Genomic DNA, 114730 nt, shown 5'->3' with positions numbered 1-114730 from the left:
TGGAAACAAACATCGAATCGTCGATGCTTTTCTCAACGACCCGGTTGATGACACCCAAAACCTCGGAAGGATTTGCGGGTGAATGATTGAGGCTATCCATGCCAAATTTGACCATGGACATGCAGAGGGCGGCCGGGAGCCCTTTGCCGATAACATCTGCAACGGCGATTCCGGCATGGCCTTCTGCGTCACTGATGAAGTATATGTAGTCCCCGTTCATTTTCCGTGCGGGAATTGATAACAGACCAATATCCAAGCCATCCAAGGCAGGCAATTTCGTTTTCAGCAAAGTCTCTTGAACATTTGCCGCCAAATCCATCTCCACCCTGATTTCTTCCTGCCGTTGCAAGAGGCTTTGACGCTCCTGCAAAGCAAGGCCGTAGTTAATCATCATTTCAACCAGGAAATCAAAAGAGTGCCAAACCACTTCAGGTAAGTCTTTGTAAATTTCCTGCATCGCCGCCTTATGGACGCTGATGACTTCTTCCGGAGAAATGTTTTCAGAAATAAGCTGCCTGCTGAAATTCTGGCCGACATACAAATTCTGTTCTGACTGGCGCTGCATATACTGATTTAAAATCTCTTTGTATTGATTTTCGATTTTGTGGACCATATGTGCCCCCCCTATCGAAGCCATTTCGTAGCTCTTATGTCTGTCCCTTCTCCCGGGATCGTTTCAATCTTAAATTCATCCATTAACCGTTTGACGCCTGGCAATCCTGCACCTAATCCTCCAGAAGTAGAAAATCCGTCTTCCATCACTTTACGGATGTCGGGAATTCCGGGCCCCTGGTCGGCAGCGATTATCAAAATTCCCTTGATGCCATTTTCCATCAATTGTTGAATTTCAATTCTCCCTTGTCCAGCGTATAAATAAATATTGCGGGCAAGTTCGCTGATCGCCGTCGTTATACGCGCTTGATCGACAGTGCCAAAACCCAGCTCTTTTGCAACATTGCGCCCGAGCTGCCGTGCTGCAACAATATCCCATTCCGTTAAAATTTCCACCGAAGACTGGTTGCTCATTATTAAGCCTCCAATTCCAGTTGAAGTTTATCCAGCCCATTTTCTAGATCAAGGGCTGTCATAACATCTTCAAGTCGAATTCCTAATTCGATCAAAGTGATAGCCACTGCTGGTTGAATACCGGTAATAACTACTCGCGCTCCCATTAGGCTTGACATGCTAATGACGTCCCCTAAGACTTTTGCGATAAACGAATCGATGAAATCAACAGATGTTAAATCAATCACAACTCCACGCGCGCTTGTTTCGTGCAACTTATTCAATAGATCTTCCTGAAATTGGATGGCTGTCTGGTCATCCAATTCCCACTGGATGGAAACGATCAATGTATCTCTTAGTTTTAAAATTGGAATCCGAAAATTCATTGTTCATCAACCTCCACGATTTTGCGATTGGTCCAAGCGAGTGCTTGTTCTACACCACGCTGCAACGTGCTTGTAGTCGTAAACTCATTCAAATTAATGCCCAGCGTAACAATCGTTTGGGCAATTTCAGGCCGTATTCCCACTAACATGCATTTCGCGCCGACTAACCGCACAGCGTCTGCAGCTTGAATGATATGGTGCGCCACCATCGTATCAACTACCGGTACACCGGTGATGTCCAGAAGGACCACTTCCGCGCGGTGCTTCACAACGCCTTCGAGCAAGTTCTCCATAATTAGGCGCGCGCGTTCCGTATCGATTGTTCCGACAAGCGGCATGACCGACACTTTTTCAAATACAGGGATCAATGATGCCGACAATTCCTGCAAAGCGATTTTCTGCAGGGTTACAGTACGCTCCCATGTTTTCGAATAGGCAGCGACTGTGCTGTCGCGGATCGGGATGATCCATTTATTGAATTCTTTGAAGAAGTCGCGGAAATTCTCCTGCGTAATGAGTCCTGCTCTTTCCATCCCTTCAAAAACCACTTCGGAGAAATGATCGATCGCTTTAGTAACAAACGTCATCGACCAGCCAAGGCGTACTACTTTTTCTGCAAAATCGTTTAAGCGGGTTTCATAAGCCTGGTGGCTCTCTAAAAGATTCGACACCATCAGATCCGCGAATTCCTTGCTCGTCTGGTTCATCAAATCCGTTGGCATCACTTGGAAAGAACGATCATTTTTTTCGTTCTTCATAAGCTCCTGCCATTCGGCGATTATTTCAGTGTTATTTTCTTGAATATATCTAGCCATTTGCTTATTCATCTTCTGTTGTAAACCTCCCTGAACTTCCATGCAGTGAACACATCCAGTTACATTTTAGATAATCTATCTTTATATTGTATCGGAAAAAAGTTTTTTTCACATCTTTTTTGTCGTCAAGCCTGCAGATTCTTACGGGATAATAGAAAAAACACCTGAAAGGATAAACTTTCAGGTGTTTTCGGAGTATGTATGCTTAGAACTTAACAAGACCGACACTGATTTCTAGTGCCTCGTCAACTTTTTCCATTAACGCTTCATCGAGCTGGGTGATTTTATCAGTCAACCGGGATTTATCGATCGTACGCAATTGTTCAAGCAAGATAACCGAATCACGCTCAAAGCCATATTTCTTGGCATTGATCTCAACGTGAGTCGGCAATTTCGCTTTCTGGATCTGCGCCGTTATCGCTGCAATAATCACCGTTGGGCTGAAACGATTCCCTATATCATTTTGTATAACCAGCACCGGCCGGGTCCCACCTTGCTCAGACCCGACCACTGGAGATAATTCTGCAAAAAAAACGTCTCCACGTTTTACAATCAAATTGTCAACCTCCGCTTACGAGTCGCACGGTCGTGTGCTCCGCTTCATACTCCGCGTGAGAACATTCACAAGCGATGGATAAATTGATTTGTGACATCTCCACGTAGCCTTTGATCATTGCTTCTCGAATATGATGTGAATCGTATATATTTTTGGTTACCCTTTGGGTGGAAACGTAAACATAGTCGCCGCGCTCCTGAAACCGTTCATCTGAATGTGTTGTCAGCTCTGACATCAATTGTTTAGGCAGTTTCACTACCACTTCTCTTGGCTTCGATTTCTCGTACACAGCCCTACACCTCCGAAAAATACCGTTCTTTCATGTCTCACCCTTTCATCTTAACATCTAAGATAGCTGGTGAAAAGACATTGTTGGGATTTCGGTCTTTCAAACATACACTCTCGGGACTCTTTTCGTTAAAATACAGGGGATTTCATAAGGAATCGTGCCCAGTTTATCTGCCCATTCATTGATGCGTATTTCCTCTTTGCCTTGTTTTCCGAACAACTGGACTTTCTCTCCAACCGGCAATTTTTCAGGGACGCGGATCATGCACTGGTCCATACAAATGCGCCCGACAATTTGCGCCCGCTCGCCTCTCACCAGCACATCCTGCCCTTGGAGGCCGCGCAGCATGCCATCAGCATAACCGATTGGCAATGTAGCGACCCACTCATCTTCTTCACAGCGGTAAGTGCCGCCATAGCTGATGGCTTCTCCCGCTTTCACCTTTTTGATATGGACAATTTCAGTTTCCAGGCTCATGGCCGGGACTAAAGGGAAAGCCATTCTTTCTTCTACATAGGCAGAAGGAGCGATTCCGTACATTGAAATCCCCACCCGCACAGCACCATAAGCAAGATCGGGATGCATGAGCGAGGCCGCGCTATTCGATACATGGACCAACACATTAGGATCATCGAGCTGGCCGATGATCCTTTTCATGCGCTTGACTTGCCGTTCAAACAACTCTCCCGTCTCCTCATCCGCGGTAGCGAAATGGGTGAAGATGCCTTCAAATACCATCGAATGGCGCCGAATTTCCGCTATCGCTGTTTCCGCCTCTTCTGCGTCTACGCCGACACGCCGCATGCCCGTATCAATCTTCAAATGGATTTTCAATGGAAGAAACTCCGGATTTCGGGCGGCTGAAGCGGTGCTCAGCCAGTCCAGTGAAATAGCCGCCAGGGCAATTTCTTCTTGCTGGGCTACTGGCACAAACGATGCGGGCGATGCCCCCATTACAAGGAGTTTTTCCTGAAACCCGTTGTTCCGCAAAAACAGTGCTTCGTCCGGCGTCGCTACCGCCAACAGTTTGATGCCCGTATCTACTGCCCGGCGCGCCACTTCCAGTACGCCGTGCCCATAGGCATCCGCTTTTACGACAGCCATTATTTCCGCAGCGCCCAGCCCTTTTTTGAATGACGCCAGGTTTTTCTCTATAGCACTTAAATCAATAACCGCTTTCGTCGGCCGATAATTTTCCGTCATACTCTCACCCCGATTGATTAAGATTGCAAAAGAACTTGTGCAGCAGCGTAGTCTTTTGTGTGGGTGATCGAAACCAACCCATTTTCCCGCTGCTGATAAAATAAGCAGGGCTTCCCTTTTTCGTTTTTGCGGATTTCAATATCCTGAAAAGAACAGGATGCACCGATGCCTGTGCCATTGGCTTTCCCGAACGCTTCTTTTGCCGCGAAACGGCCAGCCAAAAATTCAGTTTTACGCGTGCTGGACAATGTTGCATATTCAGTGAGTTCACTTGTTGTCAAAACCCGTTCGCGCAGCTTCGGCGACTTGGCGTCTATTCTCCGGATGCGCCCAAGTTCGACAATATCCAGACCAATTCCAATAATCATAAATGTTTCTCCTTTCAATCGCAAACCTTAAAAAGGTATAATAACATGTATGAAAAAGAGGTGACTACATGTTTATCCGCACAGAAAGTTTTTCGCAGTATTTGCGTATGTATCCTGTTGTATCTACCTTGCTTGCCATCAATATCATTATCCATGTGCTAGGATGGCTGCCAATCATTGGCGAATTAATTTTCAGCTACGGTGTCGGCGCCAATTATTTGATAGCTGAAGGCCAGTGGTGGAGATTCATCACGCCGATGTTTCTGCACGGCAGTTTTATGCATTTATTGTTCAATATGTTTTCGTTGTTCCTGTTCGGACCAGAACTTGAAAAGCTGATCGGCAAAGTCCGCTTCTTGACGGTTTATGGATTGGCGGGGCTTTTTGGTACCGTAGCTACATATTTCCTTGAACCCTTGGACTACTTGCACGTCGGTGCGAGCGGCGCGATCTTCGGTATTCTTGGCGCTTTCGCGGCATTGCTGTATTACGGACGCCGCGCGTTGCCGCAGTTGAGACAAATTATACTGCCAATCATCGTGATAAGTATAGTGATGACTTTCTTGACGCCGAATATTAATGCCACTGCGCATATCGCAGGGATGATTACCGGTTTCCTTGTTGGATTAAGCTATTTCCATCCAAAAAGGATCGTCAGCTGGAAATCGAAAAAATAAAAGTCAGCCGGAGAAAAATTCCGGCTGACTTTTTTCATCTTCCGGCAGCGGCCGGCTTGATGGTTCGTACCAGGCCATGATGCGCTCAGCATCGCCTGTATCCATATGATTGATGCGCGAGGAAGCGCCCATTATCCCGGATTTTATCGTTGCCTCAATGGAAGCCAATTGCTTGCGCCGCTGAAAATAGCTTTGCGTGACATCAACCGCCTGCACACGCCTCTTCATCAAATAGAAGGAATGTTTGCTGAAGCCTCGAAACTGCATCGTCAACTGCTTGTCTATCAACGCATACCCCACTGTCCGATGCTGCCACATTCCGAGCCCAATGATAATCGGCACCAGCAGCAGACTAAAGAGCCCATACGGGTAAAAGAAATAGCCTATTGCCCCAATAAGCGGAGCCAGCCATATGAAATCGAGCCGATAGAAAAAACGGACACTGCGTTTTGGCGCGCCTGTAAGTTTCGGGTTCCACTCTGTTTCCGGGAATAATTCCGACAACACCGGCAGCATCACTGATTTCTTAGCAAGCGGGAAAAGACGGATTTTCTCCTCTTTATCGCCCAGCGAACCACCTGCACTTTCTACAGTCACCGTTGCATAACCAAACCATTCCCGCAGAGGATTTTGAGAAATTTTGATTCCCTGCACCCGTTTAAACGGCACCGAAATTTTCTTTTTCTCAAGCAAGCCGCGTGTAATGTAGATATTATTCTCATCCGCTTGAATGGTGAACTGGTAATTCGCGAAAATCGTCAGGAATACGGAAATGACCCAGGCAATCGCCAGCACTATAAAGACAGCCAACGAGGCAATTAAATAGCCAAAACGCAAGAACAGCATAACCTCTTCATAAAGTGCTTCGTAAGGAATCAAATCCGAAAACTGCGACAGGAAAACCGCGACAGCCGATAACACCACTCCGATGCCGCTTGACGTCGTCGCCAAAATCACCAGTTCTTTGAGCGTCATGCGATAAAAAACGCGCGCCCCTTTTTTCTCCGGCATTTCCACGGGAGCAGTTTGCACTTCTTCATCACTTGGCGCTTGTTGACGAAAACCTCTCTTCGCTTCTTCCATCTTGCTTGCAATGCGGTCGGCGTCTTCGCGGTTAATCGCAGTCAAAACCGCTTCTGACTCTCCAGCTTTGCCGGAACCCGCAGTTTCAACCTTGACTTTGACCAAACCGAACAGCCGATGGAAAATCCCTTCGGTGTAATTCAGGCTTTGGATCCTGTCAAAAGGGATATAGCGCTTTTTCTTTACGAACAAGCCATACTCGATACGCAATTCTCCGTCCTCAAACCAATAAACGAAGCGCTTCCACTTGATAATTCCCGCCACTAACATGAAAAGCACGACAACGATGCCGACGAAAAAAGGGATCAGCCCTTGCCATCCTTGGGTAAACATCCCCGATACGCCGCCGTCTCTGAATAAATTCACGCCGAATACAACGATAAATGGCACAATCAGCTCTTTCAATGCTTTTAGGAAGTTCAAAAATGCGGACAACGGATGAAGTTTATAACGGGTTTCAGACATCATCTTCCGCCACCCTTGCCAAAACAGAAATCCTGGCTCTCAACTCATCCGCTTCTTCCGTAATCAATGCCGGAATCGTATGCACTGTTGCTGCTGTAGAAATGGAAATTTCAGCCAAATTATACTTGCGTAAAATAGGGCCTTGCGCCGTATCAACATGCTGCACGCGAACCATCGGCACCAGTGTGCGGCGAATAATGAACAAACCGTGCTGCAATTCGATTTCCTGCTCACGCACTTCGTAGCGCCATCGCTGCCAGCGAATTTTCGGAAACAGATAAATAAGCAAAAACCCGAAAAGTACAATAATGCCGGCGTATGCGGCGTAAAGCCAGGCCGGCCACTCAAAGAAATAAGTTAATGCCGCTGAGCCTGCAGCCACTAATGCAATGACGAGCGTTTCAATTAAGCCATAAAGCCGCCAAACCGTCAGCCCTTTTCTTGAAATTTGATTTTTTGGTTGATTGTTCACTTGCTGCACCCCATCTTTCAGGCTATCAGTAAACTTTCGATAGCCTTTTCATTTCGCTCCAACGTACTTCCATGTCTCGAAGCTAGCGCAGCGTTGCAACGCACTTTCATGTCTCGAAGCTAGCGTAGCGTTGCAGAGACAGAGACAGGCGGACGCTTTCCGCGGGCGAGCGCCGAGCCGCTTCATTCGAAGGTCTTTCTAAATAAACCACTTCTTTATAAAATAGTGTAAGACATAATCATTTCAGTTTCTTGCAATTAATACGTAGTAAAACAGAGCAGATTCCTAGAGAGCAACGCAGCGATAGAGACAGAAGCATACGGGCTTGCGGGGTTGGTTTGCGGAATACCAATCCACTTCACAACATAATGATTTTAGCTCCTTTTAAAAGTACTCCACTCTCGCTTCTCTCTATATTACTATACGATTCATGCATTGATGCGTTTCAGTCCATTGTACATCAGTTTGAAAGCGCAAAAAAGGCGGATGCGAAAACAGTTTCCTGTTTCCGCATCCGCCTTCTATTTCAGCTTACGCTTTTCTTATAATCTAGCTCCAGTGCCGAGCTCCTCGGGACATAAGTCAACCCAGCTGTGTGGCAAAGAACGCTACTTCGCTGGTCTGCCTTATGCCTGTCGGAGTTGAGCCGGCATTTACGCTTTTTCTTCTTAAGATTCGTGACGGCGAGTGCGTCCTGGACGTCCTCCGCCGCTTGTGCTGCCTTCACGGCGTCTTGTTGCGCCAGATCCACCAGCTCCAGTGCCTGAACGGCTTGAAGATGGACGGCCTGATCCAGTTGAACGGCTGCCTTTATAGCCTCCGCCACCACTGCTGCGTCCGCCTTTGCCTTTATAGCCTCCGCCTCCGCGGGATGGCAATGGGCGCTCTTCCGAAATTGATACTGGTGTATCTTCCGGCTCTTTAGTCATTGTTTTAAGGGCCGCTGCAATCAAATCAACAGCATCAAACTTCTCAAGCATTTCTGCCGCAAATTCACGGTAGTCGCCTAAGTTGTTTTTCTCAGTCATTTCTTGCAATTGTTCCACAGCAACGCGTTTTTGGCCTAGTACAGCTTCATCAGCAGTTGGAGGAATCAAAGCTTCCATTTTTTTCTTAGTTGTGCGTTCAACGATGCCCAAGTAGCCCATTTCACGTGGTGTTACAAACGTGACTGCGACTCCTTTTTTACCTGCACGGCCAGTACGGCCGATACGGTGGACATAGCTTTCAGGATCTTGTGGAATATCAAAATTGTATACGTGTGATACGCCTGAGATATCAAGTCCGCGAGCTGCTACGTCAGTTGCAACCAAGATGTCGATTTTGTTTGCTTTGAATTGCTTCAAAACAGACATACGTTTTGCTTGGCTCAAATCGCCGTGAATTCCTTCAGCCAAATAGCCGCGGATGTTCAAAGCATGTGCCAATTCATCAACCCGGCGTTTTGTACGGCCGAAGATGATCGCAAGTTCTGGTTGTTGTACGTTCAAAAGACGTGAAAGGATATCAAATTTTTCGCGTTCTACCGATTTAACGAAGAACTGCTCAATATTCTCAACAGTCATTTCTTTTGATTTGATTTTAACGATTTCTGGAGTCTTCATGAATTTCTCTGCAATGCGGCGGATAGCATCCGGCATAGTTGCTGAGAACAACAATGTTTGGCGAGTATCTGGCACGCTTGACATGATTGTTTGGATATCTTCAATGAAGCCCATGTTCAACATTTCGTCAGCTTCGTCCAGGATTAATGTGTTTACATTGTCCAATTTAAGCGTACGGCGGTTGATATGGTCCAAAAGGCGTCCTGGTGTACCAACGATGATGTGTGGACCGTTTTTAAGTGCACGGATTTGACGGCTGATTTCTTGGCCACCGTATACTGAAAGGATGCGCACGTTTTTATCTTGGCCCAGTCTGTACAACTCTTCTGAAACCTGAATTGCTAATTCGCGAGTTGGCGCAATTACCAATCCTTGGACATTGCCGTTTTTAGTGTCGATTTTTTCGACCAATGGAATACCGAATGCAGTTGTTTTACCAGTTCCCGTTTGGGCTTGTCCGATAATGTCCTTGCCTTCCATACCTAGACGGATTGTACCTTCTTGAATCGGTGTTGCTTCTTCAAACCCCATGCGTTTTACGGACTTTAAAGTGGTTTCGCTAATATTTAACTCTGAAAATTTTACCAAATGTTTTCAATCTCCTTTTGTCTTCATCTTATTTACAAATGGTGTACATTTTAGATGAAATCGTGACAAAGTCGAGCCTTTATGAGGAAGTTTCACGTCGAAAATCATACTCTGTAGTTTTAAGTCAGAGGGGATGTGTGAACAGAAAAAGCTCGGGCGTTGCCGAGCGGTCTGATCGGCGGGTTTTGATGCCCAATAAGTAGAACAAACCGTTTTGCTCAAAAAAATACTCTTCACAAGTGAAGAGCGTTCCAAAAATGTATCCATTGCTTTCATTAGAATAACACGATTTTTAAGCACTTGCAATCAATACGCAAAGGTTCTAATAATCAGTTTACTCTGTGCCTTTCTTCATAAATGCCAAAACCCGCATGAACCAATCCTCGCAGTCCTCGCTATAACAAATCATATGCTTCCCTGTTTCTGAGCGGATGATCTGTTTATCTTCAGAAGCGATATTGTCGTAGATAAAGTCCGCAGCCGATACCGGCACCACCCCATCCTTCATCCCCTGCACAATGCAGGCGGGGATATGGATGTTCTTGTAATATGGTTCGATCAGTTTGACGACCTTCAGGAATTCCCGCGTCGACAACATTGGCGTATTGATGAGTTTGTATTGGTAGCGCTTATAAAACTCATTTTCCGCTAAGCGCATTTTCGCGGCATCCGATAAGGCGCCTTTGACTTCTTGCAATAATTGCGCTGGGCTGATGTATTTGGCCGCTGTGCTCAGCAGCACAAGGCGGTCGATTTTATAGCGCATTGCTAAATACATCGCTATCAATCCGCCCATGGAAAAACCGACAATGATAATTCGGTCGGAAGATTTCTTTAGTTCACGGAGAGCCAGTTCTGCTTCCATCAGCCAGCTATCCGCTGTCATATTTTTCAACGCAAGCGTGTCGCCATGCCCGGGAAGAGTGGGGACCGAGATGTTCCAATCCGTCTGTTTCTCTAAAAAATCAGCGAACGGCTGAACTTCATATGGACCGCCCGTAAAGCCGTGGATGCACAAGACACCAGTTTTCAAGCCGTTCTCCTCCATTTCAATTTGTTGCAAACGGTTCGATGACCTTTTCAAGCGCCATGCCGCGTGAGCCTTTTACCAGAATGATGGAATCCGCTGAGATGCGTTCTTTTAGAAATTCGATGATTGGCGCATAATCGTTTTCGCTCCAAATCACTTCACCAGAAAACGAAACCGTGAGTTTGTCGCGCAGCCACTTCATGCGGGGGCCAAACAGGCAGACACCCGAAATATCGTCGGAAATCAATTTCGCCAATGCTTCATGATAGTTCTGCTCATTGTCGCCAAGTTCCAGCATATCGCCAAGCACCAGCCATTTGTTTTCTTTCATCGTCGTCTCACGAAGGAAGTTCAATGCGGCTCCCATTGAAGAAGGTGCTGCATTATAAGCGTCATTGATGAACGTTGCGCCGTTGTCCGCTTGGATGATCTGCATGCGCATATCTGTCAATGCCGCGTTTTTCAAGGAACGGCGAATTTCTTCTTCAGTCAGCCCCGCTTCAAGCGCCACTAAAATTGCAGCTAACGTGTTCTTAACCTGGTGTTCACCAAGGACTGGAATCGTGAATGCTGCATCAATGATGCCGCTGACCAAAAAGCTGCTGCCGTTTTCAGTAGCTTTGATGTTCGTGACAGCCAATTCGTTGTTTTCACCGAAGCCGAATGAAACCGCCTGCGGGAATTCTTCAACAAACGGCAAAAGCAAGGGCTCATCGCCATCATAAAAAAGCTTCCCATGGCTTGCCATGCCAGCGACGATTTCAAACTTGGCCTGGGCGATGCCTTCGCGTGAACCGAGGTCTTGCATATGGGCTTCGCCGATATTCGTAATGATGGCGTAGTCCGGCCGTGCCAGTTGGGATAAAAATTCGATTTCTCCAAAGCCGCTCATGCCCATTTCAAGGACGGCGAACCTCGTATCTTCATCGAGCGACAAAATGGTCAATGGCAAGCCCAGTTCATTGTTCAAATTGCCTTGCGTTTTCTGCACCTTGAAATACGGCTTTAATACACTTGCCACCAAATCTTTAGTGGATGTTTTGCCGTTGGAGCCAGTGATGCCGATGACCATCGTCGACAATTCGTTGCGGTAAGACCGCGCCATTTCCTGCAGCGCAATTTTGCAGTCATCGACGATCAATAGCGGCACGTCTTTCGGCGGATTCGGCTCATCGCGCTGCCAGAGGCTTACTGCTGCTCCCGCTTCGAAAGCCTGGCGGACATATTGATGGCCATTGACATTTTCTCCGCGGAACGGCACAAACAGATCGCCCGGTTTCAACGTTCTTGTGTTGATCGACACCCCTGTAACAACAACGCCTTTAAAGTTCGTTTTTATATCCAGCCATTCGGCTAGTTGCTCAATCTTCTTTTTCATACAATGTCTCCACTCAATCTATTTTTACTTGCAACATCTGTTTATCATTATAGCGCTCAATCGCCAAATCAATCAGACGCTCAATCAAATCCGGATAAGCAAGCCCCGTATTTTCCCATAATAGCGGGAACATGCTGTATGGCGTAAATCCAGGCAACGTATTGACTTCATTAATCAAGATTTCGTTCTCAGCAGTAACGAAGAAATCTGCACGGACGAGCCCCGAGCAGTCCAATATCTTAAACGCTTTTTTCGCAGATTCCACTAATTCCGCATAAACGCTTTCCGGCAATTCAGCGGGAATGATCATTGCGGTATTGCCGTCTTTGTATTTGGCTTGGTAATCATAGAACGCTTTTAGCGGCTTGATCTCGCCCGCAACTGAGCATTCCGGCTGGTCGTTTCCGAGGACACCGATTTCAATTTCACGCGCCGTTACGCCTTGTTCGACGACGATTTTGCGGTCGAACTTCAATGCCTCTTCCACTGCTGCAGCCAATTCTTCTTTATTGTCCGCTTTGCTGATGCCGACGCTTGAGCCAAGGTTTGCAGGTTTGACGAAGACTGGCCATTGCAATTCAGCGGCAATGCGCTCAACTAGCGCTTTTTGGTTCCGCTGCCACTCACTGCGGATAAAATAGACGTATGGGGTTTGTTTCAATCCAGCAATTTCAAATAATTGCTTCATGACCACTTTATCCATGCCCGCTGACGAAGCTAATACACCATTGCCGACATACGGCAGGTTCATCACTTCAAGCAAGCCCTGCACTGTACCATCTTCACCATTCGGTCCATGCAGCAACGGGATGATAACATCTAAAATTTGTCCGCTTTCTGCCGGTAAGAAGCCGGATATATCATTCGGGGTGGATGCACCCTGGCCGATTTGAAGCTGTTCAATCGAATCAACCGGCCCTTCGAGCAAGGACCCTTTTCTCCATTCCCCTTCTTGCGTTATATAAATCGGATATACTTCGTATTTTCCGAAATTCAAAGCTTTTGTAACCGCACGGGCAGTGGAAAGCGATACTTCATGCTCTGCCGACTTGCCTCCATATAATAAACCGATCTTTTTCTTCATCAGTAAACCTCCGCTATTGTCCATTTGTTGGGCACCTTGGCGCTTTCCCTATGGATTTCTTTTTTTCATAATGCTTAGTTTATCACGAACAGCTGGAGACGAAAAATTTTTTCCGGTTTGATGCCAAAAAAAGAAGCAATGCTCAGAACCAAGCATTACTTCCATTGCTTCAATTTGCGGTCGAAGACGATTTTGCGGTCAACGTCCTGTTTGATGTATCCCTGAATATCCGACCAGAACTCATCAAGAAACGAAATTTCTTCTACCGAACGAATGTGCAGTTCGATGGTATTCTTTGTTTTTTCCGGATCGGCAAGCGAAATCAAGACGCCTTCACGGTAATCATTCTTAAGCGTATTCAGGAGTTCCAGCGGCAATTCCGGTATCAAGTCCTTGGATTTGCGCCGCCAAAAATTTTGACCATTCGCTTCTCTGCGGATCACTTGAGTGAAATAATTGCCCACCAATTCGTTCAGCCGCTCCAAGTAGCGGAAATAAATTTTGGTCGTCTGCTCTTCTTCGCTCGAGAGGTAGACGAATTCGTTTTGTAAAGTGGCGTAAAAAGGCGGCCGTACCGCTTCTTTTTTATGGCCGATATATAGAAGTTCCGCCTGCTCTTGAGGAGACAGTGAATTCAGCTGCTTTTCATTTTTGAAGTCGATCCAGCAAAATTCACTTTTCTTATTGCCCAATCCTTTGCGAAGTTGTGAAAATTCTTCCTGTGCGACAAACTCCAAATATGTATGCATATTGAAAGAGGCATCATCATAGCTATGTTTCAGCAGCAAGAGGTTCTTCGGCATTTTCATGGCATCCAGAAATTGCGCGAAGGTAAGACCGCTGAAAATGGCGAATCGATCAGCTTCGTTCAAATAAATGTATAAATGCTGTATATAATAATCCGCGTTCAGCGGTTTTTTGACCATGTCCCCCACTCCAATCTCCTTTTTCATTATACGACCAATCTTTTGAAATATGAAACATCATAGCTCTATTTTCGTCATTACTTTTGGTATAGGCATATTTTCTGTGGATGCGCTATAATATTAACCGACTCTCAATCTAAAAAAGTACAGGTGAACTCAGATGCAAACAAACAAGAGCATTGCTGATCGCATCGATTGGTCGCTCGCTTTTATCTTATTCCTCTTCTTTGTGGTCAGCTTGATTGCAATTTCTTCGGCTCAGACTTCCGGCCAATATTTGACGAATTTCGTGCCGCGCCAAGGGATTTTCTACATAATTTCCATTTGCATGATTGGCGTGCTGATGTATTTCGATTCAGAGCAATTTAAAAAGATGGCTTATTATTTATACGCCTTCGGAATTTTCATCCTCATTGTGCTAATGATCTCCCCAGACGGCCCCGGCCAGATTGCGGAATCAGTAAACGGTGCAAAAGCTTGGTTCCATTTGCCTTTTTTCAATCTGCAGCCGGCTGAATTCATGAAAACCTTCTATATACTCGCGCTGGCGAAGATGATTTCTTCCCATCATGAGAAGCATCCCCTAAAATCGCTGCAGACCGATTTCATGCTGCTCGGCAAAATCGCGTTGATGTTGAGCGTTCCGTTAGGATTCATCCTGCTGCAACCCGATTTAGGGACGTCGCTCGTGTTCATCGCCATTACACTCGCGTTGACGGTCGTTTCCGGCATCTCTTGGAAAATCATCGCGCCAAGCTTTGGCGGCGTCGCGGTAATCGGCGGCAGCCTGTTGTGGATGGCTGTCAATATGCAGGATTTCCTGTCCGACAATTTCGGTCTGAAACCGTATATGTTCGAACGGATCTATACATGGCTTGACCCTTACGCCTATGCAGAATCAGGTGGATATAACCTGATTGCCGCCATGAATGCCATCGGTTCCGGAGAAGTGTTCGGAAAAGGCTATCAAGGGCGCCAAGTCTACGTGCCGGAAAACCATACCGATTTCATCTTTACGGTCATTTCGGAAGACTTCGGCTTTGTCGGCGCCAGCGCTGTCATCATTCTATTTTTCATGCTCATCTACCATTTGACAAAAATCACGTTGCAATTGAAAGATGTCTTCAGTACGTATGTATGCGCAGGAATCATCGCCATGATTACATTCCATGTATTCCAGAATATCGGCATGACTATCCAGCTGCTGCCGATCACCGGCATCCCGCTTCCATTCATCAGTTACGGAGGAAGCTCGCTGATTGGGAATATGCTCGCACTCGGCATTGTCTTCAGCATGAAATTCCATCACCGGAACTATATGTTCGGCAATGATAAAGAAGGGGATTAAAAAACTCCGGCGCATCGGCGCCGGAGTTTTTTAATGGATTATTGGATTTGCGGATTTTGCGGCAAAGCCAGCGCCTTCAATAACTCTACACGTGATTTTGTGATTTTGGCGTGGATTCCCAGTTTCGATAAATTTGAAACGATTTTGCGAACTTCTACGTCTTTCGCCATCCAGATCACCTCTTTATATTATTCATACTATTATTGACGTTTTGCGCCATTTCTAGTTTCGTATGTAACAGCTAAATATTTGACTTTTCTGTGTCTACGTATATAATACCATCTTTCAAAGGTTTTAAACTTTTCATTTTGATGACATTGTGAATAAATTGTTAATTGTTTCATTTTTCAAGCCGCAAATGATAATATGAAGACAGAAATAGAGTGTTTGACACATTCTCTCAAGCATTAAATCCAAGGAGGAGTTAATAATGACCGAACAAATCACATTGCCTGTAAACGGCATGACGTGCCAACATTGTGTAGGGCGTGTCGAGAAAAACGTTTCTGCATTGCCCGGTGTCGATAAAGTGGATGTTTCTTTGGAAAATGATACAGTGGCTGTAGCATACGATAAATCGGCAGTTTCTGTTGAACAAATCACCGAAGCGATTGAAGACGCAGGTTATGATGTCGGTGCACCAAAAGCGTAAAATTCAATAAAGCCATGAAAAGCGCGTCGGTTGGAGCCGGCGCGCTTTTTTGTATGGGCTGCCCTGTCCGATCTTTATTTGTCGTTCTCCTGAAACAAAGGTAAAATGAAGGCACAGCCTCTTCAGAAAGCAGGAAGTATACATATGAAAAAAACGATTTTATTGTTGATGTCGGTCCAGTTTTTTGTGTACTTGGGCTTCGGCATCATAATCCCGGTTCTTCCGGAAGTCATCGTGCAGCAAGGCTATGGCGAAATCCATGTCGGCGGCTTGATCACAATTTATGCGCTTGCCTCCTTTTTCACCGCTCCTTTATGGGGCAGGCTATCGGATAATACAGGACGCAAACGGCTCATTTTAATCGGGTTGGCAGGTTTCAGCCTGAGCTTTTTTCTGTTCTCGCTATTCCTCGATAACCTGGTGCTGCTGTACCTTTCACGCATTATCGGCGGGCTTTTCTCCGGAGCGCTTTATACGGCAGTAACAGGCTATGTAGCCGATATCACAAGCGATGAAGACCGCAATAAATACATGGGGCTGCTCGGCATGTCCATCGGCCTCGGATTTATCTTTGGCCCGGCCATCGGCGGCTTGCTCGGCTCGATTTCGTTATCGCTGCCCTTCACGGCTTCGGCTGTCCTAGTGCTCTTGCTGATGGCATACGCGTCGCTCGTTTTAAAAGAGCCAGTGCGCCAAGGCGAAGCGGTGAAACGGAAATTGATGCCGAAAGGAGCAAGCGTCCTTTGGCAATACCGCATCCGCTATTTGTTCCTGTTTTCGTTTTTGGTGACTTTTTTGCTTGCCGGCCTCGAGTCGACGTTCCAGCTGTTCCAAATCGACCAAATTCAAATCACACCGCTGCAGCTCGGCTATTTGTTCATCGCTAGCGGCTTGGTGGACGCCGCCATCCAAGGAGGCGTTGTGCGCCGTATTAAAGACGGCAAGGAAACGCAGTGGATAATCGGGGCGCAGATCGTGACGGCTGCCGGCCTTTTCCTGTTGCCGTTCACTACGAGCCTAGTGTTTGCCGGAGTCGCGTTAAGCATCTTCACCGCCGGCAACGCCTTGGCTCGGACAGCGATCGTATCGCTGACATCCAAGGAATCAGGCGGCAAATACGGCACTGCGGCTGGCGTTGCGTATTCGATGGATAATATGGGGCGCATCATCGGACCGTTGTTCTTCACATGGCTGCTGACGATGCAGTCCGGCGCAGTCTATTATTTATCCGGGACGCTGGCATTGCTTGCCATCGTGCTGGTTGTGCTCTTTAGAAAATCCGCCAACTCTTTGCGGACCGTGGAAAATGGCTGAACTTGAAATAACGGCCGGCCGCTGCAATGCATGGCATCTTAAAATAAATAAAGAGGGACGGAAAAATCACTGATTTTTCCGTCCCTCTTTTTGTTTGGATTCAGTTTTTAACGGTGCTGTTAATACGGCGTTCCGCCATTGATATGCAACACTTGCCCGGTTACATACGACGAATCATCCGATGCTAAATACACATATCCCGGCGCAAGTTCATCCGGCTGCCCCGGACGGCCAAGCGGTGTGCTTTGTCCGAATTTCGCAACTTCTTCCGCGGCAAATGAAGCTGGGATAAGCGGGGTCCAGATCGGTCCCGGCGCCACCCCGTTTACCCGAATGCCATCTTTCGCAAGCGACCCTGATAATGCACGGGTGAATGACAGGATAGCCCCTTTTGCAGAAGAATAATCGATCAGTTCTGGCATGCCTTGGAACGCTGTAATTGAAGTGGTATTGATGATTGAACTTCCCCGCTGTAAATGTTCGAGCGCGGCTTTCGTCAAATGGAACATCCCGAAAACGTTCGTCCGGAATGTCCGCTCGAGCTGCTCGGCCGTAATGTCTTTCAAAGATTGCTGTACATGCTGTTCGGCAGCGTTGTTGACCAGGATATCCAATTTTCCGAATTCGTCCATCACTTTGCGGACAGATTCCTGGCAAAATGCTTCGTCGCCGATGTCGCCGGCAATGAGGATGCAGCGCCGGCCTTCTTGTTCGACCAGCTTTTTCGTCTCTTCAGCATCTTCGTGTTCATCCAGATACATGATGGCGACGTCCGCACCTTCTTTCGCGAACGCTACAGAAACAGCACGGCCGATTCCGCTGTCGCCTCCGGTAATCAATGCTGTCTTTTCCGGGAGCCGATGCGCTTTTCCTGCGAGATTCCCTTTGAAATCCGGGCGCGGTTCCATTTCGCTTTCAAATCCAGGCTGGCGTTCCTGCTGCTGCGGCGGTAAGTTCTTGACCTTGTCTTTTTCCATAGTCCGATTCACCCTTCCGTTTTTTATGTCTTTGGAATTTTTCCCTGTACCTGCCAAATTAAACATTCCGAAAAGAAAATCCCATCCGGTTTGCCAACAGCGGCAACAGAGGGGATTTCCGGATTCAAATGGATTTAATGCACCGGCTTTTTCTGCAATCCGTCGGCGAGTTCCGGATACGCTTCCCTGACGATGTTCGGCCGGATCATGTAGGCAACCAATCCGATCAGGCAAAGGCTGCTGCCGAGGACGACGTATTCCGCTGGGACTCTGTCATATAGAAGCCCGAACAATAGATAACCGAGCGGCATCATGGCCATCGCCATCGATTCGAGAATGCCAAAGACTCGGCCGCGGTATTCTTCTTCGACATCTTTTTGCATCATGACGCCGATGGGTGTATTGACAAAGACGTTGGAAATGCCGAATGCAAACATCAGAACGAGGAAATAAAACACATTTGCTCCATACGACATGTCCAGCATCACCGGCAGTGCAAGGCCTGCTAAGATAATCGACATCGCGAACAAGGCTCTTTTGGAAAACAGCAACGGGTACTTCACTTCTTTGCGCAGCGAAAAGTAGATGGAAGCAAACAGCATTCCTACAGCAACCATGGCCTCGATAAAGCCGAAATGCACCGCCTCTACTTTCATTTGCTGGACGGCGATAAACGGCAAACCGATCATCAACGCTGAGAAAAAGAAATTCAATCCGATGGCCGTGCTGACGATGACCATGATGACGCGGTTCGTCTTCAAATATGCCGCGCCTTCTTTCATGCTTTGCATCATGGATTTCTTATCTTCTGCCGCTGCTTCAGCTTTTGCGCTGAATAATTTAAAATCCATCGTTGCTTCCAATGCCAGCGCGAGCAAGTAGCCCACTATCTGGATGAGCAGAAAGACGTTCATGGAAACGAAACCGAATAGCATGCCGCCAACGACTGGCCCGCCGATTGCAGCAATCGACAGCGCCGACTGGTTGAAGCCAATGGCTTTTTGGATGCGTTCCGGATCAATCAAATTGGCAATCGAAGCAGAGAACGTCACGCTTGCGAACATCGAGCTGACGGATAGCAGCGCTGTTGTCGTGTAAATTGCCGGCAGCGACAGCCCTTCAGCCGCGCTATAGAGGAGCAGCGCCCCTACAGCCAATGCACTGGCCAGCTGGGAAACAATCACAATCATCTTCTTGGAATATTTATCGGCGGCATAGCCCGCAAATGGCGCCAGTATCGTCCTTGGCAAAATGCTGAAGATCAAATTAATGGCGAAATTGGCGGCGGATCCAGTTAATGCCAACACATATAAGCTGATGCCGAACGTGTAGACGCTGCTGCCGAACGTCGAAACGAGCTTGCTGATCGTAAAAGTATAAAGGTGATAAGTCGCTTTGCGGATGGCTGCTGATTGAGTCATTTTTTCATCCCCTTGCCCTTTGTTTAATTTAATTAAACAAAATGTATCATTCTTTTACTGGCATTACAAGCGAAAGTTTAATATATTTAAACTATTACAAAAGAGGTGATCTCGTGGAAACTCTCGGAGAACGCATCCGCAGTTTGCGGAAAGCAAAAGGGCTGACGCTGCAAGCATTGGCCGGCAGCTCGATGACCAAAGGAATGCTCAGTTTGATCGAAAACAACAAAGCAAACCCTTCAATGGAAAGTTTGTCTTATATTGCCGGGCAATTGGGCGTTGACCGCAATGAATTGCTCGCTCAGGTTCCTACTGCAGAATTGCGCGAATTGCTGCAAGATGTGGAAAAAATGAATAAGAAGGAAATATACGAACCGAAAAACCTCCAGCCGATCATTGAAAAAATTGAGCCATACGCGGATAAACTGCCTTTTCGCTATGAGTCGGCAAGGCTTCTTGAAATCTACAGCCGCTGTCTTTATTACGCGAAAATTCCCGCATGGCAACAAACCTTGGAACAAGCGGAAGAGATGTATGAAGGGCTTCATCTCATGAACAACAGCGCCGATGTCCATATGTTCAGGGCGATGACCAAATTCCAGCAACACGACTACAGGGAAGCATTGCGAATGCTTCAGGCTTCGCGCAAAGCGTTCGAAAAACGCGACGCGGTGCTGGACTCATTGAAGAAGCTCGATTTCGACTATTTAGAGGCAATTCTTTACATGGCCATCGGCGAACGGGAAAACGCCTTGCGCTTGATGGCTGAAGCGCTCGATTATTCGAAGCAGTACCAAATCTATTACCGAACCGCCGATTTCTACCGGGCATTAAGTTTTCAGGCGATTTTAAGCGGAGACATTGAAGGCATGCAATTCAATATCCATAAGCTCCGCTTGTTTTCGGAGTTCTCAGAAGACAAGAATAACGAAGAAGCAGCAGATTTGATCGAAGCGCATTATTATAACTCCTTTGTCCATGATTATGAAAAAGCGACTGCTATCATCGGAAAACACCAATTTGAAGAACAAGATGAAGAATGGGCGCAGTTTTACCTCGAAAAAGGCAAAGCGCTCTTCGGTATGGGCCGTTTTGACGAAGCACTCGGGTGGCTAAAGCGCCATACCATATCCGAATTTTTGCACCACCCCTATGATTTATCGATGAATTACGAAAAAGACGCTTATATGGCTTTGATTTATGAGCAGTTGGGCAAACACGCTCTAGCAATCGAACACGCGATTATCGCCAAGGACCTGATCGAGCCAATGCCGGATTTGCCATACAAGACATTCATTCTCGATATCTATAAGAAAATCGTTCAATAGAAAAAAGCCTTCGCGGACCGCGAAGGCTTTTTTCTATACGTGCTGTTTTATTGCTGCTGAAAAACTTCCGCAATATTGTAAAGCGCCAAGTCGATATCGAGCGGAATGCCAAGCGCAAGTTTAGCCAATTCCCTTCCCAGGAAAGGCCCCGCTGTGAGCCCCGACGCACCAAGGCCGTTCGCAGCGTATAAATTCGGATGCCCCGGCACTTGGCCGATAAATGGCAACGCGCTCGCTGTTGCTGGACGGAATCCGGTTGCTGCTCCCGTCAGTTCACAAGCTGCGAGCCCCGGAGCGGCATCGAGTGTTTTATCCAAAATATGATGGATGCCCCCGGCAGTAAGCTTCGAATCGAAACCCGCTCCATTTTCATGGGTTGCTCCCGCCACAATTCGCCCGTCTTCAAAGGGTACAATATATTGTCCGTACGGTACCATCGCGACCGGCCATGTACCTGTATCTTGCCCGCTGCTTTGCAAATGCAGGATCTGCGCTTTCTGAGGCACGACGTCCAGCGCCAAGCCAAGCGGCTCGAATAATTCCGAAGCCCATGCCCCTCCTGCGGAGACGATGCTGTCAGCATAGAATGCTCCCGCTTCAGTCTGTACACCTTCCACCTTTTCACCGGCGAGGATCAGTGAAGCGTTGCCCGTAATCTTCGTCGCCCCGAGTTTCACCGCAGCGCGAACCAGCGCTTCACAGATCGAGCGGCCATCGACTCGTGCGGCGCCGCTGACGTAAAGCGAACCGTAGCGCTCTGTCGCAAACGGAAACAATTCACGCGTCTCTTCCGCCGATAGCCTTTTCACTCTTCCCATTTCTGGTGCATCTTCCAGACGCTCCATAGCTTTCGCTTCCATCTTGTCGAGTTTGCTGTCTTCATGGATGCTGACAATGCCCACCTGCTTGTAGCCGGTCTGCGTTTCCCCGAGCTCTTCCAGTTCCCGGATCAGCTTCGGGTAATACGCTGCACCCCCTTTAGCGAGGCCGTACCAAGCCTGATTGCGGCGCTGGGAAATCCACGGACAGACGATTCCTGCCGCAGCACTTGTTGCCTGTCCGGCATCGCCGCGGTCGATCAACGTGACAGCCGCTCCCGACTTCGCTGCGGAATACGCTGCGGAAGCCCCTAAAATACCTGATCCAATAATGATGATTGATTGCATGTATACACCTGTTCCTTTAAAGTCTTTTGCCTTCAGTTTACTGGAGAACCTCCTTATACTCAAACGGCCCACGTTGAATTTTCAGCGTTTCGGATTTGATTTCAAGGATTCAGGGTAAAACAAGCTATAGAAAACCTTGCAAAAATCGAAGGAGGAATAAACAATGGAAAGAAGTGCATCAACCGAGAAAATCTTGCCGGTGACTTCATTTAAAAGTGGATCCGGTGTTGAAATGACGCCTGACGTCTACTGTTACACGATTCAAGTCGCCAATGTATTCTTTATCGGCAATCCTGCTGTCAGCAACGAATGGGTGCTGGTGGATGCCGGCATGCCAGGCACAGCAAGGCGCCTGTTGAAAGAAGCCGAAAACCATTTCGGCCCCGACCATCAATTAAAAGCGATCATCTTGACTCACGGCCATTTCGACCACGTCGGCGGATTGATCGATATCCTGGAGAAATACAAAGTGCCCGTTTATGCGCATCCGCTTGAATTCTCCTATTTGAAAGGTGCTACGGATTATCCGGAGCCGGATACTACTGTAGAAGGCGGGCTGGTTGCGAAGATGTCCTGGGAATTCCCGAACAAAGCCATCGACATTTCAGCCCATCTGAAAGAGTTGCCAGCGGATGGCACAGTGCCGGAAATGCCGGGTTGGAAATGGCTTCATACGCCGGGGCATTCTGAAGGGCATGTATCGTTGTTCCGGGAAAATGGGCGCGTACTGATAGCGGGTGATGCGTTCACGACCGTCAAACAGGATTCCCTTTATAAAGTGATGACACAGAAAAAAGAAGTTCACGGCCCACCTGTCTATTTGACGACTGATTGGCGCGCTGCTTGGGAATCAGTAACGAAGCTCGCCGACTTGCGCCCGCATATTGCTGGTACTGGCCATGGCAAGCCTATGCAAGGTTCCTTGCTCGCGAGGGGCCTTGTAGACCTCGCAAACAATTTTCAAGAACAAGCGGTTCCCAAATATGGCAAATACGTAAATCGCACAAAAGAATAAAATACTGCCGGAAACTCCTTCTTCTCAAGGATTTTTCGGCTTTTTCTTAAAAAACAAACATTTCCGAAAATTTTTCTTGAAATTATGTTTAGCGTCGCGAAGTAAAGGGAATAATAATAACCCAGTCTCCGTTTTTACGCGAAACTGAGTTTTTTTGGAATGGAGATGAATTCTATGAGTAGAAAGGCGCTATTTATTTCCGACCATGGCGATCCACTTGCCAAACTTGGCGGCAAACAAGCTGGCGGCCAAAACAATTACGTTAAACAATTGGCATTGGCACTTGAAGAGAAAGGCTGGCAAGTAGATGTTGTGACCCATTGGTGTGACGCAGCAGCCCCTCAAATTGAAAAATTCGGCACTGCATGCCGGGTAATCCGTGTAGAAGCTGGTCATAAAGGCTTTGTTTCAAAAGATGAAATGTATACCATGCTCCCTGACTTCTATAAAGATATGAAAAATATATTGGCTCTTGAAAGCTATGACATGATCCACACCCATTACTGGCTGTCTGGATTGATCGGCAAAAAGTTAAAAGAAGAATTCAATCTTCCTTTTGTCCATACATCCCATTCACTAGGCTGGGCGAAAGCCAAAGCGACAGGCATTAAAGATGCTCGCCGCATAAAAGCTGAACGGGCTATCTTAAAAGCCGCGGACCAGGTTATTGCTACTACGAATAACGAAAAACAGCTTATCCAGGATAAAATCGTCTCCCATTCTCCCATCAAAGTTATCCCCATCGGGGTTGACCAAGCATTCAAAGTGCGTGGAATCCGTACACATCTTAGAAAAAGCGCCGGTTATGAGACGCCCCTCTTTGTCTTTGCCGGACGCTTGGAAGAAACAAAAGGCATTTTCACGCTATTGAAGGCCTTCCAGCTGCTTGTGAAAAAAACCGCACCGGAGTCCACTCCGCGCCTGCTTATTGCCGGCGGTGAGGAAGACGCCATCGATCCAGCAACTAATTTGCCGTTGGACGATGACTTGCGCAATTCATTGGCTGGGATTGAAGAATACGTCGAGTTCCTTGGGCCTCAGTCACAAGACGAACTGGCAATGCTGTTCAATATTGCAACAGCTACCATCGTACCGAGTTATTATGAATCATTCGGTATGGTCGCTGCGGAAGCGCAGGCATGTGGAAGCCCGGTCATCGCCTCAGATGTAGGCGGGTTGAAAAACGTCGTGCAGGATGGCGTCACTGGACTGCTCGTTGAGACCAAAAACGAAATCGACTTGGCCATCGCTATGGAAGTCCTGTCCGTCAATATTCTTTTGACAGAACGATTGAGCCGCCAAGCAGTGCGCATCGCAAAAAAAGATTTCGATTGGGATTCCATTTCCGATCGCGTCAATTCAATGTATGAGGTGATCATCAGTGCACGCAACAAAGCATATATTAGCGACAGACCTGGACGGGACATTAGTTGGTGATCCCCAGGGGCTTCAGCAGCTGCTGGATTTCTATCAGCAGCAAACGTACGATGTAACATTGATCTATATTACGGGGCGCTATTACGATTCCGCATTGTCACTGATCCGGCAGGAAAATTTACCGATTCCCGACCTCTTGGTAACCGACGTCGGAACCAGCATCTTTAGCGGCAATAGCTTTACAAAAGATCTCGAATGGGCTGGGCTGATGCACGATAATTGGATGCCTGAAAAAATCGAAGAAATCGCCGATTCGATACAAGGCCTGACAAAACAACCGCTGCCGCTCGAAAACCGACGCTCGTATTTTGTCGAGGACCCTCAGCCGGTCGAAGAATTAAAAAGCAAGTTGCAAAGCTTCAGCGTTCCACATAAGCTTATTTTCAGCGGCGGTCGCGATGTCGATGTATTGCCTCCTAAGAGCGGCAAGGGGCAAGCACTCCAATTCATTTTAAAGAAATACCGCATTGAAGACGCTAAGCTTTTGGTAGCCGGCGATTCAGGCAATGATCTGGAGATGCTGACACTCGGCTTCCCTTCTGTCATTGTCGGCAACGCACAGCCGGAACTTCTTGAAAGTCCGGAACATCCCCAGATTTTCCGCGCCACCCGGCATTGTGCGGGCGGCATCCATGAAGCTTGGATGCATTTTCATGGCGAATAACCTTCCTTGGCCGGAACTGGCTTCGGAAGGTTATTTTTATCCACGCATATTGCGCCTGTCCGAGTATTTATTTGTTTTTTTATATAATTCGTTTATATTTAGTAGAAAGGCAGTTTCGTGTTTTACCGGTTAATCTTTCGGAATCCCTTACATATCACGCCTTGATTCTGCCATGAACAGGAGGAAATTGAGATGAGTAAAACCGCGAATTTGCAAAAAGAGTCCATGGTCATGCTGAAAGAAACAAGCCGGACTTTTTTCATCCCAATCAATTTTTTAGAACCCACTTTAAAAAAAGCCGTCGCTTCGGCGTATTTGTGTATGCGGGCGATCGATGAAATTGAAGACCATCCCGAACTCGAGGATGGAGCGAAGCAAAAATTGCTGCTTGAAATTAGTACGATGCTCAAAACCACATTCGACCGGGATGCCTACCAAGCTTTAATCTCCCCTTACCTTCACCTTTTGCCGCCAGTTTCCCAGAGGCTCGCTGACTGGATCAGTGTCTGTCCGCCGGAAATCGTCGAAAAAGTTAAGGATTCCACAGCGGTGATGTCTGCAGGTATGGCAAAATGGGTTGAAAAGAAATGGGTCATCGAAACAAAAGAGGATTTGGACGATTACACGTATTATGTAGCCGGCCTCGTCGGAACGATGCTGTCCGATCTATGGAAATGGTATGATAATACCGATACTGACCCGGAACTCGCCATCGGATTCGGACGCGGCTTGCAGGCTGTCAATATGCTCCGCAATTTTGATGAAGATTTGGAGCGCGGCGTATCGTTCGTCCCTAAAGGCTGGACGCGCGATGATATGTACCATTATGCTTACGAGAACTTGGCGCAGGCGGACCTTTACGTCAAACCGATTAAAAACAAGCGTATTCTGATGTTCTGCAAGGTTCCGCTGGCATTGGCGCATAGTACATTAAAGGCATTGAAGTCCGGCAAAGAAAAGATGTCGCGGCAGGAAGTCGAAAACATTGTCGATCAGCTAAAACAAGAAGAGCAAATAAACTAACATCACAAACGCATTCAATCTTTTTTGAATGCGTTTTTTATATGTAGATTCCTGCAACAAAAATAGCTGCGTTTATTTTTTAAAAAATAGGAAAAACAACTTACATAAGATGCATAAATTTTTTATCAATTCATACGAATAGTCTATACTGAGTTATATAGAAGCTATTTACACTTATCGGAGGGAAATCATGACTGCATCCATCATCGGTATATTAACCGCAGCAATTTTCATCATCAACGTCTTCCTGGCTGCCGCCCTCGTTTTTCTTGAACGGCGCGACGCCACATCGACGTGGGCCTGGATTCTAGTCTTGTTTTTCATTCCCATTTTCGGGTTTTTCATCTACCTGCTGCTTGGCAGAAAACTGCGCAAGAAAACTCTTTTCAAATGGGAAGGCCGTTCGCGTGTCGGAATCGAGTCCTTGATCAGCCACCAAATGGATGCACTTCACAATGGGAAATTCGTATTCAAAGATCCCGCCGTCCGCAATTACAAGGACATGGTCTATTTGCATTTGCGTAATAACGGTGCCGTTTTGACCCAAGACAATGACGTGCGCATTTTTAACGATGGCCGGGTAAAATTCGATTGTTTAATGCAGGATATCGAGAGCGCCAAAGACCATATCCACATCCAGTATTACATTTTCCGTTTAGATGAATTGGGGACGCGCGTCGTGGACGCCTTGACCGCTAAAGCGAACGAAGGCGTCAAAGTCCGGCTGCTTTACGACGATATGGGTTCACGCAATCTCAGCAAACGCCATTTCAAGGAATTCATTAAGGCGGGAGGCGAAGTCGAGACGTTCTTCCCTTCCAAATGGCCGATCATCAATCCTCGGCTAAATTACCGCAATCACCGAAAAATCGTTGTAATTGACGGCCGCGTCGGCTATATCGGCGGCTTTAACGTCGGTGACGAGTACCTTGGGCTGCATAGACGATTCGGCTACTGGCGCGATACCCACTTGCGCATCGAGGGAAGCGCGCTGCATCCGTTGCAGACACGGTTCATCCTGGATTGGAACCAGGCATCGTCAAGGCATGACATCGAGTATGATGAGATCTACTTCCCCGCCATTCCAGCCAAAGGTACGACAACGATGCAGATTGTCTCGAGTGGACCGGATGAAGAATGGGAACAAATCAAGGACGGATATTTGAAGCTCATCAATATGGCGAAAAAATGCATCTATATCCAAACGCCTTATTTCATACCGGATCCAAGCTTTTACGACGCTATTCGGATTGCAACATTGTCAGGAATCGATGTGCGTATCATGATCCCCAACAAACCCGACCATCCTTTTGTCTATTGGGCGACCTATTCATACGCAGGTCAAATGCTGAAAGCAGGGGCACGCGTCTACGTCTACAATAACGGCTTCCTCCACACGAAAATGATTGTCATCGACGATTCTGCTGCGACTGTCGGGACAGCGAATATAGATGTAAGGAGTTTCAAGCTCAACTTTGAAGTCAACGCCTTTATCTACAACGAGAGGGTGGCGCGCCAGCTTACAGCGCTCTTCCACCAGGACGCGGAGCTCTCCAATGAACTAACTTATGACCAGTACTTGGAGCGGACACGCATGATTAAAACCAAGGAATCGATTGCACGCTTGCTGGCACCGATTTTATGAAAACAAAAAAGACGCTTTCGGATTCTCTCCGAAAGCGTCTTTTTCTATTGTTTACTGCACACCTAAATATTGTTCCAATGTAATGCCTTTGGCAAAAATTTCTTTGGCCGCTGCATTGCCCACAAAACGGAAATGCCACGACTCGTGCATATAGCCAGTAATTTTTTCCGAGCCTTCCGGATAGCGGAGAATGAAACCATATTTATGGGCGTTGGCTTTCAGCCATTTGCCCCCTTTTGTCGCGCCGAATGATGCAGAAGCCCAATGCTGCTCCTGACCGGCTTCACCGATATCGAAGGCAAGGCCGGTCTGGTGCTCTGAAAATCCAGGGCGTGCGCTGTAGCGGTCTGCCGCTTTCGCTCCATCTTTTGCAGCGTATCCTTCATAAAGCTGTTTCTGGCGCGCGAATTCACGGTAAGTGCTGAATGCATTTAAACTGATGCCTGCGGCCTGCGCATCTTTTTTCATTGTTTCAAAAGCGGCGCGGGCTTCCTTGCTTTCACCGGGCGCGTAACTCTGCGGCAGCGGATGCTGTTTGTTGGCCAGTAAAATATTATTGATGTAAGTCGGTTTTGCCGGGAGTTTGATGCCATCCTGGTAAGTCGTAGCATCAGCAGGCTGTTGTTCTGCCGGTTCCTCCTTCGGTTCCTCTGCGGCGGGCGGTTCTTCCGCTTTAGGCTCTTCAGGCGCAGGTTTTTCTACTGCAGGTTCCTTCGGCTTAGGCTCTTCAGCCGGTGGTTCTTCTACAACCGGAGGCTCTTGCTCTTTAGGTTTTTCAGCAACTGGCTCTTCCGGTTTTTCAGCAACGGGTTCTTGCGCGCCCGCCTCTTCTTCAGGAGCTTCCGTTTCTTCGGCTTGCTGCCCTTTCAGCGCTGCAAAGCTCCGTTCGGCGTCCCATCCATTGGCGTACAGCCAAGATCCGGCAATCAGCAACAATGCGAGCAAGCTGCCTACGCCCCATTTTATATAAGTATTCTTTTTATCTTGGCTATGTGAATAACGGGATTTCATCGGATTCCCTCTTTCTTTCAACTTCTTTATTATTTTACCATCCTTGCTGCTGAAATTCTCCTCAAACAAGTGAACATTCGTTATACTTTATCATAGACTTCCAATAGATACGAGGTAAAATATGAACAATCAAAAATGGCTTTCTTTAAACTTCTTCGCCTTCTTCTTCACATGGGGCGTATTCCTTCCCTATTGGACAGGGTGGCTGACAAATGAAAAAGACATGAGCGTCTCGGCAGCCAGTATCATCATGGGCGCCGGCATGATTGCCCGGTCTTTATCAACGCTCTTATTCTTTCCGATTATGACGCGGCTGTTGTCGCTCGGCCGCCTTATGCAAGTTCTGGCAATCGCTTCAGCAATCCTTATGGCATTGTACATACCGGCAAATTCATATACCGCGTTGTTCATCATCACGATCGCCTTCAGCTTCGTTTACCCGAACCTGCTTCCGGCAATGGAAAGCGGCGCGACTGTCCTGATGCAGACTGACCGCATCCATTACGGCAAAAGCCGTTCTTTTGGTTCGCTCGGCTACACGATCGCATTGCTCATTGTCGGCGCTTTGACAGCCGTGTGGCAGGAAAGCGCTATTCTCTGGGTTATGCTGTTCGGCCTCGCCTTCATGGCCATTACGCAATCCGCCGCTTCACCGATTCCTCTGCAGATCAAGCCAGAGCCTAAGCATGCGGCAAGCAAGGGCGCCGTTAAGCAATTGCTCCAATCCAAAGCGTTCTTGACGATACTTGGCATTTCAACTTTGCTGCAGGGCGCACATGCAGCCTATTATAATTACGGCTTCATCTATTTGCAGGATCTCGGCGTCAACCCATTTTACATCGGCATCGTGTTGAACGTCGCCATCATTTTTGAAATCATCTTTTTCAATAAAGCCGATACGCTATTCCGCAATTGGAGCGTTTCTTCCATGTTCCTTTTGGCTGCCATTGGATCAACAGTGCGCTGGATTTTAATCTTTCTGTTTCCGTCAGTCTGGGTTTTTGTGGTTTCCCAAGTTTTTCACGCCATGTCATTCGGCGTAGCGCATTTCGCTTTTATCCGCTTTATCTTCAAAAATCTGCAGCCCGTCCATATCCCAACGGCGCAAGGCATGTATGCCGCAGTCGCGATGAGCTTGAGCGTAGCGCTGTTGACCATCATCGGCGGCTTCCTATACGAAATTTCCCCTGGCTTAGCGTTCCTTGGCATGGTAGGTTTTTCAGCTCCCGCCATCGTTGTCGTACTGCTAACAAAAAAGAAATTCCATTATTAATAGCCACTACCCCCATACCCTTAAAGGCTTTTACGAATAAATGTGCACAAACCTCTTGAAGGAGCTGGATATTTTGAAACGAATTTCCGAAAAAGACATCTTGAATCTCATGCACCAATTGGATGTTTTGCTTGAAGAACGCAAAAAAGAAAGATACACCCATAAAAATAACGCTGCCGTCTGAACTCTTGCAGCCGCATTTTAAAAACAGCACAGCCAAATGGCTGTGCTGTTTTTATGCAAACTATAAAATAATAGTCGCGAGAACGACGAAAAACAAGACTACGAATATAGCGGACATGCCGAGCATCCATTTCGCTTCCCGGTCCATCCCTTTTGCTTTCATCTGCCGATAGCGGATGCCATTCGTCAATACGAACATCACCGTCATGAACAACACAGCGAAATCCAAATCTCCCATTACGATAAAAACGAGCGCGGCAATACTCAATGCCGCAATCAATAGCCCCTGCAAAATCTTGCTATTCAATAGGTTCAACTCCAAAAAAGAAAGCCGGCAAAATTTGCCGGCTCTTCCTATTATTTTTTCTCTTCAACAGACTCCAACGCGATTTCTGGATGATCTGAATAGAACTTCCGTCCGATGAACGTCTGGAGAATCAACAGAACACCACCGACTGCCCAGTAAACTGGCAATGCGGCCATCGATGTGAAGGAAACGAACATGATCATAATCGGCGAGAGATAGATGAAAAACTTCATCTGCTTCTGTTGCTGTTCCGGCATTGTCCACATGGAAACTTTTGCCTGGAAGAAATAAACCGCTCCGGCTATAAGCGTCATTGCGATATCCGGGCTTCCCAAGTTAAACCAAAGGAATTCATGTGATTTCACATCCGGCGAGTATAGGATTGCAAAGTAAAGGCCCATGACGATCGGCATCTGGATGACGACTGGCAAACAGCCCATATTTAACGGATTGACGTCATGCTTTTTATAAAGCCCCATCATTTCCTGCTGAATCTTCATCTGCTCTTCTTTATCTTTCGTTGCTTTCAACCGCTTTTGGATATCTTCCATTTCCGGGCGCAGCTTATCCATTTTCACCTTCATGCCTTGTTGGCGCTTGTATGTGCGCAGCATAAACGGCATCAAGACCAAACGGATGATGACCGTGATGGCGACAATCGCCAAACCATAGCTGCCATTGAACAGATTCCCTAAGTAATCCAAGGAAAAATCAAACGGTGCTACGAAAAGCTTATAGAAAAATCCTTCTTTGTTCTCGACTGCGGAACAGCCACTTAATAGTAGTACTGATATCGCCAATAACGACAGCAATGTAATTTTCTTTTTCAATTTAGTCACCTTCACCTTTTTCAACTATAAAGAAGTATACCTATATGCCGGAAAAAATTCAATCGATGGCTCAAAAAGCAGCCACTTTCTTGCGGCCTGTGACAATATTAAGGCTGCGCAACCCGGCACATCAACGGTTGGAGGCAAGAAAAAAAAGGAGAATTGATTCTCCTTATTTCGCGTTTGGCAAGTTATAGCGGAAGTATGGAATATGCTGGCTGTCACGGAACTGCTTAGGTGTGACGGTCGTATATTTCTTAAAGATCCGAGTAAAATAGCTTTGATTGCAGAAATGGAATTGCTTGGAAATATCAGAAATGCCTTTGTCTGAATGGCGCAGGTAATACTGGGATTCTTCTACGCGGCGGACATTCAAGTACTCGACAAGCGTAATGCCCGCATGTTCGCGGAAGATGCGTGACAGATGGCTTGTTGAAATATTGAAATGCTTGGCAATGTCTTCGACCGACAAATCGCGTTCAACTTCATCATTGATGAACATCACGACTTTGTTGACCGTTTGATGGCCGAAAGAAGGCTGTTTGCGTTCTGAAATAACCGATGTAAAAAATTCGATCAGTTCATCCGCTACATACAGGAATTCCGAATCGTTCATATGCTTTTCGACCAACTCTACACATGCCACGTTAAAAGCAAACGCTTTTTTTGGAGGCACCCGCATTTCATAGAGTTTGCGAGCCATTACAGACGAAAGTACTATGTAATAGTTTCGCACTTGGCGAATCGTTTCTTTACCTGAACGTAAAGCAATCAAATCAATAAGCGATCTCAAGGTTTCTTTTGCACGCTCTTTTTCAAGATGGTGAATTTCATAAATTAATTGTGTCTCTATTTCAAAAAACTTATCCATACCTTCATACTGACCAATAGTCTCACTTTCACTCATGAAAATCTTGGAAATAGTTTCTTGAATTGTTGGCATAGCAATCATGTTCATTTTTTCCCCGTCTTTCTTTGTACAAGTTTTTGCAGTCGTTATTCCTACTATATACTGAAATAGTCAATAAGAACATAGCTCAGTGCATAACTTTTTATTTTTTTATGTAATTGTCATAATAATATCTTACCTTTTTACCCCTAATAAAGGAAATAAATTACCTTTAGATATACTTTTAATATTATTATAATTCAAAAAAAGCTCTAATTAATACTTTTATTTCAAATAATTGTAACATGAACTTAAAAGACCAACCCTTTATTACAAAGGGCTGGCCTTTTCATGATATAGTTTTATTTGTCTTTATCAGGTGGCACTAAAGCACGGATATGGCGTGGCAGCACTTCGATGACAAAAGGCGTAGCGCAACCTTCATCCCCATCAATATTACAATATAATGGTTCATTCGTCCTGATTGAAACTTTCGTTGTCTTAATAACTTCCACTGCTGGATCATTGTCCAGTTTTCCAACCAGCATATTGCCCGCAATACGGATGAATGCGGGCAATGCTGCGTTTTTAATGATATAGAGATGCAGCAAGCCATCGTCGGTTAAAGCTTCTGGCGCCAATTTCTCAAATCCGCCTACGGAGTTCGTTAAAGCGACTAGCACGAGCTTCGCCTCTCCTTCGAATTTCCCATCATCGTACTCAATAGTGAAATATTGTTCCGTATCTTGAGTGATGGCTTTAAGGCCTTCGATGAAATAAGCAAAAGCACCGAGCTTCGTTTTTTGTTCCGGAGAAACTTCGTAAGTCGATTCAGCAACCTGTCCAAGCGCCAAGATGTTCATGAAGAAATGGTCGCCGACTTTTGCAATGTCGACCCATTTTTCAGAACCGGTCTTCAATGCTTCGATCGCTTCCGACGGATCCAATGAGATATGGAGCGCACGCGCAAAATCATTTACTGTTCCCAAGGGAATCAGTGAGAACAATGGATGATGCTCCTGCTCAGCTAAGCCAGAAACCGCTTCGTTGATCGTGCCGTCGCCTCCCATTGCTACGACGAAATCATATTCTTTTTCGCAGGCCTCTGCAGCGAAATCTGTTGCATCTCTCGCCTTTTCAGTTTCTCTGGTGTCCACGCTGTATCCCATCTCTTCGAGCGTCCGTTCCACTTGTTCCGCGTAATCTTTCGCCTTCTCTTTGCCTGAAGAAGGATTTAATATAAACATCGCTTTTTTCATATACTAACCTCCGGTGCTATAATGTGAATATATCTTTCTTTACCCTAGTCATAAGCATTGTTAATCCCTATCCTTTTTTATTTTTTCCGCGGCTGCGTTTGCCGCTCTGCAAAAAATGCCTTTCCTAACCTGAAAAAAATCAACAATGTCATTCTGCAGCCTTTGATTTTGTGAAAGCGAGTGAAACCGGTGCGATTCTTTATTTATATCATCATCTTCTTTGCCTTTTTTGATCTTTTCGCACAGTTGCCTATCATGAGCCCGCTGGCCGTTTCTCTCGGAGCTTCACCTTTCCTGGCTGGCCTTGCCGTTGGAATGTATTCGCTTTCGAACATCATCGGCAATATTGCGTCAGGTATTTTCTCAGACCGAAAAGGGCCTTTCGCCATTCTCGTCGCGGGGTTGGCCACAACCGGCGCCGTGCTTTTTTCCTATAGTCTCGCTGACGGACCTTATAGCCTGCTTGCGGTCCGTTTTATGCACGGCCTTGCCGCGGGGCTGACTGTCCCCGCGGCCTTCACTTACTTGGCGAACAAGACCGTACACAGCAAGCGCGGCAAAGGCTCGGCTGTGTCAGGTGCTTTTGTCGGCCTTGCTGCTATCATCGGACCTGCGTACGGTGCGATTCTGGCAAGCCGCACGAGCGTTGCGGAAACGATGGCAACGACCGGTGTGTTGCTGCTGGCGCTGGCGATCTGCGCGTTCTTTGTGCTAAACCGCAAAATCGTCCGGAAAGAGGCTGTTGCTGAACAGCCTCTCCCTTTTTCACGCATTATCCAAAACCGCGGCTTGCTGCAATCTTTTGCGGGTGCCTTTTTTCTGATGTTCTCTCAAGGTGTGCTCGCTTATATGCTGCCGTTGAAGATAGAAGGGCTTGGCCATCCACCTGAACTGAGCGGCTTGCTGCTCAGCGTTTTCGGCTTGGCGGCGATCCTCGTTTTTCTGTTGCCTGTAAACCGGATCTTCGATAAAGCGAAGCCTCTCTATACGCTGATTGCGGGCTTCAGTTTCATGGGACTCTCGTTGTTCCTGCTCAGTGCGGCTGAAACTGCGCCTTTGCTCTACGCCATTATGTGTGCGTACGGAATCGGCTTTGCACTATTGTTTCCATCTATCAATTCGCTGCTTATCGATTCCACCGAGCTGTCGTCACGCGGCAAAGCCTATGGCCTGTTTTATGCATTCTTTTCACTTGGTGTGGTCGGAGGTTCCAGTTTTACAGGGATGCTTGAACTGAATGCGGACGAAGGCTTTATGCTTAGCGGCACTGTACTGATAGGCGCCGCATTGGCAAACGCTTTGTTGAGCAAAAGGTGAACAATGCAATACCCGGAATTTTATGGCACAAAAAAAGGATGGTCCGAAAACCATCCTTCCTTTTACAAATTGTCTGTATTTAACCTGTTTTCAGGCGCTATTGTTTCTGTATTCTCTGATTTCTCTTCGCTGAAATCATTTGATGACAACTTAAAGTCCTCGTCTTTTACGTCTTGCTTCTTGTCGTTATAATACTGCGCGCCGCTCAATCCGCCTTCACTGACCATCTTGTTTTCACGCTGCTCAGTTGAATCTTTTTTGGCTTCTGTTTGTTTTCCGTCGCCGTTTTCCAAGTTTTGAGATTCCATATACGAATTCACCTTCGTCTTTGCGTTATTAAAAGCCTCTGTGGCTTTTTGCCGATTTTCTGGTTTCTTGAAATATGCATAAGCGCCAGCAGCCAATCCTGCCCACAATATGCCTCTTCCGCCGCCTCTTTTGTTCACCATGTGCCTCACTCCTTTTTATTTAACTGTTATTTAATTTGTATACCCTTTTTCCAGAAAAATAGTCTTCCGCTAACCAGTGATGGCGTTAGATTTTATTTTTTGGTCAATTTCATGTCTATATGAGGAATGCCGTCTTCATCGTATTCCTCTGAAATCGGCACAAAACCGAATGATTCATAGAAGCCTTTCAAGTAAACCTGCCCTTGAAGCTGAATCTCATTGGCTTTCCATTCCATTAAAATATAATCGATCGATTTTTCCAGCAATTGTTTCGCGAGTCCCCTGCTTCTGGCATCAGGATGGACAATTACTCGCCCAATTGATGGCAAGTCATATTTTACGCCTCCTGGAACAAGCCTGGCGTATGCTAAAGTACGGCCATTTTCCGCATATGCCATATGGATCGATTCTTGATCGAGGTTATCCAACTCAGGGTATGGACAATCTTGTTCAACAATGAACACATCGACCCGCAACTTTAGAAATTCATAGAGTTTCCTTGCTGTTAGTTCATCAAAATGATAGGTATTCCAGTCCAAAACTCCTCGCCTCCCTTTCCTTCTATTATTCCACAATGGTGGCTATTCAGCGCTAATTTTGATATGATTACGAAAAGAATTTTTGAGGTGATCACATGATTCGTACAGGCACGATTGAAGATATTGCTTCTGTCCAGGAAATTGCTTATGTCAGCTGGAACGACACATACGAAGGCATCATTCCCTCCCCAGTCCAAAAAAGTTTTTTAGATAAATCCTATTCTACTCCGATGATGGAGATGCGATTGAAAAAGACGATTGTCCTTGTAGCGATACACGAAGACGAGGCAATCGGCTTTGCCAACTTTACAAAACTCGATCAGGACGGCGATGCGGAATTGATTGCCCTTTACTTAAAACCCGAATACCAACGGAACGGCTTCGGCAAGAAATTGCTCGACAGCGGGCTGTCACGTTTGTTCGACGGTTCTGAACTCTCTGTTTATGTAGGAAGTGAGAACGAAAAAGCCAGAAACTTTTATGCAGCCAATGGATTTGAGTTCGTGGAAGAATTTGAAGAATTGTTCGAAGGCCATCCGCTCAAGACCGCGAAATACGTTTACGATTTAAAAGTGAAGACGCCCGCCCTTTAATAGCCGGGAAATAGCAAAAGATGCAACGGAAAATTCCGTTGCACCTTTTTTGCGTTTGCGGCTGATTTACAAGCAATTGTTATAGCGGGCGATACGGTGTATCGTCGTTACTGTCTTTGCTCAGGCGCTCATCCGCGCGGCGTTTTAAATCTTCGCGCTCAACAAAATCGTCTCCGGTTGTTCCCGGTTGTGGCTGACGTGATTTTTCTTCCATGACGCGCTGCTGTTCGTCTTCACGCAGCCTTTCTTCACGAATGCGCTGCTCGTCGTGGCGGAGCGAATCCTGGTCACGCAAGCGATCGTTTTCACGATACTGACTGCTGTTATCCTGTAGATCTTTTCCGTTGCCATTGCGTGCTTTGCGTACAAAACACATGATGGCAGCGATGTAGAACAAGATTGATGTCAGCGACATAATCCCTGCAAACAATCCAGCAACGATAAAGAATACTCCTGCCATATTCGGATTGGCATTCTTGCCGAGCTTGCCGATTGCCAGGAATGCGAAAAGCGTACTGATTGCCAGAAGCCCGACAAGCACCCACATGACTACGTCAAAGCTTGCCAATAAGCCATCTATAAGTCCCTGGACATCTCCCCCATCTGTCAGGGTCGGATCTGACATGATCTGTTCTTCAAGGAATTGGCGGAATTCCGGGTCGTTCTCGACATTCCCCAGACTGAAAATCGAGAAAATGATAAGTGCAATTGCTAAAAGGTTAAACACAATGCCGATAACGCCAAGTACTTTTTCACCAGCTCGGCTGACGTCTTGCTTTCCATTCATATAATCCACCTCTTTCATAAATTTCCCCTTATATAGATAGAAAAGGAGTTTAACAGTTCCCTTAACTAGTTCCCTTAATAAAATTAATAAAACCTGTTTAAAAACTTCGAGTCCGGGTAATTTATTAATATCAAACAATTGAAAGGTGATGAATAAAATGGAAAAAAAGTTAATTTTTAATCAAGCAGATTTTATGTACGGCATAGGTGGCGCTTCAATCTTAACAGCTATCGTCTCTTTGATGACAGGACTATAATTCGGAGGTTGAAGATGATAAATTACATATTGAAAACATAGAAAAGCAATCCACTAAATTACATTAGAGGATTGCTTTTTGCGTGCTTACATTTTCACATCATCGTATTCTGGGTAACGGTCGAAAGCAACGGCTGCATAAGAACAGACCGGCTCGATCTTATAGCCTTTCTCGCGCGCATATTGGGCAGCGCGGTCCAGCAATTTCTTAGCCAAGCCGTGATGGCGCAGCGTTTCCTCAACGAATGTGTATTCAACGACCATGACATCCGACATTTCCGTCCATGTAATTTCGCCGACGTTTCTGCCTTCATCCTCCAGGTGGAATGCAAATTCTTCCTGGCCCAATTCCTTCAATTTAAAATCCACTGTATCGTCCCCTTCCTGCATTTATCCATTTATTGCTAGCGGTCGCAATGAAGCCTCGATCTGTTCCCGCTTCGGCTCAAGGAATGGCGGCAACGCCAATTTCTCGCCCAGTGTTTCCAGCGGTTCGTCCGTTGCGAAGCCCGGTTCGTCTGTCGACAATTCGAAAAGGATGCCATTAGGTTCGCGGAAATAAAGCGCTTTGAAATAATAGCGGTCCACTTCCCCTGACGTCATGAAGCCTTTCGACAACAGATAGGCATTCCATTTGCTATAATCTTCGTATGTTTTGACGCGGAACGCAACGTGGTGGACACTGCCTCTCCCTGGGCGTTCAGGCGGCAGGTCTGTACGTTCTTCTAAATGTATTTCGCCAGCGGGTCCGCCTTTTCCTGTTGAAAAAACCAAAATATCTTGCATGCCTTCCACTTTCGGTGGATAAGAGCCTATTTGCTCAAAACCTAAAATCTCTGTCAGCACTTCTGCTGTTTTTCCGCTTTTGCGGACTGTCAATGTCACCGGCCCTAAGCCGACAATGGCAAATTCCTTAGGGATTCCCGCTTTGGTCCAGGGAATGCCGTAGGCGATGCCGGTTCCATCGTCCACGGTGAGCATGAGGCGCGACCCTTCGAAGTCTTGGAACACCAAGGTACCGCGACCGAAGGTTTCGCTTATTTCCGCATGGGGAACGCCGAATTCATCGAAACGTTTTGCCCAATAGCGAAGTGCTTCACTGCTTTTTACACGCAGTGATGTGTTGCTGATACTGGAAACCCCAGGATACGTTCTGCCAGCCATCGGAATATCGAAATAGGTCATATCCGTGCCCGGTGTCCCGACCGCGTCCGCATAGAATAGATGATAGGAAGATGTCGAATCCTGGTTGACGCTTTTTTTAACAAGCCGCATACCTAAGATCCGTGTAAAGAAATCATGATTTTGGTCTGCATTTGCAGTAATTGCAGAAACGTGATGAATGCCTTCCAATTTCATCGTCAACACTCCTTTTATCTTGAATTCGAGATATTGATTTTATGATAGCAAATTCTTTTTATGCTGGCAAGAAAGCCATCTTGGTCGGAATAGAAAAAAACAGCCCCGGAATTCTGTTGTACAGAGTTCCAGGGCTGCCTCTATTTTCACCATCAGCTTACTAATCCGCGGATGCCGTCAATCAATTTATTGAAGAAATCTTTTACACTTTGCCAAAAGCCGTCGTCATTGACGACAGTGCCAATTTTGTCTTCGATCGTTTTGCTCAAATCTTCAAGCTGTGTAGACCATTGCGAGAAATCAATATCAAGCTTGCGGATGCGGTCCATCAGATCCACCAGCAATTGGCGGTCTTCCGGGCTTAATTCAATCTGCAGTTTTGACAATTGCTCTTCTACAATCGCTTCCACTTCCTCGCGTGTAGCGGGGTTTTGCTCAGCGATCTGCTTTTTGATTTCTGTCAGCAATTCGCTGACTTGTTCATCGCCGACACCTTTATCTGCAAGTTCCGTGGCAACTTCGAGTTCATCATTGGCGACATCGGTCCGTTCCGGATCCAATTGTTCGCCGTTCACTTCATACGCTTTGTAAATTCCGACAAGCGCAGAATGGCCAGTTACCGCTTTCGGTGCAGCCACTTCCACTGTCGCATCTTCAATTCCCGCTGTCAGCATAGCGTTGGCGTACATTTCAGATGTAACCTGTGTAATGTTATCCGGCGTCACGATCTGGATGACCAGGCCTTCGCCAGCTTCCTTGCGAGTGATTTTAGCGGACGAGTACATGCGTGCTCGCGGGTCGCCGTCTTTGATGAAAGTGATCAGGTCTTCTCCTGTCACTTCAATTTCTTCCACTTCAGCTTCTTCCGCAACGCTCAGGCTACCCGCAACGCTTTCTTTTTCAGCATCGGAGAGATTGCCGCCGTAAACGACGATCGGAACCCCGAATTTTTCATTTATACCTACGTTTGCTGAGCCAACTTGCGGCGCCAGCAAGGAGATTGCCAGTATGATGGTGATGATTGATATCATTTTTTTCATTTTGATTGCCCCTTCCTCCAAATTAATACGCTTTTAATTTGAAAAAGTTGCATCAGCGCGTTAATTTCGTCCAGCCTTCTTCTTGGATGATTCTGCGTTCTTTGTACAATCGGCCCATGGCACGCTTAAATGCGGCCTTGCTCAAGCCGAACATTTCAAAGATTTCGTCTGGTGAAGATTTGTCTGTGAACGGCATTTTGCCGCCGGATTCCTCTAAATAGCGCAAAATCATTTCAGCATCGTCCGACAGGCGCTCCTGCTTGCGGGGAAGCAGCGAGCCGTTAAGCGTACGATCTTCTTTGACGCCAATAATGCGCACTGTCTTTTCTTCCCCAAGGCGCGGTTCTTCTTCGCGCTCTGTTTCATGGACGAAAACGCGGTACATTTCCGGCACTGTGAGCATGAAAGAGCCGACCGGCAACAAACGGTAAGCACGCGCCTGCAAGTCTTTATTGAATACTTCTTCAGGAGCCGGCGCACTGAGCTCCAGCACCGTCTCTTCTGTCGCCAATCGGCCGTACAAGTCGCCATAGCGGTCTGTACGCAGCGTCATGAACAAATGGTCGCCTTGTTTCGGCCATAATTCCTGCACTTGCGGAAGGTCCGCAGGCAGCACGTAGACTTCGCGCGTCGTGCCGATATCCACTACTGCGCCTTCGCGCGGAGATACTTTCAGCACTTTCGCCCAGCCGTAGACGCTTGGCAGAATATGCGGAATCATCGGTGTCGCCGCGATGCCGCCTTGGCGGTTGCGATACAAAAATACTTCGATTTCTTCCCCGACTTCCTGCCCTTCTTCGATTTCTGAGGCGTTCATGAAGACTTCATCGCCAGAACCATCTGATAAAATCCATAGGGAACTTGATCGGTCTTTAATTTTTAAATTCGCTTTCAATCCTGGATGCAAACTCATAATGCAGCCTCCTTTTAATTAACTTTCTTTTTGGTCGTTCTTCAGCTTTTCCAATTCAGCGATCAATTTCGGATGGTCCTCGAGCGTTTGGACCAAATCCGCGATTCGGTCAATTGAATTCCAGCTTAAATGGTGCTCGATGCCTTCAACATCCCCATAAATGCGTTCTTCTTCCACGCCGATCAGCCGCAGGAACTGCTCCAGCAAATCGTGGCGCTTCAATAAACGCTTGCCGAGTTTCTGTCCTTTTGGCGTCAACACCAGGCCCCGGTAGCGTTCATAAATCAAATAGCCGTCTTTATCGAGTTTTTGTACCATTTTGGTGACGGAAGATGGCAGTACTGACAGGGCTTCCGCAATATCTGATACTCGCGCATACCCTTTTTGTTCAATTAATGCATATATTATTTCAATATGGTCTTCCATACTTGGAGTAGGCAAAGTCAGTTCCTCCCTCACATAACTTCCTTCAGTTTACTATACCGCCACCGCTGAAACAACTGAGCTTCCACCAAGTCTGCGCTGTTCTAATATTCTGGATGTTTATCCTTAGAAAGTCTGGGGTAAATATTACTATCTCAAGAGAAAGGTTAGGTGAAGAAACATGGCGCGTATACTTTGGATTGTTTTAGCAGTTATTATTGTTATTTGGTTAGTAGGATTTTTAATGGACGTTGCTGGTGGTTTAATCCACATTCTTCTAATTATTGCGGCTATCATTTTAGTCATCAACTTAGTTTCAGGAAGAAAAGGCTTATAACAGCTCTACAACATAAAAAAAGGCCGGGACATTTGTCTCCGGCCTTTTTTTATGCTTGAGAAACTCTCAATCGCCTTATCATTTCGCTTCAGGCGGACGCGTTCCGCGGGCCTGGCTTTAGTCTCCTCGTCGCTACCGCTCCTGCGGGGTCTTCAGCTCAGGCTTTGCCCGCTGGAGTTGCCGCCTTCCACTTCATTCAAAGATATTTCTTAATAGCAATTACTTCTTTATTAGAAAAAATGAAAGATACAGTTCTCTGTAGTTACTTTTGGTTCTCCAGATATGGAGCAAAACAGTGCCGACTCCCGCGGGATAGCGCAGTGCCGAAATCCACTCGGGCGTCAGCACGAGTTAGTTCGGCGCAAGCCCGCAGGAAAGCGGTGCTGTTTTGCGGAATATCGATTAACAAAGTAATCTTTATTGCTTAATTTTCGAATAGACGCATGTATCGCGCAAGCGATTTTTGGATATTGCGTCGTTGCGCAAAATGCCTTCGAGCTCAAAGTTGAGGCGAACCGCTACAGCGCGGCTCCGGACATTTTCCGGATCGCAGCGGATTTCTACGCGGTTCGCTTCGAGTTCTTCAAAAGCGAATCGGGTGATGCGTTCCACTGCTTCCGTCACATAGCCTTTGCCTTCAAAACGGTGGTCAACCCAATAGCCGATTTCGAACTTCCTGACTTCCCAGTTGATGCGGTGAAGCCCGGTCGAACCAATGAATTCCCCGGTCTCTTTTGAAAAAAAGTGCAGACGCAGATCTTTGCGCAGCTGGAAGTTGGCGGCAGCTTCGATGAGCACCGCTTCTGTCCGTGCAAGTTCCGGCGGATCTTCTGCGAAAGGCAGCCACGGGCTGAGCGATTCCAACGAATGCAGCACGGCATCGTAGCATTGCTCGGCATCTTCTCTTTTCGGCGCACGAATCAGCAGCCTTTCGGATTCAAATTCATCCGGAAAGTCGAGCAGAATCGGATTAAATTGCGGCTTTTTGGCACCGACGAGGGCATCATCCCAATGGACAGGCGTCGTAATGCCGGCTTGCCAATCCTCGCGCGTCAATCCGTATGTCACCGCATCGTAATAGCGATTTTCCTTCGGCGAAAACCAAGCTTGGCGGATATGCGCTTCTTTTGCAAAGCCCGTGCGTTCAAATGCTTTTCGCATCGCAAAATTGTCATGCCGCGTATTGCCTTCGAGGCGGATTTTCTTCTCAGGAAGCGAAAATACGAAATCAGCGACCAACTTCAATGCCTTTGGCCCGTAGCCTTTGCCCCGGTAAGGTTCGGCAATCCGCAAATCGAATAGTGGAATATCATCCTGCAAATCAAAAATTTTCACAAGCCCTACCTGCTGGCCTTCATCATTTTCAATCCAGAAGGTGCGGACTTGATCTGATTTATAGCCGCCTCCTTCGATTGTCTTCTCAATCAATGCCCGGACCGGATGTTCTTGCCCGTGGAACGGCCAGGAATTAGTAGTCATGAATTCAATGAGCTGCTCCTGCTCTTCTATCGTCCATTCAGTCAACTTCAATGCGATATCCCCCAACATGCTTTTACTTCTGTATCTTCACGAGGCGCAGGGCATTCAAGATGACCAGCAGCGTCGCGCCCATATCGGCGAAAATAGCAATCCATAAGGTCAGCCATCCCGGAATGATCAGAAGCAAAGCGATAATTTTCAAACCCAATGCGAAAATGATGTTTTCCTTTATTATACGCAAAGTTTTTCGGCTGAGTCGAATCGTATATGGAAGTTTTTCAAGATCATCCGCCATCAAAGCGATATCGGCGGTTTCCAATGCCGCATCCGTGCCTGCTCCGCCCATGGCGATACCGACGGATGAAGCCGCTAAAGCCGGGGCATCATTGATGCCGTCGCCGACCATCGCTACGCGGCCGTATTTATCCTGCAGCTCTTTGACAGCCGCTAGTTTTTCTTCAGGCATCAAGCCTGCTCGAACATCCGTGACGCCGATTTGGCCGGCGATCGCTTGCGCAGTTACCGGGTGATCTCCTGTCAGCATGATGGTTTCTTCAATGCCCATATCCTTTAAGGCCTGAATGATTGCCGGGCTTTCGGGACGGATTGCGTCAGCCACCGCCACCGAACCGATCAATTCCATATCCGAAAAGACGGCTACCACTGATTTTCCGCTTTCCTGAAGTTTTTCGTACGCCTGCGGGACAGCGAAACCAAATTCCGCCGCCCAGCCGAGGCTGCCGACATAGACAGGCACCCCGTTGACCGAAGCTGTTACGCCTTTGCCAGTCACTGATTTAAAAGCCGTGATGCTGTAGACCTCCGGAACACGCCCGGTAATAGCGCGAGCCAGTGGATGTTGGGACATCGCTTCGACGGAAGCTGCAATTTTCAATACTTCTTCTTTGCCGTAGCCTTCCTGCGCATAGACATCCGTCACTTCGGGATAGCCTTTTGTCAAAGTACCTGTTTTATCGAACGCCACTGCTTTGATGCGGCCCGTTTCCTCTAAGTGGATGCCGCCTTTGATTAAGACGCCCTGCCGCGCTGCGTTGCCGATTGCCGTGACAATCGCCACTGGGGTCGAAACGACAAGTGCACACGGACAGCCGACGACAAGCACCGCAAGCCCCTGATAAATCCACAGCTGCCATTCGCCCGTTACGAATCCGGGAACAAGCGCCACTAAAAAGGCGATGGCAATGATTGCCGGTGTGTAGTATTTGGCGAATTGGTCGACGAATTTTTGAGACGGCGCTTTTTCGGCTTGCGCTTCTTCGACAAGATGGATGATTTTCGCGATTGTTGTATCTTCCACGCGTTTTGTCACCGTGATTTCCAATGCACCTTCTTCGTTTATCGTTCCCGCAAAGACCTCATCTCCCACCTCTTTGGAAGCAGGTATTGATTCGCCGGTGATGGCTGCCTGATTGACTGAACTTTCCCCGCGCAGGACATTGCCGTCCATGGCGATTTTTTGGCCTGGTTTGACAATCATGACGTCGCCGATTCGGATATCTTCTGTATCCATTTCGATAAGCTCACCGCCGCGCTGAATCAAGGCACGTGCTGGTGCAAGATCCATCAATCCCCTGATCGATTGGCGGGCTTTGTTCATCGAGAATGTCTCCAGCACCTCACTGATGGCGAATAAGAACACAACGACTGCACCTTCACGCCATTCGCCGATGATTGCGGCACCGATGATTGCGATCGTCATCAGCGTCTTCATATCGAATTGCAATTTCACCAGATTACGCAGACCCGTCCCGAACATATGGTATCCCCCGACCAGCATCGATCCTGCAAACAATGCGATGGCTGCCGGATCTGTTTCAAAAGTACGGAGCGAAATAGCAATCCCGGCAATTAAAAGAAGGAGTGAAATGGCCGTTTCAATGGTCTGGCGCCGTTTGTAAAATGGCACATGGACAACTTTCTCCCGCTCTGGAAAAACGCGGATATGGTCGAATGCGCCTGCCTTTTCAAGTTCCTCAATCGAGACGTTGCCGTCGACCGTGAGTTTTGATGCGCCAAAATTTAATATGACATCCTTCGTTTGGGGCAAGCTGCGGATGTTCTTTTCAAACTTCGCTGCACAGCTGGTGCAAGAAAGGTTTTCAAGACGGTATGTCTTTTGCATTGTGCACACCTTCTTTCGCATGTTCATGGGCGATTGTGACGAGCTGATGGACATGGCTGTCTGACAATGAATAATACACTTGTTTGCCTTTTTTCTGGGATTTCGCTAATCCACGTTCACGCAAATAGCGCAAATGATGCGACGCAGTGGCCGTCGAGGAACCAATAACCGCAGCGATATCGCAGACGCACATTTCTTCTTCTATAGTTAATGCATAAGCTATATTCAAACGGGTTTCGTCTGCCAGCGCTTTAAAGAGATTGGCGACTTCCGATAAATCCGCCATATGATTTTGGACGTTTTCCACTACTTCAGGATGGACTTTCGTGACTTCGCATATCTCTCTCACAGCAATTCCTTCTTTCATTCAAATGTATATTTGATTGTTACTGCCAGTATAATTCTTCAGCTGGCATTAGTCAAACCACGGTTTGAATGAAGATTTCGGGCTGTGGCACGTGCCATTTACTTTAGCAAACAGCCCTCCAGAAAAGGATTATGCTGATTTTTGTCGAATAGTTCATCAATATCCGGACAATTGTTAGGGGGAATTGGCATGTACCAGAAAATTCTAGTGGCGGCAGACGGCTCGGATCATTCGATGCGCGCCGCACATGAAGCAGTAAAGATGGCGAAAGCAAACCCCGATGCCGCAGTCACGCTGCTGTATGTCATCGATTATGAAAAAGCGCGCAACGAAATCCTCCACGGCCAGAGCAGCGACGAAGTCCATTTTGAGCGCCGCAAGCATCTCGCACCACTCGAAGCGGTCTTCCAGGATGCTGCAGTGCCCTTTGAGACAAAGACGCTGCACGGCACACCAGGCCCGACCATCGTCAAGCACGCCAACGATACAGGCTACGACATCGTATTTATCGGCAGCCGCGGCTTGAATGCCCTTCAGGAGATGGTGCTCGGCAGCGTCAGCCACAAAGTCGCAAAGCGCGTCCAGGCTCCAGTGATCATTGTAAAATGAAACGGAAAACAGCAGCCCGTGAAGATGCCGGCTGCTGTTTTTGTTCCAATCAAAGAAAAAGAGATGGTGATTTCATTGAAAAAAGGAAATTTGAATTCAATTGCCGATGTCGCCGGCGTAAAAGTCGGCCACACGACACTCGAAGAGCGCTTGTCTGAGAACGAATCCGTTTGTACAGGCGTCACCGCCATTTTGCCGCATGCCGGCAATTGGTTTGAAGAAAAAGTATCCGCCGCGAGTTTCGTGCTGAACGGCTTCGGCAAAACCGCCGGGCTGGTGCAAGTCGAGGAGCTCGGTGTTCTTGAATCGCCGATTATGTTGACGAATACCTTCAGCGTCGCTGCTGTGCTGCAGGGGACAATGGACTGGATGCTGCGTGAAAACCCGGCAATCGGCGATTCGACCAGTTCACTCAATATCGTCGTCGGCGAATGCAACGACAGCTATTTGAACTCGATGCGCCTTATGGCCGTGCGTCCGGAACATGCCCAACAGGCAATCGGCGCCGCCACGACAGATTTCGCGCAAGGCGCTGTAGGTGCCGGAAAAGGCATGATCTGCTATGGCGTCAAAGGCGGCATCGGCTCCGCTTCACGCATTGCGGAATTTGAAAGCCAAAATTACACGGCCGGAGCTTTGGTACTGAGCAATTTCGGCCTTAAAGAGGAAATCGCCATCGCTAACTGGCTGCCGGATCTTCCCGCGCCCCAAAAGCCGGACGGTTCTGTCATCATTGTAATTGCCACCGATGCACCACTCGACAGCCGGCAGCTAAAGCGCCTGGCGAAACGCGCGGCGATTGGGATGGGGCGCACCGGAACCCATATTCACAATGGCAGCGGAGACATTATCATCGCATTTTCAAACGCTGAACGCATTCCTCATAAATCGACTTCCGCGCTGCAGCAAACAACACTCTTGCGGGATGACCATCCACTGATGGCCGAACTGTTCAAAGGCGTTATCGAAGCGACTGAAGAAGCGGTCTACCAATCGCTGCTCCACGCCGAAACCACAACCGGCCGCATGGGACGGACCATTGAAAAAGGCACCTTTCCTCAAGCTTTTTAAATTTTAGCAACCATGGAAAAAAGCCGTTCCTTTTGCCGGAACGGCTTTTTTTCGTTAATGCAGTAGATGATAGCCGACGCTGAACAATACAATACCGCTCACTAGCGTGGCTCCGAGATAAGACGCCGCTTCGAGCAGGCGGCCGTCTTCAAAATCCTTGACAGCGTCGAGCGCCATCGTGGAAAACGTCGTGAAGGCCCCTAAAAAACCGGTCATCCAAAACAGCGAAAGGCTGCCTGCACCGATAAACAAGCCGAGCACCAACGAGCCGATACTGTTGACCAGCCACGTTGCAAGCTTCGGCTGTTTCGCCCCTCGTTCAGCCAATAAGTAAAATCCGTAGCGGGCAATCGCTCCTAAAAAGCCGCCAAGTGCGATGCCGATCATCCCGCCACCGCCTTTCTGCCGAACCTCAGCCCTATCGCAGCTGCTCCAACAGAAAATGCCGTCATCCCGACTGCAAGCAGCAAGCCGTTCGTGAACGAACGTTCCATCAGCCGGAACCATTCAGCGGTAAATGCCGAGAACGTCGTAAACGAGCCGATTAAGCCGGTCGACACAAACAAGCGGAAAGAAGCAGACTTTGCGTGGAAGCGACCTGCAACAAAGCCAAGCAATAAGCTGCCAAGCAAGTTCACGATCCATAAGCCAGTGAAAGAAGACACCCCTTCGTAGATAACCGCTCGCAACAGCGAACCCGCCATCCCTCCGAATCCGACTGCCATTAAATTCTTCAAGCCTACCGACCTCACATCTTTTTCTTTCAGTATAACTTATTCAGGCGACAATCTTAAGACCGAACCTTGCACTTCTCCTTTAAGGAGCGTTTCATGGAATTTCCCTTCTGCCCAATCGTCTACTTGATTATGGAAGAAATCCGACTTCATATGCCCGCTCAAGCCCGGTCCGACGATGTGGTAAGCGCTTGATAAATCGCTTAGATCAGCGACAAAGCGCCAAGACGCCCCGTGATCAACATTGCCTTCGCCATCAAAACCGGCAGCCTGGACTGTGATGTTAGATCCGCCAATAGGAACTGGGTCCGGATTCAGGAAGCCCTCGAAAATCGGCGACGCACCTGCAAGCGGATGAGGGAATGTCAGTTTATGATTGTCTCCCCATTGCCAATCGCCTGCATCGTTGCCGAATTCTTCTTCAATATCGCCAAGAGCTGTTTCAAGCGAATCCTCCAGCCATTTGCCGGCGCCTCCATATTCCGATACCCATGCCCCTTCGTTGCCGCTGAATGCGTCGCGCATCATTTGATCGGTAATGTGATTTTTGCCCGGCAAGAGGCTGAAGACATCTTCAGGAAATTCATCAGCCAGCATCGTTACTGGCAGCTGCTTCATCCATTTATGGAAAACTAGCGGCTCCGCAGCCCCTTTGCTATCAACTTGATCCCATTCCGCCATCATTTTGAACAATTCGTCGTGTTCATCAGTCTTTTCTTGGACGGCAGCCATCATGTCCTCTAAAAATTCGGCCGCATACAGGTTTTTCTGATCCATCTGCAGCGCCATCATATCTTCTTTCGTCAGATCATCTTTTGACTCCAGCACCTCTGCTATGCGTTCATAGCGGTACGGCTGTGCCCAGAAATCCGTGATGTGGTAATCGTACGAACTGTTGACGACTTCGTTATTGGCCGTCGCGATAAAACCGCTCTCCGGATTCACGGCAGTCGGCAGTTCATCAAACGGCACATAACCATCCCAGCCGTATGCTGACGAATCGCCGGGCACCGGCAATTGGCCGTCGCCTTGTTTGCGGATCGGAATCCGGCCATTCGCTTTATAGGCAATTGTTCCATCGACCGATGCAAAAACGAAATTCTGTGCCGGCGCCTGGAAATCTTCTAACGCTGTTTCGAACTCTTCCCAATTGGAAGCTTTATTGAAACTGAGCACTGCCTGAAGCTCCAATGTCGGTTCATGGGCGGTCCATTGCAGTGAAAACGACGCGTTCGGATCTTCGTCTTTGTACAACACATCTGAAATAATCGGCCCGTGGCGCGTAACCGCCACTTCAAAATGCACCGTCTCGCCGTCTTTCACGTTGATCGGCTCGTTCCGGATTTCTGCCTGCTCCCACACGCCATCATAGAGAAATTGCGTCGGATCTTCCGGATTCGGGGTTTCAATATATAAATCCTGGACGTCCGGGCCGACATTCGTCACTCCCCAGGCAATTTTTTCGTTATGCCCGAGAATGATGCCGGGAATTCCTGCGAAAATGACACCGCTGACGTTCTGTTCCGGCGACTTCAAATGCATTTGATACCAGATCGACGGTGTCGACAAACCAAGATGCGGATCATCCGCGAGAAGCGGCAAGCCGCTCGCCGTCTTGTCACCCGATACTACCCAGTTATTGCTGCCATTGAATTCCGGCGGGATGACTGAAGCATCGAATTGCCCAGCAACTTGCACCGGCTGCTTTTTGTTTGCCGCAATGATTGACGGCGCATCTTCCGGGTATTTGATGAAAATCTCTTTCGCTTTTTCTTCCGGGAATTCGTTCAGCGCCCAGTGCCTGATGGCAAGCGATGACCAGTGCCCACCGAGGTCATATGCCATGAATTTGCCAATCGTCAACGAATCAACCGGCGTCCAGGGTTCAGGTTCGTAGCCGAGAAGCGCAAATTCATAGCTCAGCTTGCCGTCCTTTTTCGCTTGTTCCATGAATGCATTGACGCCTTCTGCGTACCATTCCAACACTTGCTGCGCCTCTGGTTCATAGCCGCTCCATGATTTTTCAGCAGCGTCGCGAAGGCTGAATACCCGGAAGAATTTATCCCGGTCCACTGCCGCCGCCCCTACGACTTCCGCCAAACGCCCACTAGCCTGGCGCCGCGACAAATCCATTTGGAAAAGCCGGTCCTGCGCTTGGACAAAGCCCTGCGCACGGTACAAATCGGCATCCGTCCCTGCTTCGATATGTGGAACGCCGATTTCATCGCGCGTCACTGTCGCACCGCCATCTAAAACGCTGACAACCATTTCCCCCTCCACTTGCGGGCTCGACTTCCCTATGTAAACGTTTACAAAAATTAACGCTGCGGCTGCCAGTACCACCAAGCCGCTCACTATACCCACAATCCATTTCAGCAGCTTTCGGTTCCCTTTCTGTTTACCCACTTGCTTTTCCCCCTTAATTTTTCTTCTCTGATGCTATATCATTCGACCGCCGGAATAAAAATCCTTTATTCGCAAGGAATTTACGGCGCAAATTCACTGCCACAAAATAAAAAGCCCGCAAACTGCGGGCTTAATGATTGATATCTTCTTCTCCAAGCACCATTTTCACTTTCGGCACTTGTTTCTTTTCTGTCAGGACGTACAGGACATCGCCCACTTTCAATTTCGTTGTGCCCGTTGGCATGACCAATTTTCCAGAGCGGATGATGGCACTGATCAAGGTTTGCTTGGGCAGGCCGATGGTTTGCACGAGCTGGCCGGCGAAAGGAGATTTAGCCGTCAGTTCAACTTCCAGCATTTCCGCATTCGCCTTGTCCATCGAGATCAGTTCCAGCGAATGAATCCGCTTCGGCAACGGACGGCCGTTCAAGGATAATTTTTTGGCCATGAACGGAATCGTCGACCCCTGGATCAATGCTGAAGTCAAGACGATAAAGAATACGATATTAAAGAATAAGTAACTGTTTTCGACGCCTGCTATCATCGGGAACGTTGCAAGCACGATTGGCACCGCTCCCTTCAGGCCAGCCCACGACAAGAACAGCTTCTCGTTCAAAGAGTAGTCGAAGAACGCGGTTGAAACGAATACTGCGATTGGACGCGCAATCAAAATCAATACGAATGACAGGACCAACCCCCTCCACATCAAATCCCAATCCAGCAGCTGGCTAGGGAATACCAGCAAGCCGAGCAGGACGAACATGACGATTTGCATCAGCCAAGCCACGCCCTCATGGAAGCTGATGATGGAATAGCTTTGCGTCAATTGGCGGGTTCCGATGACCAATGCCGCCAGATAAACCGCCAATAACCCGCTGCCGTGCATCATTGCAGTGGCACTGTAGATGAAAATTGCAAAGCCTGCTGACAGCACAGCGTACAATCCGGAAGCATCCAGTTTGATGCGGTTCAATGTCCAGGAAGCCAGGTAGCCCAGCACTACTCCAAACACTGCACCAAGACCCATTTCAAGCACGAAACTGCCGATCATTGAACCGATGGAGGAGTCTGGCATCATGATTAATTGGATAAATGCAATTGTCAAAAACATGGCCATCGGATCGTTGGTACCCGATTCCGCTTCAAGTGTGGAAGAGATTTTAGACTTGACGTTTTGTCCGGCTAACACGGAAAAGACTGCCGCAGCATCTGTAGAGCCGACAATCGATCCCAGCAAGAACGCTTCAAGCCATGTGATATCGAGGATATAATATGCAGTAGTTGCTACGATCGCAGTGGTAATCATGACACCAAGAGTCGCCAAGGAAAGTGAGCCGCCCATGACCGGCCGGATATGTTTCCATTTCGCTTGCAGTCCGCCTTCAAAAAGGATAAAGATCAACGCGACAATTCCGACCAATTGCGCGATTTCGGCATTGGAAAAGTAAATGAGGCCGGTGACATCGCTGCCCAAGAACATGCCGATAATCATGAACAAGACAAGAGACGGCACTCCGGCGCGCGCAGATACCTTGGTCATCAGTACGCCAGCCAGGAGGAAAATGCCTCCCATCAAAATTAAACCATTCGTCGAAAAATCGATCATAGGACACCCCCTGTGGTTTTTATGTTGGTTTATTGTACCATAATTTTAGGGCATTAAAAAAAGCGGAGCTCTGTAAAAGCCCCGCTAATCAGTCATATCATGTCTTCTCCAACAATCTTCACTTCAAGCTCTAAATCGATGCCGAATTTTTCTCGCACCGCCGATTTCACCATTTCAATCGTCTGGATGTAATCATCAGCTGTCGCATTGTTTTTGTTGACGATAAATCCAGCGTGCTTCGTCGATACTTCCGCACCGCCGAAGCCCCGCCCTTGAAGTCCGCTTTCCTGGATCAGCTTGCCGGCAAAATTGCCCGGCGGACGTTTGAAAACACTGCCCGCTGATGGAAATTCCAAGGGCTGCTTCGATTCGCGCTGATACGTCAAATCGACCATCTTCGCATCAATCACCGCTTGGTTTCCAAACTCCAAGCCGAATTCAGCTGATAACACATAATAGCCTTTTTTGGTTATGATGCTTTTTCTATAGCCTAATTCCATATCCTCTTTCGACAGCACCAGCTTGTCGCCTTCCGGGGTCAAAACCGTCGCTTGGAGGATGATGTCTTTGATCTCGCCGCCGTACGCGCCTGCGTTCATCGCCATAGCGCCGCCGATAGACCCTGGAATTCCACAAGCGAATTCAAAGCCGGTCAATCGGTTCACTGCCGCTGCTTTCGATACTTCTTTAATATGCGCGCCGCCTTGCGCATAAACCGTAGTGCCTGTAATGCGGATTGCATGAAGGCTTTTCAGGTTCAGCACAATTCCGCGCACGCCGCCATCACGAACGACCATATTAGAGCCGTTACCGAGGAGCAGCAAAGGAATATTGTTTTCATATGCATATTTAACAGTGTATGCTGTTTCATCTTCAGTTGTCGGTGTTACAAAAATATCAGCTGGCCCACCCATACGCGTCAAGGTATGCAGGTGAAGCGGCTCGTTCATTTTCACGTGATCATCGGCCAAAAAGCGGCGAAGATCCGTTAACCATTTTTCTTTCGTCATCCCAAGCAAATCCCTTCTAAACTTTTCGCTTTTAATAGTATCTAATTTTCTTGCCCTTTTGACAAGGGATAGCCTTATGTTCCGTTCTAAAGACCGATAAATTAAATATCTCGAATTAAAGAGTTTTTAATTAAAGACTATTGACATCGAGATTTTTAGCCCTTATAGTTGAAAACAGATACATTACTATTAGGAGGAACAATAACATGAAAAAATGGACAGTAGACCCAGCACACTCAGAAATCGGATTTTCAGTAAAACACATGATGATTTCTAAAGTAAAAGGCTCATTCACTTCATTCGAAGCGGAAGTTGAAGCGAACGAAGAAGATTTGTCTGGAGCTTTGATCGATTTCAAAATCGACATCACAAGCATCAACACAAACAACGAAGACCGCGACAATCACTTGCGCTCTGCTGATTTCTTCGATGCTGAAAACCATCCGCACATCATTTTCACAGCGAATGACATCGTGAAAAAACACGATGAATACGAATTGACTGGCGACCTTACGATTAAAGGCGTTACGCGTCCAGCCACTTTTGAAGTGGAATACGGCGGCAAAGGCACTAACCCTTGGGGCGTTGAAGTTGTTGCCTTCAATGCAGAAAGCAAAATCAACCGCAAGGATTTCGGCCTGACTTGGAACCAAGCACTTGAAACAGGCGGCGTACTTGTCGGCGAAGACATCAAAATTTCATTGGAATTGCAAGCAAACCCAGCATAATCCAAACAAATTAAAAAGCAGTGCGGAAAATTTTTCCGCACTGCTTTTTTATATGGATCCGGGTTCTTCCATCTTATTCAAAGGTTTCACGGCGGGGCCATTGAGCACTTCTCCACTAAAGGAGAAGCGTGAACCGTGGCACGGGCAATCCCATGACCGCTCGGCGTCGTTCCAATGAGTTTCACAGCCCAAATGGGTGCATGTCGTATCGACTAAATGCAGCTGACCGTACTCATCGCGGTAGCCGCCGGCTTTTTTGCCGCCAACTTTCACCAAGCCGCCTTCCCCATTCGCCAACTCCTCGACGGTTTTCGAAGAAGACTGCAACTTCCCTTTCACTAACTCCTTGGCCACTGAGGTATTGTCTTTGATGAAACTGAGGGCATCCACTGCTTTCAGCTTCGTCCGCGTCGGATCGAACAGGTCCGCATACGGATTCGCTTTCCCTAAAATGTGGTCCGCGAGCAGCATGCCGGCAGCTGCCCCGTTCGACATTCCCCATTTATGGAAGCCGGTAGCGACAAAGATATTATCGTATCCTGCGGTGATTTTGCCGATATAAGGGACCGTATCAAGCGTCGTCATGTCTTGTGCAGACCAGCGGTACGGAATTTCCGTAATGCCGAAATGTTCATCGCCAAAATGCGCCAAATTCTCGTAATGCTCAATTGTCGGCGTTTTGCTCTTGCCGGCCGGATGCCCGTCGCCTCCGATGAGCAGCAATTTCTCGCCGTCGATGCCTGTCGCGTAGCGCAGCGATCGGGACGGAGCATCAACGCTGATGTACATGCCATCCGGAATCGGACCGGTCGAACGGGCGGCAATCACGTAAGATCGTTTGACGGACAGCTTTGAGAAATACAAGCCATCGGCATCGTTGAATGGATAATGCGTCGCCACTACCACTTTGTCGCAAGACAGATGCGACATGTTTTCGGTTTGGATTACCGGATCGTCTTTGCTTAGGATTTTTTGCGCGCGAGTGTGTTCGTAGATTTTGCCCCCAAGGCGATCAATTTCACTCACCAGTTTCGCAAGGAATTTCACCGGATGGAATTGCGCTTGGCCTCGCATCACCAAGGCTTCATCCACTTCAAAAGGCAACTCCATTTCCGCTTCCACTTTCGCCAAGCCGCCCTTAATGCCTAAAACTTCATACGCCTCCGCTTCTTTTTTGATCAACGCCGCCCCATGTGCAGTATTCGCGTAAAGGAATGCATCATGATGCGTCAAATCACAAGCGATGTCGAGCTCTGCTGCCAAATCTTCAATGAATTTCAAACCGCCCATATTGGCGTCGTAGTACAACCGGGCTTTTTCTTCCCCCATCAACTTGATCAATGGAGCATAATAGGGACCGTGTTGTGCCGTAATTTTAGCGGTTGTGTAGCCGGTGACACCGTCAATCAGTTTGCCCGCATCAATGAGCGTCACTTTTTTGCCGGCTTTCGCTAGTAAATAAGCAGTGATTACACCTGCTATGCCTCCGCCGACGACCCCAATCTCCGTTGACTCATTGGCTTGCAAAGCCGGAAAGCTTGGGACTTCCTTATACGTTCTCCACAAAGATTCCATATGGTCTGGCAGGCGGCTCGAATGTTCATTTGTTGACATGCTATCCCTCCTAAAGACGTTTTACTAGATAACTACCCTGTCCTCTTCTTTTTAATCAGCAGACTGGCCGAGCTTTAGCAATTGCGGCGTAAAAAAACCGGAAGCGCATTTGCGCCTCCGGTCTGTCATGCCATTCAATTATGCTTTAATTGCTTGCAGGCTGTTGGCCGCGTCTCTTACACGCTCCATGCCTTCTGCAATAATTTCATTTGCACGCTCTGGATCCAACGCATGCCCTTCGATGATCACTTCATTGATGTCCTGGATACCAAAGAAGTTCATGATGTTGCGGATATAATTTACGCTCATTTCGGCCGGAGCCATTTCCGGCGTAGAGTAAATGCCGCCGCGTGCGTTAAGGATGATAACTTTCTTCTCTGGAACAAGCCCGACAGGACCATTTTCAGTGTATTTAAAAGTCATGCCTGCACGGTTGATGTAATCGATGAACGTCTGAAGAGCTGCCGGAATCGTCATGTTCCATAATGGGAATGCGAAAACAACTAGATCTGCATCCATGAAAGCGTCCATTGCTTTAGAAGAAGCTGTCAAAAGGCGCTGTTCAAGATCGCTCATTGGTTCAGCCTGAGCTGATTTTTGCATCGCATCAAAGAAATCCTGGCCGAAATAAGGCATATCTTCTTTGAAAACGTCAAAAGTGCTGACGTTGATGTCGTTGCCGATTTCATTCATGAAAACCTCATACATTTTACTTGAAACCCCTTCGCTTGCAGGGCGGTTGTTTGCTTTTACGACTAATACATTCATTTTTTGAAAAGCTCCTTTTTACTAATATTATTATTCTCGAATTTGAGATAATCAAATTATAATAAAAATCGAGGGTTAATTCAACTTATCTGCTCACGAGTCACATGAATCGCCAGTGCAATATGAAGTCTTTTTTTGTCCCATTGGCTTTAGCTTTGGACGGATGCCTTCTTCGTCCGCAATCTGGCGGATCGAATCGACAAAAGCTTGCAGTGGCTGTGCGCCGGATATCGCATATTTGCGGTTGATGACGAAAAACGGCACGCCCTGTACACCGATTTGGCGCGCTTCCGTGATATCTGCTTCCACTTCTTCATGGAACCGGTCGGAAACCAAAATGCTTTCAGCCTCATCCCTAGGCAGTCCGGCTGCTTCCGCCGTTTCCGCTAAAACTCCATTATTGCTGACATTCTTTCCTTCAACGAAATACGAACGAAGAAGAAGTTCCGTCAAATGCGCTTCCTTGCCGTGCACTTCTGCCCACTTCACTAAGCGGTGGGCCGCTAGCGTATTGCCGTTCATCATGCCATCGAAATTATATTCAAGTCCTACTGAGCGCGCGTGAGCCGCAACGCCTTTCGTCATTTCTTTTGCCTGTTCAATAGTCGCACCTGTTTTAGCAGCTAAACTTTCATATGCCGACACTGTCGAATCAACGGGTGCTGCCGGATCTAATTGATAAGCTTTGAACGAAATCTCAGCTTGTGAATGAAAACCAGATTTTTCTAGAGCCTGCTCCAACGTACGCTTGCCTATGTAGCAAAACGGACATACATAATCTGACCAAATTTCAATTTTCATAATTTCACCTCACGCATTACTATAACAACGAACAAAACTCGGCTCAATGTTTTTGCCTGAATACATCGAACGAAAGAAGTAACATATTGAAACTCGCTTCGGTCGCTTTGGGCAGTGCAAAGACGATTGCTCCTGCGCAAGCTCGTCGCAAAGGCGTCGCCGGAAGTGCCCGGCACCACCTTGGCTCCCGCCATGAGTCGAGAAGAACACTCGTCTCATGGCTAAAACCCTTCTGCTTCTGCATCGCTACGCTTGCTTCGAGACATTAAAGTGCGTTGCAGTGCTGCGCACTTCGTCGCAAAGACTTGCCCTTGCAGGCTTTGGGTAAGTCTCGCCCGCGGCAAGCGTAGCTGTTTTGCGGAATATCGATTATAAATATTCAGTAATTCAACTATTTTATATCTTATATCTTCACCCAGGTGCAACCTTCTGCAGCGTGCAGCGTCCTATTGCCTATGCGCGTTGAACAGAGTTCCAGCTCATTAAAAAAACTGACCCCCGGAGGGATCAGCTAAATGCTTCTGTAATGACCGGTACTATCTGCTTTTTGCGTGAAACGACGCCTGGCAATAAAATGCGGTTGTCGACAACACTTGACTTGAAAGCGCCTTCGATGATGCCCGCTTTGCGTCCTAAGACGATGGCGACCGAATCATTGTTCAGGATATCTGTAACCACAAATGCGAATAGATCCAAGTTTTTGCGTGCAATTTTTTCGTTCATCAGCACTTCCAGTTCTTTCTGGCGGCTGATTACTTCATTGACATCGATGGCATTGACTTGAGCCACTTCAAAGCGGTGGTCGTTGGCTTCGAATTCTTTTGAATCGAGCGACATCAAGTCTTCAAGTGTTTTGTTGCTCAAGTCCGCGCCAGCTTTCAGCATAGCAAGACCGTATTCCGCTGCATCAACATTCGCGATTTCAGCAAGTTCGCGCGCAGCCTGCAAGTCCTGTTCTGTGCAAGTAGGCGACTTGAAGAGCAATGAATCTGAAATGATCGCCGACAACATAAGTCCGGCGATATCAGACGGTACTTTAACTCCATGTTCTTTGTACAGCTTCAAAATGATTGTCGCTGTACAGCCAACCGGTTCGGCGCGGAAGTACAATGGATCGACCGTTTCGAAATTAGCGATGCGGTGGTGGTCCACTACTTCGAGAATTTGGACGTCCTGGATATCGGCTGCGCTCTGCTGGCGCTCGTTATGGTCGACAAGGATGACTTGTGAAGCTTCCGCTGCCACCTTTTCAACAAGGCGCGGCTGTTCGAATTTGAAATGTTCCAATGCGTAGAGAGTTTCGTTATTGGCTTCGCCCAAACGAATCGGTTCCGCCGGCATGCCCAGCTGTTTTTTCAAATATGCATATGAAATAGCCGAACAAATTGAATCGGTGTCCGGATTTTTATGTCCTAAAACAAGAACGTTTGACATTTTTTAACCTCCTGAATGGTGTTGGTTTCCGAAATAATTTTAACACAACTGGAAGCTTAGCCAAAATACAATTGAATTTCCCAAATGCGCAAAGTTTTTAGGCGCATTAGCTAAGCCGATTTTAAAATAACTTTCTCAATTGTCTACTCAATTAAGAAAACTTGAATAACCTTGATTTTGCTGAAATCCAAGAACAGATTTTTGTTGAATTTGCATTATAATTTTATATCTATATACCTAATTAACTAAATAATATAGTAAATTAAAACCCCTTTTTTCGTACGATGAAAAAAATTTTAAGAAAAAGGAAATAATTATATACATTTTAATAGGACAAATGATATAATCACCACAACTAATTTTATTCTTTTCAAGAAAGGAGCGTTTAGATTGACTATAATTTTGGAAAAAAAATACATCCCTTTGGCCGATTATTTTGCTTCTGCATCATCTCAAAAAATTACATTGTCTTTTACCGAAATCGAACAAATTATGGGGCAACAATTGCCCAATGCCGCTTATTTGAACAAAAGTTGGTGGAAAAAGACCAAACCGCCTGCTAAGCATTTCCACGCTTGGATGGATGCAGGCTATTATGTCAGTGATGTAATGACGAACCGCTTTGTCACTTTCGACCGGATCAATCCAGCTGAAGGCGACGGTTCAACGCCCGGCAATGAAGACGTCCTGCTGATCCGCCAAGCGGAACACGGCGATGCCCGTTCATTGATCGCCCTCCAGAAACTGGTCGAAGGCGAATCCGAGTATATGCTTTATGGAAAAGATGAACGCATCCAATCTACCCAGAGCATGCGCAAACAGATAATCGAATGGAAGCAGCAAGGCCATTCCACTATCTTCATCGCTATCTTGAATGGTGAACATGTCGGTTACTTGATGGTCATCGGCAATACAGCCGCACGCGCAGCCCATCGTGCAGCTATCGTCCTGGGTATCCAGAAAAGCGCTCAAAACAAAGGGCTAGCCACTTCTTTACTGGAAAAAGCGGAAAACTGGTCAAAATCAAAAGGCGTTAACCGCCTTGAGCTGACAGTTGTCGAAGAAAACGACTCCGCCCGCAAACTGTACGAAAAATCGGGCTATAAAGAAGAAGGCATTCGCGAGAAAGCATTAATGATCAGCGGCAAGCCTTACAACGAAATTTACATGGCTAAATTCCTGGGCTGACCGCTATCCAACAACTGCAAAGTTCCAATAGACTAAACAAAAAGATAAGGCAAAGCGGAATCCGCTTTGCCTTATCTTTTTTCTTTTCGGCTTTGCGCCGACCTTTAATTGAGCAACAATAGCGACAGGTATAAGCCCGTCAGCGTGATGAAGAGGATCGGAACCGTCAAGATGATCCCAACTTTGAAATAATAGCCCCAACTGATTTCGACGCCCTTGGTTTTCAGCACATGGAGCCACAGCAAAGTTGCCAGCGATCCGATTGGCGTGATTTTCGGGCCTAAGTCCGAACCGATGACGTTGGCATAAATCAGCGCGTCGCGCATGACGCCGGTCGTATTGGTTTCGGAGATGGCAAGTGCGTCAATCATCACTGTCGGCATATTGTTCATGATCGACGACAGGATTGCGGCGATGAAGCCCATTCCGATTGTTGCCGCAAACAGCCCATGGCTTGCCGTCCATTCGATTGCCGTGGCAAGGACTGATGTCAGCCCCGCGTTGCGCAGCCCGTAGACGACGACATACATGCCAATCGAGAAGAACACGACTGCCCAAGGCGCATTTTTCAAGACCGTCATCGTTTCAACCGCCTTGCTTCTGCGGGAAATTGCCAAGAAAATGATGGCGACCGCCCCCGCGATGAACGAAACGGGAATTCCAAGCGGATCGCTGATAAAATAGCCGACTAGCAGGACGCCTAGAACCACCCATGATAGATGGAACATCTTGACGTCTTTTAATGCAGCGGCCGGTGTTTTCAAAGCTCCTTCATCAAAACGCGCCGGAATGTCTTTCCGGAAATACAAGTACAGCACCAGCATGCTTGCCCCAACACTGAACAAATTCGGCAAGAACATATTCAAGGCGTATTGCGCAAAGCTGATGTCGAAAAAGTCAGCGGAAACGATGTTGACCAAGTTGCTGACGACAAACGGCAGTGATGCCGTATCGGCGATAAAGCCGGACGCCATGATGAATGGCAGGATCATCGAATCCTTGAATTTCAGCGCGCGCACCATCGCCAGGACAATCGGTGTCAAAATCAACGCCGCTCCGTCGTTGGCGAATAACGCGGCAACTACCGCTCCGAGTGCAATGACCAGCAAGAACATGCGGATGCCGCTGCCTTTGGCGTAGCGCGCCATATGCAGCGCAGCCCATTCGAAAAATCCGATTTCATCGAGGATCAACGAAATAATGATTAATGCGACAAATGTCAGCGTTGCGTTCCAGACGATGCCGGTCACTTCCCAAACATCACCGAAATCAACAACGCCGACCAGCAAAGCAACAACCGCTCCAGCAATTGCAGACCATCCGATCGACAGCCCGCGTGGCTGCCAAATAACAAATACCAAGGTAATCAAAAATATCAAACTGGCTGACCAAATATCCACTTCTAACACAACTCCCTATTCACAAATTACTTTTTTTCCTTCTGCAACCAAGGTCGCCACTGTCCGCTCCGGTTCCGGAAGCAAACTCAACAAGTGGATGAGCATCGGATACAGCGGGTGGCGGATATTCAGCGACCAGATCGTCCAACGGCCGCGTTTTTCTTCGGTGACGAGTTCCGCTTGCTTCAGCTTGCGCATATGCTGGCTGATGGCAGGCTGCGTCATATCAATCAATTCCGTGAATTCGCAAATGCACAGCGACTCCGTCATCAAATATTTTAAGATAAGCATTCGGTTATGGTCGCCGATTGCTTTCAAATAAGATTCCATTTGAAGATAATCCATTTTTTCACCTTCTTTTATTCGTACTTTCCACATTATATAAGTGTTTGCTTATAAGTTCAAGGGGGGAAAACGCAATTAGTTGCGGAAAACCGGTGGTTACTTGCGATATTTTTGCTTACTTGCAGCAACCCATTCTTTACTTGCGGCAAACGGAGATTTACTTGCAGCAGGCCCTCTTCCACACCCCACGCGACCGTTTCGAGCCAAATAAAAAAAGCCCCGCAATCGCGGGGCCCCACTCCATTTCATTATCCCAAGTTTTCTAGCAGCTTCAACGCTTCGCGGTTGAAAGCCGGCAGGTCGTCCGGTTGGCGGCTTGTCACCAATTGGTTTTGGCAAACGACAACTTCCTGGTCGACCACTTTTGCGCCGGCGTATTCCATGTCCGTTTGAATTGACTTATAGCCGGTTACGTCGCGATCTTCAAGGGCACGCGCTGAAATCAGCAATTGCGGCCCGTGGCAAATGGCAAAGACCGGTTTTTTCGCGTCCATGAACGCTTTTGTAAATTTCACGAAGCGGTCGTCCGCGCGCAATTGATCCGGCGAAAAGCCGCCCGGCAAGAACAATGCGTCAAAATCGTCCGGGCTGACTTCGTCAATGCCCTTGTCAATTGTCACTGTGGCTTCGCCTTGCTTGCCAGTCACCTTTTTCCCTGCATCCTTTTCAATCGTAAAGACTTCATGGCCCGCTTCGTTGAACGCTTTCGTCGGCTCTGTATATTCCACATCTTCAAACATGTCGGTAATTAACGTTGCAATTTTCGCCATCATCTTCCACTCCCCGTTTATTTAGTCTCCCTTACTATTCCACGAGAAAACCAAAGTAAACACGACGATTAGCGGAATTTGGAAACGAACGGATTATCCTGCTCCCAAAAACGGTACGGGTAATGGACAGCTTCCTGCGAATTGGCTATGCCGACCCTTGGGCCTTCCGCAATCGCGTGGACGGCATCGCCTTCTGCGATATACAGCGGGCGCTCCGTGAAATGATGGCCGTAATACTCCATTGTGATGCCCATCGCTTTCGTAAGCTTCCCAGGGCCGCTCGTCCATTGCTTGATCGGGAGATGTTTGCCGCGCAGTTCCGCCATTAAATCAATGCCTTCTACCGGCTCAACTGCGCGGATCAAAATCGCACGCGGCGTATCCAGCGGCCCACTGACGACATTGATCAGCGTATGGGTATGCATCTGATACGTATAGACGCTTCCGGCTTTGCCGAACATGATTTCCGTGCGCTTCGTGCGGCGGTTGCCAAAACTATGGGCGGCACGATCTTCCGCTCCCATATAGGCTTCCGTTTCAACAATGCGGCCAGCGACTATTCCAGCTGGCGTTTCGTGGACCAATAGCTGGCCCAGCAGAGAACGCGCCAATTCAAGTGTCGGCGCTTCAAAAAATTGTGCAGAGACTGGTGTGAACATAAGTAAATCCCTCCTACCCGGAATTATACCGGACTCGGGGCCGTCACCGCTTCTATGAGGGGTTTGATGTCATCGATTTTATTGTCGTAAAAGGCTTGGACAATCGCGCTGCCGACAATGAACCCGTCAACGTCTTCGCGCAGCAGATCGACGTGGTGGACTTTGGAAATTCCGAAGCCTGCGTAGACAGGCACTGGGCTCTTATCGCGCACGCGGCGCATGAATTCCCGGACATTGTTTGACATTTCATCCCGTGCGCCAGTGATGCCGGTCACTGTGACAGCGTAGACGAAACCTTCCGCTTCCTGCAAAATCGCCTCCAGCCGCTTTTCAGTCGTCGTCAACGTGACGAGCTGGATGAGCGCAATGCTTTCTTTTTTCAAAAATGTTTCGGCCAGTTGTCGATGTTCATAAGGCAGATCCGGGATGATGACGGCAGAAACACCCGCTTTTTTCGCTTGCTTGGTGAAGCGTTCCACACCGAATTTGATAACTGGGTTCAAGTACGTCATGATGAGCAGCGGCACTTTCACTTCGAATGTCCAACCTGTCATTTCATCGAGCACCTTTTCCAGCGTCACGCCTTCTTTCAACGCCCGGTTGCCCGCTGCTTCAATCGTCGGTCCATCCGCTACGGGATCCGAAAAAGGAATACCGATCTCGATCGCCGTAACGCCGGCCTCCTGAAGGTATTGGACTTGCTCTTTCAGCCGCTCGAGCCCTCCGTCGCCCGCCATGATATAGGCCACGAAGGCTTTCTCACCGTTCTCCTTCAATTCTGACAGTCTGTTCATGCCAACCCCTCCAATTTCTCCGCGTAAGTCGCCATGTCTTTATCGCCGCGCCCGGAAACGCAAATGACCAGAATTTCGTCTTTGCCCATCTCCTTGGCAGTCTTCTCTGCCTGCGAAATCGCATGCGCGGTTTCAAGCGCCGGAATGATGCCTTCCAGCCGCGAAAATGAAACTACTGCTTCGAGCGCTTCTGCATCGGTAATCGCTTTGTATTCCACGCGGCCGATGTCCGCAAGATAAGCGTGCTCTGGTCCGATTCCAGGATAATCCAGGCCTGCGGAAACCGAATGGGCTTCCAGCACTTGGCCGGAATCCGATTGCAGCAGTTTCATGAATGCGCCGTGCAAGACGCCTTCCGTACCTTTCGTCATCGTTGCCGCATGCTTTTCAGTTTCTGTTCCTTCTCCGGCCGCTTCGACGCCGATCAACCGCACCGACTCGTCTTTCAAGAACGGATAGAACATGCCGATGGCGTTGCTGCCGCCGCCCACGCACGCCAAAATGGTATCCGGCAAGCGCCCTTCGTGCTCAACAATTTGGCGTTTCGTTTCTTCGCCGATGACGCTCTGGAAATCCCGCACCATCGTCGGGAACGGATGCGGCCCCAGCGCAGAACCGATCAAGTAATGTGTATCTTCCACATTTGTGACCCAGTAGCGCAGCGCTTCGTTGACTGCATCTTTCAATGTTGCACTGCCTTTTGTCACGCTTTCAACGCGCGCACCCAGCAATTTCATGCGGAACACGTTGAGCTGCTGGCGCTTGATGTCTTCTTCGCCCATGAAAATGACGCAATCCAGATCAAACAGCGCGCACACTGTCGCTGTTGCAACGCCGTGCTGCCCGGCTCCTGTTTCCGCAACAATTTTCCGTTTGCCCATGCGCATTGCAAGCAGGGCCTGGCCGATCGCATTATTGATCTTATGCGCGCCTGTGTGGTTCAAATCTTCGCGCTTCAAATAAACTTTCGGTCCGCCCCACGCTTCTGTTAAACGCTTCGCATACGTCAAAGGCTGTTCGCGCCCGACATATTCTTTCAGGTAATGATGGTATTCTTTTTGGAACTCCGGATCGTCTTTCACTTCCGTGTAAGCATCTTCCAGTTCTTTGACGGCTTTCATCAAGGTTTCTGGAACAAATTGCCCGCCGTATTTACCGAAAAATCCAACTTTCTCTATTGTCTCCTGCATCGAATCACCCTTCGCTTTCTGAATAAAACGCTCTATTTTCACTGCATCTTTTATGCCTTCAGTTTCTACTCCACTCGAGACATCCACCATGAACGGCCTTGTCTGGGCAATTGCCGCCGCCACGTTGTCCGGATTTAATCCGCCGGCAACAATCAGCCGGGAAGAGTCAATGCCAGCCCCTGCCAATAGCGTCCAGTCAAATACATGGCCGCTGCCGCCGCGGTAATCCGTGCCTGGGGCGTCCACCAAAACGAAATCGGCAACTGACCGGCCCAGCTTTTCAGCATCTGTCGCGGTGCGTATCGAGAAAGCCTGGACGACCGGCACCGAAATCGCCTGCACGAGTTCATCCGGTTCATCGCCGTGCAATTGGACCATCGTCAACGGCACTTCACGTACAGTCCGTTCAATTTCTTCAAGCGCCGCATTGACGAAAACACCGATTTTGTCGACGCCTGCGGGCACGTGCTTCGCTAGCTCTGCCGCTTTTTCCACACTGACCCGACGCTTGCTTGGAGCAAAGACAAAACCGATGGCGTCTGCTTGTCCAGCCGCCTCAACATGTTCGGGCTCCATGAGACCGCAAATTTTTACTTTCGTCATTCCGCCGCCTCCTTTGAAGTCGCTTCCTGAATCCAGGAGCCAGGGTCAGCTGTGCGCATCAGCGCTTCGCCGACCAGCACGCCTGTAGCCCCGCAGCCGAATACAAACGCCGCATCTTGCTTTGTTTGCAGGCCACTCTCACTTATCAGTACACGCTTGCCGTCTCTCGGGAACTCTTTTGCCAATTCTGCCGTCCGCTGGAGCGACACCTCAAACGTCTTCAAGTCCCGATTATTGATGCCGATCAATTTTGCGTCCAATTCGAGTGCGCTTGCGAGTTCCTCGCTATCGTGCACTTCAACCAGTACTTCAAGCCCTAGGGAATTGGCGTAGGCATACAGCCGGTGGAGCTCCTCTTTTTCAAGGGCCGCTACAATGAGCAGGATAATGGTCGCTCCTGCCGCTTTCGCCCGATTGATTTGAATCTCACTGACGATGAAATCCTTGCACAGGACCGGAATCGAGACCACTCTCGCCACTTGGCGAAGATCCTCGATCGATCCTTTGAAATAGCTCTCATCGGTCAATACCGAAATCGCCGCTGCTCCGGCCGCTTCGTATTTCTTTGCTTGTGCGACGACATCCACATTTGTGGAAATATCGCCTTTCGAAGGAGATGCGCGTTTGATCTCCGCAATGACTCCCCGCCGTTCTTGCAAATGGGAAATCAACCTGGTTTTCACAGGAAATTGTTCTTGTGCCTCTGCCGTTTCACTGTATCCTTTTATCTCCAAACGCTTTGTTTCGATGATTTGGTCCAAGATCGTCATACACATACCCCCGAAGTTAATCTATGAAGCTCGAAAACCCGAGCTGTTTCTCCTGACAAAATCGATTTCCGTGCCTGGTGCACGCCTTCTGCAATGCTTGCTGCACGGCCGCTTGCGTACAGGCATGCGCCTGCGTTCAATGCGACCGTGTCAAGGTATGGGCTTTCGTTTCCGCTCAGTACATCCATGAAAATTTCTGCATTGCGTTCCGGCTCTCCGCCGCGTATCGCTTCGATCGGCGCAACGGCAAGACCCGCTTCATTTGGGTGGAACGTCATCGGGTGTTTGCCGGTTTCATCAAAAAAGATCAATTCATTGGTTCCTGCAAGCGACAATTCATCCAAGCCTCCCGCACCGTGGACAATCACTCCGCGCTTGCGGCCTAAGCGCATGGATGCGTCGGCCATCGGTTCCATCATGTCCCGGCGATAAACACCGGTCATTTGAACCGTGACAGGCAGCGGATTCGCGAGCGGCCCCACCAGATTGAAAATGGTCGGCGTGCCAATGTTTTTGCGGATGTCCCGCAATTTGCCGAGCGCCGGATGGATTACCGGGGCGAACAGGAAAGCGATTCCTGTTTGTTCAAGCAAGCTTGGAATTTTCTCAACGTCCGAGTCGACAGCGATACCGAGCGCTTCCAGTACATCCGAACTGCCTGTTTTGCTCGAGACGCTGCGGTTGCCGTGTTTTGCCACTGTCATTCCGCTGCCCGCTAAGACGAACGCCGTCAAGGTGCTGATGTTAAAACTGTATGACCGGTCGCCGCCGGTTCCACAGACATCCACCAGTTCCCCGGTTATTTCCGGCAGCACGATGGCTTTCTCCCGCATCGCCTTTACCAACCCAACCAGTTCATCGGCCGTTTCGCCTTTTTCGTGAAGTCCGATCAAAAATTCCTTGATCTGCGCTTCTTCCATATCTCCGTTCAATAAACTGCGTGATTTTTCCAGCATCTGCTGTTCTGTCTTATTCTCTGCTCTGCTCATTTTCCAGCTCTCCTCAACTCGTTTTTAAATGCAAAAATCCCCGCAACCGGACAGATATCCGGTTGCGGGGACGGGTTAAACCGCGGTACCACCACGCATTAATGCAAATTTTGCACTCACTTAAAACAGGCTCTTCGCCTTTCCCTTTAACGCAGGGCCTACGTCTGCCTTACTCGCTTCCGCTTTCTGGCCAGCTCTCCTAAGTCCATTCGCGCAAGTGATCCAATCAGCTTCCACCAGCCGCTGACTCTCTAAGATGAATCTCCTTGCCTACTCGTCTCAATCCTCGATTTGTACACTCTTCTATTCTTAACTTTTCTGGGCTCTTCTCTCAAATAGACTTGCCGCTCGTTCAACAAGTTGTTCCTCATACTAAAAGGTTTTGTTTATTCTGTCAAGTCATATGTTTTTATATTAAGTTGAACTAATAAAATATCATATTAAAAATCGCTTCGGACGCTTTGGCCAAGGCTCTCGCCATGAGCCGAGAAGAACACTCGTCTCATAGCTTCGCCTAGCCCTTTTACGCGCCTTCGGTGTAATATCTCTCGATACAGAACAAAACAGCGGAGACGCCTGCGGGAAAGCGAGACAGCCGAGACCCCACAAGGAGCGAAGCGACTGAGGAGGCTTGGCGCTCGCCCGCGGCAAGCGCAGCTGTTTTGCGGAGTATCGTTTATGAATATTCACTAGCTCAACTTATATAGCGAATAATTTTCTCACCCGTAATGGCCTGCCATATCTTTGCGCAGCGCGGCTTTCAAAAATTTCCCGACAGACGTCTTCGGCACTTCCTTCAGGAATACCACATCGTCCGGAACCCACCACTTGGCGAATTGGCTTTCCAGATACGCCAATAATTCCGCCTTCATGGCGTCATCTTCCCGGTAGCCTTCTTTCAGCACGACGCACGCCAATGGGCGCTCGAGCCATTTTTCATGCGGAATGGCTATGACTGCGGCTTCAAACACCGCTTCATGGGTCATCAACGCGTTCTCAAGGTCGACCGAAGAAATCCATTCGCCTCCGCTCTTGATCAGATCTTTTGTGCGGTCCGTCAATTTGATATAGCCGTCGGGCTCGATGACCGCGATGTCGCCGGTATAAAGCCAGCCATCACGGAAAGCATCCGCTGTCCGTTCATCCTTGTAATATTCATCCGCGATCCACGCGCCTTTGACGTTCAACTCGCCCATCGTCTCGCCGTCCCACGGCGCTTCGCCGTTTTCATTGACAATGCGCACTTCAAGCCCGGGCATCGGCAGCCCGGCCATCGCCCGGCGCTCGATGCGTTCATCCATCGACAAGTTCGCCATCGCGGAAGTCGTAACTGCCAAACTGACAAGCGGAGAAGTTTCTGTCATGCCGTAGCCGGTGACGAACGGTACGTTGTATTTTTCTTCAAATGCACGGATCAGTCCTTTCGGCGACGCTGAACCGCCGCAGATGATCATGCGCAATGTGTCGATATTGCGCGGATTGGCTTCCAGTTCTTTCAGCACGCCGAGCCAGATCGTCGGCACGCCCGCGGTCAAGGTGACATTTTCCTGTTCGATTAAATCCAGCAGCATCCCTGGTGCAAATCCCGGACCCGGCAGCACTTGCGTCGTGCCGAATAAAACGGCAGCAAACGGCAGCCCCCACGCATTAGCATGGAACATTGGCACGATGGACAGTGCAATGTCACGCTCTGATAATGCCATGGAATCCGCCATGCCAAGCGCATAACTGTGCAGCACCAGCCCGCGATGCGTATAGACGACACCTTTCGGATTGCCGGTCGTTGCTGACGTGTAGCACATTCCCGCGGGCGTATTCTCATCCAGATCTTCCGGGAATTCATAACTGCCGTCTTCCGCGGCCATCAATTGTTCATAGGAATGGACATTTACGAGCTGCGTTTCCGGCAATTCCAAGCCGTCTTTCATGATGACGAAATGCTTGACCGTCTTCAGCTGCGGAGCGATTTTTTCAATCAGCGGAAACAAATCATGGTCCACCAGCAGAATGTCATCTTCTGCGTGGTTAATGACATAAATGATATGTTCGGGAGACAGGCGGATATTGACCATATGCAAAATCGCGCCCGAGCCTGGTACGCCGAAATACAATTCCAAATGCCGGTGGTGATTCCAAGCGAAACTGCCGACTTTCACACCGCGGCCCATGCCGATTTTTTCCAACGCCGCGGCCAATTGGCGCGTACGCTTCGCAAAATCTTTATACGGTATGCGGTGGATAGTGTTTTCTCCCGTCCGCGAAATGATCAATTTCTCCGGAAAATAACGTTCAGCCCTTTTGACGAATGAAGACAATAATAACGGTGCGTCCATCATAGAATACCCAGCTCCTTTTCAACATTTTTCATTCTGCGTCTGCTGCTTGCGGTTTTTGCGCGCCTTGAACTGCGGGTGGTTGAAGCGTTCATGCGCTTTCAACACCGGGGCCAGGCAGCAATCAATTGTCAGCGACGCCTCATACCATTGCTGCCACGTCCGCTCTTTGAAAAAAGCGGCAACTTGTTCATGCTCCAGGCTTCCCGGCGCCTTTGCGCTCCAGCTCCACCATTCAGGACGGTCGGCAAATTCACAAAAATTATGCCAGAATTTCTCTTCCAGCGCCCCAAGCGTGACGTAACGTCCGTCTTTAGTTTCGTAAATCGCGTAGCTGATGCGGGAACCGCCAATTTCAGGAATTCCGCTTTCGGAAACTCCCCGGCTTTGATAAATATCGTGATTGCCTTGGAATTCGGCCATCACTTCGGCTAAGGCAATGTCCAAATGCGCCCCTTCGCCTGTGCGGAATTTCCGCAGCAATGCTGACAAAATCTGTTCCACAGCAAGAAGCCCACCCGTATAATCCGCAAATGTATTGGCCGGATGGACAGGGCGTCCGCTGGCATCCGAAATCTGCTCGAGCGCACCGGATAATGCCATGTAATTCAAATCATGGCTGCCGAGAAGCGCGAGCGGACCGGTTTGGCCGTAGCCTGACAGCGAGCAATACACCAAATCGGGCTTGATGTGCTTCAAAGTTTCATAGCCAAGCCCGAGCTTCTTCATGACACCGGGACGAAAGGTTTCCAAAAGGACATCCGCCGTTTTTACCAACTCGAGCATTTCTAGAAGCCCTTTTTCCGACTTCAAATCAATGGCGATAATGGTTTTGCCGATATTGTTGGCTTCATGCACGAAGCCGCCGCCCATATATCGGGCGGGATCACCTGCCGGCGGTTCGATTTTAATCACTTCAGCCCCCATCCGTGCCAAGCGCATGCCGGCATACGGACCGGGTACATAATAGGTCACGTCCAGCACGCGGATCCCTGTCAGCGCATTGTCCATTTACAAGCCCATCCGTTTGGCAATGATCGTCTTCATGATTTCATTTGAACCGGCATAAATCGCAGCTACCGGGATATCGCGGTAGCGCCGCGCAATTTTGTATTCCTCCATATAGCCGTAGCCGCCGTGAAGCTGCATGCATTCGCCGGCAATCTTTTTGGCTGTATCCGTCAGCCAGTATTTCGCCATCGATACTTTTGACACGATATCTTTGCCGGCCATGTGGTCCTCAATGAGCGATTCCAGAAAAGAATGGCCCAACTCAATTTCCGTGGCCATTTCAACCAGTTTAAACTGTGAATTCTGGAAAGAGCCGATCGGTTTGCCGAACGCTTTTCTTGATTTGACGTAATCCAAGGTCATTTCCAGCATATCTTCCGAAGCCGTCTGGGCAGCAAGCGCTACGACTAGACGCTCTTGCTGCAATTTTTCCATTAAATATGTAAAACCTTTGTTTTCCTCGCCAATGAGGTTTTCGGCCGGCACGACACAATCCTCGAAATACAGCTCAGACGTGTCCTGCGCGTGAAGCCCGACTTTATCGAGCTTGCGCCCCTTCGTGAAGCCTGCCATTCCTTCTTCCACCATCAGCAGCGAAATCCCGCGATGCTTCGGCTCCGCTTTCGTGTCCGTTTTAACCACTACGACCACATGCGTAGAATTGATGCCGTTGGTAATAAAGGTTTTCTGGCCGTTGACGATGTAATTGCTGCCATCGCGTACGGCAGTAGCCGAAATGTTGGCCAAGTCTGACCCCGCACCCGGTTCGGTCATGGCGATTGCGGTGATGAATTCACCCGACACACAACCTGGAAGCCAGCGCTGCTTCTGGTCTTCCGTGCCATAGGCTTCGATATAAGGCACAGTAATGTCATTATGAAGCCCGACACCCGTCAAACTGGCGCCTACCCGTTCCATTTCCTCACCGATAATCACCGCGTAACGGAAGTCGAGGCCGAGGCCGCCGTATTGCTCGTCGACTTGCGGACATAAAAAGCCCATATCGCCCAAGCGTTTCCAGAAAGACTTCGGTATGAGGTGATCCTTCTCCCATTGATCGTATTGCGGAACCGCTTCTTTCTCCAGGAATTTGCGGAGCGATTTGCGGAACATTTCGTGCTCTTGTTCTTCGAAACGATATTTCGCCATTGCCATTTCCCCCTGTCGTTTATTTCGGCTGCATGCGGATTGCTCCGTCAAGACGGATCACTTCACCGTTCAGCATGGTATTTTCCAACATGCTCTGCACCAATTGGGCATATTCTGCCGGCCGGCCGAGGCGCGCCGGAAATGGCACGGAACGGGACAGCGACTCGATTGCGGCATCCGGCAGGCCGTCAACCATCGGCGTCTGCATCAATCCTGGCGCAATCGCCAGGACGCGGATGCCATCGCGCGCAAGTTCGCGCGCAATCGGCAGCGTCATTGACACCACGCCGCCTTTCGAGGCGCTATAGGCAGCTTGCCCAATCTGTCCTTCAAATGCAGCTACTGAAGCTGTCGATATGATGACGCCCCGTTCCCCTTCGTCATTCGGGGCGTTATGCTGCATCGCCGCAGCCGCCACGCGAATGACGTTGAACGTTCCGACCAAATTCACTTGGATAACTTTTTCAAATTGGCTCAGGGCAATTGGTGCACCTTTTGAAACGACCTTGCCAGGTGTCCCGATTCCTGCACAATTGACCACTGCATTAATCGATTCAAAGCGTTCTACCGCTTCCGCAAAACTCTTTTCCACTTGTTGCGCATCGGCCACATTCGTCTCAAAATAACCGACCTTTTCTTCCCCCAACTCAGCAACCAGTGCCTGGGCCCGTTCTTTGTTCAAATCAAAGATGGCCGCTTTTCCGCCGCCTGCTGCAATACGGCGGACTGTCGCTTCACCAAGTCCCGAAGCCCCTCCAGTCACAACCGCTTTCACATCTGAAAATTTCATATTTGCTGCCCCTCTCTCCTATAAACGTTCAATGATTGTCGCGTTCGCCATGCCCATCCCTTCACAGATTGCCAGCAACCCATAGCGCCCGCCACTTCGTTCAAGCTCATGGAGCAGCGAAACCATGAGTTTCGTGCCGGTTGCACCAAGCGGATGACCGAGCGCGATGGCGCCGCCGTTGACATTCAGTTTCTGCGGATCCCCGCCGATTTCCGCCAGCCACGCCAATGGCACCGGAGCAAAAGCTTCGTTCACTTCATAACGGTCCATATCGCTGATTTCCAGCTTCGCTTTTTCAAGCACTTTCTGCGTTGCGGCAATCGGTCCCGTCAGCATCAATGTCGGATCAGAACCGACGACTGAACGGGCAATAATGCGGGCTTTTGGCTCTAAGCCGAGTTCGTCCGCTTTTTCGCGGGACATCAATAATACCGCCGATGCTCCGTCGCTCATTTGGCTGGCGTTGCCAGCTGTAATGACGCCGCCTTCTTGGAACACCGTCTTCAGGCCAGCCAAAACCTCCATTGTCGTCCCGGGCCGCGGCCCTTCGTCAATGGATACTAAGCGCTTCTCCCCGTTCTCGCTTCCCACTCTAATCGCCGCAATTTCCTTTTCGAACGCGCCGTTGTCGATGGCCCGCTGCGCACGCTCGTGGCTTTCAACCGCGTAAGCATCCAATTGCTCCCGCGTAAAACCCCATTTTTCCGAGATGCGTTCAGCCGACAGCCCTTGGTTGATGATTTCGTATTGTGCGGCCAATTTTTCACTTGGCTTCGCCTCTTGTACATTCGAGAACATCGGCACGCGCGTCATGCTTTCCACCCCACCGGCAATGACGATGTCCATATCGCCTGACAGGATCGCTTGGGCCCCGAAATGGACCGCTTGCTGGCTCGAGCCGCATTGGCGATCGATTGTCACACCCGGCACATAATCCGGGAATCCCGCTATCAAAGCTGCTGTCCGCGCAACGTTGCCGCTTTGTTCACCCACTTGTGAAACACAGCCTAAAATCACATCTTCCACCAGGCCTTTTTGGACGCCGGCACGTGCTACCAATTCTTCTAGCACGAGCGCCGCTAATTCATCCGGACGTGTTTCTGCGAAGATGCCTTTGCGGCGTCCGACTGCCGAACGCACCCCTTCAATAATGACCACTTCTCTCATTTCTTCACCCCATCTATCTTTATTAAATCGCAAGCATTCCCAATTTCCTGAATTGAATGACTATTCACTCATTAAAATTATTGTACAAGAGTTCATTAGCAAATGCCATACAAAAAATCCCGCAGAAGTGTCTGCGGGATCTGTGCATTATTCTTCGATTAATCCTTTTTCCAGCAGGAACTCGCGTGCAACATCGCTGGCGACTTCCTGGTCAACGTCCACTTTCGCGTTCATCGCGAGCATTTCCTCTTCAGAAATCTGCCCTGCCAAACCTTTCAGCACTTCTTCAAGTTCTGGATACTCTTCAAGCGTATCCATGCGAACGACTGGTGCCGCGTCATATTTCGGGAAGAACGATTTATCGTCTTCGGTCGTTTCCAAATCGAATAATCCAATTCGGCTATCCGTTGTAAAGGCTGGGATAACATCCACATCGCCATTTTTCACTGCTTCGTACATGATTGCAGGGTCAAAGCTTTCAGTTGCGGAGAAATTGAACGGATACGTCTTGATCATGTCATCGAAGCCGTCTCCTTGGCGTTCATAAAATGGATGTGGAGCGCCGAATGACATATCTTCCGTCTTGGAGATCTCAGCAAGTTCGGAATACGTTTTTGCATCATAACCGCTGTCTTTTGAATACGCCAGCGTGTAGCCGTTCTCGAATCCAAGAGGTTCGAGCCATGTCGCGCCTAAGGTTTCTTCATATCCTGCGCGCACACGCTCCAGCACTTCTTCCGATGATTGGCCAGGCTTTGACTCTTCTTTCAATACATCTTTCAGCCCTGTGCCCGTATATTCGACGTACATGTCAATGTCCCCTTTTTCCAATGCCGGGGTCAATATAGCAACTTCACCGAGACCATCCTCGTACTCTACGGTATACTCCGAATTCGCTTCAATATACTGCCCGAGAATATGGGGCAAAATGTATTGCTCTGTCCATGGCTTGCCGCCGATGACAATCGGATCCGATGCGCTTCCGCCCGAATCGCCGCCGCATCCTGCTAAAACCGCTGATGCCGCCAATAAAACCACTGCTGCTGATTTCTTCATTTCTTTTCCCCCTTAAAGTTTCAATCCTTTTGGCGTCGCCCGCTTCTCAATCCATTTTAGAACCTGATCAAAGCCAATGGCAAGCAAAGCAACCGGCAGAGCTCCTGCCAGCACTAAGGAATTATTATACGATTGCAAACCGCGGTAAATGATGTCGCCAAGGCCGCCTGCACCGACGAATGTGGCAAGTGTGGCGATGCCAACTGTCAACACGGTTGCTGTACGGATGCCCGCCATAATGAACGGCAGCGCCAACGGCAATTCGATTTGCCGCAGAATCTGCGTGCGCGTCATACCCATGCCTCTTCCCGCTTCAATAATTGAGCCGTCGACACCGGTGATTCCTGTATACGTATTGCGCAAAATCGGCAGCAGCGCATAAATGATCAGCGCAATCAATGCCGTAGGCGAACCGATGCCGAGGATCGGCACCAGGAATCCGAATAGCGCCAAACTCGGAATCGTCTGGAACACTGCCGTCACTCCGATGATCGGCTCGGCGTATTTCCGATAGCGCGCAATGAGGATGCCCGTCGGCAAAGCCAATGCCACCCCGACTGCCACAGCTACGAAAGACAAATAAATGTGCTCCAGAAACGCGCTTTGGATCATGTCTTGACGCGTCGACAATGTATTGAGGAAATTATTCATCCGACCACACCTGCTTCCTTGCGGAGCGCCGCTCTTAGCAAATCATGTTCCGAAAGGTAACCGATAACGCGGTCTTCTTCCACCACTGCAAGCCGGCTATGCTGGCTCTTTTCAAGCTCATGCACCGCTTCTTCTATAGTTGCGCCGGAAGAAATCTTCTGTGCGTCGCCGCTCCATTCAAGCGCAAACAAGCTGGCAAACTCTTTCAATTTCTTCTCGCCGAATACCCGCTGGCGCTCGATCCGTTCCGTGCCGATAAAATTCCGTACAAAATCATTGGCAGGCTCAGCCACCAATTCGTCCGGCGTGCCAATCTGTTCTACTTGCCCGGCACGCATGACCACGATCAGGTCCGCGATTTTCAGTGCTTCATCCATATCGTGCGTAACGAAGACAATGGTTTTTTGGATTTCCCGCTGCAAGTTCTGCAGTTCACCCTGCAGCTGTTCCCGGCTGATCGGGTCAAGCGCAGAAAACGGTTCGTCCATCAGAATGATGTTCGGGTCGCCCGCAAGCGCACGCACTACTCCGACGCGCTGCTGCTGCCCGCCGCTCAATTCAAGCGGATAACGCTCCAAATAAACTTCCGGATCTAGTCCGGTAAGCGCCAGCAATTCGCGCACGCGCTGGTCTGTCTTGTCTTTTGCCCAACCCCGCAGCTTCGGAACAAGCGACACGTTGTCAGCAATCGTCATATGTGGAAACAATCCAATGCGCTGGATAACATAACCGATCGACCTGCGAAGCTCAACTTCTTCTAAATCAGTTATCGGCTTTTCATCAATATAGATTTCTCCTTCACTCGGCTTTTCCAGTTTATTGATCATCTTCATTAACGTGGTTTTGCCGCAGCCACTGGGGCCGATGATGGCAGTCAACCGATGAGCTGGCAATGTGAGGGATACCCCTTTCAGCGCTTCCGTGCCGTCCGGAAACCTTTTTGTAACGTTATCAAAGCGAATCACTGCATCCGCCCCTTTCCACCCGATTTCTTAATGCTTATTTCTTTACCCTTATTCAAAGCGCACTACTCCTGCACGAACCTTATTTCGGCAGTGCTTGAAGCGATTTGATTTTCTTGGTCAACTCGTTGAAGCGGCTGTCGAGCGCGGCATATTCTTTGTCTCCCGGCTTCATGAAACTCAGTTTGCCGAGAACCGCTTGGCGCTCCGTCTCCAATTGCAGAAAATCGCTTTCCACATGTTCAGCTTTCTTGCCTAACCATCGGGCATAACCGCTTTCGTATTTCACCAGTTTGCCGTTTCCGAACACCAATAGCCTGTCTGCCAGCCTTTCCATGAAATAGCGGTCATGCGTGGCGATTAAAAGCGTCCCCGGAAATACCGCTAAGGTCTTCTCCAATTGCTCTCTCGAAGGAAGATCCAAATGGTTTGTCGGCTCGTCAAGCACCAGTACATTGCATTCAGCGAGCATGAACTCCATCAATTTCAACTTCACCCGCTCTCCCATACTCATATGGCGGACAGGTTCTTGCCAATGCTGCCTCCCAAAGCCCAAATTATCCATCAAAGTCCGTATTTGGCCTTGCCGTTCAAAACTTGAGGTTTCGAACAAACGGGCTGGTGTTTCATCTTCCGGCAAATCCAAAACATCTTGGCTCAAATACCCCAACTTCATGCCCTCCGTCCGCCAGAATTCACCCGTATAGTCCATTTCTTCCATCAACATACGAAAAAAGGTGGATTTCCCGCTGCCGTTTGCACCGACCAGCCCGATCCGTTCTCCATGCTGCACAGTAAAGGACGCGCCGCTGAACAACACCCGGCTGCCAAAACTTTTTCCGACATTTTTCAACTCCATTATACGCCGGCCTTTTTTGGCAGCGCCACTGATTTCAAATTTCACTTCTGCATCGCCCTCAGGCTGGTCTACGCGCTCTTTTGCCAGCTCCGCTTCCAGCCGCTTGCGCTTGCTGCGGATCTGGACATCCATCCGCTTCGCTTTTGACCGGTAAAACTCCTTAAATCCGTCCTGCTTTGTAGACTCCGCATGCGCTTTTCCGGACCATGACTGGAGTTCGGAGAGTTGTTGTTCGACACTTGCAATTCGGGCCTGCTGCTTGTCGTATTTCCGCTGCTGCGTCAATTTCCGATGTTCTTTCGCCTTTCGGGAATCGCTGTAATTCCCTTCGCATGCGATAAGATTCCCGTCTTCTATTTCCCAGATGTGGGTAGCAACTTCATCCAAAAAATAACGGTCATGCGACACGATGAGCTGCGTGCCTTCATACTTTTTTAATTGGTCTGTAACAAGCTTAACGCTTTCTGCATCGAGGTGGTTCGTCGGTTCATCCAGCAGCAGAACATCCGCTTTTTCTGCCAGCGTACGCGCCAAACGCACTTTGATCGCTTCTCCTCCGCTGAGCTGAACGCGCTTTTCCGGAACGTTCCATTTCATTTCAAATTTCCGGCTGTCTATAGTGGAGGCGTTGTATTCCAATTCGCCATCTCCCTGTTTCATATAAGCGATTGACGGTTTTGCACCCAGCCACCGGATGCCCTCTCCCCCTTTAGCCACCGCTTTCAGAAGCAGCGATTTGCCGGCTCCGTTCGCTCCCGTAATCCCGATGCGTGCCCCTTCGGGAATTTCTGTCCGGACGTCTTTCAATACCGTTCGGTCGCCGTATTGAATGGATAATTTGCTTATGATGCCACGTATGACCATAGCGTAATGCCCCCTTATATCGAGGAATTAAAAAATCCCTCCGATTTACTAGTCGGAAGGATTCGCATGCCCAAATAAGCCGCCAAACGGCGGAAAACCTTTTTTGTAAAAATGGGCAGACGAATCCAATTTCTGTTGCGCCAAACTTTTGGCTTTTAAGAAAAAGGATTAGTTATCCATCGGCCACCCATCTTCCCTTCGGTTTAATAAATCCATACTATCACATTATTCTTTCTATTTCTCCTCAAACTTCAGATGCACCGGGTTCGCAATCTGCTCATAGCCAATTTCCCGGTAGATTTTATTGGAGGTCGGGTTGGCAAGATCTGTATACAGCATGACGAAATCGTATTCCTCCAGCAGCTCCTCAGTCACCTCGGCGACCAGTGTCCTCGCGTAGCTCCTGCGCCGGTATTTGGCCGGCGTAAAAACGAACGACACCGTGATGCCATGCTTCGAAGGACGCGCTTTCTTCATGCACGACACCATTTCTCCCCGATCCTCCCAAACGAAAACTTCTTTGCGTTCCAGAAATTCATCTATTTTCCGGGCTGCTTCCGCCGGCGTTGAAGCGGCGATGCCGGTATCCCGCTCGAACAGCAGCATCCATTCTTCTAACAGCGGCGCATCCTTACTGCTTGCGACGCGCCACGTGCCCGGACTTTTCGCCAGCTTCCGGTTCACTGAATCGGCGCGGTACAAGCCCTGGTTCATCACTTCTTTGGGCATTGTCCCTTTTTTGGCGGACCAAGCCCGTGCGAAGGCTTCCGCCGTCTGGCGATCGCCAATTATGGAATCCACCCAAATTCCCGAATCCATCAATTTTTCGGCAATGTTTTTTTCAAGTCCGGCATGCCCATTAAAAGTGATCAACTGCAAAGGATGAGGAGGCGTCATCAAGCACACCGCCGCAATTTCGCCGTTAGTTTTCGCAATTCCCAAATAATATTCCTCATATCGCCCTTTTTTGATCTGCTCCAAGATTCCAATGAACAAACTATATTCGTCTTCCCGTTTATATAGCAGCGCCTCAACCTGCTCTGCAAAGGCCATAGCATCGCTGTACATTTCCCATTCCATCCCGCTCACTCATTTCTCTAAAATCTTTCTATAACATCTTAATTGGCTAGAAAAAGGGAATTTCCTTCTTTCTCTTGCATTTTAATAAGCCGATGCAAGTTTTTTGGCTTTGCACCCGCCACAATTTCCAAATCAAGCACAAAAAAACCGTCCTTCAGCTTTGCCAGCTAGAAGGACAGTTTCGATGCTTCTATTCCAATTCCATTTGTTTTGTTTCAGTTCCAAGAAACGCTACGGCCATTGCACCGATGATGATGGCGACGCAGAAAATCGCAAAAATCCAGCCCACACCGTAATCAGCAGCCAACATGGTACCGACCAAAAGCGGTCCAAGAATACCTCCGATACGGCCAAATGACGCGGCCATGCCTGTCCCCGTCGCACGGATGACCGTCGGGTATTGCTCAGGTGAATAAGCATAAAGCGCTCCCCATGCCCCAAGATTGAAGAAGGAAAGGAAAATACCCGCTCCGATGAGCATGCCAAGGGTTTCCGCGTTGCCGAACACCAATGCGCTGGCCGCGGTTCCAAGCAGATACGTGACGAGCACGAATTTTCTTCCCATGCGTTCGATCAGCCAAGCTGCAGAGAAATATCCCGGCAGTTGTGCCAATGTCATGATGAGAACGTATTTAAAGCTTTGGATCAGCGTGAAGCCTTTCAATATCATAACGCTCGGCAGCCATAGGAACATGCCGTAATAAGAAAATACGACCATAAACCAGACAACCCACAGCATAATCGTCGGCCGCAGATATTTTTTAGACCAGACTTCTTTGATATTGGTCGATACAGAACGCAAAACATTCTTTTTCGCCGTGAATTGAGGAGAATCTGGTAAATTGATGCGCAAATACAACGCATAGAATGCCGGCAATGCCGTCAACAGCAAAGCTACCTGCCAGCCGTATGAAGGAATGATGAAATAAGAAATGATGGCCGCCAACAACCAGCCGGCTGCCCAAAAACTCTCGAGCAGCACGACGACGCGCCCGCGTTCTTTCGCCGGCACACTTTCAGAAACAAGCGTTGCAGCAACAGGCAGTTCTCCGCCAAGCCCCATGCCCACGAAGAAACGCAAAACCATGAACGCTGCGAGCGTTGTGGTGAAAGCGGAAAGTCCGCTTGCTACCGAGAATAATAAGAGCGTAATGATGAAAATCTTTTTTCTGCCCACCCGATCCGCGTAGATGCCGAAAACGAATGCTCCGACCGCCATCCCAATGGAGTTTACACTGCCAATCCAGCCCATCTGCTGAACCGACAAATTCCAATCCACTTTAAGCGCGGCGATGACGAACGACAAGATGCCGACATCCATCGCGTCAAATAGCCAGCCTAATCCCGCAACGCCCAATAATTTATTGCGCGAAATTCCAGTGATATTTTTTTCAGCTAGTGTAGCCATTCTAATCCCCCTTGTCTTTACACGTGTAATGCAGTGTCTTTACACCAATACTATACTCCTAGAATTTGTGCGCCGCAACAGTAGTGGAAATGTTTAACTTTTCGGAAAAATCAGTCCTGATTTTGGCGTTAAACACAAAAACCTCTTTATCCCTTACCCAGGGATAAAGAGGCCTACGCTTCCGGTGCATTTATGCCAACAGCACTAGGCTCAAAGCCATTACTGCCATACCGGCAATTAACCCATAAATCGATAAATGCGCTTCGTCGTAGCGTTTAGCTGCAGGCAATAGTTCATCCAGCGAAATGAAAACCATTAACCCTGCCACTCCGGCGAATATGATACCAAACAGCGTATCGCTCAAAAACGGCATCAAAATCAGCCATGCTACAATCGCTCCAATCGGCTCTGCTATGCCGGACAAGAAACTATATTTCAACGCTTTGCGTCGGCTTCCTGTCGCGTAATAAATCGGTACCGATACGGCAATGCCTTCCGGTATATTGTGGATCGCCACCGCAATAGCGATGGCAATACCAAGTCCTGGATCCTGAATGGCTGACATAAACGTCGCAATGCCTTCCGGAAAATTGTGGATCCCGATTGCCAATGCAGTGAAAATACCCATTTTCCGCAGCCGTGCGTATTCGTCGTTGGTCGGCCCTTCATCCATATCCTCTACCGTCCGCACTTCATGCGGGTTGCCGAGCTGCGGCAAAATCCGGTCAAGTATCGCCATGAAAATCATGCCGCCAAAAAATCCGGCAATCGTTAGCCAATAGCCCGCCGTATCGCCATGAGCACCCGTCAAAGAATCTTTCGCTTTAACAAAAATTTCAATCATTGATACATATATCATAACCCCTGCCGAAAAACCAAGGGATACCGACAGAAATTTCGTGTTGGTCCGGGATGCGAAAAAGGCGAGCAAACTGCCGATCCCTGTGGCCAATCCCGCGAATAACGTCAAGCCGAGCGCAAATAATACCGTACTGTCCATAATCTCGACGTCCTTCCGTTCTGATGATTAAGGTTATTGTACGATAAAAGTTTCCTGCCCACAACTTTTTTTAATGAAGAAAAATTTCCCATTATTCTTACTTATCCTCGTATGCGCAACAGTTCCCCGAGCTTCAGCCAATCCTCATCCTTCAACAAGCGAACCGGCGGATTATAGAACACACTGGCCGGATGGAATGTCGGAAATAGGTGATAATGCTGTTCCGTCTCCATAAACCGTTGATTTTCCTCGTCCCACTTTAAAATCGGCGTTTCCAACAGCACACCATGCAATTGCGTCACTTTCGCCTGAGGACCGATCAAACGCTGCAGCCCAACATTGCCGAGCGTTACGATCAGTGGCGGATTGAGATCATGGATTTCAGCGTCCAAAATAGGCGCATGGGCAATAATCTCTTTTTTAGTGGGCGCACGGTTGTATTTTCTTTCGGTTAAAGAGCCGTCCCGCTCTTTTTTGCTCCCCCATTTATACGGACGGCTGCGCACCGCGCTTGTGATGTAAACGTCCTCGCGCTCCAAACCGACGCCGCCAAGCGACGCCATCAATTCTTTTCCGGCCCTTCCTGTAAATGGAATCCCGGTTTCAATCTCGTTTTCGCCCGGCGCTTCCCCTACCAGCATTAATGCCGGGTTTCGCGTACCGCGGCTCCTGACAAAGCCGTCGACCGGGAATCCCTTTATGCGCTCTACCCCTAGCTTTACTAATTCATCTGATAATTCATACATAAAAAACACCTCGATTTTCTGTTATTCATTTTTAATGTAAGGTTTTCTAACGTTAATTAAAAATAAAGCTTGCATTGTCAGAATACATTGATTATGATGTTAACAAACCTAACACGAAGGAGGAGAGAACATGAAAAAGATCGAAACCATTATCCGTCCCTCGGTTTTCGCTGACGTCCGCCAAGCATTAGCGCTTGAAGGCATAGATGGATTGACCGTCACTGAAATCGCCGGCATCGGTAAACAGGAAGGGCGCACTGGCCTGTTCCGGGGAAATGCCTATACCATGGAATTTTCACCAAAAATAAAACTGGAAATGGTGGTCGATGATTCCAAAGTCGAAGACATCGTTCAAGCGCTGCTCGAGTATGCCGCTACTGGCGAAGTCGGAGACGGCAAGATTTTCATCCTACCGGTTGAAGAAGCTATTCGCATCAGAACAAAAGAACGCGGCACTATTGCCGTCGGATAAGGAGGAAATCAAATGGAAGCAGTCCAAAGTTCAGTAGATATGTTATGGGTAATGATTGGCACGATTTTGGTCTTTTTTATGCACGCGGGATTCGCTATGCTGGAAACCGGCTTTACCCGCTCCAAGAACACCTTGAACATTTTGATGAAAAACCTCATTACGGTTGGCCTCGGTTCTATCCTGTACTTTTTTGTCGGATTCGCCTTGATGTTCGGCACCTCGGCTTTCGGCATGGTCGGCACTGACGGGTTCCTGCTTGCCGGCCGTGAAGACATCAGCTTTTTTGTTTTCCAGGCGGTATTCGCTGCCACTTGCGCCACTATCATCTCCGGCGCGGTTGCAGAACGGATGAAATTGTCTGCTTATATCATGCTGACTGTGGCAATGACCGCCGTCATCTACCCGATTGTCGGGCATTGGGTGTGGGGCGGCGGCTGGCTTTCCCAAATCGGCTTTATCGATTTTGCCGGTTCGACCGTTGTGCATTTGACTGGTGCGACCGCCGCATTCGTTACAGCTTGGAAATTAGGGCCGCGTCTTGGGAAATACAGCGGCAAGATTGTCAACTCGATTCCTGGCCATAATTTGCCGCTTGGCGCACTTGGCGTCTTCATCTTATGGCTCGGCTGGTTCGGTTTCAATGGCGGGAGCACTCTTGCCGCCGATCCTGAACTCGTGCCTCCAGTCATTTTGAATACACTGCTTGCTGCATCAGCCGCAGTTATTTCTACAGCTCTTTATACCCGTTTCCGCTACGGCCGAATCGACCCTTCATTAACAATGAACGGGGCGCTTGCAGGATTAGTTGGCATTACCGCCGGCGCCGCCAATGTATCGTTCCTTGGGGCTATGGCAATCGGCCTTCTGGCTGGCATCATCATGACAGAAGCAGTCCGCATCCTCGACTCCAAAATCCGTGTCGATGATCCGGTCGGCGCCATCGCTGTCCATGGTGTAGGAGGCATTTGGGGAACTATCGCGCTAGGCTTCTTCGATACGTCAGGCGGGTTGCTTTACGGCGGCGGTGCAGAAACCCTCGGCATCCAGACAGTCGGCATTCTGGCTGTCATCGGATGGACTACGCTAGCATCCGGAATCGTTGTATACGCCGTCAATGCCATCTCGCCGATCCGCGTCTCTGCTGAAGAAGAAGAAAACGGCTTGGATTTTTCCGAACACGGTTCACAAGCATACGCTATGCAAGACGTCCTTCGCGGTTCAACTCCTTCCGCGGAATCATTCGCTACACGCTTGAACCGCATGGGCGAACGGCCAAGCACATCCAAACCTTAATCCCATCCAAAAAGCAGGGCTTCCGATAATGGAAGCCCTGCTTTTTTTATCTATTCTGCAGCTTTTTGCAGCTTTTCAAAGCGGTGTTCCCGGAACTCGTACCAGATAGCGACTGCTACGAATAATGTATACCCTGCGCACCAGCCGGCCAGCACGTCCGAAAAATAATGCTCGCCTCCAGCCACACGGGAAAGCCCGATCCCGGCAACCAGCCCTATCGCCGCAAGCCACACCAGCCATTTCCCAATTTCAGAAACCATGTACGTTGTTATGAAGTAAGCCGCTGTGAAAATATATAAGAGTCCGCCCATCGCATGCTCGGACGGGAAGCTATAGCTTTCCAGCTCTTGCGGCACCGGTGGGCGATCGCGGATTAACGCCTCTTTCAGCAGGACGTTCAACGCCTTTCCAGCTCCCACGGTCAGGAAAACAAAAAGCATCGCCCGGTAATTCCGGTGGTGGAACCATAAGTATAAAATCATGGCCATTCCCACTACGAAGAGCACCGGATCTTCGCCAAAGACCGACAGGCTGCCTAGCCACGCTAAACCATAGAGCTTGTCGGCAGCCCAGGCATCAATTTCTTTGAATTCCGGTGTCGAGTATGCCGTAATGATTGCAAAGAAACCAATTAACGTAGCCATTCCCAACGGATAAAAAATACGTCGCATGACCCCACCCTCTCCCTGTTGCTTCCATCTATTATAGCCCAATTTATCTGACTATTCAAAAACACCAAAAGACTCTCATCACTTTCCATGTTCTTGCTTAATTATAAAAAAGGCCATAGACATCCCGGATTTAGGGATTTGCCTACAGCCTATACAGCACGCTTTCTATTTTTATTGCTTGAATGCAGATTCCACGTCAGTGACCATCTGGCTCACCGATTGCAGACCTCCGCCTGACAGGTACCAATAATCCGGATCCAAGTAGATGATTTTCCCATTTTTATAGGCATCCGTTTTTTGCACCAATTCGTTTTCAAGCGAATCTTTCGCGCTGGCTTCATTGCCCACCGCGGCATTGCGGTCCACAACGAAAATCATACCAGGATTTTTCTCCAGAATGTATTCGAATGAGATGCTTTGTCCGTGCGTCGATACTTCCAGTCCTTCGTCCACCGCTTCTACACCAAAAACGTCATGGATAATGCCAAAACGTGAAGATGGCCCGTACGCACTGACTTTCCCTTCATTCGCCAAAACAATCAACGCTTGCGCTTGGGAACTGCTGACCGTTTCTTTCACTTGTTCAATCTGTTCAGTAATCGCTGACAGCTCTTCTTTCACTTGCTCTTCTTTATGGAAGATTTCCCCGATCAATTCCATGTTGCCCGTGAAAGATTCCATGTAATTATCGGTATCGACTGCGATATGTACAGTCGGTGCAATTGCTGCGTATTCTTCATACATGTCCGCTTGGCGCCCGGAAATGATGATCAAGTCCGGTTTCATTGCATTGATTGCCTCAAAATCCGCTTCTTTCAATGTCCCGACGTTCTCATACTTTTCCGTGTCCGCGTATTTATCAAGGTATGCCGGCAATGATTCCTGCGGGACACCTGCTGCTTCTATGCCCAATTTGTCCATGGTATCAAGAACGCCGAAATCGAAGACGACGACTTTCTCCGGATTTTTTTCAAAAGTCGTTTCGCCCAATTCGTGCGTTACGGTCATCGTCTCTTTTTCCTGTGCTTCAGCTGTAGCCGATTCTTCCTTTTCCCCAGCGCCGCATGCTGCAAGTACGCCAGCCACCAATAACGCCATTGCAATCAATAGCCATTTTTTCATCTCAATCAAACTCCCTTTTTTATGTATTATTTTTTAAAATGCAATTTACGAATTGAAATAAACACAGATCCGGCAATTGTCCATCTGCTGAATCGGGATGTCCATGTCATAGATTTCCTTCAACGCCGCAGATTGGATGATTTCTTCGGTAGTCCCGTCTTTAACGACGCGGCCATTTTTCAGCGCCACGATACGGTCGGAATAGACCGACGCAAAATTAATGTCGTGAAGCACGATGACGACAGTTTTACCAAGGTCGTCGACGAGGCGGCGCAGGATTTTCATGATTTGCACAGAATGCTTCATGTCCAAATTATTGAGCGGCTCGTCGAGCAGAACGTAATCAGTATCCTGCGCAATGACCATGGCAATAAACGCACGCTGGCGCTGGCCGCCAGACAATTCATCCAAATAGCTCTGCTGCATGCTTTCCAAATCCATATAGCCGATTGCCTGGTCGACCATTTTCTCATCCTCGCCATTCAAGCGACCTTTCGAGTACGGAAAGCGTCCGAAAGACACTAGTTCGCGGACGGTCAAGCGCACATCCATGTAATTCGATTGCTTTAATATCGATACGCGTTTCGATAAATCGTTGGCTTTCATTTTCTTCGTATTGGTGGAATCGATAAGTACTTCTCCAGTGTCCGCGTCAAGAAGCCGGCTGACCATGGAAAGGAGCGTCGACTTCCCGGCACCGTTCGGCCCGATGAATGACGTGATTTTGCCGCGCTGGATATCGACAGAGACATTCTCGACTACTAGTTTTTTCCCATATAGCTTTGTTAATTCCCGAACTTGGATCATTTGGATCGACTCTCCTTCAATAATAGATAGATGAAGTAAATTCCACCGATGAAATTGATGATGACGCTAAGCGTTGTATTGAAAGTGAAAACCCGCTCGACGACCCATTGCCCTCCCACCAAAGCAATGATGCTGATGACGATAGCGCCTGTTAGGTGCACCGAATGCTTATACGATTTGAAAAATTGATACGACAAGTTCGCCACAATCAGCCCGAAAAACGTAATCGGCCCCACAAGCGCGGTCGCGATGGCAATGAGCACAGCCGACAGCACCAACATCCCTTTTACCAAAGAATCATAATTGACACCCAAATTTACCGCTGCGTCACGCCCAAGCGACAAGACGTCCAATGACGCGTTATGGCGCCAGGCAACCGCAACAAGCACGGCGACAAAAGCAAGTGAAGTCCAAACGAGGTCCGCGTTGACGTTATTGAAGCTGGCAAACATCCGGTCTTGGACCATCTGGAATTCATTGGGGTCGATCAGCACTTGCAGAAACGTGGAAATGCTGGAAAAGAACGTCCCGAAGATGATGCCGATCAGCAGCAGGAAATAGATGGGCTGGTTGCCTTTTTTAAACAGCAATCGGTAGAACAGCAACGCGAAGACCACCATGACTGCAATCGACAACAGGAAATTCACTTGTTTGTTGAGAATCGTCACGTGGTCGGAGCCAAGAAAGAAAATCAGCAAAGTCTGCAGCAGCATATACAGCGAATCGAGGCCCATCACACTCGGCGTCAAAATGCGGTTATGGGTGATGGTCTGGAACACGACCGTTGCATAAGCGATCGCCACACCCGTCAACACCATCGCAAAGACCTTGACTCCGCGCCGCGGCAGCGCATAATCGAAACTGCCGTTCAAGTCGTGGAATAAATACAACGAGCATGCCGCCAAAGCCAAGCCGGCCAATAAAATCATTTTATGTACGTTACGCATATGCCCTCCTCCTAAACAACAGGAACAGGAAAATGGCGCTGCCGATGACGCCAACCATCAAGCTGATCGAGATTTCGTACGGATAAATGAGCACCCTGCCCAAAATGTCACAGAGCAATAAGAAAATCGCACCGAGCATCGCAGTATGGGGCAATGTCTTTTGCAAGTGGTCCCCTTTGAAAATGGAGACGATGTTCGGGATGATGAGCCCGAGAAACGGGATCATGCCGACCGTCAGCACGACTGTCGCCGTAATCAGCGCAACCAGCACCAGGCCGACATTAACGACGCTGCGGTATTTCAAGCCGAGGTTCTTGGAAAAATCCTCCCCCATGCCGGCGACCGTAAAGCGGTTGGCATAAATATAGGCGATGATGAAAACAGGCACGCTGATGTAGAGCAATTCGTAGCTGCCTTTCATGATCATGGAAAAATCGCCTTGCAGCCAAGCCGACATGTTCTGGATGACATCCGCCCGGTAAGCGAAAAAGGTGGTGATCGAAGACAGAATGTTGCCGAACATCAACCCGACAAGCGGGATGAAAATCGCATCCTTGAACTTGATGCGGTCCAAAATCTGCATGAAAAGGAATGTCCCGGCAAGTGCAAAAGCGAACGCCACAACCATCTTTTCCAGCATGCTGGCATTGGCGAACATAAGCATCGACACCAAAATTCCAAGCCTTGTGGCGTCGAGCGTCCCGGCCGTCGTCGGGGAAACGAATTTATTGCGGCTCAATTGCTGCATGATTAGCCCTGCCATGCTCATCCCAGCGCCCGCCAATAAAATCGCAACCAGCCGCGGCAGGCGGCTGATCAGAAATATCTGCGTTTCCTCCGACTGAAAGTTCAGCAAATCAATCGGGCTGATAGAGCTGACCCCGACAAATAGAGAGACGAATGACAGTATGATCAATATGGGTATTAAAATACGTTTCTTCATAACTGCCCCTCATCTTAGATAATTAAAATCTCAGTAAGAATGATAATCATTATCACTTACCAACCTTTTTAGTATATCATGAGGAAAAGAACAATCAATAGTTAATTGAGAATTATTTTCATTTAAAATTTATCATAGAACTAGCTATCTACATTCACTCCGGACGCTTTGGGCAGAGCAAAGACGATTGTTTCTGTCCCTGTCTCTGTCCCTGCATCGCTACGCTAGCTTCGGGACATGAAAGACCGTTGCATCGCTTCGCTAGCTTCGAAACATGAAAGTGCGTTGCTCCTGCGCAAGCTCGTCGCAAAGGAGGTGCCAAAAGTATTCGGCACCTCCTTGACTCCCGCAATAAGCCGGGAAGAACATCCGCGGCAAGCGAGGCTATTTTGCGCAGTATCAATAAGATGAAAAAAACGACAATTACTTCAGAAAACGAAATAAATGTCGTTTATTCGCTTGAATTGGCTTATACTTTTCCTTATGACAAAATTTCCGAGGTGGTCCATCAATGAGATTAAAGCAATTTTTCAAGTATTATAAACCGCATAGACGGCTTTTCATCGTCGATTTCACGAGCGCAGTCATTGTCGCCATTCTGGAATTGGCTTTTCCTGTCGCTGTCCAATGGTTCATCGACGACCTGTTGCCAAGCGGTGAATGGAATACGGTTGTAACAGTCAGCGTCCTGCTGCTCGCGGTGTTCCTGCTTAGCACGTTCCTGCAATTCGTCGTCAGTTACCTCGGCCACGTACTCGGCATCAATATCGAAACAGATATGCGCGAGGAATTATTCACGCATGTGCAGCGGCAGTCTTTCCGCTTTTTCGACAACACCAAGACCGGCCATGTTATGAGCCGCATCACCAACGATTTGTTCGATATCGGCGAACTCGCCCACCATGGCCCTGAAGATTTTTTCATTGCCATCATGACATTTTTCGGTGCATTCGGCATCATGTTCTGGATCAATCCGAAACTCGCTTTGGTCACGCTGATCGTTATTCCGTTCTTGATTTGGCTCATCACATACTGCAACATCAAGATGAACGGCGCCTGGAGCAGCATGTACGGGAAAATCGCTGATGTCAATGGACGGGTAGAGGACAGCGTTTCCGGCGCCCGCGTCGTTCAGTCTTTCACCAATGAAGAATTCGAAATCAGCCGTTTCAAAAAAGACAACGGCCGCTTCCGGGTCGCAAAGATTGTCGCCTATAAAGTCATGGCCGCAACGCATTCAAGCATCTATATGATGACCCGCCTTTTGACACTGCTGGTTCTCGTCTATGGAGCTTGGCTTAATTACCAAAACGAATTGTCCTACGGGGAATTGGTCAGCTTCGTGCTGTTTCTCAATGTACTGATCAAACCGATTGATAAAATCAGCGCATTGCTGGAGCTTTATCCGAAAGGGATGGCCGGCTTTGGCCGCTTCCAGGAATTGATGGAGCAAGAACCCGAGATTTTGGACCGCCCCGACGCTATCGAAGTCAGCGGATTAAAAGGCAATATTCTTTTCGAAGATGTCCATTTCGCTTACGATGGCCATAAAAGCGTGTTGAACGGCATCGATTTGTCCGTGCGATCCGGCGAAACCGTCGCATTTGTCGGGCCATCCGGTGCCGGCAAGACGACGATCTGCTCGTTGATCCCGCGCTTTTACGACATTCAAGAAGGCAGCATCACCATCGACAATATTGATATCCGCGACATGACGATGCATTCACTGCGTTCGAATATCGGCATCGTGCAGCAGGATGTCTTCTTATTCACCGGTACCATCCGCGAAAACATCGCTTACGGAAAACGCAATGCCAGCGAAGAAGAAATTCTGGCTGCAGCGAGAAAAGCCCATCTGGAAGACTTCGTCCGCAAATTACCGGACGGCTATGAAACGCAGATCGGTGAACGCGGCTTGAAATTGTCAGGCGGCCAAAAGCAGCGCTTAGCCATTGCCCGCATGTTCCTGAAAAATCCGCCGATCCTGATTTTGGACGAAGCGACGTCCGCACTCGACACGGAAACGGAACGCATCATTCAAGAAGCACTCGCCGAACTTGCGGAAAACCGTACGACACTCATCATCGCGCATCGCCTGGCTACCATCCGTGACGCAGACCGTGTGATCGTTGTCACCGAAGACGGCATCGCGGAACAAGGCGGCTACAGCGAGCTGCTTGAGCAAAACGGCATTTTCGCCAATCTTCACCGCATTCAATTTCAAAATTAACGATTCTTTTCTTCTTGAAAACCTGAAAACAAAAAGGAGCACCTGCCAATGCTGGCGGGTGCTCCTTTTATTTATTTTCCGATGACGAATTCTTGGAAGCGGTCATAATCCACGCTGCCAAGTTCTACTTTGATGACTGTGCCATTTTCTTCGTATTCAGTATCCAGTATGGTAGCTGAATCGCTCAAATAAGCAACGATGTCCCCTCTGTCAAAAGGAATGAGCATCCGGCATGTTACATGCCCGGCAAAAATATGCCCCTTGATTTTCTCTAGCAGTTCATCCAGTCCTTCGCCTTCTTTAGCGGACATCCAAAGCCCGTCGCCGCTGATTTTCGGATAAGGGACACCCGCCAAGTCCGACTTGTTATAAATAAACAGCGTCGGTATATTTTCCACGCCGACTTCATGCAAAGTGGCGTTTGTGACATCCATCATGTGGCGGTATTCGTCATTCGACACATCAACGACATGCAATAGCAAATCCGAGTTGCGTGCCTCTTCCAGCGTTGAGCGGAAAGCTTTCACCAGATGGTGCGGCAGCTTGCTGACAAAGCCTACTGTATCCGACAACAGAAAATGCTTATTGTCTTCTAGCACGATTTTTCTTACCGACGTATCGAGCGTGGCAAACAGCATGTCTTTTTCAAACACTTTTTTCTCTTCGCCCTGGCCCGTTTTTGCCAATAAACCATTCATGATCGTCGATTTGCCGGCATTTGTGTAGCCGACTAGCGAAACGACCGGCGTACCTGTGCGGGTCCGCTGTTTGCGCTGCGTTTCGCGCTGTGCGCGGATGTGCTCCAATTCTTTATGGAGTTTCGATAACTGGTCTTCGATTTTACGGCGATCAAGCTCCAATTTTGTTTCACCGGCACCCCTATTTGAAAAGCCGCCGCTGCTGCCTCCTCCTTGGCGTCCAAGCGAGGCACGCAAGCCGACAAGGCGCGGGAGCATGTATTGCAACTGAGCCAATTCGACCTGCACCTGTGCTTCGCGAGTTTTTGCGCGGCGCGAGAAAATATCCAGGATGAGCATTGTTCGGTCAATGACTTTGCATTCCAGTTCTTCTTCAAGATTGCGGATTTGCGATGGCGACAATTCATCATTAAAAATGATGAGGTTTGCTTCTGCTTCTTCATAAAACGCTTTGATTTCTTCGACTTTCCCTTTTCCTACATAAGTAGCGGGATGGATGCGATCTAAATTCTGCATCACTTCCCCCACCACTTCAACCTCGCAGGCTTCCGCTAAATTGCGCAGTTCTTCCATTTCATACTCAAAATGGAGATCCTGCTGCAGCTGAACTCCCACAAGAATCGCTTTTTCAATCAATGTATCCATTCGTTTTCCTCCTCAGCCTGCGGAACTCTTTCCCTTTATGACAAAAAGAAGAGTTTCCACTCTTCTTTTAATGCCATACATTCCGTTCACTTTTGCTGTGCTTCTCTTATCATATATTCCCGTTCTCCGGAACGCAATAAACCCCTTCTTCAAAAACGATGCGTTTTGTGCCACCGACAAGGCGCACTTCTTCCAAGCGTTCTTTGTTGCTTGCTGTTTCACGGAACTCAAAGCGGCAATTCGCCGCTTTCAGCTTGCCTTGCAGGATTTTGCGGAACAGCCTCTCGCTTTCCGGAACATCATGAACACCGAAAATACAAACTTCGACATGGAGCTTTTCATTGGCAGATCTGATGGCATTCCTTTCCCGCAATGCTTCATACCGCTCCCTGTCGCTTTGCTGCCACTCGATGAAAAACGGGGCCGGAAAAGCGTCTGAAACTTCTTGTTCGATAAAGAGCATTTTCCAACGGATGGTTTCTCCGGTTCCAGTTTTGCGTTCCGCATCCAATACGCCTGTCGTTTCAAATCCTTCTTCCCGGAGCCGCTTGTTTAGGCTGACAATATCATCAGTCCTTAAGCAAATCGTCCCGAACCCTTCCCCGTCATGCAACAGCAGTTTTGTCAACGGATGGTCGGCCCGCTCGGCAACCGAACGATCCGCCAGCGCAAGCCATTCGATGTAGCAATCCTTCATATAAAACAGCGCGTTGTGGGTGCCCCACTGGATATGCTGTCCACCGGGCGCAGCATGGAAACCGTAAGACTCCCATGCTTCGACAGCTTTTGTAGGCTCACTCCTCGTAAAATGCACAATATGATCTAAAAACATTGTTCCACCTCTTTTTCATTATCCTTCTTAAAACTATATCCAAAAATCAAAAGAAAACAAAAGCTCCAGCCTTCTTTTATAAAGGCTGGAGCTTTGCAAATATTATTATTTAACAGGTTTTTCTTTGATAAGGCGTTCAGTTTCATTGAATTCTTCATCAATTTCAGCATTTTCTTTGTATGTCGCCAAACTTACAGCGACTGCAACAATAGCACACAAGAAGAATCCTGGAATAATTTCATATAGATTAACGGCAAATTCCGCATCTAGCATATCCCAAATAATAACGGTCAAGGCTCCGACAATCATTCCGGAAAGTGCGCCCCATGTAGTCAGCTTGCGCCAGAATAATGATAACAGGATAATCGGCCCGAACGCGGCTCCAAATCCGGCCCATGCATAAGCAACCAAATCCAATATCGTGTTATTCTGCTCCCAAGCAAGGAAACCTGCTATTAAGGAGATGGCTAAGACCGCAAGACGGCCCAATAAAACGTATTTTTTATCAGAAGCGACTTTCTTAAAAGCGATTTTGTATAAATCTTCTACTAATGCAGAAGAAGTTACAATCAACTGGGAAGAAATAGTGCTCATGATTGCCGCAAGTACGGCGGCCAGCATAAAGCCGGCAATCAATGGATGGAAGAAAATTTGGCCCAAGACGATGAAGACGCCTTCCGGATCAACCAATGTTGCATCCGGGTTTTGTTGGAAATACGCAATACCGACTAAAGCAGTCGAAACAGCGCCGATTAAGCTTAAAATCATCCAGCTGATACCGATGCGGCGAGCCTGTCGAACTTCTTTCAAAGAACCAATTGCCATAAAACGGACGATGATATGCGGCTGGCCGAAATAACCCAGCCCCCAAGCAGCAGCAGAAATGATTCCGATAAGCGACGCGCCTGTCAGACTGAGCATTGCCGGATCCACCGAGCGGATTGTATCCGCCGTTTCCGCAAAGCCGCCTGTTTTGAAAACGCCGATGATCGGAACCGCAATCAGTGCCAGGAACATCATTAAGCCCTGTACAAAGTCCGTGTAGCTAACTGCTAGAAACCCTCCGAACAAAGTATAGGCAACGACAACCCCTGAGACGATCAGCAGGCCAAGGTGGTAGTCAAGGCCGAAAGAACTCTCAAAGAAAACTCCTCCTGCAACCATTCCGGACGACACGTAAAACGTGAAGAACACAAGAATGATGATGCCTGAAACAATCCGCAGCAAACGCGAAGTGTCTTTCAGGCGGTTTTCAAGAAAACTCGGAATCGTGATTGAATCGCTTGTAACGAATGAATAAATTCGCAGTCGTGGAGCAACGAAAAACCAATTTAAGTAAGCACCTATAACTAGGCCAATGGCAATCCACCCTTCCACTAGACCGCTGACATAGATGGCACCGGGCAAGCCCATCAAAAGCCATCCAGACATGTCTGCCGCGCCGGCGCTCAAAGCACCGACCGCTGCGCCAAGGCCGCGTCCGCCAAGCATGTAATCTGTCAAATTCACTGTCTTTTTGTAAGAATAATAACCGATCCACAGCATTAGAGCCATATAAATAGCCAAAGCAATGATTTGATACGTAGTATCTGACATATTCCATCTCTCCTTTCGTCTATAGTTTATCATTTTCTAAATTTATTAACAGCAGAATTTTGTTTTGACGTTGCTGAAAATGGGGAAATTATAGCCAAGGAGGCGATAGCCATGCCGTGGGATAAAAACGATTACCCGGATTCATTCAAAAACTTGAATGCCGATGTGCGGAACAAAGCCATTGAAATAGCGAACGCCCTTTTAAGAGAAGGCTACGAAGAAGGACGCGCGATTCCGATTGCCATGGACCAGGCACGGAAGAGCGTCGAAGGCGGAGAAGAGAAGGTTGTTTTTGAGATCAGGGCTCATGACGAAGGTTGGCAGCTTAAGAAAAAAGACAGTAAAAAGGCGCTTTTGATCGAAGACACCAAAGAGGACCTGATGGGCGAAGCGAAACGATACGCCAACAAGCACCACGGTGAACTGCACATTTATACGAAAGATGGTTCCCTCGAAGAGAAATTATACGAAACCTAACGAAAAATCCGCTGCCTTCATAGGCAGCGGATTTCTTATTTAAACCAGCCCTTTTCCTTGAAACGGGAAATGGCTTCGATGCGGTTCCCTACTTCCAGCTTATCCAAAATCGTTGAAATGTAATTTCGAACAGTGCCAGTGGTGATAAACAATTCTTTTGCAATCTCTTTGGTGCTTCTGCCTTCTGCAATCAATTCCATGACCTGATTTTCCCTTTCTGTCAGCGGATTCGCATCCGCATATGCAAGGTCGACCAGTTCCGGCGCGTAAATACGGCGCCCCTCCATAATCGTACGGATTGAGGCAGCCAAGTCTTCACTCGGGCTGTCTTTCAGCAAATAGCCGCTGACCCCTGCTTTCCGTGCCCGTTCAAAATAGCCGGAGCGGGCAAACGTCGTCAAGATAATTATTTTGCATGGCTCGTCTTTCAGCGCCTCTGCAGCATCCAGCCCGCTCTTGACGGGCATTTCGATGTCTGTGATGACGATATCGGGCTGCAGCTTTTTGACCAGCTCAATCGTCTCTTCACCGTTCGTAGCTTTTCCCACGACTTCCATATCTTCTTCAAGGTCGAGCAATGACCCGAGCGCTCCGAGCATCATGCGCTGATCCTCTGCCAATACGATCCGTATCACACCAATTCCTCCTTCGGCTTCTGATAAAGAATGACATTCGGAACACGGATGTTCAAAGTGACGCCATCCGCCTTCTTGATTTCCACGCTGCCATTGACGAATTCCAGGCGTTCGCGCATTCCGGCGATGCCATTTCCATGGTTCCAATGAGCGCCTTCGATGCCGACGCCGTCATCCTGGACCTGCACCAGGATTTCTTGCGCATTCTGCTTGACCAGGATGCTGCAACGGCTTGCGCTGCTGTGTTTGACGACATTCGTCACCGCTTCCTTCAGACACATGCTCAGGACATTCTCCACCAATGGCGGCGTGTTGTGAAGCTTGGAATTTCCGTGCAATACAAAATCGATATCTGCCGCTTTCAGGATCTGCTGGATCCGCAGCAACTCGTCTTCAAGCTTCGTGCCCCGCATACCCGATACCAGTTCTCGCACTTCTTTCAAAGCTGTTCGCGCAGTTTGGCGGATATCATTGATTTCATTCATCGCAGCTTCGGGATTCCGCTGCATCAACTTTCCGGCAAGATCACTTTTGAGCCCAATAAGCGACAGTTTCTGCCCAAGCGTATCGTGCAGGTCGCGGGCTATCCGCTCACGCTCTTCGATGACAATCAATTGGGAAATCCGTTTGTTGGCATCTTCCAACTGGCCTTCCAGCTTTTCACGCTTATGACGGTTGTAGGTGTTGAATGGCAGCAGGATAATCCCCAAAATACTCAAAACAATAAAGGGCAATTGAGCGGTGTAGAGCGCTTCGTGTAGTATAATCCCGATTGTCACCGCCAGGATGGTGGTCCCGATATGAATGCCGTAAACAATGAAGAATCCGACTTTGTTACGGATATTGCCGACAAAAAACGCCAGGAAAATAGCCAGATACACATAACCGAACATAAAGATCATGCCAATGTTAATCGCTATTTCAGCGCCAATCCACACATACATGAATCCGGTTTTCGAGTTGAATGACAGCCGATACGACAAAAAGAACAACCCTAACAACAGGATCCCCAATGTAATTTCCAGCGGCGATGAAGAACGAAAGATGAAAAAGAATGGCAAGATACAGAAGATTACCCAGGCATATAAGCTGAGCCATGGGTTTTTCGGAAATATTTGGTACCAGCTTTGCATAATCTCGCCCCTCGATTCACTATTATTCTTTATCATATCAAATAATGGAAAAAAGAAAAAACCATTCATCAGAATGGTTTTTTCTTTAAGTGATTAAGCTGCAATTTTGTTTTCGTTCAGCAAATGCTTGATGTCACCGAAAGTGACAAATGTTTTGTTTTTTGCATCATATAATTTAAAGCGCAATGATTTAAGGCTTGATTTGATTGTAATTGTTGTCGCTTGTTGAAGCGGCGGAGTGGATTCATGCGCTTTTTCCAAATTGTAGTTCGGAACACGCGGGCTTAGATGGTGCACATGATGGAAACCGATGTTGCCAGTTACCCATTGAAGCACTTTTGGAAGTTTGTAATATGAACTTCCTTCTACAGCCGCTTTCACGTAATCCCATTCGCTTTCATCTTCAAAATACGAATCTTCGAATGTGTGCTGTACATAGAACAACCAAATGCCCAATGCTCCTGCAATAAACATTGTTAATCCTTGAACGATCACAAATGCCTGCCAACCGATTGCCCAGATAAGCAATGAGTAGATAACGACTAGGGAGATGTTGATCAAATACGTGTTATTGCGTTCTTTTTTGCGTGCATCTTTGCGGTTGAAACGGCTGGAAATTAAGACTAGGAATAGTGGTCCAATACCGAACATTACCAATGGGTTGCGGTACATGCGGTACTTGAAACGTACCCACTTTGAAGCTTCGACGTACTCTTCGATTGTCATGACCCAAATATCGCCGACGCCGCGTTTGTCGAGGTTTCCGCTTGAAGCATGGTGGATAGAGTGCTCGCGTTTCCATTTTTCATAAGCGAAAAGCGTCAGAATGCCCGTAATCGTACCGACTACAGCGTTCGCTTTTTTGTTTTTGAAGAATGATCCGTGTGTGCAGTCATGGAAAATGATGAATGTGCGGATAACGAATCCGGCCGCGATAGCTGAGAATCCGACTGTCAACCAAATCGAGATATCCAATGTCAAGTAAGCCAAAACCCATGAAATGATGAATGGCGGAATGGTGTTCATTATTTGACGTACACTTGCTTTTACGTCTGACCCTTCAAAAGGGGCGATGAATTTTCGCAATTGTGCTGTTTTTTCTCTGCTCATATTCTTCCTCCTACTATCCATGCTCAAGCGGCTGGATAACTTATTATCCTAATCATAAAGATTCTGCACCTGACAAATAAGTCATAAACGCCTGTTTCCTACATGACACTTGTCATGTATTTCGCAAATCTGACTTTCTGCTTTTTTGCAAATGCATTCCACTTGGGCTAAGAAGAAATATTGGAAAAAGGAGTTTTCCGTGACCGGCACGCTAACAATCATCATAATCTTTTCAATCCCTCTAGTCGCTAGTATCGGTTCCTACTGGCTCAAACACGCCGAAATGAAAAATCAATGAATCGGGGAAGAGCAGGAACTCAAAAAAATTAAACACGAAAATTTCATCCTGGAAACTGAGAAGCTGCGCTGAGAATTTGAAAAGATGAAATGGGAACAGGAGCAAAAAGATCGGAATTTGTTTCAGAAATAAGGAAAAGGCATGCCGCTGGTCACACGCGGCATGCCTTTTTCAGGCAAAAACATCCCTTTCAATTTGTTTCAATTCATAGAAATAAGCTTTTTTCCGCATCAAGTCGCTATATGTCCCGCTTTCAACAATCCTTCCGTTGTCCATGACAATGATCTGATCCATCTGGCTAAGGGCAGCTAAATCGTGGCTCACGACGATGAAAGACTCGCCTTTGCCGCGGCTGAAAAGTTCCGAATAAATGGCTTGGGCAGTGACGCTGTCTACCGATGAAACCGGTTCATCAAGCAGCCAGAGCGGCTTTTTCCGAATTATTGCCCGGGCAATAGCCAAGCGTTGCTTTTGGCCGCCCGATAAGTTTTGCCCCTTTTCTCCGACTTTCATCGACAGCGCCAATTCATCCAGCTGAACCTGCGACAGCGCCGATTCCAATTGTCCATCGGACGCCGATTCATTGGCAATCAGCAAGTTGCTCTTAATCGTCCCAAAAAAGAAATGGTTTTCCTGGAGCACGACATTCATGCTTTTCCATACTTCTTCTTGGTCTAGTTTTCCAAGCGCACGTCCGCCAAGGCGAATCGTTCCTTCGTCCGGCTCTAAGATATTCAATAGGAGCTGAAGAAGCGTCGACTTACCTGAACCGCTCGGGCCCACGATTGCTGTTTTCGTACCCGGCGAAATTTGCAGTGAGATGCCACTTAAAGCCGCGCGTTCTTCCCCCCTGTAAGTGAAGTTAATGTTGTCCAATGTGAGATCAAACGGCCATTCCGGCGGCGGCTCTGTCCCTTTCAAGACGGGCGCGGCTGGCGCAACTTCATTCAGACGGCTGGCCGCTTTGCGGTTTTCTTCGAAATGAGCCGGAAATGCCGCCATCGGCGAGACATTCTCAAATGCCCCCAACGAAATCATCACCAGCATGGCGAGGTATAAACCATCCAATTCGCCTGCCGCTACAAAATACGCGCCGAGGCCCAGTACAAAAAATGACGCGAGGAGTGCAACCAATCCATTCACCGACTGGCTCAGGTTTTCTTCAAGCCCCTCTTTGCGCTGCTGGCCTCCATAATGACCTGAGAAATCCTCTAGCTGCTGTTGCTTTTGTTCAAGCCGTTGGTGGATCTTCAAATCGCGAAAGCCATATAACAGCTCGGCCGATTCTGTTGAAAGCGCAGCGCGGCTTGCCCGTGCAGCATTATTGATAGTCCGTTGCCGCAGTGCAAAGAACGCCGGCACCGCAAAAACCGTCAAGAATGCACCGATAGCAATGACCGCTGCGATTCCAATAGAGAAAAAGGCGCTAAAGAAAATCGTGCTGAGAAATACAAGAAGCAGTACAATTGGCGGGTACAGGACGCGCAGCAGAAAATTCTGCAGGCTCTCAACATCGCCGACAATGCGCGCCAGCAAATCACCGCTCCGGTACTGGCTAAAAATGCCTGGTGCCAACGGCGATAGTTTTTCAAAAAAGGACGAACGCAAATTGCTGAGCATCGTGAACGTTGCACGATGGGAAAACAACCTTTCCGCGTAGCGACTCAAAGCAGAAGCCAATCCGAACAGTTTTAAGCAGGCACCCATGACGATTAAAATCGTCATCTGCGAAGTCAAAGCCGCACGCGAAATCAAGTAGCCGCTGGAAGCCAGAAGCGCGACTCCTGCAACGCCTGCCAGAAAGCCGAAGAATACCGCGAGCGTCACATCTCTTTTTTCGCGGAGCGTCAAAAGGATCATTTGTTTCAATCCGCTCATTGCAGGACACCTCCAAGTTGCGCTTCGATCATATTCCGGTACAGAGGCTCAGAACTCAATAATTCCGTATGCGAGCCGGCTCCAGCAAGTTTTCCGTTATCAAGAACGATAATCATATCCGCCTTTTTGATCGTGTGGAGCCTGTGGGCGACGGTCAATACAGTAGCCCGTTTGCCGAGCTCAGCCATGGATTCTTGTAAAATCCGTTCGGTTTTCAAGTCCAGCCCAGTTGTCGGTTCATCGAATAATATGAGGGACGGCTGCTTTAGGAATGCACGCGCCAAAGCGATGCGCTGTTTCTCCCCTCCGGACAAGCCTCTGCCCGCTTCGCCTACCGGGGTATCGAGTCCTTGTTTCAAAGACAGGACCATCTCAGCGATTCCCGCTTGTTTTGCAGCTGCCATAATTTCTTCATCGGCCACATTCCTTCCTGCGCCCAAAGCGATGTTCTCTTTGATGGATCCGGCGAATAAATACGGATTTTGGGAAATATAACTCATTTGGCTGAACCAAGACTGCTCTGATATGTTTTGCCTATCCATTCCATTCACCAGCAGGCGGCCGCCAGTCAGCGGCAGCAAACCGGCTATCGCATGCAGCAGTGTTGTTTTGCCCGACCCGCTTTTACCGATAAAAGCGACATTGCTGAACGCTGGAATCTGCAGTGTGGCGGGACCAAGAGAAAATCCACTGCCGTACCGGAATTCCAAATCATCCAGTTCCAACACACCGGGGCCTTGTGCCAATTCAGTGTTGCCGAAGCGGACCGGTTCGGTCTTTTTCGTTAATTCCTCCGATAACCCGCCAGCCGCAGCCGCACTGCTTCTGCCAGTATGGAACGCACTCCCGAAATCTTTCAGCATATTGAAAAAATCCGGCACGAGAATCATGACGAAAAACGCTGTAAAGAAAGTCAGGCTGTCGAATACAACAAGGCGCAGCCCGATTTCAAGTGCGATGATTCCCATGCTCAACATCGAAATATATTCCAGCATCAAAGAAGACAAAAATGCGGATTTCAGCACTTCCATCGTGGAATCCCGGAAATCAAGACTGCTCTTTTTGATGGTTTCTTGTTGGCGGTCCGCCTGTCCCATCAGTTTCAATGTAGTGAGGCCTTGAAGAACGTCCAAAAACGTTCCTGAGAATTGTCCGAGCTTTTCCATTTGTTCATCCGCTTTTTCTTTTGTGCGGATTCCCACGAGCGCCATGAATACCGGGATAAACGGTGCTGTTACTAAAATGATCAGCCCCGTTATCCAATGCTGGTAAAAAATGACCGCAAGCAGCATGATCGGAATGATATAAGTTTGAATCATTTGTGGGATATATTTGCTGAAATAGCCGTCTACTTCATCGACTGCGTCCATGAGCAAACTCACTTTCCGGCCCGACTGGCCATGCTCCGAAGCCAATAGCGGATCTGCTGCAAACGAAGAAATCAGTTGCCGGCGCAGCTTCAATTTCACTTTAGCCGAAAACTCGACTCCTGCACGGCCAATTGCGTAGCCACAGAAGGCGCGCAGCAAAATGGCGCCCAATAACCCATATAAATAAGGTGTGATTTCTGCGAACGCAGCATCTTCAAGAAAAACGCCATTGACGGCAAGCACAAAAAACAATGCTTGCCCGACCATTGACGCTCCTTTGGCAATTGATGCTGCCGTAAGCAGAACCATCCATTTTTTCTGTTCAAATGCGAGCTGTTTCAACTCCATTGTCCCATTCTCCCTTTCGATTGCCCATGCCTCTATTATAAAGCAACTGTCCTGTGTTGCCGTTCCCCGCGCACGGCTCTAAGAGATAATTCTCCACTTTGTTACAGCAGCGTTCACAAACTGCCGATTTTTCACCAAAACACGAAAAAAGCCGCTGGACATCCCAGCGGCTTTCAAAACATGATTTATTTTTTTGTGGATTCGTATCCTGGCGGTCTTTCAAGAACGGCATACAAAAATGTGATATCTTCTCTGATCTGCGATTTCACAAAGTCATTGGCACATTTCCGATACTCATGGCTAAGCTTATTCAGTTCGTATTCAAAAACTATTTTTTCTTCATTTGAAATCACCGATAACACCCCAGCTCATTGTAGTTGGAAAAGTCGTTCTTTATACATACATTCATCAAGCAATCATATCAAAAATTAATATTGAACGCTATTAATTAGCAGTAAATTATTCATAATATCAATAACAAAACAGAATAACCAATTATACCTAAGCAAAAAGAAACGAAACTGCTTTCACGATCTTCCGGCAATTCTTCTTTCATGACGTTGAGAATAATACCGCCTGCAAGCAGCGCAGTGAGAATCGACACCGTCAATTCGCTGACTTCCGATAACAGGCCGAAAACCCATCCAATCAGGATCGCAGCGGCCAGAAGCCATCGTCCGTATTTATCGTATTCTTCTTTATGCGCCGCCCGCAGCCCTTTATCATTCGTGATAAAGTGGACGCCCATTGCGATGAAAAAGAACAGCATGCCCCAAGCAGAATCGTAATGTTCACGGATCAGCAAATAGCCGATCAAGGCATTGTAAAGTGTGAACGAACCGATATGAACCCAAAACACTCCGGCTTCCACCCCTTCTTCGCGGATGTCAGCCTGCCGCCGCTTAGAAGATTTCACCATCTGTTCCAGTCCATAAAAGATGATGAGCCCAAGCATGGCGACCACGTAAATATGGCTTTCTAAAAAGCTCCATCCTTCATTTCCGACTTTGCCTTCCAACTCATCCTGAAAAACACCGAGTTCTGGAAGCAAGTGCAGAAAAACATAAGCCACGGATATTCCTCCCGCAATCGACAGAAATCGGCTTCGCGGCAAGACTTTCATGAGCTTCAACTTCTTTGAAAATATATGTATAAATACAAAACCGATTACAAATAATAAGCTGAGCCATTCCACAGCCTCCAGCTCCTTTGTCCACTAGAATAATTACAGGCAGACCCTAGCCGAGTCCGCCTGATAAACCAAAATATGCGAATTCTTTGCTTTCCTTAAATATTGTTTACCCCCGACTTAGCTTTCTTTAAACAACGACCTTTCCTATCTGAATTAAAAAAGCAGGAAAACCCGGAAATGCTCTCCCGTTTTCCTGCTCAAATTCACACTCCTGTTCTCCGACTGAGTTCAGCCGCTTGCTCCCGCAGCTTGAATTTCTGGATTTTGCCGGATGCTGTCATCGGATAATCCTTCGTGAATTCAAAGTAGCGCGGTATCTTATGGCGGGAAATTTTGCCGCTGCAATATTCTCGCAGCTCCTCAGCATCAAGTTTTTCGCCTTCCTTGAGGATGATCCACGCCATCAGCTCTTCTCCGTACTTCTGATCCGGCACCCCTACGACTTGGACATCCTGGATAGCCGGATGGCGGTAAAGGAATTCTTCGATTTCGCGTGGGTAAATGTTCTCGCCTCCCCGGATGACCATGTCTTTCATGCGTCCGGTTATGGCAATATAACCGTCCTCGTCTTCAACTGCGACATCGCCCGTATGTAGCCACCCATCGCTGTCGATGGCATTGCGGGTCGCTTCCTCATTGTGGTAATAGCCTTTCATAATATGGTAGCCTCTCGTGCAAAGCTCTCCCGGGACGCCGGCAGTCACGCTCTCGCCGCTTGCCGGATCGATAATCTTCACTTCGACTTCTGCATGAGGCTTGCCTACAGTCGCCACCCGTTTTTCGATGTCATCGTCAGCCCGCGTCTGCGTAATGACTGGAGATGACTCGGTCTGGCCGTAGGCAATGGTGATTTCCGATGCTCCCATATCGCTGATCACTTTCTTCATTACTTCAATCGGGCACGGCGAACCGGCCATAATGCCTGTACGCAGGGAAGAGGTATCAAACGATTCAAAATCAGGATGGTTGAGCTCGGCAATGAACATCGTCGGTACGCCGTGAAGGGCCGTGCATTTTTCATCCTGGACCATCTGCAGCACTTTTTTCGGTTCAAATTGTTCGGCAATGACCATTGTGGATGAGTGTGTCACCGCTGCCATCGTTCCAAGAACGCAGCCAAAGCAATGGAAGAATGGAACCGGAATGCACAGACGATCTTTCTCAGTCAGGTTCATCGTATCGCCGACTAGTTTTCCATTGTTGACGACGTTCAAGTGCGTCAGCATGACACCTTTTGGAAAGCCTGTCGTACCGGAAGTGTATTGGATATTGATGACGTCATCCGGCTCCATCGACTCGAATCGGCTTTTCAGTTCTTCATCTGAAACGCCGCTCGCGAAAGCTTCAAACTCACTCCAGGTATAAATTCCGGGATAGCCCCTTTCGGACATGACGATGACCCGTTTGAAATGGGGCAGCCGGCTGCACTCTACTGCTCCTTTCTCAGCCTTCTTCAGCTCCGGGCATACGGTGTTCAGAATGTCGATATAATTCGAGCCTTTAAATTCTTCCCCTAAAATCAAGGTCGTCGCATCGGATTGCTTCAGCAAATATTCCAATTCACTCGCCTGGTAGCTTGTGTTGACAGTCACAAGTACGCCGCCCATCTTGCCCGTTGCAAATTGGCTCAGCAGCCATTGCCGCTTATTATCCGACCAGATGGCAATGTGCTCCCCTTTGCTGATGCCGATTCCCATGAATGCCTTTGCGAGGCGGTCCGTTTCTTCGTCGAATTCCCTATAGGTTTTCCGGATGCCATGCTCCGGATATACATACGCCTCTGTGTCAGGATGCAGCGCTGCTTGCTCGCGCACGACTTGGCCGACCGTCTTTTGTAAAATAACCATTTCCATACTCCCCCTTTATGTAAACGTTCTCAATCCACTTCTGATTTTATCACAAAATTCCAAATTATGTGATTGGCGGAACCCTCTCTTTGCTGAACGCTCCAATCGCCCTTTTCCAGCCAGCCATGATAAAATGGAAGCATTATGTGCAACGAAAGGAAATCTAATGGACATCCAAACTATGAACGAACAATTGTCAGTCCGCATCAGCCGGAGAGAATTGGTAGCCGGCACAATCAGCCAGCCGCGCTTAAAATCAAATGACATCAAACGCATTAAACTGAAGCCTGTGGAAATCAAAAATCAATACTTCATCCAATTCGAATATCAGTATGAACATATATTGAAGCATGAAAACCTGTCTGTGGATGAAGCGGCAACGAAACTTGAATCTTTGTTCGAAGATTTTCGGCAAGGACTCTTACAGTTCACGGCAGAAAAAGTGCAACTTCAATTGTCGAAAAAGTTCAAAGTTTCCTGGAAAGCTGAAGGGACGGCGGAAAAATCCGCTGAGCTTTCACATAACCGCAAAAAACACTATTTGCTTGAGGACGGCACCCCTTATCCATTCCTGGTGCGCCTCGGCGTCCAAAACCCGGATGGCACCGTAAAAAAACAAAAATACGATAAGTTCCGCCAAATCAACCGCTTTATCGAGTTTATCGATGATGCGCTTGACCACCTTCCAAAAGACCGGGCGGTGCGGATTCTCGATTTCGGTTCCGGAAAATCGTATTTGACGTTTGCCTTGTATCATTATTTGCGTGTTGAAAAAGGGCTCGACCTGCGTGTCACCGGACTTGACTTGAAAAAGGAAGTCATTGAAGAATGCCAGCGCATCGCCGACGATCTTTCATACAGCCAGCTTGAGTTTTTGGTCGGCGACATCAACGATTACAACGAGGAATCGGCTGTGGACATGGTTGTCACGCTGCACGCTTGCGATGTGGCTACGGATATGGCCTTATCGCGTGCCGTGAAGTGGAACGCCAAAGTCATCTTAAGCGTCCCTTGCTGCCAACATGAACTGAACAGCCAAATCGACGCGCCGGAACTCGGGCTTATGCTCCAGCACGGCTTGATCAAAGAGCGGTTCAGCGCACTAGCGACTGATTCCATCCGCGCAGAACTGCTGTCGCTTGTCGGCTATGAAACGCAATTGATGGAGTTTATCGATATTGAGCATACCCCGAAGAACATTTTGATCCGTGCCTATAAAACTGGACGCAAACCGGCGGCCGGCCAATTCCAGCGTTACAAGGAATTTACTGGACTGCTTTCCGCAACACCTTTTCTTGAAAACGAATTAAAGGAGCTCTTATGAAACGGAAAAATCTTGTCAACGGCATGGTCCTCGCCTTCTCGGTCGTCTTGATCCGCTTTATCGATGTCCGGGTATATGATATGAATCTCTTGGTGACTTTATTGCTCACCGCTGCCCTTATTTTCGTCTTGATGAAAGTAGTTGACCGGGTCCCGTCACTTGACGAACCGGTTTCCAAACGTACCGCGGCGATTACCAATACAATCGTCGTACTCACCATCTTTCTGGCATTTTTCGTCTTGGGTCTGTAAACGCAAAAACCGCCTTCCATTTGTGGAAAGGCGGTTTTTTTATGCGCTCCGATTCAAGGGCGATTGGAATTAGGTTCTTCATCCGCTTCTTTATCTATGGTTTCCAGGATAAAACTTTTGACGGGTTCCAACGTCAATTCCAATCCGCTTGTCTCCAGATGGTTTTGGAGATAATCGAGCTGATGCTCTTCAACTGCGTCAGACTGGAGATTCAACACGTTGTTTATGTAGAGCATCCCTTCATTTGTGGCCATAGGCGCAGGAACACCTTGCTGTTCCCGCTTTTCCACTTCTTCAATGCCGATGGCCAAGCCTTCATCGATCAATTCTTTCATCAATTCCGCGTAGTGCTCCTCGCCCAATCCTTCAGAAAGCTTGGCGTCCAGCCCCTTCACTTCGTCTAATGAAGCACCGCGGTAATATTGGGCGTAATACGCCATCAGCACTTGTTCTTTGTCCAAAAGCTCCGTCATGGAAATCCCTCCAGTAAATATCATTTACTGCCTTATTCCCTTTTTCGATGGGCATTATGCGTGCGCAAGAAGGATTCAGCCTTGAAAATCAAACCTAGCAAAACAGTTCCCTTTATTTATTGGCCATCCAGTCCAGTAAAGCCTCGGCCACCTGGTCTTGCTGCTCAAACGGGCCGATGTCAGCAGGCAAATCGTTTTCCTGCTCACCGTATAAGCCGAATTGGGCATGATTGCCTCCAGCTATCTCGACAAATTCACTGTTGGCTGAGAACAGCATCTGACGCTCTTTGATGTCTTGCGGAACCGTCAAGCCGTCGTTTTCCGCAGACACAGACAGCATCGGCAAATCGCTCAACGCAAAATCGCCGGTTGGGTAAGACGCCAGAAAGTAAAGGCCTCCGAGCTCGTCCTGATGTTCTTCAGCATACTGGGCAGCGGCTACACCGCCAAGGGAATGGCCTCCGATAAACCATTTTTCGACTGCCGGATGGGCTGCGATCACTTCGTCAGCTTTGCCCGCAGCGAGGATTGGAAATTTCAGCGGCATGTCCGGTATGGATACCGTGTAGCCTGCCGATTGCAATTTTTCAGCCAGATAGGCGTATGCAGCAGTTTCCACTTTCGCTCCTTGGTACAAAATGACACCTTTGCCGTTCGTTTTTTCCGGCCGGAAAATAAGGCCGGATTCATCCCGTTCGAGCGCATCAACATCCACGCGTTCTTTGAGTTCCGCACTTGGTCCATAATCGAATTGTGCATAAATCATAAAACCGGCAATTGCCGCCAAAAGCAAGGCGATAGCTGCCAGCAACAGCCGGACGCTCCATTTCACCATAAGTTCCAGCTCCTCACTGTCCCTTTAATACGCAAGACCTACCCGGCGCCGCATGAATTCCGGATGCTCGAGCAAGCTATAGGCAAAAGCAGCCGTGTCACCCACCGTGATCTCCTTGCCGCCTTCTGGAAGCAGCCCCTCTTCTGTGCGGTAATTGCCGCGTGCTTCGCCGTCCGGAAGGTAGGTCGGGCATACGACCGTCCAGTCCAAAGCGCTTTTTTCCAGCTCGCGGTACATCTTTTCGTGTTCTTCCGCCGCAAACGTCAATTTGCGGTTGGAGTCGCCGCCTTGATAGCGCAGCAACCCCGGCGACAGCCGGCTGTCAAGGATGCCCGCTGTGCCGATTGCAATGATGCGGTGAACGCCGTGCTTTTCCATCGCCTCCGCAATCAATGGTGCAGCTTCCGAAAGCGTTGTTGTGCGGTCGGTTCCGATTGCACTGAAAACTGCTCCAGTGCCGGCAACCACGCGTTCGACGTCTTCAAATTTGCGCACATCGCCGACAATCATTTCTAAATTCGGATGTGCTTGTAGTGTTTTTGCGCGCACGAGCGCTTTGACGCCGTGGCCATCAGCAAGGGCCTGCTTCAGAATCTGTCCGCCGACACGGCCAGTCGCACCGAAAATCGCGATTTCCATAGGTATCCCCCTCATTTAAAATGATAGCCTTTTTTCGCCAGCACGTCTTTGATGTCCGGACGCTTTGGCTTGCTCAGGAACTGCGCCATCTGCTGCGTCCACGTCGCTTGTTTCTGGTTCGTGCTGCGCGCTTCGTAATAGTTCTGAACAGTGGCATCGTATGCCGGCAATAAGCTGCTGTATTTGGCTTCGTCGTAGTCATTTTCATGCAAAATCGCTTCCACTGGCAAACGCGGCTTTACTTCATTGGCTTCATTCGGCACACCGAGCGTCAGCCCGTAAACAGGAAAAACGCCTTCAGGCAAGCCGACCAAGTCGCTGATCGCTTCCATATTGTTGCGCACGCCGCCGATATAGCAGATGCCGTAGCCTTTCGATTCCGCTGCAAGCGCCAGATTTTGTGCCAGCAGCCCGACGTCCGTCACGGCGACAATCAGGTTTTCTGCTTGGTCGAAGACAATCGATCCGCCCTGCAGTTCCGCTGCATGCTTCAAGCGGTTGTAATCAGCGCACATCAACAGCACTGCTCCAGCGCCTTCCATTTGCTTCGCATTTTTGGACAATTCGCCGAGCTTCTTGCGCTTGTGTCGGTCCGTCACCCAAACAATCGAATACGCTTGCACAAAATGAGAAGTTGCCGCATGCTGGGCAGCCTCGATCAATTCGCTTAGCTCCTCCCGGCTCAATTGCTTGTCTTTGTAATCACGCACTGACGCGTGGGATTTCATCAATTCAATAACCATCCTGCATTGCCCCTTTCCAGTCTTTCCTCTATCCTATCAAAAACTTTCAGCAGATACCCTCGCGACGATTTTTGGTACAATAAAAGAAGAGGGGTGAAACGATTGAAACAGCTTAAAACCGCTTTTTCCGTTCTTTTTTTATTGGTCCTTGGCGGTTTTTCATTTATATGGATTCAAAGGGAAATGGAGTTTCGCGAAGAATTAAAGCAACGCCCGATGCCTTCGGGCTTGCATCCCATAATCGAAGAAAAGCGCGACGAACTCATTCGCCTGGCTTCAGCAGCCGGCATCGACATCATCATCACCGATGGGTTCCGCTCGCGCGATGAACAAGACCGTCTGCATGCCCAGGGGCGGAGTGCTCCGGGCAATGTTGTGACACAAGTGCAAGGCGGCGGTTCGTATCATAATTACGGGCTTGCCATTGATTTTGCTTTGCGGGACGGCAACGGCGGCGTCGTTTGGGACATTGAGCGCGATGCGAATGGCAACGGCCGAAGCGACTGGTTCGAAGTGGCCGCAATCGGCAAGGAGCTCGGGTTTTCATGGGGAGGCGATTGGCGGCGATTCAAAGATTACCCGCATCTCGAAATGACGTTCGGCTTGTCGATCAATGAACTGCAAGACGGCTACCGACCAGAAGACGTCACCAACTAGTTCCCTTGTAACGCTCTCCCGGCTGCTTCGTCTTATACAGTAAAGGGGCGATGCCGAATGCGAAAAACACAGTTTCTTTTAATGATCGGCTTTATGTTATTGGCAGGATGCGGTGCGCAGGGAAACTCGGGCGCAAAGGTCGAGGACTCTAAGACAATGCCTGTTGCCGAAACCACGGAGGGCGAGTTCATCTATCGCCTTACCGCGGAGAGCGATACGTTCGAAGCGGGCGGTCCAATCAGCATGTATGCAGAATTGGAGTATACGGGAGAGCAGGAAAGCATCGACATTTATCACGCCGCTTCACCATTCTATTTTCTCCTGCACGAAAAAACACGAAATTTCGAAATCCCTTATCCCATGAACGAACCGCTAATCATGACGACACTCTTTAAAGGAGAGCCGCTTCGTGAAGACTACCGCGGAAGTGGCGGCTACTCGGAAGAAGACCCGAAGGAGTATCGGGAGTTTATCAAAAAAGTGATGGACGGCCAGTTTCCTGAAGGATTCTACGAAGTGGATGGGTCGGCCAATTTTTTTACCGGGAATCCAGAAGCGGACAAGACTGATTACGATATCCACGCCGCCATCAGTTTCAAAATTGTTGAATAGAATGAGAAACCCGACCGATTCCAATGGAATCGGTCGGGTTTTTTTGGATGCAGATGCATTGCTTTTGGGAAATTCTTAATTACTTATGGAATCTGCCACTTTACCTGCGACAAACCGGAATCACTTGCAGCAAATGGCTCGTAACATGCAACACAACTTGATTTATTTGCAGCAGCTGCATTTCCCGTCTGCAGCACCTACAATTCCTGGCGCAAGGCTTGAATCACATCGATTTGCGTCGCTTTGCGCGCCGGACGCCAGCCTGAAACCATAGCGACCCCGATGCTGATGGCGGCTGAAATAGCGACCAGCTGCCACGGAATAACGGAAATTAAGATGTTGAAATCCCCCGTCTCTTCTTCGCCAAGCGAGCTCATGACAATCATCGGCACTAGCCAGTTCGCTAGCATGCTAATGCCATAGGCAATGATGATTGCCAGGACGGTGCCAATGATGCCGATTGCGGCACTTTCCATAAGGAATAGACGCTGAATCAATTTCGGTTGTGCGCCAATCGCTTTCATGACGCCAATTTCACGCGTGCGCTCTGTCACAGCCATCGTCATCGTATTGAAAATCCCGATCGAAGCGATCAAAATTGCAATTGTGCCGACAAAAATCAAACCTGCTTTCAATAGCGTGAAGAACATGTTCATCGAACCCAACTCTTCCGTAACGGAATAGACATAATAGCCGTCTCTTTTCAGCTTTTCAGTAATGCCTTCTACATACTGCAATTCGTCCGCATAAACGAGCACTTCACGCGGGGGCTCTTCGGTTCCCAAGCCTTCCGCAATGGTTTTGCTCCATGATTCATCTGCATAAATCGAGCTGTCCATCATCCAGTCTTTTGCCGGCTCTTCCGTAACTCCCGCTACCGTGAATTCCCAGACAACAGGCTCTCCTTCTCCTTCATACGGCTTCAGCTCAATTTCAAAAGTCTGGCCGATTAAGCTGCCGGCAAAACCAGCCAACTCTTCCCCTTCCGCAGCGTTGGCCTGTTCTTCCTGGATCAATAGTGAGCTTGCAAAATGATACCCTACAAGCACTTCCCCTTCCGTTGAAGGCATCGCGCCTTCCGATAAAGCGAGCCCTGCCTTTTCTTCGTTTCCAAATTGGACAAATACCAAATCAGCATATGCGCTGCGCTCACCCAAGCGGGCCTCCCCTTCAGCCTGCGGCCGGCTCCGTTCAGCTACTGCTTTGACGTGTGGAATTTCGCGCATCGCTTCAGCTTCTTGGGCCGTTATCGCGCTGTCCGACTCTTCTTTGCCGGGCACTTCAATTTTGGTCACTGTACGGTTTTGCAAGATATCATCCGACAAGGTTTTGTGAAGGCCGAATCCGACCGAAGCCAGGACAATCAGAAAAGCACAGCCCATTGTTGCCGCTAGTATGGTCATTGTTAACCGCAATTTATTGCGTTTCATGTGCTGCCCGATAAACCCGAGCTGATCTTTAAATTGCACGGCGCTGTCCCCCTTTCACCAATTTGCCATCATGCAGCTGATACTGGCGATGGGCAATTCCTGCCACTTCATCATCATGGGTGATGATCACGAATGTTACTCCTAGGTCGCGGTTAAGCGTACGGATCAAGTCCAGTATTTCCTGTTCTGTTTCAGAGTCGAGGCTTCCGGTAGGTTCATCCGCCAGAATAACCGGCGGATTGGTGATCAACGCGCGCGCAATGCTGACGCGCTGCTGCTGGCCGCCTGACAGCTCATTCGGGTAATGCCCGGCGACTTCTGACAAACCGACTTCCGCCACCAATTTTTCCACCGCCGCTCTCCGCTCCGGCGCTTTCATGCCTTTTATCTTCAACGGCAGTTCAATGTTCTCAAAGGCATTCAGCCCCGGCATCAATTGAAAGCTTTGAAAGACGAAGCCGAAATTCTTCAGCCGGAAATCTGCCATTTCTGTTTCTTTCAGCGAAGTGATTTCTTGCCCCCCGACTTCAACCGCTCCTGATTCAGGCGCCATGAAACCAGCTAGAATGTTCAACAGCGTCGACTTGCCGGAACCGCTTTTCCCCAAAATAGCGGCAATCTCCCCTTTTTTGACGTGAAGCGTAATCCCTTCCAGTACAGGAATTTTGCGTTCATCCCCTTTTTTGCCAATAGCAAAAGAATGGGATAGCATGTTAATTTCAATCATTTTTATGCCCCTTTCTACTTCCTGCCTTTAGTATAAGAGGAAAATCTTAACAAACAGTACTGCCTTTTCTGAAGAATTCCTTAAGAATAGAGTAAGAGCCACGGAATAAGGGTAATGGAGTACTAAGTATTTAGTCATATAAAACCTTATATATAGCGGAATCGCCGCAGCATATGCATATATTTCGCAAAGGGGGCCAAGCATATGGAACACATTGCTGTTGTGATTCCAGCATATAAACCAGGCAGCAATTGCCTCGACTTGATTCAGGACATCCTTGCTGCCGGTTTTCCGCACGTCATCGTCGTCGATGACGGCAGCGGTCCCGCATATGCCGGTTTTTTCGATTCCCTTCTTTACATTCCGCAAACCACTGTACTGCGGCATGCCGCAAACCAAGGGAAAGGGCGCGCCCTTAAAACCGCATTCCATTACATACTCAATGAACAATTGCCGTTCGACGCCATTATCACTGCTGATGCGGACGGCCAGCATCTAGTTTCGGATATGATTAAACTGAGCCGGGAAATGGCCGAAGAACCGAACCATGTCGTTCTTGGCGCAAGGGATTTCGACCATAAGGAAGTGCCTTTCCGGAGCCGTTTCGGCAATCGTTTCACCCGCCTGCTGTTCAGGCTGTCCACCGGAACCGTGCTGGCCGATACCCAGACCGGACTTCGGGGCATACCGGTCAAATACTTGCCCCGGCTGCTAGGCGTTCTCGGCGAGCGCTTTGAATACGAGATGAACGTCTTGGCCGCATTGAAGAAAAACTACATTCCGATTTCAGAAGTCAGCATCCAAACCGTCTACCTTGATGCCAATAAATCGTCGCATTTTAATCCACTCAGGGATTCATTCCATATTTATAAAGTGTTCCTGCTTTATGGCATTTCCGGTGCCGCTTCGTTCGTGCTGGATATCGGGCTTTACTGGATTTTCATCCAGCTGCTGCGCGACGAAGCTCCCGAGCTGTTCATCATTTTCGCGACCATCGCAGCACGTGTGCTGTCGTCGCTGTTCAATTATTACATCAACCGCAACAAAGTGTTCAAACAAGGCAGCCGCCAGTCATTTTACCGCTATTACATGCTGGCCGGTTTTATCATGCTTGTATCTGCCGCTTCTGTCCATCTACTCTATGCTGAATGGCTTGGCCGCGGAGAAATCATTCTGAAAGTGATGGTTGACACCGTGTTATTCGTTTTCGGATTTGTCGCCCAGCGTGCCTGGGTATTCCGCAAAGACTAAAAAAGACCGCTGCCCATAAGGGAACAGCGGTCTTTTGCTTATGCAAGCTCTAACAAGCGCTTGAGCTCTTCCTTATTTTCTTCAAATCCAATAAAATGGCGGTCCAGCCTGCGCTTTCCGAACAGGTCTTTTTTATAGAAAGCGAACAACGGTACGATGCGGCTGCCCGAAATCTCTTTCATGTCCTTCTCCAATTCCGGCTCCGCTCCGACATCCTTGTGTTCGTAGGAAATGCCATTGGACGCGAGATAGGACTTTGCATCCTGGCAGTCGCTGCAGGTTTGGCGCGTATACAGTACCATTTCCATTGCTTTGCCCATTTTCTATCCCCTCCATCAAATTCTGTTTAGGCGACCGCCGGTTTGAAGCCTTTAAGCCTCAAGGCATTGATCAATACCGAAACTGAACTGAAACTCATTGCAGCGCCGGCAATCATCGGGCTCAGCAGCGGGCCTCCGAACAGATAGAGGATTCCCATTGCCACTGGAATGCCAAGAATATTATAAGCGAAAGCCCAAAACAGATTTTGTTTTACGTTTTTGATCGTGGATTTGCTCAAATCCACCGCAGTCAAGACATCCATCAAATCACTTCTCATCAGCACGATATCCGCTGATTCCATTGCTACATCGGTACCGGAGCCGATCGCAATGCCAACATCCGCCTGTGCCAATGCCGGAGCATCGTTTATGCCGTCTCCGACCATCGCCACAATCTTGCCTTCCGCTTGAAGCTTTTTCACTTCATCCGCTTTATCCTCAGGCAGAACTTCACTGAGGACACGGTCCACTCCAACCTGTTTAGCAATTGCTTCAGCGGTAAGCTTATTATCTCCCGTAAGCATAGCGACTTCGATGCCCATCTTTTGCAGCTTGCGGATTGCCAATGTGCTCGATTCCTTAATCGTGTCCGCTACTGCAATCACGCCAGCTAGCTTCCCTTCTGAAGCGATGAACATCAACGATTTGCCTTCACCAGCCAAATTGTCGGCTGCCTCTGATAGGGCG

General features: G+C 48.4%; 115 protein-coding genes and 1 other annotated feature (2 of these 116 running past the window's edge). Of the genes, 27 read left to right on the top strand and 88 right to left on the bottom strand.

All coding sequences use genetic code 11. From position 1 onward, the window contains the following. From AC4EHB_RS14555 to acpS, 8 genes are all read right to left on the bottom strand, one after another. Positions 1-613 carry the 5' portion of a PP2C family protein-serine/threonine phosphatase gene (locus AC4EHB_RS14555; protein WP_490976031.1) on the bottom strand. The gene continues 389 nt to the left of window position 1, outside the view, so 613 of the gene's 1002 nt are visible here — the first part of the coding sequence; its start codon is at positions 611-613; its stop codon lies beyond the left edge, outside the window. Between the two features lie 11 nt (positions 614-624). Then, positions 625-1026, bottom strand: coding sequence for an anti-sigma regulatory factor (locus AC4EHB_RS14550; protein ID WP_135504997.1), 402 nt, complete (start codon positions 1024-1026; stop codon positions 625-627). Between the two features lie 2 nt (positions 1027-1028). Next, a complete protein-coding gene (locus AC4EHB_RS14545; RefSeq protein WP_106534565.1) occupies positions 1029-1391 on the bottom strand; it encodes an STAS domain-containing protein in 363 nt (120 codons plus the stop codon). Continuing rightward, on the bottom strand, positions 1388-2218 hold the full coding sequence (locus AC4EHB_RS14540; RefSeq protein ID WP_490976032.1) for an RsbT co-antagonist protein RsbRA: 831 nt from the start codon (positions 2216-2218) through the stop codon (positions 1388-1390). Before AC4EHB_RS14540 ends, AC4EHB_RS14545 begins: the two co-directional genes overlap by 4 nt. Before the next feature lie 193 nt (positions 2219-2411). Further along, entirely contained in the window at positions 2412-2762 is a 351-nt protein-coding gene (locus AC4EHB_RS14535; RefSeq protein ID WP_135504993.1) for a type II toxin-antitoxin system PemK/MazF family toxin, read from the bottom strand. A gap of 4 nt (positions 2763-2766) precedes the next feature. Next, the gene (locus AC4EHB_RS14530; protein ID WP_135504991.1) at positions 2767-3051 is read right to left on the bottom strand and encodes a transcriptional regulator; all 285 of its coding nucleotides are present in this window, start codon (positions 3049-3051) and stop codon (positions 2767-2769) included. Positions 3052-3150: 99 nt separating this feature from the next. Next, positions 3151-4254, bottom strand: coding sequence for an alanine racemase (gene alr, locus AC4EHB_RS14525; RefSeq protein ID WP_490981919.1), 1104 nt, complete (start codon positions 4252-4254; stop codon positions 3151-3153). Positions 4255-4271: 17 nt separating this feature from the next. Next, complete coding sequence (acpS, locus tag AC4EHB_RS14520; protein WP_490981918.1) at positions 4272-4622, bottom strand: holo-ACP synthase; 351 nt, start codon at positions 4620-4622, stop codon at positions 4272-4274. A 68-nt stretch (positions 4623-4690) separates the two neighbouring features. Between acpS and AC4EHB_RS14515 the strand changes: the two genes are divergently transcribed. Next, a complete protein-coding gene (locus AC4EHB_RS14515) occupies positions 4691-5299 on the top strand; it encodes a rhomboid family intramembrane serine protease (protein ID WP_490981917.1) in 609 nt (202 codons plus the stop codon). 3 nt (positions 5300-5302) lie between these two features. Here AC4EHB_RS14515 and AC4EHB_RS14510 read toward each other — a convergent pair whose 3' ends face one another. From AC4EHB_RS14510 to AC4EHB_RS14480, 7 genes are all read right to left on the bottom strand, one after another. Next, on the bottom strand, positions 5303-6850 hold the full coding sequence (locus AC4EHB_RS14510; RefSeq protein WP_490981916.1) for a PH domain-containing protein: 1548 nt from the start codon (positions 6848-6850) through the stop codon (positions 5303-5305). Further along, a complete protein-coding gene (locus AC4EHB_RS14505) occupies positions 6840-7319 on the bottom strand; it encodes a PH domain-containing protein (protein WP_490976037.1) in 480 nt (159 codons plus the stop codon). Before AC4EHB_RS14505 ends, AC4EHB_RS14510 begins: the two co-directional genes overlap by 11 nt. A 668-nt stretch (positions 7320-7987) precedes the next feature. Next, entirely contained in the window at positions 7988-9511 is a 1524-nt protein-coding gene (gene cshA, locus AC4EHB_RS14500) for a degradosome RNA helicase CshA (protein ID WP_490976038.1), read from the bottom strand. 334 nt (positions 9512-9845) lie between these two features. Then, a complete protein-coding gene (locus AC4EHB_RS14495; RefSeq protein WP_490981915.1) occupies positions 9846-10544 on the bottom strand; it encodes an alpha/beta hydrolase in 699 nt (232 codons plus the stop codon). Positions 10545-10560: 16 nt separating this feature from the next. Continuing rightward, positions 10561-11919: a UDP-N-acetylmuramoyl-tripeptide--D-alanyl-D-alanine ligase gene (locus AC4EHB_RS14490; RefSeq protein ID WP_490981914.1), complete on the bottom strand. Its 1359-nt coding sequence runs from the start codon at positions 11917-11919 to the stop codon at positions 10561-10563. A 13-nt stretch (positions 11920-11932) separates the two neighbouring features. Next, on the bottom strand, positions 11933-13003 hold the full coding sequence (locus AC4EHB_RS14485; protein WP_490981913.1) for a D-alanine--D-alanine ligase: 1071 nt from the start codon (positions 13001-13003) through the stop codon (positions 11933-11935). A 155-nt stretch (positions 13004-13158) separates the two neighbouring features. Next, positions 13159-13929, bottom strand: a complete 771-nt coding sequence (locus AC4EHB_RS14480; protein ID WP_490981912.1) for a hypothetical protein — start codon at positions 13927-13929, stop codon at positions 13159-13161. 160 nt (positions 13930-14089) lie between these two features. Between AC4EHB_RS14480 and AC4EHB_RS14475 the strand changes: the two genes are divergently transcribed. Then, positions 14090-15277 (top strand): FtsW/RodA/SpoVE family cell cycle protein, encoded by a 1188-nt coding sequence (locus AC4EHB_RS14475; protein WP_490976043.1) that lies wholly within the window; start codon positions 14090-14092, stop codon positions 15275-15277. 38 nt (positions 15278-15315) lie between these two features. Here the strand turns inward: AC4EHB_RS14475 and AC4EHB_RS14470 are convergent, their stop codons facing one another. Continuing rightward, complete coding sequence (locus AC4EHB_RS14470) at positions 15316-15447, bottom strand: Lmo0850 family protein (RefSeq protein ID WP_277751548.1); 132 nt, start codon at positions 15445-15447, stop codon at positions 15316-15318. 260 nt (positions 15448-15707) lie between these two features. Here AC4EHB_RS14470 and copZ point away from each other — a divergent pair, with 260 nt between their 5' ends. Then, entirely contained in the window at positions 15708-15929 is a 222-nt protein-coding gene (gene copZ, locus AC4EHB_RS14465; RefSeq protein ID WP_490976044.1) for a copper chaperone CopZ, read from the top strand. Positions 15930-16073: 144 nt separating this feature from the next. Beyond that, the gene (locus AC4EHB_RS14460; RefSeq protein ID WP_490981911.1) at positions 16074-17243 is read left to right on the top strand and encodes an MFS transporter; all 1170 of its coding nucleotides are present in this window, start codon (positions 16074-16076) and stop codon (positions 17241-17243) included. A 119-nt stretch (positions 17244-17362) separates the two neighbouring features. Here the strand turns inward: AC4EHB_RS14460 and AC4EHB_RS14455 are convergent, their stop codons facing one another. After that, positions 17363-18220: an SDR family oxidoreductase gene (locus tag AC4EHB_RS14455; RefSeq protein WP_490981910.1), complete on the bottom strand. Its 858-nt coding sequence runs from the start codon at positions 18218-18220 to the stop codon at positions 17363-17365. A gap of 134 nt (positions 18221-18354) precedes the next feature. Next, positions 18355-19641 (bottom strand): MFS transporter, encoded by a 1287-nt coding sequence (locus AC4EHB_RS14450; protein WP_490981909.1) that lies wholly within the window; start codon positions 19639-19641, stop codon positions 18355-18357. A gap of 113 nt (positions 19642-19754) precedes the next feature. Here AC4EHB_RS14450 and AC4EHB_RS14445 point away from each other — a divergent pair, with 113 nt between their 5' ends. After that, positions 19755-20969, top strand: coding sequence for a helix-turn-helix domain-containing protein (locus AC4EHB_RS14445; protein ID WP_490981908.1), 1215 nt, complete (start codon positions 19755-19757; stop codon positions 20967-20969). Positions 20970-21016: 47 nt separating this feature from the next. Here the strand turns inward: AC4EHB_RS14445 and AC4EHB_RS14440 are convergent, their stop codons facing one another. Then, positions 21017-22135, bottom strand: a complete 1119-nt coding sequence (locus AC4EHB_RS14440; RefSeq protein WP_490976049.1) for an NAD(P)/FAD-dependent oxidoreductase — start codon at positions 22133-22135, stop codon at positions 21017-21019. A 163-nt stretch (positions 22136-22298) separates the two neighbouring features. Here AC4EHB_RS14440 and AC4EHB_RS14435 point away from each other — a divergent pair, with 163 nt between their 5' ends. The 5 genes from AC4EHB_RS14435 to cls all read left to right on the top strand — a co-directional run bounded on the left by AC4EHB_RS14435 (position 22299) and on the right by cls (position 27919). Next, a complete protein-coding gene (locus AC4EHB_RS14435) occupies positions 22299-23150 on the top strand; it encodes an MBL fold metallo-hydrolase (RefSeq protein ID WP_490976050.1) in 852 nt (283 codons plus the stop codon). A 174-nt stretch (positions 23151-23324) separates the two neighbouring features. Continuing rightward, positions 23325-24587, top strand: coding sequence for a glycosyltransferase (locus AC4EHB_RS14430; protein ID WP_490981907.1), 1263 nt, complete (start codon positions 23325-23327; stop codon positions 24585-24587). Next, positions 24532-25251: an HAD-IIB family hydrolase gene (locus AC4EHB_RS14425; protein WP_490976052.1), complete on the top strand. Its 720-nt coding sequence runs from the start codon at positions 24532-24534 to the stop codon at positions 25249-25251. The genes AC4EHB_RS14430 and AC4EHB_RS14425 overlap by 56 nt, the downstream gene beginning before the upstream one ends. A gap of 192 nt (positions 25252-25443) precedes the next feature. Further along, a complete protein-coding gene (locus AC4EHB_RS14420) occupies positions 25444-26274 on the top strand; it encodes a squalene/phytoene synthase family protein (protein WP_490976053.1) in 831 nt (276 codons plus the stop codon). Positions 26275-26464: 190 nt separating this feature from the next. Further along, the gene (gene cls, locus AC4EHB_RS14415) at positions 26465-27919 is read left to right on the top strand and encodes a cardiolipin synthase (RefSeq protein ID WP_490981906.1); all 1455 of its coding nucleotides are present in this window, start codon (positions 26465-26467) and stop codon (positions 27917-27919) included. Between the two features lie 51 nt (positions 27920-27970). Here the strand turns inward: cls and AC4EHB_RS14410 are convergent, their stop codons facing one another. Next, a complete protein-coding gene (locus AC4EHB_RS14410; protein WP_490981905.1) occupies positions 27971-28930 on the bottom strand; it encodes a M15 family metallopeptidase in 960 nt (319 codons plus the stop codon). Positions 28931-29051: 121 nt separating this feature from the next. Between AC4EHB_RS14410 and AC4EHB_RS14405 the strand changes: the two genes are divergently transcribed. Further along, positions 29052-30203 carry a 3-phenylpropionate MFS transporter gene (locus AC4EHB_RS14405; protein WP_490976056.1) on the top strand — a complete coding sequence of 384 codons (1152 nt, stop codon included), beginning with the start codon at positions 29052-29054 and terminating at the stop codon, positions 30201-30203. Positions 30204-30447: 244 nt separating this feature from the next. Here the strand turns inward: AC4EHB_RS14405 and AC4EHB_RS14400 are convergent, their stop codons facing one another. The 4 genes from AC4EHB_RS14400 to AC4EHB_RS14385 form a co-directional block, all read right to left on the bottom strand. Then, positions 30448-30693 carry a hypothetical protein gene (locus AC4EHB_RS14400; RefSeq protein ID WP_490976057.1) on the bottom strand — a complete coding sequence of 82 codons (246 nt, stop codon included), beginning with the start codon at positions 30691-30693 and terminating at the stop codon, positions 30448-30450. Positions 30694-30743: 50 nt separating this feature from the next. Next, complete coding sequence (gene yidC / locus AC4EHB_RS14395) at positions 30744-31523, bottom strand: membrane protein insertase YidC (protein WP_490976058.1); 780 nt, start codon at positions 31521-31523, stop codon at positions 30744-30746. A gap of 172 nt (positions 31524-31695) precedes the next feature. After that, positions 31696-32481, bottom strand: coding sequence for a helix-turn-helix domain-containing protein (locus tag AC4EHB_RS14390; RefSeq protein WP_490976059.1), 786 nt, complete (start codon positions 32479-32481; stop codon positions 31696-31698). A 293-nt stretch (positions 32482-32774) separates the two neighbouring features. After that, positions 32775-33671: a diacylglycerol/lipid kinase family protein gene (locus AC4EHB_RS14385; RefSeq protein WP_490976060.1), complete on the bottom strand. Its 897-nt coding sequence runs from the start codon at positions 33669-33671 to the stop codon at positions 32775-32777. Between the two features lie 189 nt (positions 33672-33860). On the opposite strand from AC4EHB_RS14385, the gene AC4EHB_RS14380 reads away from it, so the two are divergent. Continuing rightward, on the top strand, positions 33861-34988 hold the full coding sequence (locus AC4EHB_RS14380; protein WP_490981904.1) for an MFS transporter: 1128 nt from the start codon (positions 33861-33863) through the stop codon (positions 34986-34988). Positions 34989-35050: 62 nt separating this feature from the next. On the opposite strand, the gene AC4EHB_RS14375 is transcribed toward AC4EHB_RS14380, so the two are convergent. Together AC4EHB_RS14375 and AC4EHB_RS14370 are read right to left on the bottom strand one after the other, a co-directional pair. Continuing rightward, positions 35051-35437: a YbyB family protein gene (locus AC4EHB_RS14375; RefSeq protein WP_490976062.1), complete on the bottom strand. Its 387-nt coding sequence runs from the start codon at positions 35435-35437 to the stop codon at positions 35051-35053. A 92-nt stretch (positions 35438-35529) separates the two neighbouring features. Continuing rightward, positions 35530-35976: a GNAT family N-acetyltransferase gene (locus tag AC4EHB_RS14370; RefSeq protein ID WP_490976063.1), complete on the bottom strand. Its 447-nt coding sequence runs from the start codon at positions 35974-35976 to the stop codon at positions 35530-35532. A gap of 95 nt (positions 35977-36071) precedes the next feature. Between AC4EHB_RS14370 and AC4EHB_RS14365 the strand changes: the two genes are divergently transcribed. Next, entirely contained in the window at positions 36072-36569 is a 498-nt protein-coding gene (locus tag AC4EHB_RS14365) for a GNAT family N-acetyltransferase (protein WP_490976064.1), read from the top strand. A 79-nt stretch (positions 36570-36648) separates the two neighbouring features. Here AC4EHB_RS14365 and AC4EHB_RS14360 read toward each other — a convergent pair whose 3' ends face one another. The 6 genes from AC4EHB_RS14360 to mntR all read right to left on the bottom strand — a co-directional run bounded on the left by AC4EHB_RS14360 (position 36649) and on the right by mntR (position 41364). Beyond that, positions 36649-37356 (bottom strand): DUF4064 domain-containing protein, encoded by a 708-nt coding sequence (locus tag AC4EHB_RS14360; protein WP_490976065.1) that lies wholly within the window; start codon positions 37354-37356, stop codon positions 36649-36651. 342 nt (positions 37357-37698) lie between these two features. Next, the gene (locus AC4EHB_RS14355) at positions 37699-37980 is read right to left on the bottom strand and encodes a GNAT family N-acetyltransferase (protein ID WP_490976066.1); all 282 of its coding nucleotides are present in this window, start codon (positions 37978-37980) and stop codon (positions 37699-37701) included. Between the two features lie 21 nt (positions 37981-38001). Continuing rightward, positions 38002-38970 (bottom strand): ring-cleaving dioxygenase, encoded by a 969-nt coding sequence (locus AC4EHB_RS14350; protein ID WP_490981903.1) that lies wholly within the window; start codon positions 38968-38970, stop codon positions 38002-38004. 152 nt (positions 38971-39122) lie between these two features. Then, complete coding sequence (locus AC4EHB_RS14345; RefSeq protein WP_490976068.1) at positions 39123-40010, bottom strand: DUF1002 domain-containing protein; 888 nt, start codon at positions 40008-40010, stop codon at positions 39123-39125. A gap of 52 nt (positions 40011-40062) precedes the next feature. After that, positions 40063-40923: a CvfB family protein gene (locus tag AC4EHB_RS14340; RefSeq protein ID WP_490976069.1), complete on the bottom strand. Its 861-nt coding sequence runs from the start codon at positions 40921-40923 to the stop codon at positions 40063-40065. 18 nt (positions 40924-40941) lie between these two features. Beyond that, the gene (mntR, locus tag AC4EHB_RS14335; protein WP_490976070.1) at positions 40942-41364 is read right to left on the bottom strand and encodes a transcriptional regulator MntR; all 423 of its coding nucleotides are present in this window, start codon (positions 41362-41364) and stop codon (positions 40942-40944) included. A gap of 163 nt (positions 41365-41527) precedes the next feature. On the opposite strand from mntR, the gene AC4EHB_RS14330 reads away from it, so the two are divergent. Beyond that, positions 41528-41683 (top strand): lmo0937 family membrane protein, encoded by a 156-nt coding sequence (locus tag AC4EHB_RS14330; protein WP_490976071.1) that lies wholly within the window; start codon positions 41528-41530, stop codon positions 41681-41683. Between the two features lie 417 nt (positions 41684-42100). Here AC4EHB_RS14330 and AC4EHB_RS14325 read toward each other — a convergent pair whose 3' ends face one another. The 3 genes from AC4EHB_RS14325 to AC4EHB_RS14315 are packed head-to-tail and all read right to left on the bottom strand — an operon-like array spanning position 42101 to position 45654. Beyond that, a complete protein-coding gene (locus AC4EHB_RS14325; RefSeq protein ID WP_490976072.1) occupies positions 42101-43213 on the bottom strand; it encodes a GNAT family N-acetyltransferase in 1113 nt (370 codons plus the stop codon). A 22-nt stretch (positions 43214-43235) separates the two neighbouring features. Continuing rightward, positions 43236-45305 carry a heavy metal translocating P-type ATPase gene (locus tag AC4EHB_RS14320; protein WP_490981902.1) on the bottom strand — a complete coding sequence of 690 codons (2070 nt, stop codon included), beginning with the start codon at positions 45303-45305 and terminating at the stop codon, positions 43236-43238. Further along, positions 45283-45654, bottom strand: coding sequence for an ArsR/SmtB family transcription factor (locus tag AC4EHB_RS14315; protein WP_490976074.1), 372 nt, complete (start codon positions 45652-45654; stop codon positions 45283-45285). Before AC4EHB_RS14315 ends, AC4EHB_RS14320 begins: the two co-directional genes overlap by 23 nt. A 207-nt stretch (positions 45655-45861) precedes the next feature. Between AC4EHB_RS14315 and AC4EHB_RS14310 the strand changes: the two genes are divergently transcribed. Together AC4EHB_RS14310 and AC4EHB_RS14305 are read left to right on the top strand one after the other, a co-directional pair. Next, entirely contained in the window at positions 45862-46281 is a 420-nt protein-coding gene (locus AC4EHB_RS14310; RefSeq protein ID WP_490976075.1) for a universal stress protein, read from the top strand. A gap of 24 nt (positions 46282-46305) precedes the next feature. Continuing rightward, positions 46306-47352: a P1 family peptidase gene (locus tag AC4EHB_RS14305; RefSeq protein ID WP_490976076.1), complete on the top strand. Its 1047-nt coding sequence runs from the start codon at positions 46306-46308 to the stop codon at positions 47350-47352. A gap of 54 nt (positions 47353-47406) precedes the next feature. Here the strand turns inward: AC4EHB_RS14305 and AC4EHB_RS14300 are convergent, their stop codons facing one another. The 5 genes from AC4EHB_RS14300 to murB all read right to left on the bottom strand — a co-directional run bounded on the left by AC4EHB_RS14300 (position 47407) and on the right by murB (position 53108). After that, positions 47407-47739, bottom strand: coding sequence for a fluoride efflux transporter FluC (locus AC4EHB_RS14300; protein WP_490976077.1), 333 nt, complete (start codon positions 47737-47739; stop codon positions 47407-47409). After that, positions 47736-48089 carry a fluoride efflux transporter FluC gene (locus tag AC4EHB_RS14295; RefSeq protein WP_490981901.1) on the bottom strand — a complete coding sequence of 118 codons (354 nt, stop codon included), beginning with the start codon at positions 48087-48089 and terminating at the stop codon, positions 47736-47738. The genes AC4EHB_RS14300 and AC4EHB_RS14295 overlap by 4 nt, the downstream gene beginning before the upstream one ends. A 36-nt stretch (positions 48090-48125) precedes the next feature. Beyond that, a complete protein-coding gene (locus AC4EHB_RS14290; RefSeq protein WP_490981900.1) occupies positions 48126-50492 on the bottom strand; it encodes a penicillin acylase family protein in 2367 nt (788 codons plus the stop codon). 130 nt (positions 50493-50622) lie between these two features. Next, positions 50623-52098, bottom strand: coding sequence for a potassium/proton antiporter (locus tag AC4EHB_RS14285; RefSeq protein WP_490976080.1), 1476 nt, complete (start codon positions 52096-52098; stop codon positions 50623-50625). Between the two features lie 92 nt (positions 52099-52190). Beyond that, positions 52191-53108 (bottom strand): UDP-N-acetylmuramate dehydrogenase, encoded by a 918-nt coding sequence (gene murB / locus AC4EHB_RS14280; protein WP_490976081.1) that lies wholly within the window; start codon positions 53106-53108, stop codon positions 52191-52193. 206 nt (positions 53109-53314) lie between these two features. On the opposite strand from murB, the gene AC4EHB_RS14275 reads away from it, so the two are divergent. Then, complete coding sequence (locus tag AC4EHB_RS14275) at positions 53315-53836, top strand: YceI family protein (protein ID WP_490976082.1); 522 nt, start codon at positions 53315-53317, stop codon at positions 53834-53836. A 48-nt stretch (positions 53837-53884) separates the two neighbouring features. On the opposite strand, the gene AC4EHB_RS14270 is transcribed toward AC4EHB_RS14275, so the two are convergent. The 4 genes from AC4EHB_RS14270 to AC4EHB_RS14255 all read right to left on the bottom strand — a co-directional run bounded on the left by AC4EHB_RS14270 (position 53885) and on the right by AC4EHB_RS14255 (position 58453). Beyond that, positions 53885-55450 carry an FAD-dependent oxidoreductase gene (locus AC4EHB_RS14270; RefSeq protein WP_490981899.1) on the bottom strand — a complete coding sequence of 522 codons (1566 nt, stop codon included), beginning with the start codon at positions 55448-55450 and terminating at the stop codon, positions 53885-53887. 138 nt (positions 55451-55588) lie between these two features. Then, positions 55589-56218: an FMN-dependent NADH-azoreductase gene (locus AC4EHB_RS14265; protein WP_490976084.1), complete on the bottom strand. Its 630-nt coding sequence runs from the start codon at positions 56216-56218 to the stop codon at positions 55589-55591. A 93-nt stretch (positions 56219-56311) separates the two neighbouring features. Further along, complete coding sequence (locus AC4EHB_RS14260) at positions 56312-57019, bottom strand: DsbA family oxidoreductase (protein WP_490976085.1); 708 nt, start codon at positions 57017-57019, stop codon at positions 56312-56314. Positions 57020-57526: 507 nt separating this feature from the next. Next, positions 57527-58453 carry a manganese-dependent inorganic pyrophosphatase gene (locus AC4EHB_RS14255; protein WP_490976086.1) on the bottom strand — a complete coding sequence of 309 codons (927 nt, stop codon included), beginning with the start codon at positions 58451-58453 and terminating at the stop codon, positions 57527-57529. 390 nt (positions 58454-58843) lie between these two features. On the opposite strand from AC4EHB_RS14255, the gene AC4EHB_RS14250 reads away from it, so the two are divergent. Continuing rightward, complete coding sequence (locus AC4EHB_RS14250) at positions 58844-59641, top strand: GNAT family N-acetyltransferase (RefSeq protein WP_490981898.1); 798 nt, start codon at positions 58844-58846, stop codon at positions 59639-59641. Positions 59642-59745: 104 nt separating this feature from the next. Here AC4EHB_RS14250 and AC4EHB_RS14245 read toward each other — a convergent pair whose 3' ends face one another. The 21 genes from AC4EHB_RS14245 to AC4EHB_RS14145 form a co-directional block, all read right to left on the bottom strand. Then, complete coding sequence (locus tag AC4EHB_RS14245; protein ID WP_490976088.1) at positions 59746-61041, bottom strand: arsenic transporter; 1296 nt, start codon at positions 61039-61041, stop codon at positions 59746-59748. A 15-nt stretch (positions 61042-61056) separates the two neighbouring features. Further along, complete coding sequence (locus AC4EHB_RS14240) at positions 61057-61386, bottom strand: ArsR/SmtB family transcription factor (RefSeq protein ID WP_490976089.1); 330 nt, start codon at positions 61384-61386, stop codon at positions 61057-61059. 248 nt (positions 61387-61634) lie between these two features. Next, entirely contained in the window at positions 61635-62156 is a 522-nt protein-coding gene (locus AC4EHB_RS14235) for a type 1 glutamine amidotransferase domain-containing protein (RefSeq protein WP_490981897.1), read from the bottom strand. Between the two features lie 68 nt (positions 62157-62224). After that, the gene (locus AC4EHB_RS14230) at positions 62225-62815 is read right to left on the bottom strand and encodes a DNA-3-methyladenine glycosylase (RefSeq protein ID WP_490976091.1); all 591 of its coding nucleotides are present in this window, start codon (positions 62813-62815) and stop codon (positions 62225-62227) included. 23 nt (positions 62816-62838) lie between these two features. After that, the gene (gene trpA, locus AC4EHB_RS14225) at positions 62839-63609 is read right to left on the bottom strand and encodes a tryptophan synthase subunit alpha (protein ID WP_490976092.1); all 771 of its coding nucleotides are present in this window, start codon (positions 63607-63609) and stop codon (positions 62839-62841) included. Continuing rightward, positions 63606-65402: a tryptophan synthase subunit beta gene (trpB, locus tag AC4EHB_RS14220; RefSeq protein WP_490976093.1), complete on the bottom strand. Its 1797-nt coding sequence runs from the start codon at positions 65400-65402 to the stop codon at positions 63606-63608. The genes trpA and trpB overlap by 4 nt, the downstream gene beginning before the upstream one ends. Further along, positions 65399-66172, bottom strand: a complete 774-nt coding sequence (trpC, locus tag AC4EHB_RS14215) for an indole-3-glycerol phosphate synthase TrpC (protein ID WP_490981896.1) — start codon at positions 66170-66172, stop codon at positions 65399-65401. The genes trpB and trpC overlap by 4 nt, the downstream gene beginning before the upstream one ends. Then, the gene (gene trpD / locus AC4EHB_RS14210) at positions 66169-67161 is read right to left on the bottom strand and encodes an anthranilate phosphoribosyltransferase (RefSeq protein ID WP_490981895.1); all 993 of its coding nucleotides are present in this window, start codon (positions 67159-67161) and stop codon (positions 66169-66171) included. Before trpD ends, trpC begins: the two co-directional genes overlap by 4 nt. Positions 67162-67224: 63 nt before the next feature. Then, positions 67225-67457 (bottom strand) — a binding site (T-box leader). Between the two features lie 423 nt (positions 67458-67880). Then, entirely contained in the window at positions 67881-69497 is a 1617-nt protein-coding gene (locus tag AC4EHB_RS14205) for a long-chain fatty acid--CoA ligase (protein ID WP_490981894.1), read from the bottom strand. A gap of 18 nt (positions 69498-69515) precedes the next feature. After that, on the bottom strand, positions 69516-70505 hold the full coding sequence (locus AC4EHB_RS14200; protein WP_490981893.1) for a CaiB/BaiF CoA transferase family protein: 990 nt from the start codon (positions 70503-70505) through the stop codon (positions 69516-69518). Next, positions 70506-71654: an acyl-CoA dehydrogenase family protein gene (locus tag AC4EHB_RS14195; protein WP_490976098.1), complete on the bottom strand. Its 1149-nt coding sequence runs from the start codon at positions 71652-71654 to the stop codon at positions 70506-70508. It abuts the gene before it with no gap. A gap of 19 nt (positions 71655-71673) precedes the next feature. Continuing rightward, complete coding sequence (locus tag AC4EHB_RS14190; RefSeq protein WP_490976099.1) at positions 71674-72444, bottom strand: SDR family NAD(P)-dependent oxidoreductase; 771 nt, start codon at positions 72442-72444, stop codon at positions 71674-71676. Positions 72445-72462: 18 nt separating this feature from the next. Continuing rightward, on the bottom strand, positions 72463-73611 hold the full coding sequence (locus AC4EHB_RS14185) for a thiolase family protein (RefSeq protein ID WP_490976100.1): 1149 nt from the start codon (positions 73609-73611) through the stop codon (positions 72463-72465). Between the two features lie 147 nt (positions 73612-73758). Continuing rightward, positions 73759-74667 carry a glycine betaine ABC transporter substrate-binding protein gene (locus AC4EHB_RS14180; RefSeq protein WP_490981892.1) on the bottom strand — a complete coding sequence of 303 codons (909 nt, stop codon included), beginning with the start codon at positions 74665-74667 and terminating at the stop codon, positions 73759-73761. A gap of 12 nt (positions 74668-74679) precedes the next feature. Then, positions 74680-75318: an ABC transporter permease gene (locus AC4EHB_RS14175; protein ID WP_490976102.1), complete on the bottom strand. Its 639-nt coding sequence runs from the start codon at positions 75316-75318 to the stop codon at positions 74680-74682. Beyond that, positions 75315-76283, bottom strand: a complete 969-nt coding sequence (locus tag AC4EHB_RS14170; protein WP_490981891.1) for an ABC transporter ATP-binding protein — start codon at positions 76281-76283, stop codon at positions 75315-75317. Before AC4EHB_RS14170 ends, AC4EHB_RS14175 begins: the two co-directional genes overlap by 4 nt. 79 nt (positions 76284-76362) lie before the next feature. After that, on the bottom strand, positions 76363-78003 hold the full coding sequence (gene abc-f, locus AC4EHB_RS14165) for a ribosomal protection-like ABC-F family protein (RefSeq protein ID WP_490981890.1): 1641 nt from the start codon (positions 78001-78003) through the stop codon (positions 76363-76365). A 234-nt stretch (positions 78004-78237) separates the two neighbouring features. Then, positions 78238-79083, bottom strand: a complete 846-nt coding sequence (locus tag AC4EHB_RS14160) for a GNAT family N-acetyltransferase (RefSeq protein ID WP_490976105.1) — start codon at positions 79081-79083, stop codon at positions 78238-78240. 190 nt (positions 79084-79273) lie between these two features. Continuing rightward, on the bottom strand, positions 79274-80491 hold the full coding sequence (locus tag AC4EHB_RS14155; RefSeq protein WP_490976106.1) for an MFS transporter: 1218 nt from the start codon (positions 80489-80491) through the stop codon (positions 79274-79276). A 190-nt stretch (positions 80492-80681) separates the two neighbouring features. After that, entirely contained in the window at positions 80682-81491 is an 810-nt protein-coding gene (gene zupT / locus AC4EHB_RS14150; RefSeq protein ID WP_490976107.1) for a zinc transporter ZupT, read from the bottom strand. A 101-nt stretch (positions 81492-81592) separates the two neighbouring features. Further along, on the bottom strand, positions 81593-82237 hold the full coding sequence (locus tag AC4EHB_RS14145; protein ID WP_490976108.1) for a uracil-DNA glycosylase: 645 nt from the start codon (positions 82235-82237) through the stop codon (positions 81593-81595). Positions 82238-82367: 130 nt separating this feature from the next. Here AC4EHB_RS14145 and AC4EHB_RS14140 point away from each other — a divergent pair, with 130 nt between their 5' ends. Next, the gene (locus tag AC4EHB_RS14140; protein ID WP_490976109.1) at positions 82368-82709 is read left to right on the top strand and encodes a P-II family nitrogen regulator; all 342 of its coding nucleotides are present in this window, start codon (positions 82368-82370) and stop codon (positions 82707-82709) included. Between the two features lie 12 nt (positions 82710-82721). Continuing rightward, on the top strand, positions 82722-84002 hold the full coding sequence (locus AC4EHB_RS14135; protein ID WP_490976110.1) for an ammonium transporter: 1281 nt from the start codon (positions 82722-82724) through the stop codon (positions 84000-84002). A 50-nt stretch (positions 84003-84052) separates the two neighbouring features. Here the strand turns inward: AC4EHB_RS14135 and AC4EHB_RS14130 are convergent, their stop codons facing one another. The 5 genes from AC4EHB_RS14130 to AC4EHB_RS14110 form a co-directional block, all read right to left on the bottom strand. After that, the gene (locus AC4EHB_RS14130) at positions 84053-84673 is read right to left on the bottom strand and encodes a phosphatase PAP2 family protein (RefSeq protein WP_490976111.1); all 621 of its coding nucleotides are present in this window, start codon (positions 84671-84673) and stop codon (positions 84053-84055) included. Positions 84674-84844: 171 nt separating this feature from the next. Beyond that, on the bottom strand, positions 84845-85795 hold the full coding sequence (locus AC4EHB_RS14125) for a siderophore ABC transporter substrate-binding protein (protein WP_490981889.1): 951 nt from the start codon (positions 85793-85795) through the stop codon (positions 84845-84847). A 45-nt stretch (positions 85796-85840) separates the two neighbouring features. Next, positions 85841-86602, bottom strand: coding sequence for an iron ABC transporter ATP-binding protein (locus AC4EHB_RS14120; RefSeq protein WP_490976113.1), 762 nt, complete (start codon positions 86600-86602; stop codon positions 85841-85843). Continuing rightward, positions 86599-87549 carry an iron chelate uptake ABC transporter family permease subunit gene (locus AC4EHB_RS14115; RefSeq protein ID WP_490981888.1) on the bottom strand — a complete coding sequence of 317 codons (951 nt, stop codon included), beginning with the start codon at positions 87547-87549 and terminating at the stop codon, positions 86599-86601. The genes AC4EHB_RS14120 and AC4EHB_RS14115 overlap by 4 nt, the downstream gene beginning before the upstream one ends. Then, positions 87542-88492, bottom strand: coding sequence for an ABC transporter permease (locus AC4EHB_RS14110; protein WP_490981887.1), 951 nt, complete (start codon positions 88490-88492; stop codon positions 87542-87544). The genes AC4EHB_RS14115 and AC4EHB_RS14110 overlap by 8 nt, the downstream gene beginning before the upstream one ends. Positions 88493-89003: 511 nt before the next feature. On the opposite strand from AC4EHB_RS14110, the gene AC4EHB_RS14105 reads away from it, so the two are divergent. After that, positions 89004-90722 carry an ABC transporter ATP-binding protein gene (locus tag AC4EHB_RS14105; protein WP_490976116.1) on the top strand — a complete coding sequence of 573 codons (1719 nt, stop codon included), beginning with the start codon at positions 89004-89006 and terminating at the stop codon, positions 90720-90722. A 71-nt stretch (positions 90723-90793) separates the two neighbouring features. On the opposite strand, the gene hflX is transcribed toward AC4EHB_RS14105, so the two are convergent. From hflX to putP, 3 genes are all read right to left on the bottom strand, one after another. Continuing rightward, the gene (gene hflX / locus AC4EHB_RS14100; RefSeq protein ID WP_490976117.1) at positions 90794-92065 is read right to left on the bottom strand and encodes a GTPase HflX; all 1272 of its coding nucleotides are present in this window, start codon (positions 92063-92065) and stop codon (positions 90794-90796) included. Positions 92066-92174: 109 nt separating this feature from the next. Then, the gene (locus AC4EHB_RS14095; RefSeq protein WP_490981886.1) at positions 92175-92897 is read right to left on the bottom strand and encodes a VOC family protein; all 723 of its coding nucleotides are present in this window, start codon (positions 92895-92897) and stop codon (positions 92175-92177) included. A gap of 105 nt (positions 92898-93002) precedes the next feature. Next, complete coding sequence (putP, locus tag AC4EHB_RS14090) at positions 93003-94493, bottom strand: sodium/proline symporter PutP (RefSeq protein WP_490976119.1); 1491 nt, start codon at positions 94491-94493, stop codon at positions 93003-93005. Between the two features lie 111 nt (positions 94494-94604). On the opposite strand from putP, the gene AC4EHB_RS14085 reads away from it, so the two are divergent. After that, positions 94605-94970, top strand: a complete 366-nt coding sequence (locus AC4EHB_RS14085) for a DUF2188 domain-containing protein (RefSeq protein WP_490976120.1) — start codon at positions 94605-94607, stop codon at positions 94968-94970. 35 nt (positions 94971-95005) lie between these two features. Here the strand turns inward: AC4EHB_RS14085 and AC4EHB_RS14080 are convergent, their stop codons facing one another. The 7 genes from AC4EHB_RS14080 to AC4EHB_RS14050 form a co-directional block, all read right to left on the bottom strand. Further along, positions 95006-95605 carry a response regulator gene (locus AC4EHB_RS14080; protein WP_490976121.1) on the bottom strand — a complete coding sequence of 200 codons (600 nt, stop codon included), beginning with the start codon at positions 95603-95605 and terminating at the stop codon, positions 95006-95008. Then, on the bottom strand, positions 95602-96738 hold the full coding sequence (locus AC4EHB_RS14075) for a sensor histidine kinase (protein WP_490976122.1): 1137 nt from the start codon (positions 96736-96738) through the stop codon (positions 95602-95604). Before AC4EHB_RS14075 ends, AC4EHB_RS14080 begins: the two co-directional genes overlap by 4 nt. A 93-nt stretch (positions 96739-96831) precedes the next feature. Next, complete coding sequence (desA, locus tag AC4EHB_RS14070; protein ID WP_490976123.1) at positions 96832-97848, bottom strand: Delta(5) desaturase DesA; 1017 nt, start codon at positions 97846-97848, stop codon at positions 96832-96834. A gap of 469 nt (positions 97849-98317) precedes the next feature. Continuing rightward, entirely contained in the window at positions 98318-100024 is a 1707-nt protein-coding gene (gene cydC / locus AC4EHB_RS14065; protein WP_490981885.1) for a thiol reductant ABC exporter subunit CydC, read from the bottom strand. After that, entirely contained in the window at positions 100021-101742 is a 1722-nt protein-coding gene (gene cydD, locus AC4EHB_RS14060; RefSeq protein ID WP_490981884.1) for a thiol reductant ABC exporter subunit CydD, read from the bottom strand. The genes cydC and cydD overlap by 4 nt, the downstream gene beginning before the upstream one ends. Before the next feature lie 463 nt (positions 101743-102205). Beyond that, the gene (locus tag AC4EHB_RS14055; protein WP_490981883.1) at positions 102206-102814 is read right to left on the bottom strand and encodes a hypothetical protein; all 609 of its coding nucleotides are present in this window, start codon (positions 102812-102814) and stop codon (positions 102206-102208) included. A gap of 323 nt (positions 102815-103137) precedes the next feature. Next, positions 103138-104781: an AMP-binding protein gene (locus AC4EHB_RS14050; protein ID WP_490981882.1), complete on the bottom strand. Its 1644-nt coding sequence runs from the start codon at positions 104779-104781 to the stop codon at positions 103138-103140. A gap of 166 nt (positions 104782-104947) precedes the next feature. Here AC4EHB_RS14050 and AC4EHB_RS14045 point away from each other — a divergent pair, with 166 nt between their 5' ends. Then, the gene (locus tag AC4EHB_RS14045; RefSeq protein WP_490976128.1) at positions 104948-106105 is read left to right on the top strand and encodes a class I SAM-dependent methyltransferase; all 1158 of its coding nucleotides are present in this window, start codon (positions 104948-104950) and stop codon (positions 106103-106105) included. Then, positions 106102-106356: a hypothetical protein gene (locus AC4EHB_RS14040; protein ID WP_490976129.1), complete on the top strand. Its 255-nt coding sequence runs from the start codon at positions 106102-106104 to the stop codon at positions 106354-106356. The genes AC4EHB_RS14045 and AC4EHB_RS14040 overlap by 4 nt, the downstream gene beginning before the upstream one ends. 53 nt (positions 106357-106409) lie before the next feature. Here the strand turns inward: AC4EHB_RS14040 and AC4EHB_RS14035 are convergent, their stop codons facing one another. From AC4EHB_RS14035 to nfsA, 4 genes are all read right to left on the bottom strand, one after another. Beyond that, positions 106410-106829, bottom strand: a complete 420-nt coding sequence (locus AC4EHB_RS14035) for a hypothetical protein (RefSeq protein ID WP_490976130.1) — start codon at positions 106827-106829, stop codon at positions 106410-106412. 112 nt (positions 106830-106941) lie between these two features. Then, positions 106942-107664 carry an alpha/beta hydrolase gene (locus AC4EHB_RS14030; protein ID WP_490981881.1) on the bottom strand — a complete coding sequence of 241 codons (723 nt, stop codon included), beginning with the start codon at positions 107662-107664 and terminating at the stop codon, positions 106942-106944. A 24-nt stretch (positions 107665-107688) separates the two neighbouring features. Continuing rightward, a complete protein-coding gene (locus tag AC4EHB_RS14025) occupies positions 107689-108303 on the bottom strand; it encodes an NAD(P)-dependent oxidoreductase (protein ID WP_490981880.1) in 615 nt (204 codons plus the stop codon). An 11-nt stretch (positions 108304-108314) separates the two neighbouring features. Next, positions 108315-109046, bottom strand: coding sequence for an oxygen-insensitive NADPH nitroreductase (gene nfsA, locus AC4EHB_RS14020; RefSeq protein ID WP_490981879.1), 732 nt, complete (start codon positions 109044-109046; stop codon positions 108315-108317). 102 nt (positions 109047-109148) lie between these two features. On the opposite strand from nfsA, the gene AC4EHB_RS14015 reads away from it, so the two are divergent. Beyond that, positions 109149-109703, top strand: a complete 555-nt coding sequence (locus AC4EHB_RS14015; RefSeq protein WP_490976134.1) for a M15 family metallopeptidase — start codon at positions 109149-109151, stop codon at positions 109701-109703. A 57-nt stretch (positions 109704-109760) separates the two neighbouring features. Further along, a complete protein-coding gene (locus AC4EHB_RS14010) occupies positions 109761-110315 on the top strand; it encodes a hypothetical protein (protein WP_490981878.1) in 555 nt (184 codons plus the stop codon). 197 nt (positions 110316-110512) lie between these two features. Here the strand turns inward: AC4EHB_RS14010 and AC4EHB_RS14005 are convergent, their stop codons facing one another. Both AC4EHB_RS14005 and AC4EHB_RS14000 read right to left on the bottom strand, forming a co-directional pair. Then, a complete protein-coding gene (locus AC4EHB_RS14005; RefSeq protein WP_490976136.1) occupies positions 110513-111784 on the bottom strand; it encodes an ABC transporter permease in 1272 nt (423 codons plus the stop codon). Next, positions 111774-112472: an ABC transporter ATP-binding protein gene (locus tag AC4EHB_RS14000; RefSeq protein ID WP_490976137.1), complete on the bottom strand. Its 699-nt coding sequence runs from the start codon at positions 112470-112472 to the stop codon at positions 111774-111776. Before AC4EHB_RS14000 ends, AC4EHB_RS14005 begins: the two co-directional genes overlap by 11 nt. Before the next feature lie 204 nt (positions 112473-112676). Here AC4EHB_RS14000 and AC4EHB_RS13995 point away from each other — a divergent pair, with 204 nt between their 5' ends. Further along, entirely contained in the window at positions 112677-113723 is a 1047-nt protein-coding gene (locus AC4EHB_RS13995; protein ID WP_490976138.1) for a glycosyltransferase, read from the top strand. A gap of 38 nt (positions 113724-113761) precedes the next feature. On the opposite strand, the gene AC4EHB_RS13990 is transcribed toward AC4EHB_RS13995, so the two are convergent. Next, entirely contained in the window at positions 113762-114043 is a 282-nt protein-coding gene (locus AC4EHB_RS13990; protein ID WP_490976139.1) for a glutaredoxin family protein, read from the bottom strand. A 26-nt stretch (positions 114044-114069) separates the two neighbouring features. After that, on the bottom strand, positions 114070-114730 hold the 3' portion of the coding sequence (locus tag AC4EHB_RS13985; protein ID WP_490976140.1) for a heavy metal translocating P-type ATPase. It continues 1799 nt past the right edge of the window; the window shows 661 of its 2460 coding nt (coding positions 1800-2460); its start codon lies off the right edge, out of view; it ends in the stop codon at positions 114070-114072.

This window comes from Planococcus sp. TJ-302 (assembly GCF_058268455.1).
Note: the sequence above shows the minus strand (reverse complement) of the source record. Positions and strands in the feature narration are given on the sequence as shown.

Excerpts from the sequence above, each read along its gene's own strand:
- AC4EHB_RS14490 (WP_490981914.1), bottom strand. The coding sequence starts at position 11,919 with ATGAAAAAGAAGATTGAGCAACTAGCCGAATGGCTGGATATAAAAACG.
- AC4EHB_RS14010 (WP_490981878.1), top strand. The coding sequence starts at position 109,761 with ATGCGAAAAACACAGTTTCTTTTAATGATCGGCTTTATGTTATTGGCA.
- AC4EHB_RS14135 (WP_490976110.1), top strand. The coding sequence starts at position 82,722 with ATGGAAGCAGTCCAAAGTTCAGTAGATATGTTATGGGTAATGATTGGC.
- AC4EHB_RS14365 (WP_490976064.1), top strand. The coding sequence starts at position 36,072 with ATGATTCGTACAGGCACGATTGAAGATATTGCTTCTGTCCAGGAAATT.
- AC4EHB_RS14155 (WP_490976106.1), bottom strand. The coding sequence starts at position 80,491 with ATGGCTACACTAGCTGAAAAAAATATCACTGGAATTTCGCGCAATAAA.
- zupT (WP_490976107.1), bottom strand. The coding sequence starts at position 81,491 with ATGGACAGTACGGTATTATTTGCGCTCGGCTTGACGTTATTCGCGGGA.
- AC4EHB_RS14390 (WP_490976059.1), bottom strand. The coding sequence starts at position 32,481 with ATGAACATGATTGCTATGCCAACAATTCAAGAAACTATTTCCAAGATT.
- AC4EHB_RS14200 (WP_490981893.1), bottom strand. The coding sequence starts at position 70,505 with ATGGACAATGCGCTGACAGGGATCCGCGTGCTGGACGTGACCTATTAT.
- AC4EHB_RS14345 (WP_490976068.1), bottom strand. The coding sequence starts at position 40,010 with ATGAAAAAAATGATATCAATCATCACCATCATACTGGCAATCTCCTTG.
- desA (WP_490976123.1), bottom strand. The coding sequence starts at position 97,848 with ATGAGCAGAGAAAAAACAGCACAATTGCGAAAATTCATCGCCCCTTTT.
- cydD (WP_490981884.1), bottom strand. The coding sequence starts at position 101,742 with ATGGAGTTGAAACAGCTCGCATTTGAACAGAAAAAATGGATGGTTCTG.
- AC4EHB_RS14540 (WP_490976032.1), bottom strand. The coding sequence starts at position 2,218 with ATGAATAAGCAAATGGCTAGATATATTCAAGAAAATAACACTGAAATA.
- abc-f (WP_490981890.1), bottom strand. The coding sequence starts at position 78,003 with ATGGTCATACGTGGCATCATAAGCAAATTATCCATTCAATACGGCGAC.
- AC4EHB_RS14030 (WP_490981881.1), bottom strand. The coding sequence starts at position 107,664 with ATGGTGAAATGGAGCGTCCGGCTGTTGCTGGCAGCTATCGCCTTGCTT.
- AC4EHB_RS14040 (WP_490976129.1), top strand. The coding sequence starts at position 106,102 with ATGAAACGGAAAAATCTTGTCAACGGCATGGTCCTCGCCTTCTCGGTC.
- AC4EHB_RS14410 (WP_490981905.1), bottom strand. The coding sequence starts at position 28,930 with ATGAAATCCCGTTATTCACATAGCCAAGATAAAAAGAATACTTATATA.
- AC4EHB_RS14275 (WP_490976082.1), top strand. The coding sequence starts at position 53,315 with ATGAAAAAATGGACAGTAGACCCAGCACACTCAGAAATCGGATTTTCA.
- AC4EHB_RS14235 (WP_490981897.1), bottom strand. The coding sequence starts at position 62,156 with ATGGCGAAAATTGCAACGTTAATTACCGACATGTTTGAAGATGTGGAA.
- AC4EHB_RS14455 (WP_490981910.1), bottom strand. The coding sequence starts at position 18,220 with ATGGAAAAAGACAAGGTCAAGAACTTACCGCCGCAGCAGCAGGAACGC.
- AC4EHB_RS14260 (WP_490976085.1), bottom strand. The coding sequence starts at position 57,019 with ATGAAAATTGAAATTTGGTCAGATTATGTATGTCCGTTTTGCTACATA.
- AC4EHB_RS14265 (WP_490976084.1), bottom strand. The coding sequence starts at position 56,218 with ATGAATGTATTAGTCGTAAAAGCAAACAACCGCCCTGCAAGCGAAGGG.
- alr (WP_490981919.1), bottom strand. The coding sequence starts at position 4,254 with ATGACGGAAAATTATCGGCCGACGAAAGCGGTTATTGATTTAAGTGCT.
- AC4EHB_RS14510 (WP_490981916.1), bottom strand. The coding sequence starts at position 6,850 with ATGATGTCTGAAACCCGTTATAAACTTCATCCGTTGTCCGCATTTTTG.
- AC4EHB_RS14440 (WP_490976049.1), bottom strand. The coding sequence starts at position 22,135 with ATGCAATCAATCATCATTATTGGATCAGGTATTTTAGGGGCTTCCGCA.
- AC4EHB_RS14145 (WP_490976108.1), bottom strand. The coding sequence starts at position 82,237 with ATGTATGAATTATCAGATGAATTAGTAAAGCTAGGGGTAGAGCGCATA.
- AC4EHB_RS13990 (WP_490976139.1), bottom strand. The coding sequence starts at position 114,043 with ATGGGCAAAGCAATGGAAATGGTACTGTATACGCGCCAAACCTGCAGC.
- putP (WP_490976119.1), bottom strand. The coding sequence starts at position 94,493 with ATGTCAGATACTACGTATCAAATCATTGCTTTGGCTATTTATATGGCT.
- AC4EHB_RS14285 (WP_490976080.1), bottom strand. The coding sequence starts at position 52,098 with ATGATCGATTTTTCGACGAATGGTTTAATTTTGATGGGAGGCATTTTC.
- AC4EHB_RS14385 (WP_490976060.1), bottom strand. The coding sequence starts at position 33,671 with ATGAAAAAAGCGATGTTTATATTAAATCCTTCTTCAGGCAAAGAGAAG.
- cls (WP_490981906.1), top strand. The coding sequence starts at position 26,465 with ATGACTGCATCCATCATCGGTATATTAACCGCAGCAATTTTCATCATC.
- AC4EHB_RS14460 (WP_490981911.1), top strand. The coding sequence starts at position 16,074 with ATGAAAAAAACGATTTTATTGTTGATGTCGGTCCAGTTTTTTGTGTAC.
- AC4EHB_RS14175 (WP_490976102.1), bottom strand. The coding sequence starts at position 75,318 with ATGAATAATTTCCTCAATACATTGTCGACGCGTCAAGACATGATCCAA.
- AC4EHB_RS14105 (WP_490976116.1), top strand. The coding sequence starts at position 89,004 with ATGAGATTAAAGCAATTTTTCAAGTATTATAAACCGCATAGACGGCTT.
- acpS (WP_490981918.1), bottom strand. The coding sequence starts at position 4,622 with ATGATTATTGGAATTGGTCTGGATATTGTCGAACTTGGGCGCATCCGG.
- AC4EHB_RS14180 (WP_490981892.1), bottom strand. The coding sequence starts at position 74,667 with ATGAAGAAATCAGCAGCAGTGGTTTTATTGGCGGCATCAGCGGTTTTA.
- AC4EHB_RS14470 (WP_277751548.1), bottom strand. The coding sequence starts at position 15,447 with ATGGCGAAAGACGTAGAAGTTCGCAAAATCGTTTCAAATTTATCGAAA.
- murB (WP_490976081.1), bottom strand. The coding sequence starts at position 53,108 with ATGACGAAAGAAAAATGGTTAACGGATCTTCGCCGCTTTTTGGCCGAT.
- AC4EHB_RS14120 (WP_490976113.1), bottom strand. The coding sequence starts at position 86,602 with ATGATCCAAGTTCGGGAATTAACAAAGCTATATGGGAAAAAACTAGTA.
- AC4EHB_RS14485 (WP_490981913.1), bottom strand. The coding sequence starts at position 13,003 with ATGAAGAAAAAGATCGGTTTATTATATGGAGGCAAGTCGGCAGAGCAT.
- AC4EHB_RS14300 (WP_490976077.1), bottom strand. The coding sequence starts at position 47,739 with ATGATCGGCATCGCACTTGGCGGCTTTTTAGGAGCGATTGCCCGCTAC.
- AC4EHB_RS14310 (WP_490976075.1), top strand. The coding sequence starts at position 45,862 with ATGTACCAGAAAATTCTAGTGGCGGCAGACGGCTCGGATCATTCGATG.
- AC4EHB_RS14185 (WP_490976100.1), bottom strand. The coding sequence starts at position 73,611 with ATGAGAGAAGTGGTCATTATTGAAGGGGTGCGTTCGGCAGTCGGACGC.
- AC4EHB_RS14305 (WP_490976076.1), top strand. The coding sequence starts at position 46,306 with ATGCCGGCTGCTGTTTTTGTTCCAATCAAAGAAAAAGAGATGGTGATT.
- AC4EHB_RS14430 (WP_490981907.1), top strand. The coding sequence starts at position 23,325 with ATGAGTAGAAAGGCGCTATTTATTTCCGACCATGGCGATCCACTTGCC.
- AC4EHB_RS14270 (WP_490981899.1), bottom strand. The coding sequence starts at position 55,450 with ATGTCAACAAATGAACATTCGAGCCGCCTGCCAGACCATATGGAATCT.
- AC4EHB_RS14420 (WP_490976053.1), top strand. The coding sequence starts at position 25,444 with ATGAGTAAAACCGCGAATTTGCAAAAAGAGTCCATGGTCATGCTGAAA.
- AC4EHB_RS14330 (WP_490976071.1), top strand. The coding sequence starts at position 41,528 with ATGGCGCGTATACTTTGGATTGTTTTAGCAGTTATTATTGTTATTTGG.
- AC4EHB_RS14115 (WP_490981888.1), bottom strand. The coding sequence starts at position 87,549 with ATGCGTAACGTACATAAAATGATTTTATTGGCCGGCTTGGCTTTGGCG.
- AC4EHB_RS14375 (WP_490976062.1), bottom strand. The coding sequence starts at position 35,437 with ATGGTGAACAAAAGAGGCGGCGGAAGAGGCATATTGTGGGCAGGATTG.
- AC4EHB_RS14230 (WP_490976091.1), bottom strand. The coding sequence starts at position 62,815 with ATGTTCACACCAGTCTCTGCACAATTTTTTGAAGCGCCGACACTTGAA.
- AC4EHB_RS14075 (WP_490976122.1), bottom strand. The coding sequence starts at position 96,738 with ATGCAAAGCTGGTACCAAATATTTCCGAAAAACCCATGGCTCAGCTTA.
- AC4EHB_RS14025 (WP_490981880.1), bottom strand. The coding sequence starts at position 108,303 with ATGGAAATCGCGATTTTCGGTGCGACTGGCCGTGTCGGCGGACAGATT.
- AC4EHB_RS14035 (WP_490976130.1), bottom strand. The coding sequence starts at position 106,829 with ATGACGGAGCTTTTGGACAAAGAACAAGTGCTGATGGCGTATTACGCC.
- trpD (WP_490981895.1), bottom strand. The coding sequence starts at position 67,161 with ATGAGCAGAGCAGAGAATAAGACAGAACAGCAGATGCTGGAAAAATCA.
- AC4EHB_RS14130 (WP_490976111.1), bottom strand. The coding sequence starts at position 84,673 with ATGCGACGTATTTTTTATCCGTTGGGAATGGCTACGTTAATTGGTTTC.
- AC4EHB_RS14350 (WP_490981903.1), bottom strand. The coding sequence starts at position 38,970 with ATGAAATTGGAAGGCATTCATCACGTTTCTGCAATTACTGCAAATGCA.
- AC4EHB_RS14405 (WP_490976056.1), top strand. The coding sequence starts at position 29,052 with ATGAACAATCAAAAATGGCTTTCTTTAAACTTCTTCGCCTTCTTCTTC.
- AC4EHB_RS14160 (WP_490976105.1), bottom strand. The coding sequence starts at position 79,083 with ATGGAATGGGAAATGTACAGCGATGCTATGGCCTTTGCAGAGCAGGTT.
- AC4EHB_RS14320 (WP_490981902.1), bottom strand. The coding sequence starts at position 45,305 with ATGCAAAAGACATACCGTCTTGAAAACCTTTCTTGCACCAGCTGTGCA.
- AC4EHB_RS14545 (WP_106534565.1), bottom strand. The coding sequence starts at position 1,391 with ATGAATTTTCGGATTCCAATTTTAAAACTAAGAGATACATTGATCGTT.
- AC4EHB_RS14140 (WP_490976109.1), top strand. The coding sequence starts at position 82,368 with ATGAAAAAGATCGAAACCATTATCCGTCCCTCGGTTTTCGCTGACGTC.
- AC4EHB_RS14000 (WP_490976137.1), bottom strand. The coding sequence starts at position 112,472 with ATGATTGAAATTAACATGCTATCCCATTCTTTTGCTATTGGCAAAAAA.
- AC4EHB_RS14190 (WP_490976099.1), bottom strand. The coding sequence starts at position 72,444 with ATGAAATTTTCAGATGTGAAAGCGGTTGTGACTGGAGGGGCTTCGGGA.
- AC4EHB_RS14095 (WP_490981886.1), bottom strand. The coding sequence starts at position 92,897 with ATGTTTTTAGATCATATTGTGCATTTTACGAGGAGTGAGCCTACAAAA.
- AC4EHB_RS14475 (WP_490976043.1), top strand. The coding sequence starts at position 14,090 with ATGCAAACAAACAAGAGCATTGCTGATCGCATCGATTGGTCGCTCGCT.
- AC4EHB_RS14195 (WP_490976098.1), bottom strand. The coding sequence starts at position 71,654 with ATGGCGAAATATCGTTTCGAAGAACAAGAGCACGAAATGTTCCGCAAA.
- AC4EHB_RS14360 (WP_490976065.1), bottom strand. The coding sequence starts at position 37,356 with ATGAATGGAAAGCAAGACGTCAGCCGAGCTGGTGAAAAAGTACTTGGC.
- trpA (WP_490976092.1), bottom strand. The coding sequence starts at position 63,609 with ATGAACAGACTGTCAGAATTGAAGGAGAACGGTGAGAAAGCCTTCGTG.
- AC4EHB_RS14340 (WP_490976069.1), bottom strand. The coding sequence starts at position 40,923 with ATGAGTTTGCATCCAGGATTGAAAGCGAATTTAAAAATTAAAGACCGA.
- nfsA (WP_490981879.1), bottom strand. The coding sequence starts at position 109,046 with ATGGTTATTGAATTGATGAAATCCCACGCGTCAGTGCGTGATTACAAA.
- hflX (WP_490976117.1), bottom strand. The coding sequence starts at position 92,065 with ATGGATACATTGATTGAAAAAGCGATTCTTGTGGGAGTTCAGCTGCAG.
- AC4EHB_RS14085 (WP_490976120.1), top strand. The coding sequence starts at position 94,605 with ATGCCGTGGGATAAAAACGATTACCCGGATTCATTCAAAAACTTGAAT.
- AC4EHB_RS14240 (WP_490976089.1), bottom strand. The coding sequence starts at position 61,386 with ATGGATTATCTTCAAATGGAATCTTATTTGAAAGCAATCGGCGACCAT.
- AC4EHB_RS14205 (WP_490981894.1), bottom strand. The coding sequence starts at position 69,497 with ATGATGGACGCACCGTTATTATTGTCTTCATTCGTCAAAAGGGCTGAA.
- AC4EHB_RS14435 (WP_490976050.1), top strand. The coding sequence starts at position 22,299 with ATGGAAAGAAGTGCATCAACCGAGAAAATCTTGCCGGTGACTTCATTT.
- AC4EHB_RS14050 (WP_490981882.1), bottom strand. The coding sequence starts at position 104,781 with ATGGTTATTTTACAAAAGACGGTCGGCCAAGTCGTGCGCGAGCAAGCA.
- AC4EHB_RS14550 (WP_135504997.1), bottom strand. The coding sequence starts at position 1,026 with ATGAGCAACCAGTCTTCGGTGGAAATTTTAACGGAATGGGATATTGTT.
- cydC (WP_490981885.1), bottom strand. The coding sequence starts at position 100,024 with ATGAGCGGATTGAAACAAATGATCCTTTTGACGCTCCGCGAAAAAAGA.
- AC4EHB_RS14110 (WP_490981887.1), bottom strand. The coding sequence starts at position 88,492 with ATGAAGAAACGTATTTTAATACCCATATTGATCATACTGTCATTCGTC.
- AC4EHB_RS14480 (WP_490981912.1), bottom strand. The coding sequence starts at position 13,929 with ATGGTCAAAAAACCGCTGAACGCGGATTATTATATACAGCATTTATAC.
- copZ (WP_490976044.1), top strand. The coding sequence starts at position 15,708 with ATGACCGAACAAATCACATTGCCTGTAAACGGCATGACGTGCCAACAT.
- trpC (WP_490981896.1), bottom strand. The coding sequence starts at position 66,172 with ATGACGATCTTGGACCAAATCATCGAAACAAAGCGTTTGGAGATAAAA.
- AC4EHB_RS14255 (WP_490976086.1), bottom strand. The coding sequence starts at position 58,453 with ATGTCAAACGTTCTTGTTTTAGGACATAAAAATCCGGACACCGATTCA.
- trpB (WP_490976093.1), bottom strand. The coding sequence starts at position 65,402 with ATGACGAAAGTAAAAATTTGCGGTCTCATGGAGCCCGAACATGTTGAG.
- AC4EHB_RS14045 (WP_490976128.1), top strand. The coding sequence starts at position 104,948 with ATGGACATCCAAACTATGAACGAACAATTGTCAGTCCGCATCAGCCGG.
- AC4EHB_RS13995 (WP_490976138.1), top strand. The coding sequence starts at position 112,677 with ATGGAACACATTGCTGTTGTGATTCCAGCATATAAACCAGGCAGCAAT.
- AC4EHB_RS14125 (WP_490981889.1), bottom strand. The coding sequence starts at position 85,795 with ATGAAAAAATGGCTATTGATTGCAATGGCGTTATTGGTGGCTGGCGTA.
- AC4EHB_RS14515 (WP_490981917.1), top strand. The coding sequence starts at position 4,691 with ATGTTTATCCGCACAGAAAGTTTTTCGCAGTATTTGCGTATGTATCCT.
- AC4EHB_RS14450 (WP_490981909.1), bottom strand. The coding sequence starts at position 19,641 with ATGACTCAATCAGCAGCCATCCGCAAAGCGACTTATCACCTTTATACT.